Genomic DNA, 115,343 nt, shown 5'->3' with positions numbered 1-115,343 from the left:
GCGGCAAAGTTTGCGCTAAAACACTGTCTAAACACGCGGATACATATTTTTCGGCATTGTAGACGGGAATGATAATACTGACGGATGGTTCCATTTGCTCACCCCCTTTGGAATGATTTTTCAAGAAAATTATACCAATCATTAGTATAATTTCAATAAAAAGATCGTTTTCACATAAGAAGGAAGATGAGAACATTTTCATACCCTGTCCCGCTCTCTTCGGACAAAAAAACGCCATTAATTCCTACAAATTTTAGTGTTATAATAGAAGATAAAACTTGCGGGAGTTTATATTGGAGGAACAAATCATTGACAGACGATATAACAAATGACAATGAACAAAAATTGTCGAGAGGTTTAAAAAACAGACACATACAGTTGATGGCGATCGGCGGCGCCATCGGGACGGGATTGTTTCTCGGTTCGGGAAAGTCGATCCATTTTGCCGGGCCGTCGATTTTATTCGCCTACTTGATTACTGGAATCATTTGCTTTTTTATTATGCGCTCACTGGGTGAACTGCTCCTCAGCAATCTGGGGTATCACTCGTTTGTAGATTTTGTGAGAGACTATTTAGGCGATACGGCGGCCTTTATTACCGGATGGACCTACTGGTTTTGCTGGATTTCGCTCGCAATGGCCGATCTGACGGCGGTCGGGCTCTATACCCAGTACTGGTTTCCCGAGGCGCCTCAGTGGCTGCCGGGTTTCATCGCCCTTGTGATTTTGCTGATTATGAATTTGGCAACCGTTAAACTGTTTGGAGAATTGGAATTTTGGTTCGCATTAATCAAAGTCATCGCGATCCTTGCGCTGATCGCCATCGGCCTCTTTATGATCATCACAGGCTTTTCCACGCATTCAGGCACAGCCAGCTTCGCGAATCTTTGGAGCCGGGGCGGCATGTTCCCTAACGGCTTGCACGGTTTTCTTCTCTCGTTCCAAATGGTTGTTTTTGCGTTTGTCGGCATTGAACTCGTCGGACTTACTGCAGGCGAAACAAAAGATCCGGAAAACGTAATTCCGAAAGCGATCAACAATATTCCCGTCAGGATCCTGCTTTTCTACATCGGGTCTTTGCTTGTGATCATGTGCATCTACCCGTGGAATGTAATCGATCCTGACAAAAGCCCGTTCGTGCAGGTATTCGCTGCGGTCGGGATCGTAGCAGCTGCTACGATTATCAACTTTGTCGTGCTCACATCGGCAGCATCGGCAAGCAACAGCGCCATATTCAGCACGAGCCGGATGGTATACTCGCTGGCAAAAGAACATAATGCACCTGGATCAATGACAAAGCTTACCTCCCGTAAAGTCCCCAGCAATGCATTATTCTTTTCCGCCGTCGTGATTCTTATCGGCGTGACGATGAACTATATCATGCCGGAAGAAGTATTTACGCTCATTACAAGCATTTCGACGATATGCTTCATCTTTATTTGGGGAATCACCGTCATCTGCCATTTAAAATACCGAAAAACAAGGCCCGACTTGGCGAAAGCAAACAAATTCAAGATGCCGCTTTATCCGTTTTCCAACTACCTTGTTCTTGCTTTTCTGACGTTCATTCTCGTCGTGCTCGCACTTGCGGAAGATACCCGTGTTGCTCTGTTTGTCACGCCGGTTTGGTTTATTTTACTGGTTGTGATTTATAAGTTGAAGAAGCCGAAGGAACAATAGGAAGAACGCATTTTTTAAGCCTGCAGAAAACCGCTGCAGGCTTTTTTTACGCGATGGCTTTATACAAGAAAAAATCCTGCATGATTGATATGCTCCCCTAAAGGTAGACAGATGAAATAAAAAAATCTGTTTGCCTTGGGGGAGTTTTTTCATGGCTGGAAAATGGTTTTCAAAAGAAGAAAAATTGAATATTCTATCAGAATGTGATCAGGGCAATAATTCGGTGAAGGAGATCGCAGAAAAATATGGCATTCATGCCGAAACGATTCGTGAATGGAGAACATCGCATGATATGGCGGGTGTGGAGAGTTTGGAACGTTCAAAGCGCCATAAGTTCTATCCCGCAGAATTAAAATACAATGCCGTGAAAGACTTCTTATCCGGACGCTACTCTCAAAGAGAAATCTCGAGAAAATATAAGATTTCCAGTAAATCCGTACTCATGAAGTGGGTTGAGCTTTATAATGGTCATAAAACGTTAAAAGACAGCGGGAGAGGAAGGAATCGTTTGATGACCAAACGGAAGAACGTTTCATTGGAAGAACGGATTGAGATTGCGAAGGATTGTCTAGCTCATGGAAAGGACTACGCCAGATCAATGGAGATTCATCAAGTCTCCTACCAACAGGTGTATCAATGGGTGAAAAAGTATCAAGAAGGCGGAGAAGAGGCCTTAAAAGACAACCGAGGGAAACGCAAAACCGAAGAAGAATTGACACCTGAAGAAAAAATTCAACGGGAAAACAAACGGCTGGAACAGGAAAATGAGCGTTTGCGCGCAGAGAATGCGTTCTTAAAAAAGTTGGAAGAGATCAAAAGGAGGCGGTTCTAAGTCAGGTTCGGTACGAAGATCGATATCTCGCCATTTTAGAGCTGAATCGAAAAGAAGGCTTTTCTGTCCAAATGTTATGTGAGATTGCCGAAGTTTCGCGCCAGGGGTATTACAAATGGAGGAGCCGAGTACCTTCAGCGAGAGAAAAACAGAATGAAAAGATTATCGCCAAAATGGCGCTACTTCACGAACAAATTGGCGGTATCTACGGATACCGCAGAATGACCTTAAACATGAACCGCCGCTTTAAAGAGCGCCTCAATCATAAGCGCATCTATCGGCTGATGAAAATTGCCAAGCTGGAGTGTGTCATTCGGCGGAAGAAAAAACGTTACGGCAAAGCGACGCCTCAACATGTGTCCGAAAATATCCTGAATCGAGAGTTTAAAGCGGACAAACCAAATCAAAAATGGGTGACTGATGTGACAGAGCTAAAATACGGCCATCGGAAAGCGTACCTCAGTGCCATTTTAGATCTTCATGAGGGAATGGTCGTGTCTTATGTGCTGGGGAAATCCAATAATAACGCCCTTGTGTTTAAAACCTTGAACCAAGCGCTTGAGGCAGCCCCAAACGCACGTCCTCTCCTTCACAGCGACAGAGGTTTTCAATACACGTCCCACCAGTTTAGAAGGATGATTGAAAACGCAAATATGACACAGAGTATGTCCCGCGTCGGCCGCTGTATTGATAACGGCCCCATTGAGTCGTTTTGGGGGAAATTAAAATGCGAGAAATACAGACGGAATTCGTACGAGACATTTGAGGCACTTCAAAGCGCAATTGATGAATATATCCACTTTTACAACCACGATCGTCTACAAGAAAAACTAAACGGCCTCAGCCCAGTGGAATACAGGGCTAAAGCCGTCTAGTGTGTTTTAGTTATTTCCACTGTCTACTTGACAGGGTGCAGATCAGATCAAAGCAAGATTTTTGAGTATTTTTTATTTTACATCCACACCCTCCAGCTGTTTCAAATAGTTGCGAAAACGAACCTTCGGGTTTAATTCTGCATTTGTAATATGCTCAACATACCGTGCCGCGCTTTGGGCGATTTCTTCGTCACTGATTTTATTAGCGCGGTATTCGGCAAAGGAAGGCAGAAAAGTCATGCCTACTAAATTGGCAGATGCCTGGAACGGCCTTGTCAGTTCACTTATTGAAAATAAATTATATCCGCCGGCCTGGTAAGAATGTTCAGGAGAACCGATGGACATGGCCATCACCCATTCCTTTCCTCTCAATTTCGTTCCTCCGGGGCCATGCGCCCAGCCAAAAGTAAACACTTCATCAACCCATTGTTTTAAAAGCGGCGGACTGCTGTACCAGTACAAAGGGAACTGAAAAACAATACGATCATGATCGAGGAGCAGTCGTTGTTCAAATTCCACATCAATAGGTTGATCGCGATATTTTTCATAGAGATCATGAACGGTTACGCCCGCTTCGCTTAAAACCGCTTCTTTCCATTTTTTATTTATTCGTGAAGATTCGAGGTTCGGATGTGCAACAAGTACCAGTGTTTTCACATGGTTCATTCCTTTCATTCTTTTGATATGAATTGATTATATGTTGTATAATCAAGAATAAAAAGTACGCACATTAATTGTATATAGTATCAAAAATTATACTATTGGGAGTGAAAGGCTTGAGAAATCGAAAAATCGGTTTTGATTATTCTTCGGATCACTTTGAAGGATGTCCGGTTGAGACGACATTGGATGTGATCGGCGGCAAGTGGAAAGGCATTCTCCTATATCATCTCATTGACGGCAAAAAGAGATTTAATGAATTTCGGAGACTATATCCTAAAATTACGCAACGCATGCTTACGTTGCAGTTAAGGGAACTGGAACGGGATGGAGTGGTTCACCGCGAAGTTTATCAACAGGTCCCTCCAAAAGTCGAATACTCTTTAACCGAGTTTGGGAGAACATTAGAACCCATTATTTTACACATGAAGGACTGGGGAGAAAAATATAAAGATAGGGTTCATAGCGAAACTGCGTTCAACACTGAGGATGAAATATAAATCTGATCTTCTTTAAGCAGCTGAAATCAAACAAAAAATGCCAAGGGCCTTAAAACCCTTGGTATTTTTGATTACTTCCAGTTTTTCTCTATAAATCGAAGTGCAGGTTGTAAATTGGTTTTGTTGGCAATATCAATGAGAGCGGGAAACACGGTAGGGTCCGTTTTGGAGAAGTTAGGAATCCGCGGGTCTAACCGAAAAAAGCGATTTCCAAGAAGATGAGAACTGACCATGGATTCATAGTAACCATTTCCGCCAGCGACAATCTGAAGAAACGGCAGTAACGGTTCATTAGGCGACCGGTCCAATAGGACTCCCCAATTTGGCGGAAGGTTCTCCAGGTTTTCAGGGCGTATGTTATCTGCACTTACCATTCCCCATCCCTTCGTATCCCTTCTCAACTGCGTCGGGGCTTCACCTGTTCCAATGGATAGTACCGCAATTTGATCCAATGGCACTTTGGCTTTGCCAACCGCAAACGCGATACTCGCTGTACTAGGGTTCGTCGCTACTACATAACCGTCCACGTAGTTTTGATAGGCACGTTGCGTCGCGGGAGCACCGCTGCTCCGCAGGATGACATCGCTCACTTTCTCATGTAAATAGGGAGAGCCGGGAAAGTTATGGAATAATACAGGAGTCCAACGATCCAGCTCCGGTGAGTATAATTGGAATGAAGGGACAACCATTCGTTTTTTTAAATCTTTAAGACGAAGATCTGCCGGGAAAAAGTTTCGTACCGCTTTAATAAAACCGGAATATGGCAATTGCTGATTAAAAACTGGCCCTCCCGGCCGGGAAACGCTGAATGCCGGCAGGATTTCATCCTCAAAATACTGGAGTGTTCCCTTTGGGGACCTTCCGCTTGCTAATGCAAGGGCGGTGAATGAACCGATTGAATTTCCCGAGAAAACATCGGTTCGGCTAATTAATTCCGGTGTTTGTTGAGCCAGTCTGTTCATAAGCTGTAAACTTAAAGCGCCTAAGGTGCCGCCTCCATCAAAGGACACGATTCGATATTTTGTCAAAGCTGCTTTCTCCTTTCTCATCTGATCATCAGTATCATCCAGTATATGTGTCTCTCGTGTCTGTTGTACGCGTGCTGAAATTTTTTCGACTTGTTTTCGGCTTTTTCATGTATATAACGATTCAGCTGATTTCTTTGCTAATGGGGAAACCCTTTGAATATATTGGGATCGCAAGTAAACTTACCTTCTCGATCATATCCGTATCTTACGCACCTCCGTGGAGAACAAAAGGAAAAGCGGCGGATAAAACAAAAAATACCAAAAGCTCTATAACCTTTGGCTGGCCCCCCTGTTATCCGGCCTGTCGGTTTGCCGTTATTTACTGAGTGAACATAAATGAAAGCAAATAAAAAATACCAAGGATCTAAAAAACCCTTGGTATCTCTATCATGCGGCCGGGGACTTCAATCTCCCCGGGGGTTGCCCCCATTGGGCCCAAATATTACGCAATACGTCTTTTTCTCGTCAAACTCATCATATAACCGCCCAGACCGCCTATAATAGCGGGAAGAATCCAGCCTAACCCTATGCTATAGAACGGAAGGACATGCGTGAAGAAATTGTGAACAACATCAATATTTATTCCTCCGGCATTTAAACCGTCAAACAAACTCACAATAAATGTTAAGATCAAGCTGCCTTGGTATACCTCTGACCTGCCGTTAAAGGTAGAATGCAAAAACGTTAGAAACATTAACACAATAGCAATTGGATACATGGTCATTAACACCGGGAGTGAAACATTAATTAACTGTGTCAGACCTAAATTCGCGACCAGTGCACTAAATACAGACAACACGATGGCAAAGTTTCTGTAAGAAAACTTCGGAAACAATTGATGAAAAAATGAAGCGCAGGCAGTGATCAATCCCACACTTGTAGTCAAACACGCCACGGTAATCATCAACCCTAATAAGACGGCGCCATAAGAACCAAAATAATATTCTGAAACGTTAGCTAACACTTCAGCACCATTTTCGAAATGACCTAATTTTTCAACACTGGAGGCGCCCATATAAGCAAGGGCAGAATAAAGAAACGCCAAGAGTACCGCAGCGATAAGTGCTGCTTTTACGCAAACGGCCAAGACTTGTTTTTTGTCTGTCGTGCCTTTTTCTTTAATAGCATTCACAATAATAATGCCAAACACAAATGCCACAAGCGCATCCAATGTTAAATAGCCTTCTTGAAACCCTTTAAAAAATGCATGTGCAGCATACTCTTTTGAAGGCGATTGGAAAGATCCGATTGGGTTGAATATTGCCACAATTACAAGTATTCCTATAAAAGTTAATTTAATCGGCGTTAACACTTTTCCGACGACATCAACAATTTTTGCCGGATTAAGCGAAAGCAAACATGCAATTGTGAAAAAGACAACCGTAAATATAATTAAAGGGACATGCCCCGGATGATCAGATAAAAAAGGTTTAACTCCAATCTCAAAGGATACGCTCCCTGATCTGGGTATCGCAAAAAAAGGACCGATTGCCAGATACAGAACGACAGTAAACACCATCCCGAATAATGGATGTACACGTCCCGCCAAAGATTGAAGATCGTTTTTTCCCGAAAACACAAACGCTGTAATGCCGAGAAGCGGCAACCCAACTCCAGTCACTAAAAAACCTGCATTGGCTGTCCATAAATTTGTTCCGGCTAATTGACCAAGCATAGGTGGGAAAATTAAATTTCCTGCTCCGAAAAATAGCGCAAATAACATTAATCCTATAATGATTATAAAAGATAAAGGAATCTTTCGTCCCACTTGTAATCCTCCGATTTTGTGAATATTGTTCTTTTATGTTTGCTTTGATGTAATAGAATGTGCAGTTATTACATTTTAAAATTCCACTCCTGCTTCTTCTTTATTACCTTCGACTCAAGAAAATCAAAGGTTCATGAATGAACTAACTAATTATAACACTCTTAATCAAAATTTAAACCTTTCAAATAATTGAATTTCGGTATATATTCCGAATTATTTATGTATCATAAGGATGATACGGTTTTTGAGCAGTCAAAAATATTATCATTGCAGATGTTCTCATATATTTCTCTTCTTTATTTTTCCTTTTTTAGCAATGAATCAAATTAAAATCCGCAAAAATACCAAGAGCTTCCAAACCCTTGGTATTCTTGGAATGTTAAGAGAAGATTTGAACCTCATTAGCGCCATGTTCGTTTACATCAACAACTCTTTAACCTGAATGAGGATTTTGGTGATTTGATTTTCAAATCCGTCGACCATCACTTCATCAAGCATGAATTCCTCATATGCATATTCACCTACCTGCATCCCGTTCTTCTCGATGAATTGAATCATTCTGCTGTAGGCCTCTTCAACCTCTTCACCTTTTTGATATCCGACTGCATACAGACCTTTTGGCCTCACATGAACGTTTATATTATCTATTCCTTCTTTTACTTTTATATAAAAGTGAGTGTAATTATAGAAGTCTTTTGTAAGAATTTGTTCGCGTGCGAAGATCCCGCCGACAGGATACCCCTCATCTAATCCATGAGACTCGACATCATGAATGAGTTCTGAAATAGCTGCAATGTATTTTCGTTCCGGCAAATGCAATGTATTTCTGCTTATCATGAATGTTTCTTCGTTTAAATACTGAAAGGAAACTGAGGAAAAATCTGTTTCCAGCGCTTGTTCAGTCAACGCCACCTTCGTCTGGATGATCTTTTGCAAATGCATCAGTTTTTTAATCTTTTCCTCAATTTCAGCTGACTTTTCTTTAAGAAGCGGGACGATCCTGCCTGGTGTTTTGCCTTTTAAGAGGGACTTGATTTCTTTTAACGGTACGCCAACCTCTTTAAACAAATTAATAACTTGAAAAAGCTCAAACTGATTATAGGAATAATATCTATACCCATTCTCTTTTTTTATTTCGGGAGAAAGCAGACCAATCTCGTCATAGTGAAACAGGGTTTGTTTTTTTACGTGGCAGAGCTTGGCAAACTCACCTGTTGTAAAGTACTTTCTTAAATCTTCGCTCATAAAAACCCCCTTGACTATACGGTAACCATATACTTTATGATTTTTGTACCTGAATTCAACAAAGAACAGGATAGATCCTGCGGATCCGTTTTTTTCTAAGTGATGTTGATCCGGATAAAGGGTAGAGGAGTTTTTAAATGAAAAAAACGATTAGAGAACAAAAAACAGTATTCATTATACTATTAATCAACATTTTCATAGCATTTCTTGGCATCGGTTTAATTATTCCGGTTATGCCTTCTTTTATGGATATCATGCATTTATCCGGCAGCACCATGGGTTATCTTGTTGCCGTTTTTGCTATTTCCCAGTTAATCACGTCACCTTTTGCAGGAAGATGGGCTGACCGTTTTGGGAGAAAAAAAATGATTGTCCTCGGTTTACTGATTTTCGGTATATCAGAGTTGATTTTCGGCTTAGGAACCCATGTTTCAATTTTTTATGTATCGAGGATATTAGGCGGAATAAGCGCTGCCTTTATCATGCCGGCCGTAACAGCGTATGTAGCTGATATTACAACCCTGGAGGAAAGGTCAAAAGCTATGGGGTATGTTTCTGCAGCGATTAGCACCGGCTTTATTATTGGACCCGGGGCTGGAGGATTTATTGCCGACTATGGCATCCGAATGCCGTTCTTCTTCGCTGCCGCCTTAGCATTCCTGTCCGCTGTCTCTTCCGTATTTATATTAAAAGAGTCATTGCCGAAAAAAGAGCGCGAAAGACTCTCGTCTCATACAAGCGAATCCGATTTCTTCAAAGACTTAAAAAAATCAATTCATCCAGTCTATTTCATTGCATTTATTATCGTCTTTGTACTGGCTTTCGGCTTATCGGCCTATGAAACGGTATTCAGCTTGTTTTCTGATCATAAATTCGGCTTTACACCAAAGGATATCGCAACCATTATTACGATTAGTTCGATTGTTGCCGTCATTATTCAAGTTTTATTATTCGGGAAATTGGTCAATAAACTTGGAGAGAAAAGGATGATTCAGCTTTGCTTAATCATCGGTGCGGTCTTAGCTTTCGTGTCTACTGTTATGTCAGGGTTTTTAGCCGTTTTGCTTGTCACTTGCTTTATTTTTCTGGCGTTTGATTTGCTGCGCCCGGCCTTAACAACGTTTTTATCCAAAGTTGCCGGTAACCAGCAGGGGTTCGTAGCAGGCATGAACTCCACTTACACCAGCTTAGGGAATATTTTCGGTCCGGCTCTGGGCGGAATTCTATTTGATCTCAACATTCATTATCCTTTCCTTTTTGCCGGAATCGTTATGATAATCGGTCTAAGCCTTACAATGCTGTGGAAAGAAAAATCAAATGAAGTTTCAACCCTGAATTAACCGTTTTTTGAAAGTGATCCTTAAAAATCAGGCGCAGGAATCTGGCTGCGATTGAGTTAGCGGCCTATATTAAAAAGAAAACATACCACATCATGTCGGTATGTTTTTTATTTCGGTTTTTTAAACTTATCTTTCACGGTGAGTAATTGAAGGAACGATTCATGAAGCTGTAGTCTATTCTTCAATTCGTTTAAGTATTTTTGCAGGATTTCCGCCCACTACCGCATGATCAGGCACATCCTTTGTTACAACCGCACCCGAAGCTATAACAGCATTATTGCCTATTTTAACCCCAGGGTTAATAACGGCTCTTCCGCCAATCCAGACATTATCACCAATATGTACTGGGAGTCCGTATTCTGCCCCTGATATTCTTTCATTTGCATTTAGCGGATGAGTCGCAGTATAAATGTGAACTCCCGGTGCAAAAAAACAGTTATCGCCTATTCGAATCTCATTAACATCAAGAAATACACAATCAAAATTGGCAAAGAAATTTTCGCCAACGTGTATGTTGTAGCCATAATCACACCGAAACGACGGCTCTATGTGAATATTTTCTCCAGTCGAACCGAACAGTTTTTTTAATAATCCGGTTCTTTTATTGCCATCGGTTTCGAGTGACTCATTAAACATCCTAGTCAACCTTCTGGCATTCATTCTTTCGCTTCGCAATTCCGGGTCTGCCGCGTTATAAAGTTCACCATTCAACATTTTTTCTTTTTCGGTTTTCATGATTTAATCTCCTTATTTTCAATCAACCCTTTTGTCCATGTGCAATTACTTTCTACTTGTTTATACAAGTTCCTTTAAGTTTTTAAAGATACAATTTAACATTTACTTGTTCAACAACATGCTCGTCAGTTGAATAAATGATCAATAAAAACCAGGAACGGTCCGGTTGGAAATACCCCAATATCATTCAGGTAGCTTGAATTCCCCTAAATGCATTCATCACCAAATCATGCACATAGGAGTCGTCTACCTCGTCGCCGGTTACAAGCAGACGATAGAAAATCGGCCCGTAAATTAGATCGATGCTTACTTCAATATCGAGATTCTCTTTTAATTCCCCTCTCTCAATTCCTTTTTCTAAAAGGTGCTTGGCTTGGAGCCGGCGAGGTTTGAAAAATCGGGTGCGATATTCTTCCGCCAACTTAGAATCCAGCTGTCCAGCGCCTATTAATTCTGTAATGACGTTTCCTTCCCGACTTGTCAAAAACATTGCTAAATTTGTGGCGTGGGTTACAATATCATTTACTGTCGATCCTGTATCGGGGACAGGTAATCTGGCTGTAGCAGTAGAAAGAAAGCTGTCCATTACAACAGCGGCCTTGTTAGACCACCATTTATAAATAGTTGCCTTGCTCACTTTAGCACGCTCGGCGATTTTATCGACTGTAACCGCATCAAAGCCGTTTTCCAACAATAGTTCATAGGCTGCAGAAAGAATCGCCTTATGCGTTCCTTCATCACGCGGCCGTCCGCGTTTACTCTGCACATTCATCATTCCTTTCCAAAATATAAACTATACGTTTAGTATACTTAACGAAAATGAAAAAGAAAATAGAAAACCCATTTACAAAACTGAACGTTCAGTATATTATTTATATAACAAAACTAAACGTTTAGTTTCTAAAATATCATGAGAGTCGTCATCCGGTTGAATTCCAAGCCCACCCCAGAAATCTTACGACTAAAATATACGGAAAGGAGAATGATTAGCGAACAGTACATTCACATAGTAGCGAACATTTTAAAAAGCTAAAGATTATTTCAAAAAAGGAGTTCATCATGTCTAATTTAAATAAACAAACGATTAATAAAGAGATTTCACCAAGTTTAACCATACTTTTAGCAGCTGCATGCGGTATCATTGTCGCTAACCTTTACTATGCACAACCCTTGGCAGGATACATTAGTACTGCAATTGGACTTTCTGCTGGCAGTGCCGGGTTGATTGTTACACTGACTCAGCTTGGATACGCTGCCGGCTTGCTATTTCTTGTACCTCTTGGAGATATTGTAGAGAACAAAAAACTTGTCATTGTATCGCTGCTTCTAAGCGCAGGTGCTCTGACTGCAACGGCATTTGTGAAACATGGAATACTGTTTTTGGCAGCTGCATTTTTCATCGGGCTGGGATCGATCGCAGCACAAGTACTCGTACCCTTCGCATCATACCTTGCATCAGAAGCTGCACGCGGCCGCGTTGTTGGCAATGTCATGAGCGGTCTATTACTAGGTATCATGCTTTCTCGCCCGATATCAAGTTTAGTTGCGGATATGTTGGGGTGGAATGCAATATTTGCTTTGTCTGCCGCAGTAAGTGTTGTCCTGGCAATCGTATTGTCAAAAGTACTCCCTGCCAGAAAACCAACAGCAAACACAGGCTATGCTGCCTTACTAGGTTCAATGTGGAAGCTGCTGCGAACTACACCAGTCTTGCGTCGCCGGGCTATCTATCATGCATTTGTATTTGGAGCTTTCAGCTTGTTCTGGACTACTGTTCCATTATTATTGTCCAGTCCTGCTTTTCATTTTTCCCAGAAGGGTATAGCACTGTACGCACTTGTGGGAATTGCGGGTGCAGTCGCTGCACCCATCGGCGGCCGTCTGGCTGACCGCGGCTTGACTCGCCTTGCCACTGGAATAGCTCTTTCTGTTGTCATCGTTTCTTTATTGCTGCCGCTGATTATTCAGAGCAGCTCCGCCGTCGGAATAGCAGTTCTAGTCATCGCAGCTATTTTGTTGGATATGGGCGTATCTGCAAATCTTGTGCTCAGTCAACGTGCCATTTTCTCTTTGGGACCGGAAATTCGCAGTCGATTAAACGGATTATTCATGGCTATCTTCTTTCTGGGCGGTGCTATTGGGTCATCAATTGGAGGATGGGCATACGCCTCTGGAGGATGGAGTGCGGCAATTATCGATTGGAATCGCTTTTCCGGTCATTGCCTTGCTTTATTTTGCAACAGAGAAATAGGTCTTTCGCCAAAAATAAGCAGCCAGGAACACCCTGACTGCTTATTCCGCTGATTTATAACTGCAGCAATAAAAAAGAAACCTTTGGAATTTATGATTCCGCAGGTTTCTATTATTCTATTTTTTCTCCCGAATCACTAACAAAACACCGATAAAAATCAAAATGGAACCGATCCAAAACGTTCCGCCCAGGCTTTCTCCCAACAAAAGCCATCCAAACAATGTTCCAACCAGAGGCTGGAAAAAGAAAAATAAACCTCCGCTTGAAGCATTCAGCATTTGTAATCCGCGGTTCCAAAGGATAAATGCACAAGCCGTTGAAATGATCCCCAAATATAACAGCCCTCCCCAAATTGTCGGATGGGCCAGCTGCGAAAATTGAATTTCGTCTATATTCACCCAGACAAAAGGAGTCAATATGATGATGGCAACCAAGATTGAATAAGTTGTCACCACAATCGGAGAATAACCACCTGGAACACGCTTTAAAAGGACAGACATCAGGGCCCATGTTAAAGCAGCAATAAGGAGCGACAGTCCGCCAAGTTGATTAGACATGTCAATTTGGCCGTTTCCTACAATCAGTAAAACCCCGATGGTCGCTAAAGCCACAGATATTCCCTTTTTGACGTCCAGCCGCTCTTTAAGCAATAACCTAGCGAATATCACCATAAATGCAGGCGTGGAAGACGTAATAATCGCTCCCATTTGTGCCGAAGATAGATTGGTGCCAATTTCCTGCGTAACAATCGAAATTGTATTGCCAATGATCCCGATGGTTATGATTAATAAAATGTCACGTCTGCGAATTCGCCAGGATAGCTTTTTAACAAAACCAATGGTGAGCAAGGCGATAATCGCTACTGCATATCGCATCCATACAAGCTCTAATGGGGGTATAACCGCTACTACAACCTTTACAACAACATACATGCCGCCCCAAATACTGGCAGCCAATGCTAAATATAGAGAACCTAACAAAGTGTTTTTCATTTTTGCACCCTCCGTTTTCGTTTTGGTCAAATCATTGCCCTTAACGGAGAGCAGTAGTCACCTTACTCCCCTAAGGGCGGAGAAGTGCTACTGGTACATCATTTTCAAATAATGGCGTCCACAGCATGTTTATTCACCTCTGTCACAAGTTTAAGGTATTGTTAGTATAGAAGAATTATTGATGGAAGTAAATGAGCATTGATTCAGCTGCGCAAAAACCTCCTCTGTCCCGCTTCGATAATAGTTCCTTGGTGAGCTGGTCTAACATCCGGCGCTTGTTGAATACACCAGAATCAAATGATCAAAGAATAAACTTTATCACTGGTGATGTTATTTTTTCATGCGAATTTTTTTGTATGACAAAGGCGTCATATTCATAGCTTGTTTAAATTTATTAATGAAATAACTTGTACTGTTAAACCCGACTTGATAGGCCGCTTCTGTCACATTGGTTTCCGGCTGTTGCAATAGCAATAAGCTTTTTTGAATTCGATAATCCATTACATAACGCAGCGGCGTCTTATTCAGCATTCGCCTAAAATACCGGCAGCACTCGGAACGACTCAGGTTGCCGGCTTTTGCAATGTCCTCTAACGTCATTTTTTCGGCATAATGGAGATGTATCCAATTTAACATTTGTTTCATTCGATGATTTTTTATCATTTCAGATTGATCATACTCCAATTGAAAACCATTAACAACTAAGTTTTTCCACATGAAAGTTAATTGCATGGTGATGTCAATTTCAAAGAGGGATGTTTTTTGTTTCACCAATTGATTGATTTCTTTAAGGGCTATTAAAATGTTTTTCGCCCATTGTTCATTTGCATCCAAAATTAAATAAGGCAGATTTGTTGAATGAATATAGGGCTGCACATAGCTTGTATAAAGCTCCTGGGCTAAAACAAAACGCGGAGAAACATTTAAGCAAATATAAGTACACCCCGGGCGGTTCTTTTCTTCTGCCATATGCAGGCAGCCGCTATTGATAAACAGTCCGTCTCCTTCTTGAACCGCGATTTTTTCTTCATTTATTTGAAATACGGCTTCTCCTTTCAGGATCAAAACAAATTGAATTTCGTCATGCCAATGAAGCGGTATATAACCATTTATATTTTGATTGATCGTTGTTTCGTAACATGCAACCGGTAATTCTAATGTACGGTGTTCGGTTAGTTCTTTTAAGTTTTGATCAATCATAAAATCTTTGATTTGCATTGTATCGCCTCCTCAATATATTTATATTTTTTCATTCGATTTGAGTATTTTTTATGAGGTTTCGCATTTATCATAACACTATTATTACAATTATTGAGTGAGGGATCATACATATGAATACTTCCAAAAGAAATAGCGGACTGTTTTTTGTGATAACAGGGGCGACTTTTTGGGGAATTGGGGGTACAGTAGCAAAAAAATTGTTTCAAGATTATCAAATTGATGTCAATTGGCTTGTCACGATCCGCCTGCTGATTGCCGGCTTTTTACTCTTAATGGTTCAACTATTCAGAAAGGAGCGCTCTCAGATCATAGGGGTATGGAAAAATAGGAAAACAGCTTGCCAGCTTATCATTTTTGGATTGTTCGGTATGCTAGCTGTGCAATACACATATATGGCAGCAATTGAACACGGAAATGCAGCTGTTGCTACGTTATTACAATATTTATCTCCTGCCATGGTTATCGTTTATTCGCTTTTACGAAAAAAAACGGTTCTTACAAAACAAGATGTGCTGACAGTTTCTCTTGCTCTGGCCGGATGCTTTTTTTTATTAACAAATGGGTCAATTTCTCAACTGTCAGTACCGACAATTGCAATCGTTTGGGGAGTTTTATCAGGAGTGGCGGCAGCTTTTTATACGTTGTATGCAGTTGGTTTGTTACATAAATTTGACTCTCTGGTGATTGTAGGTTGGGCTATGATCATCGGCGGTTTTGCATTAAGCTTAATCCACCCGCCATGGCAGATGGATTTTAGAAGTTTAACAACTGATGCCTATGTTTACATTTTATTTGTTACCATATTTGGAACAATGATTGCATTTTGGTTCGTCATAAAAAGTTTGCAAAGTCTTCCCCCTAAAGAAACAAGCCTTTTAGGCAGTTTGGAACCATTGTCGGCCGTTTTAACGACTGTCGTCTGGTTAAAACAACCGTTTGGTTTTTTTCAATGGATCGGCGCTGCCTGTATTATAGGTATAACTTTAATATTGGCTTTCAATAAGGAGCCTTCTTTAAAGACTAAAAAATCCGCGATCATATCAGACGGGAAAACCTAATGGAAAAGGCAGATTAACCATAAGCCAAGCAGAGAGGCCTCACTCTCCCCTTGAACTGGGAAGGACGGCACCGACAGCTCTTGGATGAACGATATATTGAAATAAGAAAGACAGACGCTTCATATTTAATCTCTCCATTTGTTTTGAATTTATAATCATACTTTACATTTAAAACATGAAGAAAGAGGCATAAAAAATCTTAAGAATTCTTAAGATTTGGCGAAGCTCTTTTCATAACAATTTGAAGAGACTCTAAAACGGGTGAAGCTGAAAAACAATCAATATCCCTGCTGGATCCTCATATCGATTTCATCAAAGTGAAACCAGACAAACGCGGACATGCCACAATAGATGTTTATGGTCGTCTCTTTCCTAATAAACAAACAAAAACTGCTGAGTAAGTCGGATTATTTTATAACAGGTGGAGTAAACTTCAGGGATAAAAAAACACCATGAATTACACCCCTGGTATTCCTTTGATGCGGTTAGCTTAAAGGCCGGTAATTAAAATCAGAAATACAAGCTTATCAAACCGGCTCTTCATTTTGTCCAGTCTCGAGACCCGTCTTCAATGATTAGTCAATGATATATTTCCCTGTATGTCTTCTACCAAAAGAAAAACCATGAAGAAACGCTCTTTCTTCATGGTTATATTAGGGCAGCGTTTATTCGGCTGCCGGTGTAAGTGAGCTGCCTTCCCATAGCTCTCCCTTATTCAGCGTCCAACTGTCATTATAGAGATTAAAGGCACCCTGATTAGCCGCAGGGCTCCAACCCTCATCCCAAGCTAAGAAATAAATGGTTTTCGGATATTTTTGTTTAACTGCATTGATAAATTGAGAATAATCCAGGCTGCCGTTTGTTGTTTGCGGACCGACTTCTGTAAAGGCAAATGGCTTATTAAGCGCCGTTAACTCGTCATATCCTTTGATCGAATAAGCATCTGAGAAATACGCGTCTAATCCGACAATATCAACATATGAATCCCCAGGATAAAAGTCTGTCTTAAAGTCGCGGTTGGCGTCTGGTGCATAAACCCAAATCAAGTTGTCCAATCCTCTTGTATCGGTCATATAATGATAGATTTTTTGGTAAAGCTGTTTGTATAGTGATATTCGCTCGCTATCCTTTTGGTTATAGCCGGTAAGCCCCCACCAGAACCATTCTCCGTTCATTTCGTGAAGAGGTCTGAAAAGAACTGGAACGCCTTCATTTTTTAACTGCTGAAGGCCATCTGCAACCTTGCTCAGTACAGCATCCAATCGTTTGCCTTCTGTGGTTGATGAGTCTAAGATTTTTTCATACTGACTGTTTGAGATCTTTGTTTTGTAATTGCCGGATTGAAACGCAGGGTTAGGAAGATGCATGCTGATCTGAGGTATGCCTCCGCTCTTCCAATGAGAGATTAGATCGCTGTTACAGCTATAATCGATCGCATCAGCAATATGAGCTGTCTCCAGCCATCCTCTCGAATAATCACAAGCATACACGACAGGTGACTGCCCTGTAGCATCTTTGATTCGATTGGCTTCTTTCATAGAAAACGTCGCATTAGAATATCCGCCGAATGCACCTGACAGTACGCGATTTTCCGATCGGTTCGGCAGATGAGCAAGCCAATTCATCAGCTCCTTCGTTGTCGACTGGGCATTTTGGTTCACCGGATTCACTGTATGAGCAGATGCCGTCTGCGAGAAAGCTGAAACGATTAATAAAGCAAGCAATAAAGAGATTCCAAATTTTTTGTACATAGCATAATCTCCATTTTCTTAAATTTCATCAATTTCTTTTAAAAAATTATTAAAATATTAAAATGATATGATGCACAAATGCCGGTTTTCTCGTTCGTGTACCACCCTCCTCTTCTTGATCTGCTGCTTGACTGCTCAACCCCCTTCAGCTTGAGAAAAGGGAATATGCTCCTTATCCAATTTTTAGGGAGCGAAACTTATCATAAATTGAAATTTACTTTTTATCATCATACTGTTGGCCTGTTTTATTTCAGTCTTTAAGGTGCACTTTTTTATTCAAATCGCCTCTTTTTGCCTATTTATATTTGTTGCAATACGTACGATAAAAAGAGGTGGATGATTTTTTCACCCCCTGCTTTTTATGCCCCTGCTCTTTTTTTAACCACTGCAAATGAAACGCTGCTGCGGGTATGGCAACTTTTCATAACATCAAAAAAATAGAGGAGTAAACACATTGTCTACGCCTCTAACTTTATCTATTTCAATTTTCTCATCGGATATACTAATCATTTAATCCTTTACCTTCGAGAATTTTCTGCACATATTTTCCAATCCTTGAGACCCGGGTTTTGGATTGTTTGGCTTGAGAAAAATAAAGAATGTAAGCTCTTTGCCGTCCCGGGGTCAATGCTTCAAAAGCGGTTTTCAAAGCAGGGATTTCATCGAATTTATGTTGAAGTTCTTCAGGAATAGTGAATTCTGCATCCTTTTTAAAATCTACTTCCAAACCGGCTTTTTCAACTTCAATGGCTTCATTAATATAGGCTTTCAAGATGGTTTCCATTTCAGCTATTTCCTGAACGTTGGTGAACCGAATCTGGCGCGCCGCTTGTACATTCTCCGTTTGTTGGATGAGAATCCCATTGGGGTCCTTTAACAAGGCGCCTTTGTGAAACAGAAGCGCACAATATTCTTTAAATCCATGTATTAAAACGATGTTTTTATTATTAAACGTGTAACAAGGGTGCATCCACTTAAATTCCTCAGTCAGCCCACAGTCAAGAACGATATTTCTTAGCTTCTCATATTCTTCCTTCCACTTTGCAGCTTTACTTAAAAATTCATCAACCTTAGGATTCATTCCGCTATTTGTCATCAAGGAACACCCTCTTTCCAAGCAGTTTGCTTTTTCCTATGCGTTAGCTATATTACATTTCCGCTAACAATTTCTTAAGTTCTTCGCCCATTCTCGCCCAGCCATATGTCGCACCTTTAAACGCTTGATCTTCTTTTTCGAATCCTGTTTGTTCAAGATGTAGGCAGGTTGTTCCATCCTCGTGCTTTAATGTCCATGTGACTGTCGTGTTTATCCCGCCGCCTGCCCAAGTGTAAGATAACTTGTAAGGCTCGTCTACTTCAAGAACTTCAGAGTCAATAACTAAATTCCACTGTTCATTCCGGAACTGAAATTTATGTCCGACGACAGGCTTAAAATCATTAGGCATGATCCATTTTGCAGCTTATTTGCATCCGTTAAGGCATGCCATACTTTCTCGATCGGGCTCTTATAATGAAAATCTTGTGATACCGTTAAACTCATTTTTTTTGTTCCTCCTGTAGTATTTGGTCTAAAAGCAACATTCTTTCGCTCCAGAATTTCCTGTAAAACGATACCCACTCCTCAATTTCTTTCAATGGGGCAGCATTCAGCCGATAGCGCGTTTCTCTGCCGGCCTTTCTGCTGATGACGAGACCTGCATCTTTAAGGATTGCCAAATGCTTCGAAACAGCAGTACGGCCCATGTCAAAATGAACGGTCAGCTCTTTGAGTGGCAATTCTTCCGCGTCAGCCAACAAACGCAGCAATTTGCGTCTTGTTGGGTCAGCGACAGCTCCATAAATATCGCGCTCTTGATTGTTCTCGTTCAAAATCCTCCTCCCCTTAATTGGACACCAATTAGTGTCTTGATTATAGGACACTAATTGGTGTCATGTCAAATTTATTTTTGACATGACGGTATTGTTTTTATTCTCCTATCACCAATTTGATCAATAGATTAAGGGGTGAAGGTTATGCAACAATAAAAGAAAGGCTTGGATATGCTTCTGTAAAGACGACAATAGATGTTTAAAGAGAACGTTTAAATGAGTAAAAAAATATGAAAGCAAAATAAAAAATACCAAGGGATTGTAAATCCCTGGTATTGCAATGATGCGCCGAGAGACTTGAATTATTGGCACGTGAATCCCAACCAGCCATTCTATCAAAACCTTCTATTGCGGCACACCGAAAACTTTTCTTTTTTATTCTCGAAACTGAGGAAATGTGTTAACATATGCAATAAATGGATACAGAGAACGTCTTGATTATGAAAGGGGTTTGCATCATGAAGCAAAAAATTCCATCAGAGAATGTTGCTATAAAAATCAATGATTGGTATTCGATGATACGCCGAAACCAAGTCACAGATGCAGAATTTATTAAAGCCGAAATTCAACAAGAGCTTGAAGAAATGGAAGAAAATCAAACAGTATTGTTGTATTACTCTTTAATTGATTTCCGTCACAATCTCATGTTAAAAGACATGAAGCCAAACGACGCAATAGACATCTCTGATTCATTATCGAGTATTGAAACCAAGAAAGAGGACATGCAAAACACACAAGTTGATGAAATGATCCACTACTACTATTGGTTTTTTAAAGGGATGTACGAATTTAAGCAGCACAATTTCAATACGGCCATAACCTGTTACAAAATCGCCGAAAAAAAATTGGCATCAGTTGACAGCGAAGAAGAAAAAGCCGAGTTTTATTATAAGCTATCGGAAATTTATTATCACCTTAGACAAAACTACATATCCATGAATTATGCCACAATGGCGCTCGATACATTCAAAGCTCATGAGACCTTGATAGAAAAAGAAATATATTGTTACTTCGTGATAGCCGGAAATCAAGTTGATGCCATGAAATATAAAGACGCCTTAACAACCTTGCAATCCGCTTTACTTGAAGCAAAGAAAACGGATAGTAACCACTTGTTAGCGTCGGCTTATTTTAATTTGGGGAACTGTTATTTTTATTTGAAACAATTTTCTGAATCATATGAACATATATTAAAGTCTTTATCAATATTTAAAAAAGAAAATTCCCGATATATCCCTAAAGCTTTATTTCAGCTCATGTATGTCTGTTTAAAACAAGAAAATTATACAGAGGCCCTAAACCTTTATGAACAAGGTATTGAACAAGCCAGGTCTGTCAATGACAAATCCCATGAAGCCCAGCTTAACATATTGAGAAAAATCTATCTTGATCATGATTCTGCAGAGGAGGAATTCAAATATCTTGAAGATAAAGGCCTGTATGCAGATGTTGAGGAATTGGCTTTCGACGCGGCAGAATATTATAATAAAATTGGTAAACTTGACGAATCAGTCCAATTTTACCGAAAAACGATTCAGGCAATGCATATGAATAAAAAGGGGAGTTGATTTTTATGAAAAACAAAATTCTACTCGGTATTGCTTTATTCTCTTTGGCCGCATCAACAGCGATTTCGGCTAAATTTGCTACCCCCTCCGACTCTTACCAAATCGCCGGAAGAATGATTACATCATCGATCAATGAATTTCAAACCTCCGGAAGAATGATTACATCGTCAATAAACGATTTTCAAACATCCGGAAGAATGATTACATCGTCAATAAACGATTTTCAAACATCCGGAAGAATGATTACATCGTAATAAACGACTTTCAAACATCTGAAAAGCAATCACTTAAAAAAGCAGGCATATGCCTGCTTTTAAATGTTGTATAAAAAACTGAAGCTGAATATCGAGCAAAAGATGATAAAGAATGAAAAATAAAATGGTGGAGCCAAGAAAAGCATTTAAGGCTGTTGCTTTTCTGATAAACGAGCAAACAATATCAAAAGCATTTTATCACCATCATGTTGGTGTCACTGATCAATGGAAGGCCTTTTTCCTCGAAATTAGGGATAAACCTTCTCACCTTGTTTTATGATTACTGTCAACTTGACAGGGGCAGTTCAATAAAATCAACTATATTATTATTGTTTAACTTCTTTATTTCCGCCAATTAATAAGGTTACTGCAACACTTGTTATACTGATTAAAGTTCCTGCAATAGAAACAAGAATCGTCAAAAAGCCATTGGGAATTAGAAATCCAATTGGAATTAGCACCATAAAAGTTAAAACTATAAAACATTGATATACTCCGGATATGATTCTTACAACCAAGTTGCCAAAAAAGGACATGGCTAATGGAGGGATGAATAGAAATACAACTATTCCAATCGATATCATTAAGATAATAGGCTCATCAAATGAAACGGCATGATCTCCAAAGGAATTTTTCGCAGCCGCCAGTACAACAAATATAGACATAATCAGTGTAAGAAAAACAAGAGAAAACCTTTTTAACATCGTTATGCTCCTTTTTCATAAATGTACCTAAAAACGGGTACCCTGCCTATTTTCAATTTTCATCACCGTTTTTTATTGTTTAATGAAAGAATATGCAGTCAAATGGCAGCTATGGGTAATATTTTCACCACTTACCATTAAAGCATAACATATACAGATTAGTAAATAACCGCATTAAATTCCGAATAGCCAGCATAGAGCAAGCTTTCTCCCATAGCCGCATTTTCTGCATAAAAAAATAATACCAAAGGTGGTTAACCCTTGGTATTATTAGGATGCGGCCGAGAGGACTTGAACCTCCACGGGTTATTCACCCACTAGGCCCTCAACCTAGCGCGTCTGCCATTCCGCCACGACCGCATGATGAAGTTGTAAAGTGCGGGTGAAGGGACTCGAACCCCCACGCCGTAAAGACACTAGATCCTAAGTCTAGCGCGTCTGCCAATTCCGCCACACCCGCTTATGTGACATGGTGAGCCATGAAGGACTCGAACCTTCGACCCTCTGATTAAAAGTCAGATGCTCTACCAACTGAGCTAATGGCTCATATATGGCTGGGCTAGCTGGATTCGAACCAACGAATGACGGAGTCAAAGTCCGTTGCCTTACCGCTTGGCTATAGCCCAACAGATATGAGAAATGACCCGTACGGGATTCGAACCCGTGTTACCGCCGTGAAAGGGCGGTGTCTTAACCACTTGACCAACGGGCCATATGTGTATTCAGCGTCATATTCTTCAATGGCGGAGAAGGAGGGATTTGAACCCTCGCGCCGCTTACGCGACCTACACCCTTAGCAGGGGCGCCTCTTCAGCCACTTGAGTACTTCTCCATATGGCTCCACAGGCAGGATTCGAACCTGCGACCGATCGGTTAACAGCCGATAGCTCTACCACTGAGCTACTGTGGAATGACCAGACTCATTTTATTATAAATATGACGACAAATTGTGTCAAGAAAAACATTTTGTTTCACTGCCTGTCTTGCGACGGCTTTTATAATTTATCATATACAAGCCTGATCAGTCAACCCTTTTTTATCATTTCTTTTATTTTTCCTCCGCATTTGCCGCAAACATATCGGTTTGTGTCCATGGAACGCTTTCTTAAAAAGGTTTGGCCGCACGATGTGCACATGTATGTGCGCACGTTTCTCGTTTGTTTTTTCGCGCTCAGCGGCGTGCAAAATCTCGGAGCGCCGACTTCCTTTAAGAGCGCTCTGAAATCTTTGTCGCGGTGCCTGTAGCCTTTTCCTTCAAGGTGAAGGTGGTAATGGCACAGCTCGTGCTTGATGATGCCTTCAAGCTCTTTTTGGCCGTGCTCTGCCAAATATTTTTTGTTCAGCTCGATATCGTGGGAGTTGAGCAAATATCTGCCTCCTGTCGTTTTCAGGCGGCTGTTGAAGTAGGCCCGGTGCCGGAATGGCTTTTTAAAATACGTCATGGAAATCTGTTCGGTCAGCTGCTGTACTTGATGATCGTCCACTCTTTGTCTTCACCTCATTTTTAAAAATATCGAACGGGACAAAATCCCGCCCGCATAAGCTAATATCATCAGAGCCTTTAGGAGGGATTGTCAATGCCGAATTGGCTCAAAAACCAGATGCAAAAAGCCTTTTATGAAAAAGATCATTATCAGATTAAATTGCTGAATCAATGCTGGTATTTTTACAGAAAAAAACACTGCTAAAGGAGCAGTGCTATTTTTCTTTTACCATCGATAATGACACCCTTCCTTTTGCCGCATCTGCATGCTCCACCCAAACCGTGACAATGTCGCCGACCGATACGACGTCAAGGGGATGCTTGACGAAAGAGCTGCTGAGCTTTGAAATGTGCACGAGCCCGTCTTGTTTGACGCCGATGTCGACGAAGGCGCCGAAGTCCACGACATTGCGGACCGTTCCCTGGAGTTCCATGCCTTCTTTTAAATCCTCCAGCTTGAGCACGTCGGTTTTCAGGAGAGGCTTTGGCACTTCATCCCTCGGATCGCGCTCAGGCCTTGTCAGCTGGTCGCAGATGTCTTTCAGCGTGATGTCGCCGATCGCTAACTCTTTGGCGGTTTGCGATATATTCAGTTCTTTTAGTTTGGTCCGGAGCTCGGCAGACCCGATCTGGTCTGTTGACAGGTTCAGCTTTTTCAAAAGCTCTCTCGTTTCTTTGTAGCTTTCCGGATGGATGCCGGTGCGGTCGAGCGCTTCTTCGCCGTCAGGCACCCTTAAAAAGCCGATGCACTGCTCATACGTTTTCGCGCCGAGCCGCGGGATGTCTTTTAATTCTTTCCGGCTTGTGAATTTTCCGATTTCCTCCCGTTTTTTGACGATATTGCCCGCGACCGATTTGGTCAGTCCAGCTACATATTGCAAAAGCGCCGCAGACGCCGTGTTGACGTTGACGCCGACCTTGTTGACGACGGTTTCGACGACAAAGCTGAGGGAGTCGTTTAATTTTTTCTGGCTGACATCGTGCTGATACTGGCCGACGCCGACCGATTTCGGATCGATTTTGACAAGCTCGGCCAGCGGGTCTTGAAGCCTGCGCGCGATTGAAACAGCGCTGCGTTCTTCAACCTGCAGATCCGGAAATTCCTCTCTCGCCAGTTCTGAGGCGGAATAAACGCTTGCCCCGGCTTCGTTGACGATTAGATAGTATACCTGTCTGTCGATATCTTTCAAAAGATCGGCGATAAACTGCTCCGTTTCCCGTGAAGCTGTGCCGTTTCCGATGGCGATGACTTCAATGCCGAATGCTTCGATGATGCTTTTCACTTTTTCGGCGGCTGCCGCCTTCTTGTTGACCGGGGGGTGCGGATAAATGACGTCGATTTTCAGGACCTTCCCCGTCTCATCGACGACCGCCAGCTTGCATCCTGTACGGAATGCCGGATCGACGCCGAGGACGAGCTTGCCTTTCATCGGCGGCTGAAGCAGCAGCTTGCGCAGATTCTCGGCAAAAATGTGAATCGCCTGATCTTCCGCTTTCTCTGTCAGCTCTTTTCTGATGTCCCTTTCGATCGACGGCTGGATCAGACGCTTGTATCCGTCTTCGATCGCATCCTTTATCACGTCTTTCGCCGTCGTTTGCTTCTGTTTGAGGATTTGTTTTTCCAAATAAGCTTGAATGCGGTCGGCCGGCGGTTCGATCGCTACCTTTAATATCCCCTCTTTTTCGCCTCTGTTGACGGCGAGCACGCGATGGGGAACGATTTTCTGGATCGGCTCTTCATATTCGTAGTACATTTCGTAAATTTTCTTTTCGTCTGCTTCCGCATCTTTGACTTCTGATTTCAAGGTTCCTTTTTTAAAGGTCTCCTGGCGGATCCATCTTCTGAATTCCGGTTCGTCGGAGATGCGTTCGGCGAGAATGTTTTTCGATCCTTCAAGCGCTTCTTCCGCGCTGAACACCTCTTTTTCCTCGTTTATGTATCGCTCTGCTTCTGCCGAAATGTCTTTGTTCTCTGGAAGAGAGATGATGAAATCAGCGAGCGGTTCAAGCCCTTTGCTTTTGGCGACAGTTGCCTTCGTTTTTCTTTTTTGTTTATAAGGGCGGTATAAGTCTTCGACCTCTTGCAGCTTTGCCGCCTTCTCGATTTTGAGCTTTAATTCATCCGTCAGCTTGTCCTGCTCGTCAATCAGGCGGATCACTTCTTCCTTCCGCTGATTCAGATGCTGAATATATCCCCAGCGCCCGGAAATCGTTTGAATTTGCACTTCATCCATGGAACCCGTTTGTTCCTTGCGGTATCTCGCGATAAAAGGAACGGTGTTACCGTCCTCCAATAATTGAATGACATTGCCGATATGTTTGGACGTCAGCCCGGTTTCTTTTGCGATTTGTTTGACGATTAACGCTAAAGTATCCATTGTAGCCTCCATAAGAGTATTGTCTTCTTAGTGTACCAAAAGATTTTAAAAAACACCTATACCAAACGGACAGCTTTTCAGCTAGAAAAGCTGTCCGATGATATAGGTTAAATCGTCATTTCCGAGTTTTGTATACGCCTCAATCTGATTTGAGATGTCTTCAGGCGTGAAGTGGTTTTTCAGATAGGTGCGCAGAGACGGAACGGAAAGTCCGTCTGAATGAATGATAAACCGTGAGCCTTTTTCATACGGATATGTGTATGTTTTATATGTTTGCGGTTTTCCTGATAAGTACCCCGTAACGGGAAGAGGGTAAATATATTTGTCTGAAGGAGCGTACAAAATAAAGCGGATATTGCCGACAGAGCTGTAGACGATGGTTCTCGTTTTAAAATCCGCTTTTAAAATCGAGACGGTCGCCCCCCGCTTTTGCTTGAGCGCCTGATTGCAGCGTTCCATCAAGCTTGCAACGTCTTCATCGCTGTACGCTTTGACAATATCGCTGATCGCTGAAGAGGATTCGCGGGCCATTTGGCCGCTGCCGAGTCCGTCGGCCAGTGCGCATATCATGCCGCCGTCCGTCGCATTGAAATAAAAGCTGTCTCCGCAAACCGTTTTTCCTTCTTTGGGAAGCTGATAAACGAGCGCTTGAATATGTTCATTCGATTCGGTCCAGATCATTGCCTGATCTCCATATACGGATCTTCCGCCAAGGCCTCCCTCAGCCGTTTAACGGCTTTCCGCTGCAGTCTTGATACGTGCATCTGCGATATTCCCAAAATGTCACCGGTTTCTTTTTGGCTTTTGTTTTGGATGTATGTCAGCTCAATGATCTGTTTTTCGCGGTCTGACAGGACGTGCAGGACGCTTTCGAGCGTCAACTTCTGGTTCACCTTCTCATAGCCTTCTTCCTTGGAGCCGACAATATCGAGGATTGTCACCGTGCTGCCGTCTGCATCAGCTTCAATGCTGTGGTCTACGGACAGCGCCTGATAGCTTTTGCCCATTTCCATCGTTTCAAGCACTTCCTCTTCTGACACGTCAAGAAAGGAAGCGATCTCGTCGACCCTCGGAGAACGCTGGTTTTCCGCTGTTAATTGATCGACGGCCATTTTAATCCTAGGCCCCAATTCCTTGATCCTTCTCGGCACATGGACGCTCCACGTTTTATCGCGGAGAAACCGCTTGATTTCCCCGATAATGGTCGGAATGGCGAAGGCTTCAAACGATTTTCCCACATCGGGATCATAGCGCTTGATGGCTCCGAGCAGCCCGAGCATTCCGACCTGGCAGAGATCTTCATGAAAGCTTTTGCCTTTCGAATATTTTTTGGCCAGCGTTTCGACCAGGCTGCTGTATGACTCGACAAGGGCAAGCTGGGCTTTTTCATCCCCGTTGTCCTGATAATCTTTAATCAGACGGTCCACTTCATCTTTAGTTAGTTTCGTAGTTTTGGACGGTTGTGCCATCATCAACTCGCTCCCTGTTTAAGAACTTTGTCATTGATACAGTCACGCCTGAGTCAATCTGCACATTCACTTCATCCATCAGCGTCTCCATTAAATATAAGCCGAGCCCTCCTTCTGACAATTGATCTACCGTGTGCTCCGGGGAATACGGTCCAAGCCCCTTCTGTTTATCCTGTATGTCAAAACTGTCGCCCTGATCTGCGACTACGATTTCGAGGCGGTCACTAAACACGCCGAACCTGACGGATACCTCTCCGGTTTTATCCGCTTTATAGGCATGCTGGACGGCGTTCGTGCAGGCTTCGCTGACGGCGATTTTCAAATCTTCAATATCATCATATGAATACCCCATCTTGCTTGCGATTCCCGACAGGGTTAAACGGATGATTCCCACATATTCCGGTTTGGCAGGTGACTTCATTTCAATGTAATCAGCTGCTCTCTGCATTATAATCCACCCTCTGACTTTCCAGAAATATCGATAATGTCCTTTAAACCTGTAATGTCGAACAGACGGATCAAACGGTCGGACAGATTTTCAAGCAATAAAGAGCCTCCCGTTTTGTTTACCGTTTTATATACCGCTACAAATACACCCAGTCCCGTGCTGTCCATATACGAAACATCCTGCAGGCACACTTTGAGATCCCTTCCCTCTTCAGCGAGCGGCATCAGCTGTTCGCGCAGTGCAGGGGCAGAGTGTACATCTATTTCTCCAGCTACTTTTACCTCTATCACACGGTCATTTTTTTTCGTATCGACTGCCAAATTCACAATATCACCTCTGGTTCTCATTAATCGCTATTGCTTTATTACCCGGCTAAGAAAGGGGCTAAACCTTTCTTTTTAAAACAATGAAGGTGAAATCGTCATGGAGCTGAAAGTCCTGCAGCTTTAGCAGGCTTTCGTAAATATTCTCAGCCATTTGCTGTGCGGGCTCTTCCATATGTACGGAGATGAGGTTTTGGAGGTCTGACCGTTCCAAAAATCCGGCATCTGTTCTGCATTCTGTCACTCCATCAGAAAACAGAATAATCATATCCCCGATGTCCAGCCATTGCTCGTATTGTTCATATTCATAATCCGATGAAATGCCGAGAACGAGCCCTTTTCCTTTTAGATCGTGGAATTTGTCTTCTTTGCCGTTATAATAAAAGCCCGGCTCATGACCGGCCGATGCGAATGTAAACAGATGTTTTTTCAAGTGGTAGTTTCCGTAGAACATCGTAATAAACATGCTCGGGTCCACGTTTTGTTCGACAACCCGGTTCAGGCTTTTCAGAACTTGTGAAGGGTTTGTTCCAGAATCCGGCAAAGAGTCCATCGCATACTTGATCATCGACATGCATAAGGCGGCCGGTATCCCTTTTCCGATCACATCCGCAATCGCGATATTGATGGATTCCTTATCACGGACGAAGTGATAATAATCGCCGCTCATTTGCTTCGCCGGAACGCTGATCGCCCCGATGTCAAGCGCTTCGTCTTTCGGTATCGTAGTTTCAAGGAGCGTCTGCTGCACATTGGCGGCAATTTCGATTTCCGATTTGATTTCCTGCTGAATGCCCCGCAGTGTCTGATGTTCTTGATAGGCCAAGCCGTAACCAATCATTACTTCAATTAAGAAGTCGAGCGAATGGAATACATCATCCGGAAGGTCCGGATATAGTTCAGACAGAACTTTTCGGTGTATGCTGATAATCTCCTCCGGCGGCACTTGATGCTCGATCGTTTTTCTGCTGAATTTCTGCCCTTGATAAAGGGACGTCTCGGTTAATTCAGATATATAACGGCTAAGCAGCTGACGATAGCGCTGCTCGATCACTTCCCTGAAATCCATTCCTTCCCTCCTATCGAAGCCACTTAACGGCTTGTATATCCGTTCCCTTGTCAGCGTCTGAGCTCAATTCGAATTGATCCATCAGACGCCTTACACCAGGCAGGCCGGCTCCGAGACCGCCTGAGGTTGAAAAACCGTCTTCCATCACTTTGCGGATGTCGGCTATTCCCGGACCTTCATCCTTGGCAGTGATTTTCAACCCTTTTTTACCCCTTTCATCGACCTCTTCGATACAGATTTGGCCTTTCCCGGCATATAAATAGATATTCCGGGCCAGCTCTGAAATGGCCGTCGTGATTCTGGCCTGATCGACTGTGCCGAATCCCAGTTGTTTCGCGACATTTCGCCCGAGCTGTCTGGCAGCCACAATATCCCATTCTGTCAAAATCTTTACACAGGACTGGTCTTTCATACCTATTCCCCCAATTCCCGCTGCAATCTCTCGAGCCCTTTTTCGAGATCGAGGGCTGTCTCGATCTCGTCCAATGAAATGCCGAGTTCAATCAATGTCACGGCAACGGCCGGCTGTATGCCAGTCAGGACGACTTTTGCCCCCATTAATTTTGACATTGTAATGACATCGCCGAGTACTTTGGCGATAAATGAATCGATGATATCCACAGAGGTCAGATCGATCACCACTCCGTTCGATCCGGTTTCATAAATTTTATTGAGCAAATCCTCTTGAAAATTGAGAGCGGTCTGGTCATCGAGCTCTACCTGAATGGATACCAGTAAACAATTGTAAAGTTTCAAAATCGGAATTTTAGGCACTCTCAACGTTATTCCTCCAATGAAACGATTTTTCGGTCTGTCATTTCCAACGCGGTTTGAATTCCTTTTTGCAGGGTATTTTTCGTAATAACCTGAGTTAAATCAATGCCTAAATTCACAATCGTCTGCGCGATTTCCGGGCGGATCCCTACAAGCAGGCATTTTGCGCCCACCAGTCTGACGGCTTCTGATGCCTGTATGATGTGGTGTGCAACCATCGTATCGACGACAGGGACTCCCGTAATATCGATTAACACCACTTCAGAACGATGTTTGACGACGCCGTTTAACAGGTTTTCCATAATCTTTTTGGCGCGCTCGGTATCGATCGTTCCGACGAGAGGCATCACCGTAATGTTTTCAAAAACCGGGATCAGCGGCGCGGAAAGCTCCTGAAGCGCAACCTTTTGCATGGCGACGGTTTTTTCCCAAGAAATCGCATACTGATTTAAAATCTCGCTGTTGATCGGATCAATAAATTTGTCAATTTCCCATATGAGATCATAACACTGCTGATCTTCGGGACGATCCTTGTTCATGGCGTAGTAGAGCTGCTTCCAAAACGCTGATAAACCTGAAGAAAGAAGCTTTAAAGGAACGCCGATTTGTACCGCTTTGGAAGAAAACTGATAAATATTGTCGACATTCTCATCTTCAGCTTTCAAACCATTCATTAAAATTTGAATATATTCGTTGCTAATTTCATGATACATCTGTCCGGTGAGCTTCGCGTTCGATAATTTGCCGTTCAGGTCTCTCAAAATGACCGCAAAGCTTTCGGCAAGCTCATTTTGATGCTCTGAAATATACGATAATACTAATTCATTCGACACGTTTATCCCCCCAAGTACATACAGTAACAATTTTTGGACTAACATTTTCATTATATCGTTTGTCAATTTTGAACACAAAAAAAGTTGCTCTATCCTCATGAGCAACTTTGTTCCATATTTAAAAATCGATTAGTGCCAAACTGATTTGTAAGGCTTCGTTAACCTTTTCCATCATTTCATCATCGAGATGGGTGATTTTGTCCGTTAATCTTTGCTTATCAATCGTCCGGATTTGTTCGAGCAATATAACGGAATCTCTTTCAAAACCATAGCGTTTCGCATCAATTTCGACGTGGGTAGGTAATTTTGCTTTCTGTATTTGGGCTGTTATGGCTGCAACAATAGCAGTTGGGCTGAAGCGATTGCCGATGTTGTTTTGAATCACTAAAACCGGGCGCACCCCGCCTTGTTCTGAGCCAACAACAGGAGATAGATCAGCAAAATAAACATCGCCGCGTTTAACAATCAAATGATTATCCTCCGCTTACTAAGCGCTCTACTGTGTTTTCAGCCTCATACTCTGCAAATTGTGCCTCTGAGGAGATGTTTAAATTGATTTTTGCCATCTCCATATAACCGCGTCTCATCGATTCCCGAATTTGTCGATTTTTGCGTTCACGTAAATACATTTTTGTGGCTTGATAAATCAGTTCATTTCGGCTCCCGTTATCTTGCATGACGACACCATCCAGTTCTGATACTAAAGCTTCTGGCAAGCGAATCATAATTTCAGTTGTAGCGCTGGATTCAGACAAAAACATACACCTCCACGAAACTTACGGATACAACATTTTATCCATTCCAAACATAATCATATCATTAATCTTTCCGCAAGCAAAGCTGTTTTTCAGCTTATCGTTTATTTACGGTAAAATCGGATTCCTTATTTCCATTATACTCCCATTTTCCAAAAACATACGGGGGACCCTTGAACTTATCATGCAGGTAATTTCATAATTAATCGTTTGCAGTTTTTGGGCGATTTCGTCGACTGAAATCGTTTCGTCTTTCTGCTTTCCGATTAAGGTTACTTTTGTGCCGACCGGATATTCTTCTTGAAGGGAGATCATAAACTGATCCATGCAGATTCTGCCGGCGATTTCCTGCCTTTTTCCGTCGATCAGCACTTCGCTTCCGGCAAGGCGGCGGAGCCAGCCGTCCGCATAGCCGACAGGGACGGTCCCGATCCACTCATCATGTTCGGCCGTATACGTCGCACCGTAGCTGACGCTCTCGCCTTTGGCGATTTTTTTCACATGAACGAGCTCTGTATGAAGCGAAAACACTTCCTTCAACGGAAACGGAAGCTCGTCTTTAATCTCGGATGACGGCGACATGCCGTACATGCTGACGCCGAAACGAACCGCGTTAAAGAGCTGCTTCTTAAACCGCATGCCGGCGGCGCTGTTTGACGAATGCACCATCAGCCGGTCGAGCGGAAGCGGTTTGATCAGTTCCTTAAAGCGGTCAAGCTGCATGTTGAAATAATCCGTATCCTTTTCGTCCGCTGTGGCGAAATGGGTGAAGACGCCGCAGCAGTTCACCTTGCTGGACGATTCAGTCATATCCATCATTTCTTTTATTTCATCTTCATTTCTGCAGCCGAGCCGTCCCATGCCTGTGTCGATTTTCAAGTGAAAATCGAGCGGTTCGCCGATGTCACCGATCAAACGAAGCACTTCTTTCAGCCAGCTGACCGAATAGCCGGTGACGGTAATGCGCCGTTTTGCGGCAATGCCGGCATATTCCGGCGGCACCGCTCCGAGCACGAGAATCGGTGCGTCTATCCCTTGTTCCCTTAACGAAATCGCTTCATCCAAAAAGGCCACGGCGAGAATTGATGCACCTTCTGCAAGGGCCGCCTTCGCCACCTGGGCGTCCCCATGCCCGTAGGCATTCGCTTTGACGACCGCCATCAGGTCAACATCCCCGCCGATATGACGCTTCATATTCCGTACATTTTCCTTTAAGGCTGTTAAGTCGATTTCTGCCCATGTCTTTCGATAGAATGGTTTTAAGCTCATACTGACACTTCCTGTTCCTTGTTTCGACTAAGTCTTTCCCCATGATACTAAAAATGCAGCAAAAAGGGAAATGCTGCCTTGTTTTAGACGAGGCAAGCCGGGCAAAAGTTTCTGGAATTATATCCATTTTAAGGTAAAATAAAAACAGCCCGTTCCCCGTATATCGGAGAACAGGCTGTTTGAAATGACAGGGCTATTTTGAGGATTGGCCCTGCATGCTCTTTGCGACCATCAGGAGCTCATCCTGGGAAAGATCGTCAGATGAGATGTAATAATCGACTCCATCATATGTCCAGGACAGTGATTTTTCCGAGAGCGCGCCGACCGTAAAGCCGAGGTCGACCGGCTCGCCGTTCATGGAGACCGATGTTGCCGTTTTGGCGACGCGGGCTTTTTCCTGAATCAGCGTAAACGATTTTTCGCCGCCGTATGTGATGACGATTCTTTTGCCGTCGTCGGTGGCCATTTCTTTTTCTTCAAGCTTTTTCACGCCTTGAGGGACATCGAGCGGCGTCTTGACCGCAAACGTGTCAGACGGTTCAGTGCTTGTCGCTACATCGATTTGCGACAGCGTCATGTTTTTCTTTTCGTCGAACGAGCTTTTGTCTAAAGGCTTATCAAATTCAAAGCTTTCAAACTCAACCTTGACCATGGCTTTCCGGTCCGTATCCATCACCTTTACAGATTGAGGGGCCATATTTTTTTTATGAAAGACGATTTCCTGCATCGGCAGCATCTGGTTATGCTGATAGTTTGTTTTCGTTTCGAAAATATACTTTGAATCCTTCGCTTTAAAGGATGCTTCTCCATCGCCTTTAATGTCTTTCACAAGCGATTCAAACAAATACACCTGGCTGCTGTTGTTGGGCCAATCGCTGTGAAAACGGAAGCTTTTATTCAGGGACGGTGTCAGAACAAATACGCCGTTTTCATTGCGCAAAATCACCTGGCTCTGGTCTTTTTTAGGGTTCTCTAAATAAACCCTGTAAAAGGAAGGCTTTTTGTGCCAGATTTCCACGTTGTACTCTTGCGGCTCATTTCCCGTTTGAATCGTCATTTTTGCTTTTGCTTTATAGGACGTGTATTCTTTTGCCTTATTGTCGAGCCCCCTGACAACATCTTCTTGCGATTTTTGGCCGCAGGCAGAAAGCATTAAGACGACAAGCAGCCCCGTTAAAAGCAAAACAAAGCTTTTTCTCACCTTTTTCAACCCCTTTTTAATCATTGATGTAAAAAGGAAGAAACCGCTTGTTCGACTTTAACGGTACGCTTAGAACAGGGGCCGGCTGAATCGGCATGCGTACCATAAAAGCCTGCAACGACTTGTCTCCCTTATTGCACTACCCAATATATGAGGGAGGCGGGAACAATATGCAGACTAGCATGACAACCTTTTGATTCATTTTTGCCGCGTACTATTTCACAAGATGCTCTCATAAACGTGTTACTATATATGTACGAGATCATTGTAAAGGGGCTTTTGACGAAAGCATGTTTATCAGAACGGAAGATTTCCAGACGTTTATCAGGCTCTATCCGGTTACAACCGCGATATTGGCCCTCCAGCTTGTCATATGGGTTCTTTTTTTAATCCCGCTTCCGACCGTGCAGATGTGGTCCGATTTGACGATAGGTTTTAACTGGGGAATCGCCGAAGGGGAGTGGTGGCGGCTTGTCACGCCGATCTTTATTCATGCCGGGTTTTCCCACCTTCTCTTTAATTCGATATCGCTCTTTTTGTTTGCCCCCGCGCTTGAGCGGATGATGGGGACGCTTCGGTTTCTCGCCGTCTATATCGGCTCTGGCGTAATCGGGAACATCGGCACGTACTTCATCGAACCGCCGGAGTATACGCATGTCGGGGCTTCCGGGGCGATCTTCGGCCTGTTCGGGGTATATTTGTACATCGTCCTGTTTCGAAAAGGGCTCATGGACAGGGCGAATTCACAGATTATCGTTACCATTCTCGCGATTTCGGTTTTGATGACATTCATCAACTACAATATCAACATCATGGCGCATATTTTCGGACTTTTGGGCGGCTTGGCGCTTTCTCCGCCGCTTCTCAAAAAAAAGAGTGACGGTTTTTAGCCGTTCACTCTTTTTTCATAGGAATACCATTCAAAAATGGCTTCCAAATCTTTCTCATCTGCATCCTTTACGGAAAACTTCTCATGCAGCACGTTGGATTTTGTGACCGTATGGATGCTTGCAAGCTTTTTCCTGCGCTGAAAATACGAACGGCTCACCTCGTAAACCTGCATGCGCCTTCGCTGTACGACCGCTGTCGTCCTGCCGATGAACCTGGAAGACATGATCAGCTTTTCGCCGCTTATTTTCCAGCCGGCATCGCGATATGACAAATACCCGATAACCCAGAAAAACAGAATGAGCAAAATGGACAAATACCCCCACGGCGGCAAAAAAACCGAGAGCGGGACCACGGCCAACAGCGGCCAGGAAGCGCGGAACATATAGCGTCTTAAAGCGCGTTTCGGCAGACGGTTCAGCCCTTCTTCAGGAACATATTCGGGGACGAATTGTTCGAGCCGTTTCCTTAACGTTTTCTTGCTTGCGATCGGAAATAAAACCGTCGACTTGTCCTCTTCAGAAACCGTTCCGCCCGCGCTTACGATCGTGACGGAGACGAAGCCGAGCGGCTGCCTGATCAGGCTTTCTTTTATTTTCACAGCCTGGATTCGATGGAGCGGGATCGTCATTTGGTGCTTTTCAATCAGCCCCCTGGAAATGACGATTTCGTTGTTTTTGCGGACAACCTTAAAATCGGTGTACTTCAGCATCATCCCGATGACGCTGAGCAGCCATGCGATGAAAAGGGCCACAAAGATGACAAAGGCGATGACAGTCGCTCCGGCTTTATTTAGAAAGGAAAATTTGTCATACAGCCAGTTCAGGTTGACAATCTCATCAAGCTGGGTATAGATGGCAAATATCCCCGAAATAATAACGCCTATTCCGCTTGAAGTGGAAGCAGCGGCCAAGAGCTCCTTTCCGCTCATTTCGTATGTCATGTCCACAGGCTCTTTTTCATCAGCCTTCCCGGCGCTTTCTTCCTCAAGATCAGCCGGCTCGCCTTCAACAGCATTGATTTCCTGCTTTCTCTCAAAGAGTGCCTGCTTGATGTTTTCCGCTTCAGTCTGGGAAATGGCCGAAAGGATGACCTCAGCTTCTTTTCCGCCTCCGGCCGTTTCGACCTGGAGTTTGACAAGCCTGAAAATTTGCTGGATGATGCCGGCGCTTGTGTTGACCGTTTGAATGCGCTCGATCGGAATGTACCTTTTTTTCTTCGTTATTAGGCCTTCCTCTACCCGCAGTTCATCCTCTTCAATCCGATAGGTGAATTTTCTCCATTTGATAATGCTGCTTGCGACAAGGAAAATGAAAATCAGGCCGACTGCGGCGGACGCTATGATCGTCACCGTATGATTTTTATTCAAAAAGAAGGCGACGCCGAACGGAATGATATAGTTTTTAACTGTTTCGACCAGCCCTGCAAAGAAGTTCAGTATCATTGCCGCGGGATGCAGACGTTTCGGCTCAGACATCATCTTCAGTCACCCTGGCGAGCCTCGAGATGAAATCTCTGAGCTGATCCGCTTCTTCCACATCAAGGGCCGGGATTGAATGGGTCGTGGCGGCGGTTGAAATCTGCACAGATGCCAGATTGTATTTCCTTAATAGCGGCCCCTGTGATGTATCGACATGCTGCACCCTGACCATCGGAACGATCACACGGGTGACGACAAAGATGCCGTGCTGGATATCGATTTCATTTTCGTGAACTTCATAGCGCCAGATCCGGTGGCGGATGTTCGGTATGATAAAAATGATAAAGACGGAAATCCCCAGCCAAACGGCTGCCCCCGCTATCCCGATCCAAATCGGCCATTTAAAGATCACGGTTACCGCAAACAGTCCGGCAGCAATCAGAAACAGGACAAACGATGTGATGCCGGCGCTGATTTTCCATACCTTCACGCCGTTACGGCTGATTTGATTTTTTGGCTCTCTTCTCAACATTAGATTCCCCCAATCCTATGTTCTATTTACGACTTCGCCGCCGAAAATGTTTCATTTTTTAAAAAAGGCGAATCCGTAAAAAAGGATTCGCCTTTTGATTATGAATTATAGGATTTTTTTTGGCGTCTGTCATTTGAAGAACGCTTTTTATCATAGGAAGAACGGTTGTTCTTTCCTCTGTATCCGCCACCGTCTCTCCGCTTTGATGAACGGTGGTGGCTTTTATGCCGCTTCGTTCTGAGGGGCGCTTCTTCTGTCAAACGGACAGGCGTATCATCCGGCTCTTTTGTCATCATTTTGATGGCAGCCGCTACGACCGTTACTGCATCACGGTCTTCCAGCAGTTCAGCCGCTGCAGACATATAGAAGTTCAGGTTGTTTTCTTCCATGATCGTCCGGATGCGGTCAACGGTTACCTGCTGCTGTCCTTCGATAGCCTCGTCAAGAGTCGGCGGTTTCATCCGGTCCATTTTGCGTTTTGTCGTTTGTTCGATGGCACGCAGCATATCCTTCTCACGCGGTGTAATGAATGTCATCGCCATTCCCGTTTTGCCCGCGCGGCCCGTTCTTCCGATACGGTGAACGTAGCTTTCAGGATCTTGGGGAACATCAAAGTTATAAACGTGCGTAACTCCGGAAATATCCAGACCGCGGGCAGCAACGTCTGTTGCGACAAGCACTTCGATTGCGCCTTGCTTGAATTTGCGGAGGGCTACCATCCGCTTCGCCTGTGTCAAATCTCCGTGAATTCCTTCAGCCGTATAGCCGCGCAGGTTCAGCGCTTCCGTCAACTCATCAACGCGGCGCTTCGTACGGCCGAAGACGATCGCAAGCTCAGGAGACTGGATGTCGAGAAGACGTGTCAGCGTATCAAATTTTTTGCGTTCATGCACTTCCAGATAGAATTGCTGAATGTTTGAAACCGTCATTTCCTTCGCTTTTACTTTAATATGCTCCGGATTGTTCATAAAGCGTTCGGCGATCCGCTTAATCGGCGCCGGCATCGTTGCAGAAAACAGCAATGTCTGGTGATCTTCCGGTACATTGGAAAGAATCGATTCGATATCTTCGATGAATCCCATGTTCAGCATTTCGTCCGCTTCATCAAGCACAACGGTATTGACCGTTTGCAGACGCATCGTGCGGCGGTTGATATGGTCGATCAGACGGCCTGGAGTTCCGACGATAATGTGGGGATTTTTCTTGAGCGCGCGAATTTGGCGGCCGATATCCTGGCCTCCGTAAATCGGAAGAACTCGAGCGCGTTTATCCTGTCCGATTTTATATAGCTCTTCAGAAACTTGAATGGCTAATTCACGAGTAGGTGCGATAACAATGGCTTGAATGTTAGGAGACTCGGGGTTGATTTTCTCAACAAGAGGAATGCCAAATGCAGCCGTTTTTCCTGTTCCCGTTTGTGCTTGTCCGATGACATCTTTATTTGCAAGTCCAAGCGGTATCGTTTGCGCCTGAATCGGTGTTGCTTCTTCAAATCCCATGCGTTTAATCGCTTTTGTGAGATCTGAACTTAATTGAAAATCTTGAAACGTTATAGTCAATGTATTCAAACTCCTTCTGCTTACTGTTTCAGTAATGTCGTGTTTCATCAATAAAAACTGCCCTTTATATAAAGGACAGGTTCATACTTATACAAAGCCCGAATTACTTTACATGTTATATTACCATTACGATATGTGTTTTTCAATAAGGCGGACATAAGGGATGCGCTCCCCTCGACCCGTTTTTATCAAGCCGGTGATGCAGCATCATATGTAGCATCCGGCAAATTTACTGTTTCCCGCCGCGGACCGTCTTTCCATCCGCCTTTTACACATTGTAACACAGGCTTTAAAGGGTTTCGACAGTGCGCGTTTATTTTTTTCTTGATCATCCAAGCCCTGCATGTTTATTTTTCCCAATATGTCATGATTTATTTACAGAATCTCCGGATTCTCTTTTCAGAAACGCCTCGACCGTCCGAAAAAGAAATTCGGGGTTTTCCTCAAGACAGATATGGTGGCTGACATCAGGCAGCAGGCAAAGCTCTTTTTCTTTGGAGGGAATCGTTTCGTATAAATAATAGGCGCTTGATAACGGCACGATGGAATCGCGTTCTCCTTGAACGATGAGGACGGGAATATGAAGTTTTTTCAAACCGGGTTTCGTGGCTTTGACGAGCTTGCGGAATTGGAGAGCGGAGGAAACCGGCGTGCTTGTCAGCTTCCGCTTGTATCTTTTGTAAAGCAGATTATCCTCCAGCCTGCCATGAAATGAATCTTTTATCACGCTTTTCAAATCCTGAATCAGCTGTCCGGGACTGATATATTGGGCAGCCGCACTTAAAAGGACAAGGCGGCTGACCGGGTATTTTCCCGCCAAATAAGCAGCGATCATGCCGCCCATCGAAAAACCGATGACATATACGACTTCGCATTCTTTTAGAAGGCGGACGAGTTCGACTTCCGCGCAGGCAATCCATTCCTGATAACAGACCCTTTAAAACCGGCGTTTCCCCGTGCCCCGGAAGCGTGATCATCTCGATCTTCCAATCGCACGTTTTCTTCAAATACGCGGCAAGCGGTTCGATTTCGTACGGAGCTCCCGTAAAACCATGAATGCATAAACACCCGATCATGACCTTTCACCCGTTTTCTTTTTTGGTATACCGTAAAAAAACGATCAAGCTTTTAGTCCTGCAAATCTTTGATAACGTCCTCGAGCTTCATTCCTCTTGATGCTTTCACAAGGATGACATCTCCGGCATTCGCTTTTTCTTTCAGTTCCCGTGTCAGGCTGTCTTTATCACCGGGGCTGAAGTGAAAGACTCTGTTTTCCGGAAAATGTTGAAGCGCCCCTTTTGCAATATATTCACCGAGTTCTCCGTATGCAAATACATACTCGATCACATCCGGATCGATCGATTGCCCGATGTCTTCGTGAAAGGCTTTTTCATGTTCCCCAAGCTCAAGCATGTCGCCGAGAACGAGCAGTTTTTTGCCGTATCCGTCAAGCTGTTCGACGAGCTCGATCGCCGCCTTCATGGACGTCGGGCTCGCGTTGTAGGCATCGTTGATCACGGCAAGGCCGTCCTGCGTTTTCACAAGCTCAAGCCTCATTCCCGTTACTTTCAGCGTTTTCAGGCCCTCGGCGATGTTTGCGCGGCTGACGTTTAATAGATCGCCCGCTGCAATGGCGGCCAAGGCATTCTTGACATTATGCTTTCCGAGGACAGGGATAAAAAATCCGGTGCTGATCCCTTTGACGCGGAAAGATGCGCCTTCTTCCGTCTGCCTTGCGTCCTCAAGCTGATAATCGGCGCCAGGACCTTCTCCGAACGTTTTGGTATGGTATGGCGGATGAACGATTTTTTCAGACAGAAGAGGTTCATCCCCGATATAAATGAGCGTGCCGTCTTTTGAAAGGCCGTTGACAATTTCGAGCTTCGCTTCGGCAATCCCTTCTCTTGAGCCGAGTTCAAGCAGATGCGATTCGCCGATATTCGTAATAACGGCAATATCCGGACGGGCAAGGCGGGTGAGAAAATCGATTTCCCCTTTTGCGCTCATTCCCATTTCAAGCACGGCGATGTCGGTATCTTCCGGCATCGCAAGAATCGTAAGCGGCATGCCGATATGGTTGTTATAGTTTCCTTCTGTTTTGTGCACATTGTATTCGGTATTTAAAACGGCGTGGATCATGTCCTTCGTCGTCGTTTTCCCGTTTGATCCGGTCACGCCGATCACTTGAACATCGAGCTGATCGCGGTAAGTCTTAGCGAGTCTTTGCAGGGCTTCCAGCGTGTCATCGACAATGATGACCGCTCGTCCTTCCGGCGGATTCGGCTCATTCCGATTCCACAGAACGGCAGACACGCCGGCCTGAAAAGCCTGTTCTGCAAAAGCGTGCCCGTTGAACCGCTCGCCTGCAAGCGGAATAAATAATTGTTCTTTTTTTAGTGCTCTGGAATCTGTTGACACGCCTTTGACCAGCCGTTCGCCGAACGCTTCTTCTAGAAGTGTGCCTCCCGCCATCTCGGCGATTTCTTTTACCGTTCTCTTTATCATATGTTTTCCCTCTCTTTCTCCAGCAAGGAAAAGAGACACTATCCGCAAAAAAGATAGTGTCTTGTGCCCCTCGCCGGGATAATCTCGCGGCTTTTCAGCCTGCGTTGTTAAAATGTATATTTAATCTGCTGTTTTTCTTTATGCCGCTCAATCGCTAAATCGACGAGCTTTTCGATCAGGTCGGGATATTCGACTCCAGACTCCTTCCACAGAAGAGGAAACATGCTAAACGGCGTAAATCCGGGCATTGTGTTGACCTCATTGATCAGAATCTTTCCTTCATTCGTCAAGAAAAAGTCCGCCCTGACAAGGCCTGAACCGTCAATCGCCTGAAAAGCCCTGACCGCCATGCTGCTCATCGTGTCGTATTCGTCTTCTGATAAAGAAGCAGGAATAATCAAATCGGTATCTCCGTCTTCATATTTTGCTTTGTAGTCATAAAAGTCCTTTTTCGGAGCGATTTCGCCCGCCACCGAACATGCCGGTTCATCATTGCCAAGAACGCCGATTTCGATTTCGCGGCCGATGACGCCTTCTTCGACGACGATCTTGCGGTCATATTGGAAAGCCAGTTCAAAAGCATGATCGAGCTCTTCGCGGTTCCGGCACTTGCTGATTCCGACGCTTGAACCGAGGTTTGCCGGCTTGACAAAGCACGGATACCCAAGCTCCGCCTCCACTTTTTCATAGCTTTCTTCTTTCGCTTCATTCCATGTTTTTTTCACAAAAGACACATATTTCGCCTGATCCAGACCCGCTTGGGCAAACAGGTGCTTCATGACGACTTTATCCATTCCCGCGGAAGAAGCTAAAACCCCGTTTCCGACATAAGGAACGTTTAATAATTCCAGCATGCCCTGAATCGTGCCGTCTTCTCCGTTCGGCCCGTGCAGAAGCGGAAATACGACGTCAATCGCTTCTTCATCTGTGCCTGACTGTCCAGGGAACATGTCGCGGTTCAGCGCTGCCGGAGAAAATGTCCGCCCCGCCTGTTCAAATTGAAGCATTTTCACATTTGAAACGGGCTCTGTCAGCTGAGGGCCTCTCACCCACTCGCCTTTTTCTGTAATGTAAATCGGATGTATATCAAACTTTTCTGTATCTAACGCTTTCGTAACGGCTAATGCAGTTTGCAGGGACACGTTATGCTCCGCAGATTTTCCGCCGTATACCAATCCTAATCTTGTCTTCAATTCGTACTCCCCCCACTGGATTCATCTTTACTATCTTATCACTTTCCCGGGAAAATGATCTAATGATTTTAGAGCAGCCTGAAAAAAGCATTTATATGTAATTCCATCTCATTTTATATTAAAATGGCATTGAAAAGGAGAGATGGCAATTGAAAAAAATCACTACTGAAGCACAATTTAATGAACTCATCCAATCCGATAAAGAAATCATCGTCAAATTTTACGCAGACTGGTGCCCTGACTGCACCCGCATGAATATGTTTATCGGGGACATTCTTGACGCCTACAAGGACAACGAATGGTATGAACTGAACAGAGACGACCTTCCGGAGCTTGCAGATCAATATCAGGTTATGGGCATTCCAAGCCTTTTGATTTTCAAAAACGGAGAAAAAACCGGCCATCTTCACAGTGCCAATGCCAAAACACCTGAAGAAGTGACTGAATTTCTATCAGAACATATAAGTTAATTCGTTTCATGGCTGCTTTTTATGTCTTTTGGCATGGACAAATTCTGAGTCCATGCCTTACTGCTATCATATAAAAGACGGATCCGGACCTGTATTTGTTTCGACAAATAGTATTTCCCGGGAAACATTAGATGTCAAAAAAGTGCTTGATTCGATCATTAAATTCGGGTAGAATGTGTTTTGTTCCTATTTTGCAATTATTTTTTCTAGTTGTGTGAAGCCCTTGTCGGCTTCTTTTTTTGCGTGTTTAATTGGATAATAATTCATATTATGGTTTTTTGTTCAATATTCTTTAGAGGGTGCCGCTTTACACGGCGCAAACTGGTTTTGTATAATATCATTAATTGATAATGATTATCAATATCAAATAGAATCTGTGTGAGGTGAAGATATGTGCCCCCACAAATGGAAGAAAGAAAAATGCAGCTGATACAGCGGTTCATTCAGCTTGGCATATACAAAAAAGAAGAACGCCATCTTTACGAGTTGTCTTTGAACGAGCTTGAAAGCGAATACGAATCCATTAAGCTTAGAAAGGCGGACTACCATGTCAAAACGAAAGATTAAAACCTATCATCAGCTTGTCGAAGAATATAAAAAAGAAATCACCCGAAGCGAGAAGGAAATGGATATGATTTACGACCGCATCGACCGCAAGCATGAGAACAGGCTGCTTTCCGTTGCTAAAGAAAAGCGGTCATAACATTAAGCCGGACGTTTGTCCGGCTTTTCTAGTTTTCGCCAAACGCAATTCCTGCAAGCTTGGCGATTGTTGCGTCATCCATCGGCGGGTTGTGAAGCCCGGCTCTGACGTCGCGGTAATACCGCTGAAGCGGATTGTTTCCTGAAAGACTTTTCGCTCCGACGACCCGCATCGCTTTGTCGACAACAGCGATCGCTGTATTTGTGACTGCGTGTTTGACGGCCCCGAGCTCTCCGCCTAAAAGGCCGCGGCGTTTTGGATCATCATAAATGCCGGCGACATTGTACAAGAAATGGCGGGCTTTCATCAGCTCCAAATCGATTTCCCCGATATGCCGCTGAACAGCCGGCACGTCTTTGATCGGCCCTTTCAAACTGTTTGGCGAGTAGGCATTTGCAAAATCAACGGCATAATCCCGCGCCGCTTGGGCGATTCCGAGATAGACAGCCGGTATATGCAAAAGCCAGCCGTTGATTTTATCCGTCCGTTTCCCTGTTTGAAGCTCCACAAGCATTGAGTCGTCAAGGCGGACATCTTTCAGCACAAGATCGTGGCTTCCCGTTCCCCTCATCGCGATCATATCCCACGTTTCCTCAATTGACACGCCGTCTGCGTCCTTATGAATCAAAAAGACGCCGATCGCCTGCTTTTCTTCGATCCAAGCGGTGACAAGAAAATAATCAAGAACAGGGGACATCGTCGTAAAGGTTTTTCGTCCGTTTACGATCCAGCCGCCCTCATGTCTTGCGGCATTCGTACCCGGGCGTCCGCCTCTCGTCGGACTGCCGGTCTGCGCTTCGCTGGCCGCCCTGTTGATCAGCGCTCCCTTCAGCGCTTCTTGTGACACTTTCTTAAACACTTCTGGATCCCAGCTGTTTCCTTCAGCCAATTCACCCATGACGCTCAAATGCCAGCCGATGCTGAGAGCGGTCGGTCCGTCTCCCTTTGCCAGCCTTTCCTGAAACAAAAGCATGTCATACAGCGAAATGCCTTCACCGCCAAGGTTTTTCGCAACGGTCAGCGCTGTATACCCGGATTCTCGCAATTGCCGAATATTGTCTTCCGGAAAAAGAGCATGTTCATCATAATAAGCGGCCGTTTTCGCAAATTCATCAGCCAGTTTTCCGATCTTACTGAGCCATTCCTGCTGTTTTTCGTTTTTTACAAATAGTGTGCACACACGGCAACCTCCTGACATTATTCCGATCAATTTAATATGATTATAGTTTGAGAAAAGCCGATCTTGCAACCGATAACCGCCAGACAGCAAAAAAGCACGCTCTCAAGGGCGAGGCGCACTTTTCTGTTTATGCGGTTTGACCGCCGCGTCCGTCCATCTTCATTCCGAGATATATCAGCATGTATGTCAAGTACCCCATCGTGATGACGAGACCGCCGAAGAAAAAGTCGGAGAATAGCGGTTCTTCATAAGCGGCGATGCCGGCAAGCGCGATCCAGCTTGCATACAGATAGCCGATAAAAAAGCGGACGCCGTTTTTTAATTTATACAACATCAACAAACCTGCAAGCGAAAACAATCCGAGTGCAAGCCTAAAATAGACAAGGTGGTCAAAATGAAAAGCAAACGTGACAAATGAAAATGACAGCAACAGAATTATCGGTAATGCTGTAATGAATTTTCGCATCGTCTGTTCAACTCCTATTTCCTTATTATAAGGAAAATAGGAAAATTAAACTGTAGACGCGACATTTTTCACAAAAATGTCATGTCCGCCGTCACATATTTGACAAAAATCTTATATTTTCACATCCCGCTTGCAGAAGCTCCACCAGGCCACAACGATAAAAAACACAAAATGAATGATGATGATAAAGACCGAAAACAGCGGTGTCATTCCTGCAAAAACAGTTTTTGCGTGTTCGCCGTATTGCGTGAAATCGGTGTTGGCAAACAGCAAAAATTTACCCCACGGATTTTGCAAATACGCCATGATCGTGACAAGCGCTTTGGCCCCGTACAGCACGACGATCGAAACCATGATGCTGAGCGCGCTGCTTCTGAACAAGGCAGAGCATAAAAACGCAAAGGAGACCATCATAAAAACCTCAAGCCACTGTGAACCGATGATTTGCAACGTATTGAGAAATAACGGCTTTGCCGCAGGATCAAGCTTTATGCCGAAAAAGACGAGTCCGTAAAGCAGCGAAAAGCCGTAATAGACGACAAAGAGCCAAATGCTTGCAAGGACACTTGTCAAAAATTTAGAAATGAGGATTTTTTCCCTGCTGACCGGTCGGATCAGCAGAAATTTGATCGTCTTTTTGTCGTATTCAAATGAAATAATCGAAGCTGCCACCGCAACCGAAAGCCCCTGCAGGAGTATGTTGAGGTTCGGCGCAAAGGAAAAATAGCCGATGAAATGGTCTTCAGCGCCTGCGCCCGCCAATATCCGTTTCGTTACCAGCGCAAACAGAAATTGAAACGCAGCGATCAGCACCAGCGACACAAACGTCACCCTTCGCTTCAGCAGCTTGACATGCTCATTTTTGATGAGTCTGTACATCAAAATCCCCCTCCTCTTCCATGGCGGCCGTTAACGTCATGTATTCATCCTCCAGCGACTGCTTAAACGGAGCAATCGAATATACATCGATATCGTTCATGACAAGCTGTTTATTTAAATCCAGAATTTTCCTTTTCTCGACTTTAACGGCTATGAGTCCTTTTTCCTTCCAGGCTTCATAGCCGTTCCCTTTCAGCCATTGAAGTGCTTTCTCCTCAGGCTCCACTTCCAAAAGCGCTTTTTCAAGCTTTTCTTCTGCGCCATGTAAGGTGACTGTCGATTTGACTCTTCCATTTTGAAGGATGACGACCCGATCACACAAATCTTCGACTTCCTTCAACAAGTGCGTTGCAAACAAGATGACGGTTCCTTCCTCTTTGGCCAGCTCGCGAAGGTGGCCGCGGAAATCTTTCATTCCCGCAGGATCGAGACCGTTTGTCGGTTCGTCCAATATCAGCAGCTTCGGACGGTGTAGGATCGCCTGGGCAATCCCGAGGCGCTGCCTCATGCCGAGCGAGTATGTTTTGACTTTATCATCGATTGCATCTCCAAGGCCGACGCGTTCGACCACCTCATCGAGCCGCTCCTGAGCGATATCTTTGTGCATATTTGCATAATGTATGAGATTTTCATAGCCTGTGAGGTACGGATAAAATTCCGGGTTTTCCACGATCGCACCCACGGCCTGAATCGCCTTTTCGAATTGGCGGTCAATCGGAAAACCGTTAATGATGATCGACCCGCTGCTCTGTTTGATCAAACCGGTCATCAATTTGATAAGGGTCGTTTTTCCGGAACCGTTCGGACCAAGCAGGCCGATGATTTCCCCCTTGTCCGCCTCGAGATTGATGTTTTTCAGGATCGTCTTGCCGTCAATGATCTTATCGACGCCTTCTATATGTAAAACAGGTGTCATGGAGGCCCCTCCTTTAGTACCAAAAATAAACAGTGCCAAAAGGCACTGTTTGATTATAGCATTTTTCACCGTGTTACACAGACACTTCCGGATGCGGCGCTTCGATATTGCCGTGCTTTTTCTCGGTCTCGGTGACAATGACGGCGCATGCAGCATCTCCCGTCGTGTTGACGGCCGTTCTGACCATATCCAAAAGTCGGTCAATTCCCAAAATTAAGGCAATTCCGGCGACAGGAAGGTTTACAGATTGAAGCACCATCGCCAACATGATCAGGCCGACACCCGGGACTCCCGCCGTTCCGATGCTGGCCAGCACGGCTGTTAAAACGACCATTAACAGCTGCGGAATCGTCAGTTCGACTCCGTAGACCTGGGCGATAAAGATCGTCGCTACCCCTTGCATGATCGCCGTCCCATCCATATTGATCGTCGCTCCGAGCGGCTGAACGAAACTGCTGATCGGCTCCGGCACTTTCAGTTTTCTTTGAGCCACATCCATAGAAACTGGAAGCGTCGCATTGCTGCTTGACGTACTGAACGCTACGATCATCACTTCTGAGAAGTCCTTAAAAAATGTAATTGGATTCCGCTTTGCAAATAATGCAATCGTCGAACCGTAAGTGACGATCGTGTGTATAACAAGCGCCAATATGACAACGATCATGTACAGTCCCATCGCTTTGATCGCGTTCCATCCCTGGCTGCCGATTGCCGTCGCGATCAAACCGAACGTCCCGTACGGCGCGAATTTCATCACAAGGTTGACGAGATACATCATCAATTCGTTGCCTTGCTCAACCACTTTTAGGAGAGCGTCGGCTTTTTTCCCGAGCATCGTAATGCCGAGTCCGACCAGGATCGAGAAAGCGATGATCTGCAGCATATTTCCCTCAGCCATCGCCTGAACCGGATTCGTCGGAATGATGTTCAACAGCGTATCCGCAATGCTCGGTGCTTCCTCGGCCTTATATTGCGCGGAGCTCGTATCGTAGCTTCCGATTTCACCGGGCTTAATGATCAAAGCCAAAATAAGTCCGATGATGATGGCGACCGCTGTTGTCGATAAAAAGTACGCGATCGTTTTCGCACCGATTCTGCCGAGTTTTTTCGGATCTCCAAGACCGGCTACCCCTAAAGTCAGAGAAAAGAATACAATCGGGACGACCAGCATCTTAATGAGGTTTAAGAAAATGGTCCCAAGCGGCCCGAATACAAACGTGTTAAGCTTCGAGAACAGGTCCGGCGACGTAACGTTCAGCACAATGCCGACGACAGCACCAAGGATCAAACCAATGATAATTTTCGTTGCCAACTTCAATAAAATCCTCCCCTTTCTGAACAAAAAAGCCCATGAGAGAGGTCTCCCATGGACTTTTACAATTCCGTTTGGTTCCACATGGCTCTCTTCACGTCGATGGGGTTAGCTGACGGGTTCGGACGAAGAGATGTCCGTTTTTCCGCTAAAACGGAAAAATTCACCCCAAAAGATCGGGTCCCCCACCCCTACTAAAGGATTAAACGCGTGGCGTTATTTCGTTATATTACATTTATACCTGATAATTCGAAATATGTAAATAACCTATTTCGTTTTACAATTTATTACTTATCCTTAGGCTTCACGGCCTGCTTTTCGTCCTGGTTTGTCACATCGAGAACATCAAGCAGGAACACAAAAATCGGAATCCCGATAATCAGGCCCCAAATGCCCATGAAATGCTCGGAAAAAATCAGCACGATAAACGTGAAGAATATCGGCAGTTCGGTCTTGGCTGACATCAATTTCGGATTGAGGAAGTATGTTTCAATCGCATGAACGATCAAGATGACGAGCACTAAGGAGACGATGTATGCCATTCCTCCGATACTGTAGGCTATGAAACTTAAAGGAATAAGAGAAATCACAACGCCGGCGACAGGAACCAATCCGAGGAAAAATACCATGACCGCAAGGCCGAAAAGCTGAGGAAAACCCATGATTCCGAGGGCAATGGTCGTTAACGCGCAGTTCACGGAAGCGATGATGAACTGAGCTTCAAGCACCTTGCCGAACGTTCGCGTAAACTTCTTTCCGAAAAACGCAATCTCCTCATAAAAAACAGCGACTTTGCTCGTTTTGAATTTATCCATCAATTTCATGACTTTATCTTTTTCTATCAAGAAAAACATACTGAGAATTAAGGACATAATCACCTGGATGCTGAATGTGCCGATGTCCGTGATATATGTATAGATAAAGTTAAGCCCTTTTTCCAAATATGATGTCAGGTTGATATCCCCGAACATGCCGGTGACCATATCGAGAAAAGGAATGCTGTCTGGATGAGAAGCGATATATTTGCCCTGTTTAATCAGCTGCTGAATCTGCTTGACGATAACGGGATAGTACACCGCCCCGCCGATCGAAAGACCAAGGACAAGCGCAGCGTATAAACAGGATATAATCAGCCTTTGGCTGACTTTGATAAAACGGTTTAAAAAACTTCTGATCACATTTTCCAAACGATTCATTAAAAACGTAAAAATAAATGTGAGCAGTATCAAATTCATCATGCTGCGGAAAAAGTATAAGATCCCCGCTAAAACAACAAAAACAAAAAAGCGCCTGACCCCAGGATGCTGAAAAAATTTAATCAACGCTGCCATTCGTGCACACTCCCACCAGTACTTTAGTCCTTAACTTTTAGCATATTCACGCTGTATATTTATAAGATGATGTATCATCTGTAAATTATATAACAAAAAAGCGCAGAAATCTCTTTCTGCGGCTTAAATAAATCTTAAAAAATTTTATTTTTCAAAACGTTTTTTGAATGCGAAAGGCGCCGGTTCTCCGGCGCCCCTTTTCTTAAACGGCAGTCTTCATCTTTTTCATCTGAGATACGGCTTCCATGCTTTTTTCTTCATCGAATTCTTTCTCGCTTTTTGCTACCACGATAGTCGCGATTCCATTTCCGATCAGATTGACGATCGCCCTTCCTTCGCTCATAAAGCGATCGACCCCGAGCAGGAGTGCCAGGCCTTCAAGCGGAATGACCTGAAGGGCGGAAAGGGTTGACGCCAGTACGATAAATCCGCTTCCGGTCACGCCCGCAGCTCCTTTTGACGTCAGCATCAAGACGAGAATGATCGTAATCTGCTGGCCGATCGATAAATCGATGCCAAATACTTGCGCAAGGAAGACAACGGCCATCGATAAATAGATGGAAGTGCCGTCAAGGTTAAAGGAGTAGCCCGTCGGAATGACGAGGCCGACCACCGACTTCGAGCAGCCGTAGCGCTCCATCTTATCCATCATTCGCGGAAGCACGGATTCAGAGGAGCTTGTGCCGAGAACGATCAGCAGCTCGTCTTTAATAAAGCGCAAATAATTCCATAAACTAAAACCGTACATTCTGCAAATAATGTTCAATACGACAAACACGAATATAAACATCGTCAAGTAAACGGACAGCATCAGCTTTGCCAGCGGCTGCATGGATGCGAGCCCGAAATGTCCGATTGTATAGGCAATGGCGCCGAATGCACCGATCGGGGCAGCCCTCATAATATAGCCGATAATTTTGAAGAAAACCTGTGATAATTTATCAAAAAAATCGATGATGCTCTGCCCTTTTTTCCCCAATGCAGCAAGGCCGGTTCCGAAAAGAATGGAGAAAAATAGCACTTGCAGAATATCCCCTTTTGCAAAAGCGTCGACCATATTTGACGGCACGATGTGCGTGACGAATTCCACCCAGTCTATGCCCTGGCCGCCGTTTTGGGTGTATTGCGAGACATCCCCTTTTTCAAGCTTGCTGTAATCAAGGCCGGCCCCCGGTTTAATGAGGTTGACGACAAAGAGCCCGACAATGAGCGCAAGCGTTGTCACCACTTCAAAATAAATGAATGCCTTCCCTCCGACTTTGCCGACCTTTTTCATATCCCCCATTTTGGCAATGCCGAGGACAATCGTGAAGAAAATGATCGGTGCAATGACCATCTTCACGGCATTGATAAATGTATCACCAAGCGGTTTCATTTGTTTCCCGGCGTCAGGCCACAGGACGCCGACCAATACCCCTAGCAAAACCGCGGTGATGACTTGAAACGTCAAGTTTTTCAACAGTTTTGACAGCTTCATGTTCTCATCCCCCGTTTCGTTGAAAGCTGCTTAAGACTTTCTTACCATAATGGTAGCGCTTTCAACTGAATGAGAGAAGATTATGGTCATATCGGACATTTTGGTCTTTTTGGTCACGGATTTAATATGTTGCGATATAGCGGTTGACAGGACGGCCTATGCCGCCATATTGGATATCCAGCTTAACCCTCCCTTCTTTTTCCAAAAAGTCCAAGTACCGTCTCGCCGTCACCCTTGCGATGCCGAGCGCGTTTGCGACCTCTTCAGCGGAGTTCGGCTCTGTCTGCCGATTCATATATGCCATTATTTCCTTCAGTGTGAACATATTCAGCCCTTTTGGCAGCTCTTTGACCGGCTCCCTTTCGCCGCTGATATTCAGCATCGCATCAAGCTTTTCCTGCGAAAATGTCTCCGTCTCATGAAGCTTTTGCTTAAATAGTTTGTATTTTTCCAAAGACTTCCTGATTCTTTCCATTTTAAATGGCTTTAAAATGTAGTCGACCGCTCCGTTTTGCAGCATAAGGGCGATCGTTTCTTTATCCTTTGCCGCCGTGACGACGATGCAATCCGTCTCCAGTTTTTGCTTCCTGATCTCCTGCAGCGTTTTGATCCCGTCCTTTTTCGGCATATATACATCCAAAATCACGAGATCCGGCCGCACCTCTTTGATCAGCCTGATCCCTTCTTCGCCGTTTCCCGCCAGAGCCGCAACTTCAAAACCGCTGACGCCTGAGATAAACTCTTTATTTACCTCCTGAACCATCGGATCATCCTCGATCAGCAAAACACGAATGACATCTTTAGCCGTCATATTGGTCCCCCCCTTTATTCCATTGGAATCAAAATTGAAAACGATGTTCCCTGCCCCGGGTATGATGCTGCGTCGATCTGTCCCATCCCTTTGTCGACGATTTGCTTCACTAAGTAAAGTCCGTACCCCGTTCCGTCCTCTTTATTCATTGTAAATCCCTTTTCATAAATACGGGGAAGATATGCTTCTTCCATTCCGCAGCCGTTGTCTTCTATTAAAATCGCCAGCACGTCCTCAGACTGTTCAATGCTGATATCGATCCGTTTCTCTTCCCTTGAAACAGATTCAAAGGAAGCGAAGGCATTCTCGATTAAATTTCCGAGCAGTACGACGATATCATGCTGGTCGATTTTCTTTGGAAAGCGGCGGAGGCTGCTGTTGGCATCGATGTTGACGCTGATGCCGAGCTCTTTTCCCCTCGTGATTTTGCTTAACAGCAGGCCTGCCGCCGCGTCGTTTTGAATCGCTTTGTTTAAAAAACGCGATGCATGTTCCTGTTCCGTCGTCGCCTGAAAAGCCAAATCAAGCGCCTGATCCGCTTTTCCCAATTGAATCAGGCCGGCGATAGTGTGAAGCTTGTTCATATGCTCGTGATTTTGCACCCTCAGCGCATCGATAAAGTTTTTCACGCCTGTCAGCTCTTCGGCAAGTTTCGCAGCTTCTGTCCGGTCCTGAAAAATCGCGACGGCACCGATCACCTTTTTCTTCATGACGATCGGAATCCGGCTGCTCATGATCACTTTTCCGCTGACCTGAATTTCCTCATTGTAAACGGGCCGGTTTTGATCAACGATCTCAGGAAGCCGCGTATCTGCTAATACATCGAAGATCAGCCGTCCGACGACGTCTCCTCTCACATTGAAAATCCGTTTTGCCTTTTCGTTAAAAATCGTAATGATGTATTGATTGTCAATCGCGATGACGCCTTCATTGATCGAATGGAAGGTGGCCGTCCGTTCCTCAAGCATTCTGACGATCTCATGGGGCTCCATCTTGAACATTTGCTTTTTGATATGCCTGGCCAATAAAAACGAGCCGACAAGCCCAAAAATCAACGTCAAAAAGACGACGGCCAAAATATCTTTCTTTAAATCTGCTAAGATATCGGCAATGCCCGGCAATGTCCTGCCGACGAGCACGACGCCGATCTGGTTCAGGTTTTCATCCTTGACCGGATAAAACGCGCGAACGGCAGGACCAAGCTCGCCCTCCGCTTCAGAGAAATAAATATGCTCGGCAAACGCCGCTTCCTCATCTTCTCCCAATGATCGCTTCCCGATCGCCCCTGAGACGGGATGCGAATAGCGGATATGGTTCATGTCCATGACAACGATATAATCCGCTTCATTAATGATCCGTATATCTTCAACAACATCGTTGAGAGAACGGGGAACAGAATGCTCCAAAGCACTCTTGACGTCAGAGAGCTCTGCGACCGTTCTCGCCGTGTTCATCAGCCTTTTTTTCAATTCGCGTTCTTCCGTCTGCTGAATGTTTCCGATTAAGACGATGCCGCCGATAATCAAGGAGAAAATCACAACCAAATACGATAAAATCGTAATTTTCCAGCGGATCGATATCCGATTGATTTTCATTTTTTCCTCCTTCATGGAAAACCTTCATCTTTACGAGCCGTCACCTGAAACAGTATGCTTATCATAGCGGACTTTAGAAAGAGGAGGTTTTAAATGAAAAGCTTGCTTGCATTTTTAAGTATGCTTGTGTTCGGTATTGCAACCGCTTTATATATAGGCTTTCATGACAATTTCCCCAGCCGTGACCGCATATACGACGATGAGCAGGAGGGGCTGAAAGAGCTGGTTGTGTTCAAGTTCAGCCATGTCGTTGCGGAAAATACGCCGAAAGGGCTCGCCGCAAAAAAGTTCGCCCAATTGGTTAATGAAAAATCAGATGGAAAAATAAAAATTGAGGTTTTTCCAAACGGAAGCCTCTATTCCGATATTGAAGAAATCAAAGCCTTAAAAGAAGGCGATGTTCAGTTTATCGCGCCTTCGACATCAAAGCTCGGCATGCTTTCACCCGATTGGTTTGTTTTGGATCTGCCTTACGCCTTTGCGGATTATGATGCAGTGAGAGAAGGCCTGCACGGGAAAATCGGAGAACAGCTGTTTGCATCGCTGGAAAAAGACCGGATCAAAGGCCTTGCCTATTGGACAAACGGCTTTAAGCAGATTACCTCCAACAAAGGCCCGGTCAAAAACCCGGATGACCTGAAAGGCCAAACTTTGCGCATCATGCAGAGCGATGTCATCGAGGATCAGTTTAAGCTGCTTCAGGCGAAAGGCCGGCAGGATTCCTTCAATTCCACCTTTCAGCTTCTCGAATCGAAAAAAGTCGACGGAGAAGAAAACACGATTTCAAACATCTATTCTAAAAAATTTTATAATGTCCAAAACTATATGACAATAAGCAATCACGGATACCTCGGCTATGCCGTCATGACGGATCAGACATGGTGGAACAGCCTGCCAAAGGAGACGAAGCGGATTTTATCAGAGGCGATGAAGGAGACGACCGAATGGAATGAAAAGCACGCCGCCGAGATGAACAAAGATCAGCTTCAACAAATCAGGAAGCATTCGCCCATCCTCATCCATGAGTTAACGGATGAGGAGCGAAAAGCATGGATGAAGCGGCTCGATCCCGTCTACGATCAATACAAGCCGATCATCGGGGAACACCTGATTCAACAGGTAAGAGACTTACAGAAAAAACACTTCACGTCAAACGGGCAGTAAAAAAGAGAAGGACTCGAGTCCTTCTCAGCTTGTAGAGAAAAACATGTTTTTTCCTACAAGCTTTTTTATTTCATAAAATTTCTTGTTCATTTTTTAATCTTTATAAAAGGAAAAAGCCCTCCCACACACTTAGCCAAGCTTGGCTAAGTGTGTGGCAATCTTCTTCATATTCTGGCAAGCGGCGGTGAGGAGAACTTGTTCGCTCACATTTTGTTTTCCCCTCAACCGGCAGTAGCGAAGCCCATGCAGCTGTTTTGAATCTGCAAAGCTCCGCTCTATTTTTTCTTTTCTTTTTTTGTAGAGGATTTTTCCGGAGTCGGACAAACGATTTTGCCTGACCTTTTCTTTATGGTCCTCCCATATGTGTCTTGAGACGACCTTCTGGTGGTTTTTCGATCTTGTACAGTTTTCAAGCAGAGGGCATGAGACACACTTTTCAGGGTTGGACTTATAAAATCTGTTGCCTTTTCGATCTGTTGTTGAGTATAAGAGTGTTTGTCCGTTCGGACAAATGTACTGATTTTTTTCACGGTCATAATGAAACTTCCACTTCGGAAACAAACCTTTTGTAGGATGAAAGCGTCTATGAGCAATAACGCCAAAAATTCGACGGTCGGACAGTCCTTTACAGATTGGAGTTGTCAGATAGCCAGAATCAAGAGCGACGGCTTCAACTTGAAAACCAAATCGTGCGATTTGGTGGTCTAATCGATCGAGATAAGGCGCAGAATCATGGACATTACCGGGCGTTACATAGGCATCGGTGATGATATTGAATTTCATATCCGTTGTTCGGTGATCTAAATAGAAAAAACCTTCAGGTTTGTTTTCACGGTAAAGATAGCCGCTTTCGGGATCAGTTGTACTATGACGAATTTCCTTTTTAGTTTTCACCTCCTCTTTGGCTTTTAAAGGCTTTTTTCCGCGTGCTTCCCGATCTTCTTGGACGGCTTTATCCAAGTCCTTTATATAGTTTTGTGTATCCTGCTCAATCGTTTTTCGCGTATATTTATGCTTATTGGCATTGGCTTTGAGGTGAGTTGAATCTGTGAAAAGGACACGGCCTCCTACCATATCATGATTAATGGCCTGAAGAACGATCTCATCGAAAATGTCTTGAAAAATGGTCGTATCTTTAAAGCGTGTACGTCTATTCCAACTGATGGTTGAATGGTGAGGAACTGGATCGTTGATGTTTAACCCTAAAAACCATCGGTAAGCCATATTATAGTAAATTTCTTTTTCGAGCTGTCTTTCTGAACGGATACCGTAAAGGTATCCGATAAACATCATTTTGAATAAAATCAACGGATCAAGTGAGGGGCGGCCTTTATTTTCGCTGTAGTAAGGTTTAACCTTTTCAATGATAAAAGAGAAATCGATGTACTTGTCAATTTTACGAAGCAGGTGATCCTCTTCAACAAGCTGATCAAGCAATACAAATTCAGCTTCGTTCTGGGAAGAATTCCTTGTGTAGAACATGAACAGACACCGTCCTTTTAGAAGGCTTTTCTTTATTATAAAATGGTGAAATGGATAATTTAAGGGAAAAATGAAAAAGGCTGTCGATTTTCTCGACAGCCTGAGAAGGACTCGAGTCCTTCTCTTTTTCTTGTCAACCGCTTCTTCTTTGGCGTCCGCCTTTTTCACCGATCTCCCGGTAAAAATCTTTATCATGGTTTTTGCTTGTCGCTTCCCCGCCTTTTTCACCAATTTCCTGGTAAAACTCTTTATCATGGGTTTCGCTTGTTTTCTCTCCGCCTTTTCGGCCGATCTCCTGGTAGAACTCTTTGCCATGGTTTTTGCTTGTTGCTTCCCCGCCTTTTTGGCCGATCTCCTGGTAGAATTCCTTATCGTGGTTTTTGCTTGTTGCTTCTCCGCCTTTTTCACCGATCTCCTGGTAGAATTCTTTATCGTGGTTTTTGCTTGTTGCTTCTCCGCCTTTTTCACCGATCTCCTGGTAGAATTCTTTATCGTGGTTTTTGCTTGTTGCTTCTCCACCTTTTCGGCCTGCTTCCTCGCGGCTCATTTTGTGATCATTGTTGTTTGCCATTTTGAATTCCTCCTTTTGAAGTGTTTGGTTTATACATTCCACATCTGAAAAAGAGTAAACAAAAATAGCACATTCGGACGGAGAGCCGGAGAATATTCTGGCTCGTTCACGACCTGCCGTCGACCGTCCATCCAGGTTCAGGTACCGTGCAATTGCTTTTCAATGCCTGATTGATCTCTGCGGCGCCTTCGATGAGCGTAACTTCGATTGCATGAAACATGCCCGTCTGATTCGTTTTTGCAAAGATCGCATCATGGTCATGCTCCATAAAATTCAAATAATCGTGTTTCGACTCCCACAGCGCCATGATCACGGCCTCCCATCCGTCTTCAGACTGCCGAAAGCCGCCCCATTGCCTGATGAAGCCTTTTGCGTTTTGAAGCGGGCTCCATTTCGCCTGCGCTTCGCTGAACGGCTGTTTATGCAGTTCATCTGTTTTGCAGCAAATCAGCTTCAGCACATTTCCTTCGTTAAACATCACGGTTTCCGCACTCGTTTGTTCCATACACAGATTGACGGTCCTTGCGTTTGCGCGGGTCCGGTGAATCACGCCTTTCGGAATGAGCAGCGTATCGTTCGGCTGCAGCACCTCTGTGCCGCAGTCCTTAAAGTCGATGAGAAGCTCCCCCTCCAATACGATAAACAGCTCATCTGAATCGGGGTGGAAATGCCACATGTACTCGCCCTCCAAGACCGCGATCCGCAAGCAGTGGTCGTTCACCTCCGAAACGATGAAATTGGAATATTTTTCCTCCATCCCCTTCGTCAAAGAGGAAAAATTCATTTTGTTCATCTGTTTCACCTTTCGAATTTGACATTCTTTTCAACTTATTTTACCATTTGACTTTTGTGCATTCGCCTTTTAAAGTGTTGAATATTGATGAAAAAAGGAGTTTATCGAATGATGCAAACACAAAACGGAAAAGCCTACGGGCTTTTGCCGCTCTTCTTATTTGTCTGTTTATTCGTAGGATCAGGGCTTATCACCGTCGTTTGCGCCGCCCTGATCGCAGCGGTTTTTTCACTCGCGATGAACCGAAAAGAGACGCTGAACCAAAAGATGGAGCGGTTCGCAAAAGGGGCGGGGCACCCCGATATTATGATCATGATTATGATCTTCATTTTAGCCGGGGCTTTTTCTTCGGCGACGAAAGCGATGGGAGCGGTCGATTCGACCGTGCATCTGGCGCTGTCTTTCATTCCTGGGCAGTTCATGGTCGCGGGTCTGTTTGTCATCGCCGCTTTCATTTCGATTTCCCTGGGGACTTCGATGGGAACGATAGCGGCTCTTGCTCCGATCGGCGCAGGGATAAGCGGAGAAATCGGGATTTCCGCCTCGCTCACGGCGGCTGCTGTCGTCGGGGGAGCGATGTTCGGCGATAACTTGTCCTTTATATCTGACACGACAATCGCGGCAGTCCGCACGCAAAAAACGAAAATGACCGACAAGTTCAAAACGAATTTTCTGATCATCCTGCCCGCCGCCGTTATCACGATTATCCTATTTATGATCTTCACTTCGGGAGGCCATCCCGGGGTTCAGTCAGAATCATACAGCTTGGTGAAGGTGCTTCCGTATCTCTGTGTGCTGATTTTTGCGCTTCTCGGGTTTAACGTGATGGCCGTCATCCTCGCCGGAATCGTTTTGGCCGGAATCATCGGAATCGCCGACGGCAGTCTGACCGTACACACCTATTTGACAGCCGTCACCGAAGGAATCAGCGGCATGTCCGAGCTGATTATCTTATCCCTTTTGATCGGCGGAATGGCGGAAATGATGAAGCGAAACGGCGGAATCGCCTTCCTGCTTGGCTTCGTGTCCCGCCGGATTCGGTCGAAAAAAGGCGCGGAAGCCGGAATTGCCGGGATTGTCAGCGCCACAAACCTGGCCACGGCCAACAACACGATCGCAATTATCACATCCGGTCCTCTTGCCAAAGATTTGTCAGATCAATACGGTATTGATCGTCGTAAGTCGGCGAGCATCCTTGATATTTTCTCATGCGCGGTTCAAGGGCTGATTCCGTATGGCGCCCAGCTCTTGTCAGCGGCGCAGATTGCGAAAATATCGCCGATCAGCGTCCTTCCTTATTCCTATTATCCGATTTTAATCGGCGTTTGCGGGATCTGTGCGATTATATTCGGTTTACCAAGATTTACGGAACGGAAAAGCTGACGAGCATAAGCCCTCAAGTATGAGGGCTTCATTTTTTTTCTTTGTATGTACCATCTTGATAGACTTTGTATAATCCAACTGTCCCGCTGCCGCCGTTTTTCCGTAATGACTTTGATGTTAATTCAACTGTATAGAAAGAACCATTGCCGTCCGTCTCCAAATCTCCCCCCATATCATCAAATACGATATCATCCTGGTTTTCCATTTTTAATTTACTTTTTAAGTGCTCAATTGCAGAACTTCCGGAAGTAATGTCAGTGCGATTGGATTGTGAGGAGCTCGATTTTTGATCATCTGAGTCCGTATCTCTGTTCTTTTTTGATGATGCCGGCGATTTCTGATCGCCGCTGCCGTTTGCTGATGATGTTGAGGAGCTTTGATCATCGCTGTTTGTTATTGTCTGATGATCCCCCGAATTTGAATCGCCTGTTGAAGCATTCTGTTTTTGATCGGTATTAGAAGAATTTGTTTCAGAAGAATTTGTTTCAGAAGAATTTGTTTTAGCACCTGTATGTTCTGATGATGTCGAAGTCGCCGAATGACTGCTGCATCCCGCTGCCATGACCAAAAACACAGCCGGCAAAGCGAAAGACACGATTTTTTTCACAAATTTCCCCTCCTTCCCCTTATCATTTTATAACCCGGCTGTCATATAGGGCAATCGGAATAAACATGAATATAAAAAACCCGCGAAGAATGATCTGCACCCTGTCAAGTAGACAGTGGAAATAACTAAAACACACTAGACGGCTTTAGCCCTGTATTCCACTGGGCTGAGGCCGTTTAGTTTTTCTTGTAGACGATCGTGGTTGTAAAAGTGGATATATTCATCAATTGCGCTTTGAAGTGCCTCAAATGTCTCGTACGAATTCCGTCTGTATTTCTCGCATTTTAATTTCCCCCAAAACGACTCAATGGGGCCGTTATCAATACAGCGGCCGACGCGGGACATACTCTGTGTCATATTTGCGTTTTCAATCATCCTTCTAAACTGGTGGGACGTGTATTGAAAACCTCTGTCGCTGTGAAGGAGAGGACGTGCGTTTGGGGCTGCCTCAAGCGCTTGGTTCAAGGTTTTAAACACAAGGGCGTTATTATTGGATTTCCCCAGCACATAAGACACGACCATTCCCTCATGAAGATCTAAAATGGCACTGAGGTACGCTTTCCGATGGCCGTATTTTAGCTCTGTCACATCAGTCACCCATTTTTGATTTGGTTTGTCCGCTTTAAACTCTCGATTCAGGATATTTTCGGACACATGTTGAGGCGTCGCTTTGCCGTAACGTTTTTTCTTCCGCCGAATGACACACTCCAGCTTGGCAATTTTCATCAGCCGATAGATGCGCTTATGATTGAGGCGCTCTTTAAAGCGGCGGTTCATGTTTAAGGTCATTCTGCGGTATCCGTAGATACCGCCAATTTGTTCGTGAAGTAGCGCCATTTTGGCGATAATCTTTTCATTCTGTTTTTCTCTCGCTGAAGGTACTCGGCTCCTCCATTTGTAATACCCCTGGCGCGAAACTTCGGCAATCTCACATAACATTTGGACAGAAAAGCCTTCTTTTCGATTCAGCTCTAAAATGGCGAGATATCGATCTTCGTACCGAACCTGACTTAGAACCGCCTCCTTTTGATCTCTTCCAACTTTTTTAAGAACGCATTCTCTGCGCGCAAACGCTCATTTTCCTGTTCCAGCCGTTTGTTTTCCCGTTGAATTTTTTCTTCAGGTGTCAATTCTTCTTCGGTTTTGCGTTTCCCTCGGTTGTCTTTTAAGGCCTCTTCTCCGCCTTCTTGATACTTTTTCACCCATTGATACACCTGTTGGTAGGAGACTTGATGAATCTCCATTGATCTGGCGTAGTCCTTTCCATGAGCTAGACAATCCTTCGCAATCTCAATCCGTTCTTCCAATGAAACGTTCTTCCGTTTGGTCATCAAACGATTCCTTCCTCTCCCGCTGTCTTTTAACGTTTTATGACCATTATAAAGCTCAACCCACTTCATGAGTACGGATTTACTGGAAATCTTATATTTTCTCGAGATTTCTCTTTGAGAGTAGCGTCCGGATAAGAAGTCTTTCACGGCATTGTATTTTAATTCTGCGGGATAGAACTTATGGCGCTTTGAACGTTCCAAACTCTCCACACCCGCCATATCATGCGATGTTCTCCATTCACGAATCGTTTCGGCATGAATGCCATATTTTTCTGCGATCTCCTTCACCGAATTATTGCCCTGATCACATTCTGATAGAATATTCAATTTTTCTTCTTTTGAAAACCATTTTCCAGCCATGAAAAAACTCCCCCAAGGCAAACAGATTTTTTTATTTCATCTGTCTACCTTTAGGGGAGCATATCAGAATCACAGGTCTTTTTGGTCAGAACGATGTTGCCGTTATCTCTCATCGGCGGGATCTGATGTCTCCGGATCATTCTTCATATCCTCAAGCCGCTCCAATATTCTCCGCTTCTTATACATCATCATTCCCGCTTCCGCTACTCCGCTTATCATCGAACGGTTTGTGACAGCGCCAAACAAAATGCCGGCCACGGGCACCATTTGAAACAGTTTTTTCCACCCGAAAGAATCGCGGTATGTATAAACGACTTCCCGCCATCCCTGAATCTGCGAAATCATGTTTTGGCGTGCGCCGGGCTGCTTGTGGTATTGGCTGAGCTCCCCGATGATCGCTTTTTTTCCGACGATGTCCGCTGCACTTAGCTGCAGGCATTTGATAATGAACATCCGCTCTGTTTTATCTTTCGGATCGTATCCGTATGATACCGCAATATCCTGCAATGTTTTCAGCGAAAGGCCGAGAATGGCCGGAATATCGATGGCAAGGGTAAACAAACCGCCGACGCCCGTCGTTGCTCCTTGAACGGCCGCCGTGTTGGCCCTGTTCTTCCCCAGTTCTTCGCAAATATGGTCCATGACGGAGATCGGAGCTTTTTTAATATCGTCAATCGTTTGAATCGATTCGTCCGGCAGTTCTTTTTGAAACTTTCGAATCAAATGCTTTTCAGATGTTAAATATCGGCCTCCGTTTTGAATAAAGCCTCCGATTTCATCAAGCAAAAGGCCGATTTTATCCTGGATAAACGCCGGCGTAAGCTTGTCCAGCACTTTAAACGGAATCCGGCCGATCCTTTCCCAAAACCACACTTTTTGCTGCTCTTTTTCCCATTTTTCAATGTCTTTCAGCTGGGCCTCTAAATCCGACTGTTCATTATGCATAGGACGTCTGTCCTCCTTACCGTTTTTTATAGTATACAATGAAACGCCGTTTTTTTAACCGCATGAAACGGGTATGACAAAACCAATAGCGAAAAAGGGGGTGTGAAAAGGATGCCTTGGACAATGGAGGACTATCCTGCTTCACTGAAAAATCTGGACAAGCCGGTCAGAAAAAAAGCGATCGAAATAGCAAACGCGATGATTGACGAAGGCTATGACGAAGGCCGCGCGATTCCGATCGCGACGAGCCAAGCGAAAGAGTGGGCCGAAAACAGAAGCGAACGCGAGATCAACGCGTTTTTGGAAAACGGCCGCGAAACAACGCGGGATGAGGGAGATTCAAACCAGCGCCCCCAGCTGGCCGAAAAGCGCGAGCATGTCGTAAAGCATGAAAAAGGCTGGGCCGTAAAGGCAGAGGATGCAAAACGCGCAAGCGATGTAAAGGAGACAAAAGCTGCGGCGGTTAAACGGGCAAAGGAAATCGCCCGGAACAAGGGAAGCTCCGTCATCGTCCATCAAAAGGACGGCAGCGTTCAAAAAAAGATACGGATGAACTAAAAAAATGACGCTCCGGTATTGGAGCGTCTCAGTTTTGGCGGACGAGGCCGAAAATGGCGTCCGCCGCCCGTTTGTAACCGCCGGCGTCCCTTAGTGACCGGCCGATGTCCGCAGCTCTTGCAGCATAGGAACTGTTATTGATGATCTCTTTGATTTTTTGCCGCAATACGCTTGAGGACAGCTCTTTTTTGTCAAGCTTCAGTCCGGCTCCTGCCTTTTCGACCTGAGAGGCGACAAGAAATTGATCTCCCCCCATCGGAATGACGATAAGCGGCGTGTCAAAGTAGAGCCCTTCATTTGTGCTGTTCATTCCTCCGTGCGTGACGAATAAATCGGCGATTTTCAATAGTTCCAGCTACGGTATATACGGCCTTACGATAAAGTGTCCGGGGATCTGGTCAAGATCGGCCGGGTCCGTATATTTGCCGATTGACATCACCACTTTGCCGTCAAAATCTTTTAAGGCTTCAATGCACATATTGTACACCTCTTGTTGGCGATTAAAAATCGTCCCCATTGAAATGACGATGACCTTTTCGCCTTCCAGTTCGGCGAACGGAAAATCGGCAAACTCCTGCCGGCTGGTAACGGACGGTCCCACAAACAAATAATCGTCTCCAAATTTATCCGCCTGCGGCTGAAATTCTCTTGAAGTGAAGACGATCGTGATATCCCCCGGACAAAGGAAAACATCGAACGGATCGTCAAGGCTGATCGGATACCTTGCGTTTAACTCCGCCATCATCTCTTTGAATTTTTCAAAATAAGGCGAGCTTTCTAAATCACCCTGCCTGTCTTTAAACGACCTGCTCATGTCTTTATTAATCGCAAACGTCGTGCACAATGAAATGCCCGGAAGACCGAGCATCTCCGCAACGATTTTCCCTGCCAAAAAGTGATGGTCAAAAATAACATAGTCGTACGTTTCATGGCGGACTTCTTCATATATAAGGTCAACGATGCCGCTCGCCTTTTTCGCCATGTTGTACATCATTTCGGCGTAGTCCCTGTTTTCATCGCCTGTCATGTTTTTTCCGAAGGATAACGTTTCTCTGAAGTCCGGGTACAAACGGACTTCAGCCCCTGTTTTTTTGATTTTTTCCGCGTATTCTTCGACAGCATAATAAACGATCGTCTCTCCCCTGCTTTGAAGCTCCTTTGTCACACCTAAAGAGGGGTTGATGTGGCCTTCGCCCGGGAAGTTGATCATCAGCGCTTTTCCCATCGTGATCTTCCTTTCGTTTGAAAAATTTATAAAGGACTTTACTACAAAAAAGCGGGATCGTAAAGTATTTAATTAAGTTAATAATAAATCAACATAACTATTTTACTATTTATTTTCTCTTTGCATATGTTTCCTTAAAAATCCTGCGGCATGCAAATGAGCGGATATGATTAAGAAAAAAGGGCTTTTTATTTCTTGACAGATGCCGTTTCCAAGCCGATTTTACTTTTTTTTCGTTCAAAAACTAAAACCGGGTGAATCGTGACACACTACAGGATAAGAAACACATGACGGAGGGTCTGACACATGGAAGAGAAAACAACCCGGATCGAAAAAGATTTTTTAGGCGAAAAAGAAGTCCCGTCTGACGCTTATTACGGCGTACAGACGATGAGGGCCGTTGAGAACTTTCCGATTACCGGCTACCAAATCGACGAAGAGCTGATTAAAGCATTGGCGATGGTGAAAAAAGCGGCAGCTCTTTCCAATATGGAAATTAAGCGGCTGTACAAAGGCCTTGGCGAGGTGATCGTTCAAGCGGCCGGAGAAATCGTCGACGGCCTCTGGCATGATCATTTCATCGTCGATCCCATTCAGGGCGGGGCCGGAACGTCGATGAATATGAATACAAACGAAGTTATCGCGAACAGGGGATTGGAGCTGTTGGGAAAAGAAAAAGGCGATTATTTCCATTTGAGCCCGAATACACACGTCAACATGGCTCAATCGACGAATGACGTATTTCCGACCGCCATACACCTGGCAACCTTGAACCATTTGAAAAAACTGCTGGCGACAATGGGGGATATGCTGGATGCCTTCCGAAAAAAAGCGGCCGAATTCGATTCCGTCATCAAAATGGGACGGACCCATCTTCAAGACGCCGTCCCGATCCGTCTCGGACAGGAATTTGAAGCGTATTCGCGCGTGATCGAGCGGGACATCGAGCGGATTAAGCAATCCCGGCACCACCTGTATGAAGTCAATATGGGTGCGACGGCGGTGGGAACGGGTCTGAACGCTGACCCGCGATATATTAAAAACGTCGTCAAACATTTGTCTGAGATCAGCGGATACGAGCTGACCGGCGCAGATCATCTTGTCGACGCCACCCAAAATACGGATGCTTACACAGAAGTCTCCGCCGCCTTAAAGGTAGGAATGATGAACATGTCGAAGATCGCCAATGATCTTCGGCTGATGGCATCAGGACCAAGGGCAGGCCTTGCCGAGATCAGGCTCCCTCCCCGCCAGCCCGGATCTTCTATCATGCCCGGCAAAGTCAATCCGGTGATGCCAGAGGTAATGAATCAGATCGCGTTCCAGGTCATCGGCAATGATCATACGATCTGCCTTGCATCAGAAGCCGGCCAGCTCGAGTTAAACGTCATGGAGCCTGTCCTTGTCTTCAATCTGCTGCAATCGATCAAGATCATGAACAACGGCTTCCGCGTATTCACCGACTATTGCGTCAAGGGGATTAAAGCGAATGAGATCAGGCTGAAAGAATTCGTCGAAAAAAGCGTCGGCGTCATTACGGCGGTCAATCCCCATCTCGGCTATGAGGCCGCCGCGCGGATTGCGAAAGAAGCGATCGCCACAGGCAGATCAGTCCGCGAACTCTGCCTGCTGCACGGCGTATTGACAGAAGAAGAGCTTGACTTGATTCTCGATCCTTACGAGATGACCCACCCAGGCATCGCAGGCGCTTCATTGCTCGAAGATTAGCACCCGATGCGCTTTCAAATGTTTATGTAACTCCCAAGGAGGCTAAACACATAATACAAATCATTTGAAAGAGGAGGAAAAGACAATGTTAGGATTTCTCGTTTCTATCGTCGTTGCCATTGTGATCGGACTGATCGGGGGAGCCATCGGAGGAAACGGCGCTCCTGGAGGCATCATCGGCTCGATGGTCGTCGGTTTTATCGGCGCCTGGATCGGCCACGGGCTGTTTGGCACATGGGGGCCGGATATTGCGGGCTTCGCCATCATTCCGGCTATTATCGGAGCCGCGATTCTCGTCTTTATATTAAGCTTGATCTTCCGCGGAAGAATGGGATCTGAAGCATAAGCGGCCACACGCCAGCATCGTGTCAAAACGATGCTGGTTTTTGTTTGCATGAAACACTTCCTGCATACACTATAAAATCAAACGGTTGACATTTTATGATGGCAGGCATATGATTAAATTACATTTTGCACTAAGGAAACTTTTGTGCACAAGGAAAAACAACAGAGAATCTAGGTGAATCAGATGGTCAGTAATGACATGTCCAGACACACTCAAATATCAAAAGAAGCTCAAGACGCATTAGACGGAAAAAGCAGAGGCTTTAAAAGGCTGCTTCCCTTTTTGGGCCCCGCTTTCATAGCGGCAATCGCCTATATTGATCCCGGGAACTTTGCCACGAATATCGCCGCCGGTTCCAAGTACGGGTATTTGCTTTTATGGGTTATTCTTTTTTCAAATATCATGGCGCTTCTCATCCAATCATTATCCGCCAAGCTCGGGATTGCTACGGGGAAAAACCTGCCTGAAGTCGCAAGAGAAGAGTTTCCAAAACCGGTTTCTGTCGGCCTGTGGATTCAAGGAGAGCTCGTCGTCATCGCGACCGATCTGGCCGAATTCATCGGGGCCGCGCTTGGGCTCTACCTGTTGTTCGGCATTCCGCTTCTTGAAGCTTCCCTCATCGCAGCTGTGGGATCGTTTGCGATTTTGGAGTTGCAAAGACGCGGTTTCCGCCCGCTGGAAGCGGCAATTACGGGAATGCTGTTTATCGTCGTGATCGCTTTTGCGCTTCAGACATTTTTTGCAAAGCCTGATCCGGCGGCGGTGCTTCAAGGTATGCTCATCCCCCGCTTTCACGGGGCAGACAGCATTCTTCTGGCGGCAGGAATCCTGGGAGCGACGGTTATGCCCCATGCGATTTACCTTCACTCCGCTCTCACGCAGCGAAGAGTGGTAGGCAAAACAGAAGCGGAAAAGAAAAAGATTTTTCGCTTTGAATTCATTGATATATTAATCGCAATGCTCATTGCCGGAGCGATCAACGCCAGCATGCTGATCGTCGCCGCTGCCCTGTTCTTCAAAAACGGCATTTTCGTAGAAGACCTGGATGTAGCTTTTCATCATTTCAGCAGCATGGTCAGCCCCCTATCCGCCGTACTGTTCGGCGTCGGGCTTTTGATTGCGGGCTTGTCAAGCTCTTCTGTCGGAACGCTGTCAGGGGATATTATCATGCAGGGCTTTATCAATTTCAGGATTCCGCTTTATGTCAGACGATTCGTTACGATTCTGCCGCCTATCGCGATCATCGCATCAGGCGTCAATCCGACGACCGCTCTCGTCCTAAGCCAGGTCGTCCTGTCTTTCGGCATCGCATTTGCCCTCATTCCGCTCATTTTATTTACAAGCAGCGGGCGGATAATGGGAAGCTTGAAAAACGCGAAGTGGGTGACGGCCGTATCCTGGATCATCACGGCGCTTATCGTCTCGCTGAACATCTTCCTTATATTTGATACATTATTTGGTTAAAAAAGCTGACGTATGTCGGCTTTTTTATATTATACTGTTGAAAAAGGAGGATTCTGGATGTTCACACTTACTGTTCATGATGACTTGTATTTAAAATTGCTTGAACCGAAGGATGCCCGCGCTGTCTACATGCTTATCCAGCAATCGAAAAATCATTTAAGAAAATGGCTGTTTTGGGTCGACGGGGCGAAGAAGCTCGAAGACAGCGAAGCCTTTATTGAAGAAAGCATGAAGCAGCAAGCGGCAAACAACGGGTTTCAGGCGGGGATCTGGTATCAAGGCGAGTTTGCCGGCATCATCGGTCTCCACTATATCAACTGGATTAACCGGACGACTTCTATCGGCTACTGGCTCGGGGAACCGTTTCAGGGGAAAGGCATTATGACGGATGCATGCCGCGCGCTGATCGATCAGCTGTTCAACGAGTATGAATTAAACCGGATCGAAATCAGGGCGGCTGTAAAAAATGTCAAAAGCCGGGCCATCCCTGAAAGACTCGGCTTTACGAAAGAAGGCTGCCTCAGACAATGCGAGTGGCTTCACGACCATTTTGCCGACCATATCGTCTACGGGCTTCTGCGTGAAGAATATGCCGCCCAAAGAAAGAGTTAAGGATTTGTCACACGCATTTTCCGCCTCAATCTGGTATGATAGATATCAAAAAATATGGAGTTTTTGGCTATGAAAATTTTACTATTGTTTTATCTATGGATCATTCCGCTTATTGTCGGATTAATCTTTTTTGTTATCACCCAAAAGACAAGCTTTCAAAAAAGATTTTATCCGGCTTACACGATGATCGGCCTGGCCGCCCTCGTATTTGCCGTCTGCTACTTGATCGGACAGCCTTATCTCGGCAATTTTTTCGGCGGCACGATGCTGTTCGGAACGGTTCTTCCGTTCATGGCCGCGGGGATGAAGAAGAAGAAATGATCCAATCCGTCATAAATATAAGCCTGACTTCCGAGCGTTGCGGAAGCAGGCTTTTTTGATGTTACAGTTCAAACGGCGGGATTCTTCTGCCGTCTATATCCGTAAAATCGTACTCTTCCGCCAAATCGCCGGCTCTCAGCACTTTGCCGCTTTTCTCTAAAATATTCGGGTCGCCGGCCAGACAGACGGCGGCCCGCCCGACATAATAAGGCGTTTCCGTCCGCTTTAATTCCTCGATTTCGTGCCAGTGCGCCTCATCTGTATGAAACTCCCGAAGGACAAGCTCCGTTCTCATAAAACCCGGGGACAGCCCCAAAACGGCGATGCCGTCCCGCTTAAGTTCTGAAGAGAGACCGTACGCCATCCGGTTCAGTGCATTCTTAGCCAAGTCATAGTAAAAATTCCCGATATACTTGTCCCTGTCCCAAAACGTTGTATGAATGATCACGCCCGCACCATTCAGGCGAAACAGCGGAATTGCATAATAATTGGTCATGAGCTGGGCGCGGACACCGGCTGTAAACATATTGTCCCAGTGCCCCGGAGGCTGCTCCCAAAAAGGCTTTGATTCAATTTTCCGCTCATTACCGCCCCATACGTTGTTGACGAGGATATCGAGGCGCCCTTGTTCAGTCCTGATTCTGTCGATGAGATGCTTCGTTTCTTGATCATTCGTATGGTCGCACACCGCCCCAATCGCTTTTCCCCCTGCTGCTTTGATTTGCGACACGGTATCATCGACAGAGCCCGGCCACCCATTTGTCGTGTTTCCTTTCGCGCTTCGTCCGCTGACATATACCGTGGCCCCGGCCTTTCCCAATTCCTCGGCAATCGCCCGGCCCGCTCCCCTGGATGCTCCCGTTACAAGCGCAATTTTTCCTTTTAAACTTTCCATTGATTTCATCCCTTTCTCGATGTTTGATTCCCAGTATATCCGTTTAATCTTGACACCTTTTGTCATGTTTTATTTAATGAAAGAAATAAAACATGAGAAGGTGATCTTTAGTGAGAGGAGACCGGCTGATGTCGATCGTTTTGCTGTTGCAGTCCTACGGGCGGATATCAGCGAAAGCGCTGGCTGAACAGCTTGAAGTATCGGAACGTACGATTCACAGGGATATGGAGGCGCTGAGCGGTGCTGGAATCCCCGTTTATGCGGAGCGCGGAAAAAATGGCGGATGGCGGCTGATGGAGGACTATCAAACGAAGCTGACCGGTTTAAAAGAACAGGAAATCCGCTCGCTTTTCATTTCTCCTTCTACGCAATTGCTGGAAGATTTGGGACTCGCCAGGCCTTCGCGCGAAGCGCGGACGAAATTAATGGCCTCCCTCCCTCCCGCTTACAGGGAACAGGCGAAAGAAGTATGGCGCCGGATTCACATTGATACTAGCACTTGGCGAAACCAAACAGAGAAAATCGCCGCTTTCGCCGTTCTTCAAGAGGCCATCTGGAAGGAAAACAAGCTCCGGATCACCTATGAACGGGCAGACGGAAAAACGAACACCCGGATTGTGTGTCCGCTCGGTTTGGCTGCGAAAGGGCATGTCTGGTATCTCATCGCATCACACGGCGAAAACATCAGAAACTACAGAGCTTCACGCATCCACTCTGCACAATCGCTTGACGAAACGTTTACAAGGCCTGACGATTTCAATCTTGCACAGTATTGGGAAGCGTCGACGAAATCGTTCATCGACAATCTGCCGGCATACGAAGTGCGCGCATTAGCCGCACCGTCCATTTTTCCGAGACTGATGTTTACGGGACGATTCGTAAAAATCGCCCAAAAAGAGGCTGCCGGGGAAGATGGCTGGATTCCGGTTACGTTTTCCTTCAATGCAGAGAAAGAGGCGCTGGAGTATTTGCTCGGGTTTGCCGATCAGATCAAAGTGCTGGAACCCCGCGAAATGCGCCAAGCTCTTTTAAAAGCCGCAAAGGCTGCGGTCGATTTTTACAGACGGGAGTACGATTGAAAAACATCACCCCCTTTTGGAACAGAGGTGATGTTTTCAATGCTAAAACAGCCTTCGCAAGCTTTTCTTTAACGGAGGCAAATCGAGTTCTTGCTTCTCAAAGAATTTTTTCATCATATATTTGCTGAAGTTTGCCGCCTGCGTGTAAGAGATTTTTCCCGGCAGCGGCGGTTCGTCTTCGATGGCCACATCGATGACGGCCGGTTTTTGCGACGCAAATGCGTTTTTCAGCGCAGGAATGAGCTCTTCGTGTTTTTTCACGCTGAAGCCTTTTCCTCCGCACGCTTCCGCAAATGCAGCATAATCGACATTTTCAAGCTTTGTGGCGTATTCAATATGGCCTTTTTCCTGCTGTTCATATTGAATCATGCCCAAGTTTTGATTATTTAAGATAACGACGACAATCGGGAGACCGTATTTGACCGCGGTCGGAAAATCGTGCATAGACATGCTGAAGCCGCCGTCTCCGCACACGGCCACCACCTGGCGTTCGGGATATGACAGCTTGGCGGCAATTGCTCCAGGCAGACCGCAGCCCATCGTACCGAGCCAGCTTGAAATGATAAAATCCTGATTGGTCATGTCAAAATGGCGGGCCATCCATACTGTTACATTTCCGACGTCAACAGACAAAACTGCATCGTCCGCAGCCGCATCCTGAAGCCTTGCGATCACTTGCTGCGGCTTGAGCGGGGAAGTCGCCCGCTGTTCGTCCTTTTCAACATGGTACCGCCACTTTTTCATATGATCCGTACAGCTCTCCAAAAACGAACGGTTTGCTTTCCGTTCAATGGTCTTTGTCAGCTCTGCCAAGCCTGTTTTAGCGTCGCAGACGAGCCCTGCGGTGACCGGATAGCGCTTCCCGATTTTCACAGGATCGTTATCAAGCTGAATCGCAGGCGTATCTTCCGGGAGGTACTCCCGGTAAGGAAACGACGTCGCAAGCATGATCAACAAATCGCATTCTTCCATTGCCTCATAAGCGGGCTTTGTGCCGATATGACCGAGATTTCCGAGAACATGAGGATGGCGGTCGGGAACGGCGCCTTTCGCCGGAAGCGTAATAACGATCGGCGCTGCCGCTTTATCGGCAAATTCCAAAAGCTCCTCCTTCGCCGTTTTCATTCCTCTTCCCGCCAAAATCACCGGTTTTTTCGCTTCGTTGATCAGTTGGGCGCACTGCAAAAGCTGGCTTTTTTTCGGATGCAGCCCGCCTTCGATATAAAGCGCCGACGTATAGGCCGGCTTCCGCTTGATTTTTTCCGCAAACAGGTCGTCCGATACGGTGAGGACGGCGACCCCTTTTTGGCTGTAAGCTTCCCGGAGCGCCTGATTTAAAAGGTCGGGGAGCGCCTCGGCCGAATGCACCTGCTGATTAAAAACGGACACATCCTCAAACATTCTTTCGAGACCGATTTCCTGGAACGCATCCCTGCCGATTTGGCTTGAAGCTACCTGTCCCGCAATGGCGAGCACAGGAACGCCGTCGGCTTTTGCATCATACAGCCCGTTGAGCAGATGAACGGCTCCCGGACCTGCAATTGAAAGGCATACGCCGATTTTGCCCGTCAATTTTGCTTGAGCGGATGCGACAAGGGCTGCTGTTTCCTCGTGGCGCACCTGAATAAAGCGGAGGCTGTTTCGCTCATGCCGCAATTCGTTGATGAATTCGTTGATGCTGTCTCCCGGCATGCCGTAAATATGATCGATATTCCATTCTTCCAGCAGTTCTGCTGCTATTTTTCCTGCGGTTTTGTTTGCCATGTCACGTCCCCCTTTTTCTGTCTGGTTACCACCTCCCTTTTCCGTTCAAACGTTCTGCGGCATATTGCAGGCAAAAAAAGCTTGCAGAGACTCAGGCTCTGCAAGCTTTTTACTTTTTAAAATGGTATGGGAGCGTGGCGATGACAATGTCTTTTTTCCACAGCAGCCTCAAGCGCAGCAAAAATGCTGACTGATTGTGAAGAATGTTGTGCCAGCTTTTTTTCGGAATGAACTGCGGAACGAGAACCATGACGGAATAGTTGTAGCTCGCCGCTTTCGCTTCCACGGTTTCCAGGAATTTTTCCAAAGGATGAATTAAGCTTCGGTATGAGGAGTATAGAGTAACGAGTCTGACGCCGTTTTGCAGCTCCTCCCATTTTTTCTCAATCTTTTTCTCTTCTTCTTTATCAAACGATACGTGAACCGCGATGACCTGGTCTGACAACGTTTTGGCGTATTGGATCGACTTTTCGACGACGTGGGTCACGCCGGCGACAGGGACGATGACGACGTTCCCTTCGATCGGCTCCAAAGGCTTGCCTGTCATTCTAAGCTGTTCGCCGACGGCATCATAGTGCCTTTTGACCGCATAGAAGATCCAGATGACGATCGGCATGAAGACAACGATCGGCCATACAACCTGAAACTTCGTGATAAACAGAATGAGCAAAACAACTGCAGAGATCGCCGTGCCTGTTGCATTAATGATCATTTTCAATACCCAGCCTTCCGGCTTTTGTCTGATCCATTTCAAGCACATACCCGTTTGAGAAAGCGTAAACGGGATGAACACGCCGACCGCGTATAACGGAATTAAATGTTCTGTCTGTCCGTTAAACAAAAGAATCAGCAAAATCGAAGCAAAGCCGAGAAAGATGATTCCGTTTGAATAGCCTAAGCGGTCTCCTCTAACCGTAAACATTCTCGGCATGTATTTATCCCGGGCCAGGTTAAACGCAAGCTGCGGGAAGGCTGAAAATCCGGTGTTGGCAGCCAATACTAAAATCATCGATGTCGTTCCCTGAATGAAATAGTATAGGAATGAACGCCCGAACGTTTCCGATGCGATCTGGGATACGACCGTTTCTTCGCTTTTCGGCATGATGCCGTAGCCGAAGGCGAGCACCGTAATTCCCGAAAACAGAACGGCAAGCAGGATTCCCATCATCAAAAGCGTGTTCGCGGCATTTTTCGGCGCCGGATCCCTGAAAGCCGGGATCGCGTTTGAGATCGCCTCAACCCCGGTCAAAGCTGAACAGCCTGATGAAAAAGCCTTGAGCAGCAAAAACAGGGACAGTCCGGCGACAGGCGTCCCGATTGCCGCATGCTCCGCCGGTTCAATTTGTCCGGTCATCAATTTAAAAATGCCCGCTCCGATGAGAATCAAGAGAGCCGCGACAAACAAGTAAACCGGATAGGCCAAAATCGAGGCCGATTCCGTTAATCCGCGCAAATTTAATATCATGATGAATAGAACAAGGACGACCGCGATGATCAGGTGGTACGGATGCAAAGACGGAATCGCCGATGTGATGGCATCTGTTCCCGCCGACACGCTGACCGCTACCGTCAGAATGTAATCGACGAGCAGTGACCCGCCTGCGACAAGCCCCGGATTTACTCCAAGGTTTTCCCTTGAAACGACATACGCCCCTCCACCATGCGGATAAGAAAATATGATCTGCCGGTAGGAAAGGATCAAAGCCGTCAAAAGAATCAAGACGCCCACCGCTATCGGCAATGAATACCATAATGCAGCAGTGCTGACGGCAGCCAAAACGATCAAAATTTGCTCTGTACCGTAAGCGACAGAAGACAAGGCATCAGATGACAATAAAGCAAGAGCCTTCGTCTTTGTGATCTTTTGTCCTGTCAGTTCTTTTGATTTCAATGGTTTACCGATTAAAAAGCGCTTTATTGTACTGTACATGATTTTGACTTCTCCTTTTTGCTGTTAATTTCCATATTTTTTCCGCACAAAAAAGCACAGAGGCAAACAGCCCCTGCGGAATCGGATTTTATTCCCAGGTGATTTCCCTCTCTCCTAACGCTTACGAGGTTAGCTGACGGATTCGGGCTCATGAGAGTTTGCCTTACCTTAAAAGGATTCACCCCACAAGGCAATAATATGCCTCAAAATGGTTCCCCCGCTCTGATTCAGATTAAGCGATTTTAATTATTCGTTTTATAGAGAGATCATACTCCCGTTTATGTCTGTTGTAAATACTTTTTTAGCATAAAAAAGCGTTTCTTTTGACGGGATTTTACGACATTATCCGATTGTTTGAAAAAGGGGACGCCTCTGTTTTCCCATTTGTCATGCAATGGAATTATTCTTTGAAACAGGAAGGATGTCATGGCAGCGTATAAGCGGCAAAATATACGTAAAGCGGGGACTGAGTATGAAAGTCATCCTGCAAAATATCGACTATTTTTCAACCTTTCTCCTGACCGTTTTTTCTCATTCAAATTTGTTGAGGAAATCAGAAACAAAAAAGAATGATCTTCATTTTGATTTTTTTGTCCGTCAGCGTGTATTTTCTGATTGAAACGTTTCTTTTTATTCGCATTATACTTGATTAATATAGCAAAAACCTGCCGATTGGCAGGTTTTTGAAGTTATTGGTCAAGTTTCAGCTTCTTGAGCTGTTCGGCGAGCGCGTTGTTAATCGGTTCATCTTTGTTTTGTTTTTTCATGTAGGCATGTACGTCGCGTTTTGACGCTTTTGAGTTTTTGTCGTTTGCTCTGCGTTTTTCAAAAACGGACAGCTTCTCGCGGTGGCCGCAGACGCAGGCGAAGGTTTGGCCCTCCCCGTGGCCGCGCAGCTCCATGCGCTTGTGGCAGACTGGGCAGCGGGCGTTCGTCTGTTTGGCGACCGTTTTCCGGTGGCCGCATTCCCTGTCCTGGCAGACAAGCATCGTACCGCGCTTTCCGTTGACTTTCAGCATCAGCTTGCCGCAGTCCGGACAGTGTGTGCCCGTGATATTGTCGTGCTTGAATGTTTGATTGCTGCTTTTGATTTCCTTGATCGTCTGCTTCGTGTATTCTTTCATTTCCTTGATGAAAGCGGAAGACTTCAGCTTGCCTTTTGCGATTCCTGACAGCTTCTGCTCCCATTCGGCGGTCAGCGCCGGAGATTTTAAGTCTGACGGGACAAGCTCAAGAAGCTGTTTGCCTTTTGAGGTAATGAAAATCTCTTTTCCCTTTTTCTCGATCAAAAACGTATTGAACAGCTTTTCAATAATGTCGGCGCGGGTTGCGACCGTTCCGAGGCCGCCCGTCTCACCAAGGGTTTTGACGAGGTTTTTTTCCTCACCCTGCATAAATGCAGCAGGGTTTTCCATCGCGGACAATAGCGTTCCTTCATTGAAGCGGGCCGGCGGTTTCGTTTCCCCCTTTGTCTCCGTCAATGAGCGGACGGAGAGCGCATCGCCCTTTGCGAGCTTTGGAAGGGTCTGGTCCTTTTCTTCCTCATCATCGTCTTCATCAAAATAGTCATAGACGGCTTTCCAGCCTTGGGACTGAACGGTTTTCCCTTTTGCGGTAAACGTTTCGCCTCCGATTTCGGCAATGACCTTTGTTTCTTCATATTCAAACGGCGGCATCAGTACCGCAAGAAAACGCTTCGCGATCAGGTCGTACAGCTTTCTCTCTTTATCGCTTAAAGCGCCGAGCGCAAGCGGCTCTTCCGTCGGAATGATCGCGTGGTGATCCGATACCTTTGCATCGTTGACAAAGCTTTTGTTCGCTTTTATGCCGCGATGCAAAATCCGGGTGACATGCTGGGCGTACGGCTTGACCTGCATCCCTTCCAGGCGGTCTTTTAACGTCGGGACGATGTCTTGCGAAAGAAATCTTGAATCCGTCCGCGGATACGTGACCAGCTTGTGCTGTTCGTAAAGCTTTTGCAGGACGGACAGCGTTTCCTTCGCGGAAAAGCCGAAGCGTTTGTGGGCATCCCTTTGCAGCTCTGTTAAATCATAAAGGCCCGGTGCAAAGCTCTTTTTCGCCGTTTTTTTCAGATCGGCGATCACGGCTTGTTTGCCTCGGAGAGCTCGTGCAAGCTGCGATGTAACAGATGCGTTGAATGTCCGGCTCTGCTTCGTTTTTTTGTCCTGCCAAGACAGCGTCATGCCGTCAACAGCGGCGCGCAGGCCGTAGTAAGGAACCGGCTTAAAGTTTTTGATGTCTTCCTCTCGTTTGGCGATCATCGCCAATGTCGGCGTCTGCACGCGGCCGCAGGAAAGCTGTGCGTTGAATTTCGTCGTCAGCGCCCTTGTCGCGTTAATGCCGACGATCCAGTCCGCTTCCGCGCGCGCCACCGCAGAATGGTAGAGGTTTTCAAATTCTTTGCCGTTCTTTAAGTTTTTAAATCCGTCTTTAATCGCTTTATCTGTGACGGATGAAATCCATAAGCGTTTCAAAGGTTTCGTGACCTTTGCCTTGTCGATGATCCAGCGGGCGACAAGCTCGCCTTCACGTCCGGCGTCTGTAGCAATCACGATATCTTTGACATCTTTTCTGACAAGCTGCGATTTGACCGCCTGGAATTGCTTTCCCGTCTTTTTAATGACGACGAGCTTTAAAGGCTCAGGGATGATCGGCAGGTCTTCAAGGCGCCATGATTGATACTCTTTTCCATAGCCTTCCGGATCCGCCAATGTGACCAAATGGCCGAGCGCCCATGTCACGATATAGCGGTCTCCTTCAAGGTATCCGTTTCCTTTTTTATGACACTTCAGGACGCGGGCCAAATCCCGGCCGACTGAAGGTTTTTCTGCTAAAACGACTGTTTTTGCCAAGTCCATCACTTCACTTTCTTATTCATCCATCCTTTTATTATAACAGATGACAAGGGTTCGTCTCTAACGTTCGAAATCCTTCGTTTTGATTTCTGAAAAAATGACATGCGTTACAGTCTGGGCATAAGGCGATGTTCGATTGATAAACGCTTCAACCTCTTCAAGATTTTCGGCGTTTATTTTCAGCATATAGCATGCCGCCCCTGCGATCCGGTAGCAAAATTCGATATTCGGAAGGCGTTCAATATACGCTTTAAACCTTTCGTATTCCCCGTTTTTCACTGTCGCCTCAATGATGCAGGAGACGGGGAGGCCGATTTTCTGATAATCGATGTCCAATGTGTATTGCTTAATGACGCCGAACGCTTCAAGCCGCCTCACCCTCTCGGTCACAGACGGAGCGGAGAGATTGATCTTGCGGCCGAGCTCTCTCATCGACAAACGGCTGTCTTTCTTTAATTCTTCTATAATTTTAAAATCGAGCTCATCTATATTCATTTGCAACGAACTGCTCCTTTTTTCGTTTCGTTTTTTAAATATTTATAGATCTATCTTTACAAACGAAATTCCTATTTTCGCATCATTTAGATACTATTATGGAGAGGTGATCAGAATATGACAAGAATTAACCCTTCTGCAAAAGGAGAGACTCCGTTTCAGCGGCTGCTCGGGCATTCCGATTCCATTCTGTCAGCATGGACGGCTTTGGCAGACGAGCTTGCCGGGGACGGTTTGTTATCAAAAGAGCTGAAGGAGCAGGTGCGCAGAGTGCTTGCCCAGGGGAACGGCTGCGAATATTGCAAAGCGAAAGGAAAACCCGAGGCTTCAAATCTTGAAAAAACAAGTCTTGCGATGGGCTTTGCAGAAGTATTTCTATCAGAGAGAGACCGGGTCGGAGACAGCCAGTTTAAGGTGTTGAAAGAGATGTTTTCCGACGAAGAGATCTCAGAGCTTATAGCATTTATCTGCTTTACGACGGCACAGCAATATTTCGGGGCCTTAATGAAAATTCCGGCCGAAAAATAAGCGCCTGCCTGTTCTATTTGTCCTTTTTTGGTCTATATTATAGAGGTAAAGATTGGACAAAAGGAGGTATTTCATGCTGCAAACGCCGATTGGCCGCCTTCGAGCGATGGGGTTTATCGAGGGCATGTCACTGCTTTTCCTGCTTTTTGTCGCTATGCCTCTGAAATATTGGGCGGGCTATCCGATGGCCGTCACGATTGCAGGCTCGCTTCACGGCGGATTTTTCATCCTTTACCTCATGGTCCTGTTGTATGCGACATTTGCCGTGAAGTGGTCGCTGAAATGGCCTGCCGCTGGTCTTGTCGCCGCATTTGTTCCGTTCGGGAACTTTCTGTACGACCGGGGCCTAAAAATGTATGATCAAAAATAAGATCCGCCGTGTTATTCGGCGGATCACTCGTCAAGAAATTGCTGCAGTGCTTCTTTATTTTTTTCAAGATCCAAATCCAATACCGCGCCGTATGTCGGGACCGTTTTATTCGTAAACGACCCGTCAACAGGCAGCCTAAAGCTTTTCGTTTCCTTTGTGTCTCCCAACAAGAAATCTTTACCGACTGAAAAGATGACGCCGTTTGGAAGGTTTGTTTCAACATACGGGTCGACAAGGCCCAAGATCTTCGGTAACCGCGCGATATTTCCGATATTCACCGCTTCTTTTTCTAGTTTTCCAAATACTTCCTGCTGTCTTCTCACCCGTCCAAAATCGCTCTCCCTGTCATGCCTGAAACGGACATATCCGAGCAGTTTGTCGCCGTGCAGAACCTGCTTGCCGGGCTCCAGTGTCATGCCGATTCCGTATGACATCTTTTTCGGTACATTGACTTCAATGCCGTCAGGGGCCACCGCATCGACAATTTTGGCAAACCCTTTAAAATCGAGGACGGCGTAGTAGTTGATATTCAACCCGAAGTTTTCCTTAAGTGTTTTGCGGACAAGCTCAGGGCCGCCGAATGCATATGCTGCATTGATCTTTTGCTTGGGATGCCCCGGTATATCGACATAGCTGTCCCTCATGATCGAGATCAATTTAGGCTGTTTTTGTTTTTTATCATAATGAATGACCATCATCGAATCCGATCTTGAATGCTCTTCCCCTCTGGAATCGATTCCGAGCACGAGAACGTTCACTTCGTCCAAATCCGAGCCTTCACCGTTGAACTCGAACTGACCGTCATTTTTAAAGCTTCCGTCAGACTCTGCTAAACCTTGTTGGTATTCGTAGATGCTGTATCCCGTAACAGCAATGATAAGCAGTACAATGAACAGCAGCAGCCGTTTGATGATTTTCCGCCGTTTTTTCTTCTTCTTTTTTACCCTTACTCTTACTCTTTTCACATTATCCACTTTTATCACCGCCACAAATAGACTACCACAGGATGATGCAGCCGACAATTAATAAAAGAAAGCTGCAAAAGCATATTACATCCGAAATATTATTCTCTATTCTTATTCATCTTACAAAACGAAATATTATGATGTGCTTTTCAATCATTTCGTTACATAACACCTACATCCATTTGGTCATCCATGCGATATAGTAAGATGCAGGTATAAACAAAAGCTGTGCGAGAACCGTTCCGGTTACCCTGGATACCGCCATTGTGACAGAGGCCCATTTCAAATAAACATAGCTCCGTTTCCCTTTGGCCACATCATCGGCCAGCACCGAAACCTTCGGATCGACAAACAGCGCAAGGAGCATCGTCGCCACTCCGTTGACAAGACCTGATGCCATCACAGCCGTTGTATGCCTTTCAGGAACGAGAACCCCGGCATAAAGAGCGGCGAGGACTCCGATCGTATAAATCGCGGTAATGACCATATTTAACACAAACAGCCGTTTCGGAATATAGCGGAGCTGAAAGCCTTTCATATAATGGACGGACGGTTTTTTCACGTATTGCCTGATGTTTTTCAGGCTCCTTTTCGTCAGACCTTTCCGAAACATGTGCAGAACGGAGCCGTTTTCCCCTGCCAAATGAACGATCGCCCTCGAAAAAACGGCGACAAATGTCGGCAAGAGCATCATGCCGCAGATGGTTCCGACCGTCGAGCCGAAGATTAAAAACCGAAACTGCTGCCCCACGAGCGAAAGCGCATGAGTGCCTGCAACATCGACGAGCTTTCCTGTGACAGGCTGCTGAACCATGTTGGACATTCTCGAAACGATCACCATTACGTTAAACAGGGACAGAGCCGAGGCGATAAACCCGACCCTTGCCCCGGACAGCCGTGCCGCATAGGCCAATGTCTCGATCGAGTGAATCAGCAGCAAAAAAAAGAAAATCAAAAGCACTTTAGATGTCAAAAAATCCATGTACGATTCCTCCAGTCTACAAGTAAGACTGTCTATCGGAGAAAAATGTTTCGCCAATTTAAAAACCGCTTCAGCAAAAGCCGAAGCGGTTCCCATTCGTTTTATTTTTTGAGCAAATAATATATCTATCATCATAAGATGACATTAGCATCTATCGTTCCGTTTGAAAGTAAACACCATGGAATTTCTGAAACCAAGACAACGAAAGCCCTACCTCTCAATCGTCCTTGCGGCTCCGAAGCCGCGCCAGTGTGAATTGTGAAACAAAAAGTCTTTTTTCCCTCTATCCTGTTAGGGGCGGTCAGAGGAAGAAAAACAAGCATCTTCTAAGAAAGAAAAAAGAAGTTTACTTTCCTTTTATTTGCTCCTTAGGCGCTGTCCTGTATTATACTACAGTTCCTCTCATTTGACAAACTGTTCGATACAGAGATTACAGATCAAGCGTTACGGGCGTGCTTTCCCCTTCATTCATGAGCCTGATTTCTGAAGGATGAATTTCGAGAACGGATAAGTTCGGATCGTCTTTTCCTTCAAACCAGCGGCTGAGCCGTTCATTCCACATTTGACCTTTCAATTCTTTCGAGCCGTTCAGCTTCGCCGTCCCTTCGATTTCAAGATAGGCATCGCCAAAGCCTTCTCCGTCATAGCCGAGCAGCACGTGGACATTCGGATTGTTTTCGATTTCCTCGGCTTTATGCGTCTCAACGCTTGTCGGGGTATAAAGCGTCAGCCCGTCGTGGAAAAAGGTCATATAGCGGGAATGGGGCTTGCCGCCTTCTACCGTTGCCAGCGATCCGACTTTGTGATGGTCGAGAATATCCAGCACCTTTTGTTTGATTTGTTCCTGATCCATGTCAGGATCCCTCCTTTTTATCATATCCATTGTTACTTTTCCACATCGTCTTGTATATTAAACAATCAACAGAGCCTGATGGACGGGACATCCCGATTACATAATACGGGCTATATATTTACTGAAAATCGCAAAGTGTTCCGAAACCGTTGATACCGGAGAAACGCTCTTTCGGGTAAAGGCACCCGAATGTACGGCGAAGCGGCCCCGAAGTTTGCGCGACTCGGACGTGTCACCGGAAAAACACGAAAGCTTGAACGGTTTTTTTCAGACGGAAAGTGCATCCAGCGATTCATTATAAAATCACGGAAAATAAATATTCCTCCGGCTTTATTTTGCCGACGGCACCTGCCGTATTCAGCCGTGAAGAAAAAAGCGAATGAGAGCATCTCCCATTCGCTAAATTCTTGGATCTGTAAAAACATCGTGTTCGTCTGTGCTCGTTGATGAAAACTCAGCAATAACCGCGCCATCCTTTCCGGCTTTGAACCAATGCTTTGTATTTGGCGGAATGGTATATTGCTCTCCGGGCGAGAGCCGGATTTCATGCCAGACGGTGAAATATTCGATATCTTCGCGGGGCGGAAGAACGGAGGGAGCGCGTGTTGTTTCTCCTTCAACATATAGATAGACGCTCCCGTATCTGCATCTGAACGTTTCTTCTTTTCCCTTTTCCCCGTTTACGGGAGGATGGCGGTGTTCAGGGCACGTTTGTTCAGGAAACAAAACGAGCTCCTTGGCACAGTAGCGGTCCGTATTGACGTAGACGAAGAGCTGAAGCCCAAGCTCATTCAGCCTGCCTAAGCCGTAGTCCATGATCTGGATTCGCTCCTTCTCGTCCTCCGTCAGCACGATACCCGCTTTTTGATAATATTGATTGACCGCTTCCTTTGTTACCTTCAATCTCGCTTCCCCCTCTTATGTCGAAATGAAGTCTCCTCCGTTTACATGCAGGGTTTGCCCCGTCATATAAGAGGAATCGTCCGAAGCGAGGAGCACGTAGCAGCCGACATGATCGGCAGGCTGTCCCGGACGTCCCATCGGTGTATCCGTTCCGAATGATGCGACTTTCTCCGCTGAAAAGGTCGACGGGATAAGCGGCGTCCAAATCGGCCCCGGAGCCACCGCATTGACGCGGATGCCGTCTTTTACAAGCGCCATCGCCATTGACCGTGTAAAGGCATTGATCGCGCCTTTGGTCGCCGTATAGTCGATCAGCTGCGGGTTTCCGCGGTACGGATTGATCGATGTCGTATTGATGATCGCGCTCCCCGGCTCTAAGTAGTCAATTGCTTTTTTCGTAAAATGGAAATACGAATAGAAATTGGTTCGAAACGTCCGTTCGAGCTGCTCGGCGGAAATTTCTTTAATGCTGTTTTTCGGATGCTGTTCAGCCGCATTGTTGACGAGGATGTCGAGCCTTCCCAATTCGTTCACCGTCCGTTCGACCGCATCGACGCAGAATGCCTCATCCCCGACATCACCGGGAAGAAGCAGGCATTTGACGCCTTCTTTTTCAACTCTTGCTTTCGTCTCCTGGGCATCCTCATGCTCATTCAAGTACACGATCGCAATGTCTGCTCCTTCTTTCGCATAAGCGACTGCGACAGCTCTTCCGATTCCGCTGTCGCCGCCCGTGATGAGCGCGACTTTCCCTTTAAGTTTATCCGTTCCGATATGGTTTTCATTTTCGTAGACAGGACGCGGATCCATCACGCTTTCGATGCCGGGCTGGCGGTCCTGCGTTTGCGCCGGCTGCCCTTCTGTCTGCCGATTGCGTAAATCCATGATACATTCCTCCTTTTTGATGGTGCTACTACACAATTAACCGCGCGATGCTGTGAATAAACATGCGTATATGCCAAACAAAAAAACCCGGATCACTTGGTCCGGGCGTCTTCACCATTTTTTATCCTGAAGGAATGTGTGAAACAGAATGTTCAGCCTTCTGTAGAGCAGGTCGGCGTCACCTGTTTCATATGCGGCGAGGCTGTCGTCGCTCTCAATGATTGAGGAGCTGATCGAGCTTAAAAGCTCGGCTCCTTCAGGGGAAATATCAGCGGGTGCAAGCATGATGAGCATCCTTGTCATCTTGACGGTGCTGCCGTCCATGCCCTTGATGTCATACGGCGCAGTTAAGTCGACGGCTTTGAAAACAGGAACGATTGCCGCCTCCGTTTTTAAATGAAACAAGGCGAACGATGTGCCGGGTATACCGAGGCCCCCCAGTGCTTCGCGCTTCAGAAGCCCCTCCGCCAAATCGCCGGCATCGGTGATCAAACCTTGATCTTTCAGGCGCGCGCACAGCCGTTTAACCGTCTGTTCATGGCTCTCCGCCGTCTCCAGCACGTCGACGGAAAAATGGCTTAGGATATGCTGGATCGCCGTCGCGTACTGATTGATTTTAGCGGCGGTTCGGAGCATATCCGGGAATGGCGCGGGCTCTTTTTGTTCGGCACGTTTTTTTTGAAGAATGAGCGGAATTTTCCGGGTGAGCTGGTGCTTGACGTGTTTGACGTCTTCTTCGTCAAGGAGCGGGCTGACGATGACGTAGTCGATCCCCTCGTACGGAATCGGCACGGTCGACACGATGATGTCATAAGCGCCGGCATCCTTCGTTTTCAGCTCCATCACCGAAGAGATGTCAAAGGATGCGATTTCAGGAAGCTCTTTTTTCAGCCTTGACGCAAGCATCTTTGATGAACCGATTCCGCTTGAACAAATGACGAGCGCATTGATGTGTATTTTTTCTTTGTTCATTTCAAGCGCAGAGCCGAAGTGGAGGACGATAAACGCAATCTCTTCATCCGGAAAATGCATTTCCGGAAAGAATCGTTCGACGCCTTCTTCGATGGCCATGAATAAAAGAAAATAGTCTTTTTTTATCTGCTCTTGTAAAGGGTTGTGAATCGTCATTTTTTCTTTGATCCGGACGATGGCCGGCTCAAGATGGGCGATCAGCCCTTCATAGAGCGATTGATTGTCATTTAGATTCAGACCTGTTTTTTGCGAGATGAAATCGATCAGCTTTTTCGTGCGCAAGGCGGTGTCAAGCTCGATGTCTTCCGCCCTGTAGTCTTTTTTATAGCTTCGGTTGGCGCTTCTGAGGTGCATCGTAATATAGCCGGCCTCTGCATCGGGTATCTTGACATGGAACGCTTCTTCGAGCGCTTCGGCAATCGCGAGGGCGAGCTCGAATTCTTTCGTGCTTTTCAGTTCCGCCAGTTCCTCTTCGTTCATATTGATGACTTCGCCAAGCTCGATTCGCTCGATTGCAAACGTCAAGTGAACGACAAGGGCGATGTACGCGCTGTCAGAAAGCGAGAGGCCGTGCTGTTCTTTGGCCCGGGACAGCACTTTTTCAGCCTTAAGCAATTTCCCCCTGCTGACGACTCCGAATATTTTTTCCGGCGTCTGGTTCTTGCCCTTAATATTCATTTCAACCGTCTCTAAAAATTGCTGTACATCGAGCTTGTCCGCTATTAAATTGCCGACGATTTTTCGCTTGGCATCTTCAGGTCCCCTCAGTTCAATCCCGTAGCCTCTCTTTCTGATCAAGGAAAGGCCGAACGGGGCAATCCATTTCTCCAGCTCATCGAGATCGTGGCTGATGGTCGCGGCGGTCACCTGCAAATCGCTGGCGATCGTATACAGCTTGATCGGCTCTCCTGCTTCAAGCATCGCGCACAAAATCAGGAGCTTTCGTTCATCAGAGCTGTATTCCACAAGGCTGTCATGTGAGAGGGCATTTAACAGCCTCTGTTTATCGCGGGAAGAGCCGACGAGCTTCAGGCCTTTGCCCGGCTGTTTATCAAGCTTGAGCCGATATTCTTCAATGACTGATTTAACCGCTTTCAGCTCGCGGTGGACGGTTCGTGTGCTGACCTCAATATAATCGGCGATGTCGCCGACCTTTACATAACGGTTTTGGTGTAACAGATATTTAATGAGTTTTTGTTCCCTTGCTGTCATGTACATAAAGCGCCGCCTCCGGTGATTATCGTTTTCGAAGTGCAAGTGGATCACGGGAATGCTGCCGGGGAGAATGACTACCTTATCATAAATTGCTTACATAAAATCTTCAATTCAAACTAATTAAATTTTTGATAACGGTAAATGGAAGCATCGGCGATGACGATGCTTCCAGGTTAGGCTGTGTATTTTTCCATCTCTTGATGCAGGCCCGGCGTGTTCGCAACCCGTCACTATTTCTCCACATGCTTCAAGATCAGCGGCACCAATGGATCTTCCGCTGCAAGCCCGCACACTTCGCCGAGAACGCCCCTATAGCCTTTTTCACGAATCATGCTTTGGAGCTGGACGGCTTCCGGATCATCCGCGAAATCAAATTGCAGCGCCCGGGCGATTCCTTCGGCTAAATGAACCGGCTTCACATTCAGGCTGCTGAGCTTTCGGGCGGGGCGGATCAGACGGTCGTGTTCGCCGAGCTTGCGGAGCGGCGATCTTGCCACACGGGTGATGTCGTCTGATATAAACTCATTTTCAAAGCGGCCGATGATTTTTTTGATATAGCTCTGATGCTCTTCTTCCGAAAAGCCGTATGTTTGGATCAGATACTGCCCTGTTTCTTCGAGCGCCCCGGCCAGCGTCTCGCGGACTTCAGGATCGCAGACGGCGTCTCTGATCGTTTGAAAACCTTTTTGATAACCGGCATATGCTGCGATGGCATGCCCGGTATTTACGGTAAACAGTTTTCTTTCAATGTAAGGAGCAAGGTCTGATACATACGTCACTCCTTCTATATCAGGCACTTCTCCGGCAAAAGCGGTTTTATCGACCACCCATTCAAAGAAAGGCTCGACAGACACTTTCAGCGGATCGTCGTGCTGCTGAACCGGCACGATCCGGTCTACCGCGGAGTTTGGAAATCCGACAAGCCTACTGAGCGCCTTCTGCTCTTCTTCAGTTAAATAAGAGAAAATGGCTTCTTTTAAATGGTCGCTTCCGCCGATCATATTTTCACAGGCTACGATATTTAAAGGTTTTTTGTTTTTGCTGAGGCGTCTTTTCAGCCCTTCTGCCACGGACCCGGCAATCAGTTTCAGCACTGAAGGCCCAACGGCTGTCGTCACAAGGTCGGCCTTGGCGATCCATTCGTATAATTCTTCAGGCTGTTTGCCGCTGTTGATTGCCTGTACTGGGCCGATCGTTTCCGTTTGCCTTGATAGATCGGCGAGCTCGACAGGATAGCGGCGTTTTTCGTTCAGTTCATTGATCACCGCTTCGTTCACATCTGCAAAAACGACGTCATACCCCGATTTTGTAAGCAGGGCCCCGATAAAGCCGCGGCCGATGTTACCTGCACCGAAATGCAAGGCGATCATAGCTGGTCACCTTCTTCAAAAACCGCTATCAGTTCAGCTTTGTCTTTCGCATTGATCAGTCGTTCGACGTTGTCGGCGTCAGAGCAGACGATCGCAATCTTTGAGAGAATGTCAAGGTGTTCATCGTTTTTCCCGGCAATGCCGAATACGACTTTCGCAATGTTTCCTTCACCGTATTCGACGCCATCAGGAATTTGAATGACCGAAATTCCGGAGTGGAGCACTTCCTGCTTCCCATCCTCCGTTCCGTGCGGAATGGCAATCGCGTTGCCCATATAAGTGGAGGATACTTCCTCTCTCGCAAACATTTTTTCTATATAATCAGCCGTGACATAGCCGTTTTCGACGAGAGCCTCCCCGGCAAGACGGATCGCGTCCTTTTGGGAAGCGGCAGATTGGTTTAAGCGAATGTTTTCTTTTGCAAGTACTGGTTTCATTAGGATATCACTCTCTTTCGTACATGTTGTGTGAGCCTGGTGAACAGGCTCACGAATTTATTTGCTAAGTTGATCGATTAATTCGTCGTATTTTGGACTATTGAGAAAATTTTCCACAGAGATATGTTTTGCGTTTGGAAGCTTGGCCTTCGCACGATCTGTCAAATCCTTATGGGTGATGACGATGTCTGCATCATCCGGGAGATTGTTGATCGACGTATTGGTCACTTCTATATCCAGTCCGGCTTTTTTCACTTTATTTCGCAAAATGGATGCGCCCATTGCGCTTGACCCCATTCCTGCATCGCACGCAAAGATGACTTTGCTGACGTTTTCCACATCGATTTGCTGCTCTTCAGCTTGCTCTTCTTCGGCATTTGTCAAGGCGGAAACGGCTTGGCTCTTCTTCCCTTTCATCTGCTGCATCTTTTCTGCTGCCACTGTTAAATCTTCTTCTTCGGCAGCTTTGGACGTCTTTAAAATGAGTGATGAGACGATAAATGAGACAGCTGTTGCCACAAGCACGCCCAGGATGATGCCGATGTGATTTCCTTTCGGCGTCATCGCCAGAACCGCGATAATGCTTCCCGGAGAAGGAACGGCGGCAAGTCCGGCGTTAAAAATAGAGAATGTCAGAACGCCGCTGGCACCCCCTGCAATCGCTGCCAAAATCAAAAGCGGTTTCATCAAAATATAAGGGAAGTAGATTTCGTGAATCCCCCCGAGAAAATGGATGATCGCAGCGCCTGGGGCAGTTTGTTTTGATGCGCCCCTGCCGAAAATCATGTATGCCAAGAGAATGCCAAGCCCGGGTCCCGGATTGGCTTCAAGCAGGAACAGAATCGATTTCCCCGTTTTTGCAGCTTCTTCAATTCCAATCGGGCTTAAAATGCCGTGGTTGATCGCGTTATTTAAAAACAGAACCTTTGCCGGTTCGACAAATATGCTCGCCAGCGGCAGCAAATTCGCATGTACGATCACTTCAACCCCTGCGGCCAATGTTTTATTCAAACCGAGCACGACCGGACCGATCGCCATAAATGCGAGTGCCGTCAGAATAAATCCGACGATTCCGGCCGTAAAGTTGTTAATGAGCATCTCAAATCCGGAACGAACCTTATCTTTAAAGAGCTTGTCTGTCTGTTTGATCAAATAACCGCCGAGCGGCCCCATGATCATGGCGCCGAGAAACATCGGAATATCGGCTCCGACGATGACCCCGATCGCAGCCGTCGCCCCGACGACGCCCCCGCGGTGGTCGTACACCATCTTACCGCCGGTGTATGCGATCAGAAGCGGCAGCAAATACTTGATCATCGGGTCTACCAATGTAGCAAGCGCTTCATTTGGTATCCAGCCTGACGGGATAAATAGAGCAGTAATAATCCCCCATGCGATAAATGCGCCAATATTCGGCATGATCATGCCGCTCAAATGGCTCCCGAACCGCTGAATTTTCACCTTTACACCTGATTGCTGTTTGTCTTGCATTGCATAACCCTCCTTTATTGTCCTTTCATGGCGTTAAAAAAATAATGTCGAATAATGTCGGCCTTGCTTTTATGTTAAAACGCTTACACCCCTTGGCTCAATTGAAAGAAAGCGCTACTTTGGCATGGGCGGTGTGACAAAATTTAAGAAGCTTTTAAATCAAGCTCCCGTCGAACGCATAAAAAAAAGACCTCCTTTGTATAGAAGGCCTTTCTTAACATTCTTCAATTTTCAACGGTTTATAACCTGCTTCTCTCAGCTTTTCCGCAATCGCTTCGTATCCCGCGCTGTTCGGGTGGACCTTGTCAAACGATAAGTATTCCGACTCATGTCCTTTAAAAACCGAATGTATGTCGACAACCTTGACATAAGGCGCTGCTTGCAGCTGTTGTAAATGAGCGTTAAAACCGGAAATCCATTTTTCCGCTAATTCGATTTCCGGAAACGGATTGTATAAGTTGAGCAGCCGGATAAAGTACCTCTCATTTTTCTCTTTTAATTCCCTGATCTTTTTCAGCATTGCTGAATAGTTTTTCTGACAGTGTGAAGAAGCTTCCAAAAAAACGTGCTGATCCTTTTCTCTTTTATAAGCTTCGAGAGATTGGATCAGATCGTTTCCGCAGCCTGTTATCATGATGGCATCCGCTTTGTCGATGTGGTTCCTGATGAAAGGGCGGTCGAGCATGCTGAGAATTTCGGCTGTTGTAAGACTCGATTTAGCGAAGACCGCTAACGTAACGTTCTGCTTCAAATCTTCTTCCATTTTCTTTTTGTAGCGCGGAACGAATCCCGGTTGAAAAAAGCCGGCACCGACTCCGACGGTTAAGGAGTCGCCGAGAGCGGTATATACAATTGCCATATCCTTTTCCCCCTCTGATTTTGCCGCATCTGCCGCGGCAGCTACGATATATGTACTCATAGGCGGGTGAAAAGGATACTGCTTTTTCTTTAAAAACCCAATTTCCTTGAAATCTCAAGCGCAGCCTGTCTGACTCTTTCCGTCAAATACGGAAGCCGGTCGTTTTGAAAGCGGGCTTCAAATCCGGCAATGCTGATGCCTGCTACGATCTGGCGTTTATTGTTAAAAATCGGCGCAGCGATGGCGGAAGTGTAGTCTTCAAGCTCTGAATGACTGACGGTATAACCGTTCCGGTACGATTCATCCAGGACGCGTGCAAGCTCGTCCTTATCGCGGATCGTTCCCGAGGCGATCGGCACCAAATCGGTTTTCCTGATATACTCGTCCCGCTCCTCCCGCGGAAGAAACGTCAGGATGCTCCTTGCACAGGCTCCTGCATACAGCGGTGACCGCCTTCCGATTGCCGTGTAAAGGCGGACCGTATGCGTTCCTTCTATTTTTTCTATGTACATCGCTTCATCGCCCTCTCTGACGATTAAATGGACGGCTTCATCGACTTCATCGCGCAGTTTTTCCATGACGGGCAAAGCGATTTTCCGGATATCAAGCCTGTCGGAGACGAGCTGGCCGTACTGCAGAAACAGCAGCCCCAACGCATACATCCCATCTTCATATCTGTCAAGAAATCCCATATCTTCAAGCGAACGGACCATGCGGTAAACAGACGTTTTCGGCATGCCTGTAAGCTCAATCATGTCATTGAGCGAGAGCTTTTCCCTCGTCAAAAATAGATTGAGCAGAGTCATGGCTTTGACAACCGTTTTATTCTTGCTTTCCATCCCTTCCCCTCCTGAGATACATCATACCATGTATTCAAGCTTTATTCTGGCAGCAAGTTCAACGATTTTTGTCTCTCTTTCAATGAACAGGCGCTCCGCTTCCTCAAGCGCAACCGGCTGAAATTGCAGCTGCTCTCCCGGCATTAGCTGTGTAACGGCTGAACGGTCGGCAGAAATCACATGGGCGATTCGCGGATAGCCGCCGGCCGTCTGCCTGTCTGCAAGCAGAACAATCGGATTGCCGTCAGGGGGTACCTGAACCGTTCCGAAAGATACGGCTTCAGAAATCATTTCAAGGGGGCTTCTCAACTCAAGCGGATCCCCTTCAAGACGATATCCCATCCGGTCTGATTTTGCCGTCACGCGGAATGTGCCTGACATCAATCGCTCCTGTGAAGCATCTGTAAACTGATCGAACTGTTCGCCTTTGATGACGCGGATCACCGGGTTCTTCTTCAGCGGGAGAAAATAGCGGTGATCGACGGACCAGTTCGGTGCGGCAAATCCGCGGGTTTGGCGGTTAGATGCAAGCTGTTCTCTGATTTTTTCCGCTAAAGGCGTGGTCTCCCCGGCCGTTAAGCAGTCGCCTTTTTGCAGCGCTCTTCCTTCAAATCCGCCGATTCCGGCCCTCACGTACGTGCTTTTGCTGTCCATGACGGACGGGACGTCGATTCCGCCGGCAACCGCCATATAAGCGCGGCTGCCCCGCTTCGTCATTCCGAAGTTCAGAACGCTTCCCTCCTCGACAAGGACCGGTCGCCACAGAGGCACTTCCTCATCATTCACCATCAGCGAAAAATCAGCTCCCGCCACCGCTATCAACGTCGTTTCGGCAAAGCGGAGAGACGGCCCCGGCCCCATCAGCGTCACTTCAAGCGCCGCTTCATTCCCGCCGTTTCCGGCCAGGAGATTGGCGATGCGCAGCGAGTCCGCATCCATCGCTCCGCCGACGATGACGCCGTATTTTTGAAATCCGGTGCGCCCGAGGTCCTGAACCGTCGTCATAAGACCGGGCTTCAACACTTCTATGCTCACGATTCTCCCTCCTTTAATCTGTCGTACTCTTCTTCCGTCACGCGGACAAATTTGACAATATCCCCGGCTCTCAGAAGGGTCGGGGGCTGTTCGTGAGGTCTGAACAGATCAAGAGGCGTATTGCCGATAAGCTGCCAGCCGCCCGGTGTTGACAGCGGATAAACGCCGGTCTGCATGCCTGCTATTCCCACAGAACCGGCCGGAATAGCCGTCCGCGGGGAAGAACGCCGCGGAGACGCTATTTTTTCAGACATTCCGCCTAAATAAGGGAAACCCGGCGCAAAACCGAGCATATACACGAGGTATTCCCCCGCTGTATGGATGTCGATGACTTCTTCGGGAGTCAGTCCGTTGATCCGGGCCACTTCCTCCAAATCCGGGCCGAAGCGGCCTCCGTAGCATACGGGGATTTTGACCGTCCGGCTTTCGGTTTCTTCCTCGGCGGTCATCTCTTCGAGGCATTTTTGAATGAAGGCTTTTACTTTTTCATACGGAGAATCGAATGCGGGGCTGCCTTTCATCTGCTGATAGACTTCAAATGGATGATAAAAAACAGTCACGCTCGTAAAGGCCGGTACACATTCAATAAAGCCCGGAAACGGATGATGTTCAATATGTTTTGTTAATGCGCTTACCAGTTGGTGTGTCCGTTCATTAATTTCCGTTCCAAGCTGGATGAGGACCGCCGCATCCCCGAGCGGTGCCATTTTAACGTCAGATCGATTGTTCAATTTTACATCACCTTGCCTTTCCTCCCCAAAATCAAAAATCAATACAGAAGCATCGTCCTGTATTGATTGCAAACATGTTATAAAACGCCAAGCTGCTCATCCCGAATATCCGTAATCAGCATATGCCCCGGCGCATGCGTGATCACAAGCTCCGGCTTGACATGCATTGCCACAGCCTGAGGCGTGACACCGCATGCCCAAAACACCGGAACTTCCCCTTCTTTGATCGTCACCGCATCGCCGAAGTCAGGATGTGCAATGTTTTTGATGCCTATGGCTTCAGGGTTTCCGATATGGACCGGACCGCCGTGGACGGCGGGAAACCTTGATGTGACCTGAACGGCCCGCACCGTCTGTTCTTCCGGAACCGGTCTCATGCTGACGACCATCGGTCCTTGAAACCGCCCGGCTTTGACACAAGGAATATTCGTTTGATACATCGGAACATTTCGGTTTTCTTCAATGTGTCTGACAGGAATTCCGTTATTGAGTAAAGCTTGTTCAAACGTAAAGCTGCAGCCGATCAAAAAACCGACCATGTCATCCTCCCATAAGGACGTGATATCTGTCACCTCATCCGTCAGTTCGCCCCGCCTGTAGACGCGGTATCTTGGAAAATCGGTCCGGATATCGGCGCCGGGCGCAACGATGGACGGAACGGGAGAACCCGGTTCGGTCACATCGAGTATCGGGCACGGCTTTTGATTCCGCTGGCAAAACAGAAGAAATTCAAACGCCAGCTCCTTTTTTAAAATAACCAAATTGGCCTGGGTGTAGCCTCCGGCCATGCCGGCCGTCGGTTCTGAAAGCTTGCCTGTACGGATCAAGCCGCGGATTTCTTCAGGCTGCATCATTTGTAAATGTTTCAATTGATCATCCCCATAATTTTGGAATTTCAGTGACCAGCGTAAAGCCGCCCATAACCGCCATGATGATCACGACGATAATCCCGGGAACCGTAAGCCAAATCGGATGTCTGTAATCTCCGACAATGTCTTTTTTATAAGCGCCGATTAAAAGGGCGCCGAGTGCGATCGGCAAAATCAAACCGTTCAAAGCTCCGGCAAGCACCAGCAGGTTGACGGGTTTTCCGATCGTTACAAAACAAAGCGTGGAAATGACAATAAACCCGATGATAATGGTGCGCGAATTTTTTTCAATTTTAGGCGAAAATGTTTTAAAAAAGGATACAGAGGTATAAGCTGCCCCGACAACTGATGTAACGGCGGCCGCCCACATGACGATCCCGAACATTTTATAGCCGATATTTCCCGCGGCAAGCTGAAAAACTGAAGCAGGCGGATTGTCAGGGTTGATTTGCAGTCCCTTTGATACGACGCCGAGAACGGCCAAAAAGAGTGCAATCCTCATAACCGTAGTAATTAAAATACCGGAAATAGAGCTTTTCGTTACTTGAGGAATCGAATCCTTTCCTTTGACGCCTGCATCAAGGAGACGGTGTCCTCCGGCAAATGTGATATAGCCTCCGACAGTTCCGCCGACAAGCGTCACAATCGAAAGGATGTCGATATGATCCGGAACTACCGTTTTCACAAGCGCCTCTCCGACCGGCGGGTTTGTCGTAACGGCTACATAGACGGTCAGCAGGATCATCACGGCACCAGCGATTAAAGTAAATCGGTCCATCGCTTTTCCGGCTTCTTTAATCACAAAAATCAAAATCGCGATGACAGCGCTGATGAGCGCCCCTGTCTGCGGAGAAACACCGAATAAAACCTGCAGCCCGAGTCCGGCGCCGCCGATGTTCCCGATATTGAAGGCCAGTCCGCCCAAAACGACGAGGACCGCTACAAAATAGCCGAGGCCCGGAAAGACGAGGTTGGCGATTTCCTGTCCCCTTTTTTCAGAAGCTGCGATAATTCTCCATACATTCGTTTGTGCGATAATATCTAAAATAACAGAAATTAAAATGACAAAACCGAAGCTTGCGGCCAAGCTTTGCGTAAATACCGTCGTTTGCGTCAAAAATCCGGGTCCGATTGCAGATGTGGCCATCAAAAAGGCCGCACCTAATAATAATGTCCAGTTGCTTGAAGCTGATTTTGTTTTTTTATTTTGCTCCAATTCGCATTCCTCCTTCTGCCATCATCATGTTGAAAAAGCTTTAATTGTAATGTCCGCCTGTTCGAGCTCTTTGCGGATCTTTTTCGCAAATTGCAGGGCGTGTGCCCCGTCGCCGTGGATGCATACCGTATCGGCTTTGAGACTGATATCGGTTCCCTGGCGGCTGCGGACTTTCCCTTCCTTAACCATCCGGATCACCTGGCTGACGGCTTCATCATCATCTTGAATCAGCGCATCACCCTGCGTACGCGGAGTCAGCGTCCCGTCTTCCTGGTATGTACGGTCGGCGAACACTTCATGAGCGGTTTTCAGGCCGGCTCTTTCCCCGGCTCGGACGAGCTCGCTCCCCGCCAGGCCGAACAGGATCAGCTCAGAATCTGTATTGTATACCGCTTGAGCAATCGCATCCGCTAATTCTCTGCTTTTTGCCGCCATATTGTATAGCGCTCCGTGAGGTTTTACATGCTGCATTTTGACGCCTTCCGCTTTTAAAAATCCAAAGAGCGCGCCAATTTGATAAACGACGAGATCATAAGCTTCCTGAGGCGTGATCGCCATATTGCGCCGGCCGAATCCGGCTAAATCCGGAAGTCCGGGGTGCGCGCCGATTTGAACGCCTTTTTCCGCCGCCATTGCGACGGTTTTCCTCATCACGCTTGGATCTCCGGCATGAAATCCGCAAGCGATGTTAGCCGATGTGACAAACGCCAGAATATCTTTGTCCAAACCGATTTGATAGGCGCCGAAGCTTTCTCCCAAATCGCAGTTCAGATCAACATGATTCATCAAATCCCCCCCTATTGATTCGCACAATTCGTCGAAATGTTGTTTTTCCCCTTTTTTGTTCCGATTTTCGGAACGTTAATTCCGAATAATCAAACATAATTTGATTATAACAGGGATTAGCTTTCTTGGCATCACATTGTCAGAAAAGCTCACATAAAATAAATCGTTTTTACTACGCATCATTCCGTCCGAAGAACCGTTTCTTCCGGCGTGTTTGCTTATTTTATACGGAATTCGTTTTTTTAACATGCTCAATAAAAAAAGAGCCGTTTCGGCTCTTTTTTATTGTTATCTCAGCACCCAATGCCTGATCGCTTTCGCGACGCCATGCTCTGTATTTGTATCCGTAATCCAGTCCGCCGTCTCTTTGACGATATCCTGGGCATTGCCCATTGCTACGCCCAGCCCTGCCTCTTTAATCATGGCGATGTCATTTAAGCTGTCGCCGACCGCCATCACATTCTCCATTGTAAAGCCGAGGCGCTCGGACACTTTTGCCAAAGCCGCCGCTTTATTGATGCCGATCGCATTGACTTCGATGTTCGTCGGGCTGGAATTGGTGACTTCGAGCTCTTTGTTCTTTTTCAGCTCCTCCAATACCCGGTTCCTCACCTCGTCATCCGGAATGTCAAACCCGAATTTCAGCCATTCATACGAATGGATATCTTCGGGAAATTCGCCTCTCCATACTTTATCAACGCTCGCCGCCCAAAAATCGGTATTATGCAGATTCCTTAACTCCCACATCATTTTCACATGATCAGGATGAAGCAGCTGTCGTTCGACCAGCTGAAAGGAGGAATCCCAGATTTCGCTTCCGTTTGCCGTGATCAGGAAAGAAGACAGCTTCAGCGATTCCGCGAATTCACGGCACGTCATCAGCGTGCGTCCGGTGCTGAGCACGACATAAACCCCTTTTGCCTCGGCTTCTTTTATCGCTTTCCGATTTTCTTCCGAAATGGTCTGTTCATCATTCAACAGCGTCCCGTCCATATCCAATGCAACAAGCTTTACATCTATTCGATCTTTTTGACTGACTGCCACGATATAAGATACCTCCACTTTTTTTAGGCTCCTTATATTCTAATATAAAAATCGCCCGGGACAAAGAAATCGCGACAAAAGCCTCTCTCATAATATATGATCGCATTCTTTTTGCACGATTGTCAGGCTGCCATTTTAAGAAGAAACCGAGCAATAGCGGCAGTTCAGATCACCAACATGAAGATTAAAACATTATTTCATACTTGAAAATGCCATTTTGTAAATATTTTGTCATTTCATCTTTATCCTCCTATTCCAAAAATCGGTATAATTATTGTCGAGAGTATAATGATTCCATATGAAAAGAGGGATTTTTGTTGAAAAAATGGTTGATGGCAAGTGCGGCAAGTGCAGCAGTTCTTTTTGGTACATTTTCATCGGGCATTCCGGGTCTTCCCGGTGCAGGCGCTCAAGTGGCAGAAGCGGCTTCAAAGCTACCTAAGGGGATCGGCGGGCGCGCTTATTTGAACAGTACAGGCTCTATTTTCACGGCTAAGATCCAGCTTCCGAGCAATATTGAAGTTGCAAACGCGACTGCTTATATTTATTCAGGCTTCAGCGCGAAAAACGGAACCGAGTCGGATATCGGCCTTCAATACAGCACCACCTACAAGGTCTGGAAGCCGCTCATGAAAGTCGGTTCAAAAAATGAGGAAATGTATATCGAAGGAAAAGAGCAATTCACATATACGAAAGGCTTTCGCCCCGGAAGCACGGTGCAAATGACGATTTATAAAAATTTGAACGGCAATACGCGTGCAACCTTCTGGGGAACGAACAATGACGGTTATACCGGCCGCATCATTATGGAAATTCAAGGAACGAACATCAGCACTCTTTTAAGATGGAAAACGCTTGCCACTGCCGCGGTATCGTCTGAAAGTCAGCGCGATGCCATCAGAGCCAACTTTTCAGCCGCTTTTAACGGCATAACAATCGACAATAAAGCGGTCACGCCTGTCGTGGATACGCAGGACTTTGCAACGGTTGTCCCTTCCGGAAACAACGTCACGATCTCTGTCAAAAAATAAAAAAAGCCGCCGGCAATGATATGCTCCCCTAAAGGTAGACAGATGAAATAAAAAAATCTGTTTGCCTTGGGGGAGTTTTTTCATGGCTGGAAAATGGTTTTCAAAAGAAGAAAAATTGAATATTCTATCAGAATGTGATCAGGGCAATAATTCGGTGAAGGAGATCGCAGAAAAATATGGCATTCATGCCGAAACGATTCGTGAATGGAGAACATCGCATGATATGGCGGGTGTGGAGAGTTTGGAACGTTCAAAGCGCCATAAGTTCTATCCCGCAGAATTAAAATACAATGCCGTGAAAGACTTCTTATCCGGACGCTACTCTCAAAGAGAAATCTCGAGAAAATATAAGATTTCCAGTAAATCCGTACTCATGAAGTGGGTTGAGCTTTATAATGGTCATAAAACGTTAAAAGACAGCGGGAGAGGAAGGAATCGTTTGATGACCAAACGGAAGAACGTTTCATTGGAAGAACGGATTGAGATTGCGAAGGATTGTCTAGCTCATGGAAAGGACTACGCCAGATCAATGGAGATTCATCAAGTCTCCTACCAACAGGTGTATCAATGGGTGAAAAAGTATCAAGAAGGCGGAGAAGAGGCCTTAAAAGACAACCGAGGGAAACGCAAAACCGAAGAAGAACTGACACCTGAAGAAAAAATTCAACGGGAAAACAAACGGCTGGAACAGGAAAATGAGCGTTTGCGCGCAGAGAATGCGTTCTTAAAAAAGTTGGAAGAGATCAAAAGGAGGCGGTTCTAAGTCAGGTTCGGTACGAAGATCGATATCTCGCCATTTTAGAGCTGAATCGAAAAGAAGGCTTTTCTGTCCAAATGTTATGTGAGATTGCCGAAGTTTCGCGCCAGGGGTATTACAAATGGAGGAGCCGAGTACCTTCAGCGAGAGAAAAACAGAATGAAAAGATTATCGCCAAAATGGCGCTACTTCACGAACAAATTGGCGGTATCTACGGATACCGCAGAATGACCTTAAACATGAACCGCCGCTTTAAAGAGCGCCTCAATCATAAGCGCATCTATCGGCTGATGAAAATTGCCAAGCTGGAGTGTGTCATTCGGCGGAAGAAAAAACGTTACGGCAAAGCGACGCCTCAACATGTGTCCGAAAATATCCTGAATCGAGAGTTTAAAGCGGACAAACCAAATCAAAAATGGGTGACTGATGTGACAGAGCTAAAATACGGCCATCGGAAAGCGTACCTCAGTGCCATTTTAGATCTTCATGAGGGAATGGTCGTGTCTTATGTGCTGGGGAAATCCAATAATAACGCCCTTGTGTTTAAAACCTTGAACCAAGCGCTTGAGGCAGCCCCAAACGCACGTCCTCTCCTTCACAGCGACAGAGGTTTTCAATACACGTCCCACCAGTTTAGAAGGATGATTGAAAACGCAAATATGACACAGAGTATGTCCCGCGTCGGCCGCTGTATTGATAACGGCCCCATTGAGTCGTTTTGGGGGAAATTAAAATGCGAGAAATACAGACGGAATTCGTACGAGACATTTGAGGCACTTCAAAGCGCAATTGATGAATATATCCACTTTTACAACCACGATCGTCTACAAGAAAAACTAAACGGCCTCAGCCCAGTGGAATACAGGGCTAAAGCCGTCTAGTGTGTTTGAGTTATTTCCACTGTCTACTTGACAGGGTGCAGATCACAATACCCGGCGGCCTTTCCTTGTTATTTTCCGCTCTCCATATAAATCCCCAGCTCGGCTTCTGCAACCTTTTGGCCGTTCACAGATGCCAGCCCTTTCCCGAATAAAAATCCGCGCTTATAGCGGAGCACTTCAAAATCAAGGTCAAGCTTGTCGCCCGGAACCGCCCGGCCGAAGCATTCCGCCTTTTTTACAGAAGAAAGAAAGCCGATTTCCGCGCCTTCCGTCAAGGCTGTGAAAGCGGCGGTCTGGGCCAGTGCTTCAATGACGATCGAAAACGGCATCTCCTTTTGCGTTTCCGTGATGTACCAGTCATTTTCCGATATTAGTTTATATCCTTTCGCCGATTTCCCCGGCTGATTTTCAACGATGCGGTCTACGAATAAAAAGGGGTACCGGTGCGGAAGCGCAGTCATATTCACAGTCATCATCCTTTTTATCTCATTATACTGTATATTCTCCCATTCTCCCACGATTTCGGGTATACTAAGTCAAAAGGAGGAGACTACATTGAAAAGTGCAAACCCCTATCTCTTTATAGACGGCTGTGAAGAAGCCATCGCATTTTATCAGGACGCCCTCGGCGGAGAAGTTCAAAACGTTCAGCTGGCCGACGGAATCGAGTCGTTCAAAGGACACGAAGGAAAATATCTGCACGCCGAACTTCATCTCGGGGACAGCGTCATCCATTTTTCTGACGTTTTTGGAAAAGTGACAAAAGGTGACCATGTCAGTGTCACGTTAGAGTGTGAAAGCGAGGAAGAAATCCGCCGGGCATACGAAGCGCTGAAAAGCGGAGGACAAGCATCCCTCGAACTGCAAAAAACGTTTTGGGGCGCGCTTCACGCCAATGTAACGGACAAATATGGCGTAAAATGGCTGCTGAACTACCAAATGCCGAAAAGCTGACGTTCTGTTTTCAAAAACAGAACGTCAGCTCTCTATCCGTCAATGCTGCTCCTGAAACACCCGTTTTGCAACGTTCACCGCGTTCAATACACGCGGAAATCCTGTATAAGGAACGCACTGCAGCATCGTCTCCGTTATTTGCAGAGGCGTCAGCCCGACATTCAGCCCCGCATTGATATGGACATGAAGCTGCGCTTCACAGCCCCCTTGAGCGGTCAAAGCAGAAATCGTGATCAGCTCGCGTTCTTTCAGAGTCAAGCCCTCCCTCGAATAAATATCTCCGAATGCGAATTCGACAATATATCGTCCAAGATCAGGCGCTATGTCCTTCAACGAATCGATTACCTTCCTTCCGCCTTCTCCATCAATGGCGCGTAAATTTTCAAATCCGCGCGTGTATCTTTCTTGATCCATATTGATCCCTCCCTGAAATGAATCCTACACGTTAGAGCGCGCTCTAAGGCAAGCTTTTTTTAGTATAATAGGGAATATGGATAAAACATTTACTATTCAACAGACCGCACAATTGACAAAGCTTTCGGCCCACACGCTGCGATATTATGAAAAAATCGGCCTTCTTCCAGAAATTCGGCGCGACCAAAACGGGTACCGCGAATATACAGAGTCCGATATTGCCTGGATTCATTTTTTGCTTCGCCTGCGGGAAACGGGAATGTCGATCGAAAACATGAAGACATTTTCATCCCTGCGCAGCCAAGGAAATGAAACAGCCGAAAAACGGAGGGACATGCTGAAAACCCACCGCCGTAAAATCGCGGAGGATATCGGCAAACTGCAAGCCAATTTAGAAAAGATCGATGACAAAATCGATTATTACGAATCTCTTGTGAAAGCAGCAGATTCAGGATCAGGAAATCCAAACAGATGAAAAAAGCAGGGGGCATGCCCCTGCTTTTTCTGCTCATCGGCTCTGTAAAACTTCATCATATTCAAATTCTTTTAAAGAGACTTCAAGCGGCATATTCTTTCCCGAAGTATGAACATGCCGGAATCCGCTGTCTTTTGCCGCTTTTTCCGCCTCTTTGCTGAGGCAGACGGCGCGAATGCGATGTGCTGCCGCTTCGGGAGACATGCCGATGCTTTCAGCCTCTTTCATAAACAGTTCGACACACTCTCTCGTAGAAAACAAGATCGTATCGATGGGAAACTCTTGGATTTCGCGTTTTATGATCGCCGTAAAACGGGTATCGATCGTTTGGTCGTGCGTCGTAAATATTTCGCATTGCGGATGCGGTTTGTTTTGTACCGCCCGGCGGCAGCCGACGATCAGGCACGAACCTGAAAGCTGCGCGTCTTGCTGCAAAAAGGCCGCAAATCCCCGCTCCTCAAGCGCTTCTTTTACAGAAGGATCGGAAGCATAGAGCTTGCCCCGTACATCTCTAATGTCAACCTTCAGGAATGCGAGACGGCTGAAAAACTCATCCGCTGATCTCCTCGACGTGAACAGCACGCTGTCAAAGGTTTCGATCCGCTTTAACAGCGCATCATCCGGAATCGATTTTAGCGGTTTCCACTTTGGCCATTCAATGACTTGAGCGCCTTTTTCCCTCAGCTCGTCTGCCGGCAGGCTTTTTTCCCCGCTTTGAACGGCAAGGATGTTCCACCCGATCAGCGGCTTATCCTCAAACCAGCTGCGGCGCCGGAAAGACACGATATTCCCGATGACGATGATCGCGGGATTTTTGATATGATGCTCCGCTACTTTTTGCCGGATATCCTGAAGCGTCCCTTTTACGCTCCGCTGCCTGCCCCATGTGCCCCATTGGATGACCATAACGGGGACGAGGGGAGATTTGCCGTGTTTGATCAGCTGCTCTGATATATAGGCGAGATTTTTGATGCCCATATAAAATACGAGGGTTTGAACGCTTCTGGCAAGCCCCTCCCAGTCCATATCAGGTTTGCCTGATTTATCGTGGGCTGTGATCACGGCAAAAGATGAAGCAAAATCGCGGTGGGTCACCGGCAGCCCGGCGTAAAGGGGCGCCGCGATTCCGGAAGTAATGCCGGGCACCATTTCATACGGGATGCCGTATTCGCTGATGGCGGCGGCTTCTTCCCCGACTCTGCCGAATACGCTCGGATCTCCCCCTTTGAGCCGGACGACAGTGAGGCCTTTTAAGCCTTTCTCGATCAGAAATGCATTGATTTCATCCTGTTTCATGTAATGCCGGTTTGGCAGCTTCCCGCAATAGATGAATTCGCACGAATCTTTCGCATGTTCAAGCAGCCGGGCATTGACCAGCCTGTCATACAAAATGACATCCGCTTTCTCAATCAATGCTTTCCCTTTCAGCGTAATGAGTCCCGAGTCTCCCGGTCCGGCCCCTACAAAAAATACTTTTCCATTCCCCATCAACTGTCATCCTTCCATCTGCCGATTCTGTGAATGCCTTAGCGGTTTATAAAATGAAGAGGATCACGCGAAAGTGATCCCATGAAGCTCTCAATAAACGATAAACAGGTCTTCCCCGTCAACCACCGTTTCATAGGTTTTGATGCAGCCTGTATCAGGCTCTTGTACTTTTCCGTCTACAAGGCTGATTTTCCAATCGTGCATCGGGCAAAATACGAATTCGCCGCTTACCATTCCTTCGGCAAGCACGCCCCCTTTGTGGGGGCAGCGGTTTTCAACCGCGCGGACCCCGCCGTTCGAAAGCTTGAATACCGCAATTTCCTTATCGTCGACCATCACTGTCTTTCCCAGCCGATCCGGCAGATCGCCGATTTTCGCGACGAAGACCTTTGTCAAATCTTTGTTCACCATGTGAATTCCTCCTCAAAATGGTTTCCGCTTGCCTTAAGATGTAACAACACTTTCAAACAATTGCTTTGTTGTCTTTTCGTCTTCCAAAAAGTTCCTCCACGGATCTTTGTGGACAGACAGCGCTTCATCCATGCGTTCATTCAATTCTTTGCGCTTCGTTTCATCGTTCAATACGGATTGGACGTGGGACAAGCCGACCCGTTCAAGCCATGCGGAAGTGCGTTCTAAATAGTTGGCCGTTTCCCTGTAATATTGAAGGTAGGCTCCCGTCACTTCGAAAACTTCTTCCTTCGTTTTTACTTTCATCAAAAGATCTCCGGCGCGCAGATGCGTACCGCCGTTTCCGCCGACATAGATTTCCCAGCCTCCGTCAATGCCGACGATGCCGACGTCTTTAATGCCTGATTCAGCGCAGTTTCTCGGACATGCAGAAACTGCCATTTTGATTTTATGAGGTGCGTAAAGCCCTTCGAATTTTTTCTCAAGCTCGATTCCGAGAGCCATCGAATCCTGTGTACCGAAGCGGCAGAATTGTTCGCCAACGCACGTTTTGACCGTTCTGAGCGTTTTGCCGTAAGCGAAGCCGGACGGCATGTCGAGGTCTTCCCAAACTTTCGGAAGGTCTTCTTTTTTGACGCCGATCAGGTCGATCCGCTGACCTCCCGTCATTTTCACAAGAGGAATCTCGTATTTGTCGACGACATCGGCAATGCGGCGCAGATCGTTTGCATTGGTGACGCCTCCGTACATCCGCGGTACGACGGAATATGTGCCGTCTTTTTGAATGTTGGCATGCATCCGTTCGTTTACAAAGCGCGATTCCCTTTCATCATGGTATTCTTTCGGGTTGATCATGCCGAGATAGTAGTTGAGAGCCGGACGGCATTTTGAACAGCCTTCCTCCGTTTTCCAGCCGAGCACATTCATGACTTCTCTCGTATGCGTGAGGCCTTTTTCCCTGATTTCGGCGACCACTTCATCTCTTGAAAGGTCGGTGCAGCCGCAGATTGCTTCTTTTTGCGCTGATGCGTCAAATTCGGATCCGAGCGTATGCTGGAGGATTTCCGCAACGAGCGGTTTACAGCCTCCGCAAGAACGGGAAGCTCCCGTACACGCCTTGATTTCATCGGTTGAGGTACAGCCCTGCTCTTTGATCGCCTGAATGATCATGCCTTTTGAGACGCCGTTGCATCCGCACACGATCTCATCGTCGCTCATCGCGGCCGTAATGCTCATGCCTTCCTCCTGATTCAAAGGCTGCAGGATTGACACTTTCGACGTTTCCGTGATGTCCGCCCCTTTTTGTATCATGGAGAACAATCTGTTGCCGTCGCTGCTGTCGCCGAACAATACGGCGCCGATCACCTGGTTGCCGCGAAGAACGACCTTTTTATAGATCCCGTCCTGATCATCAAACACTTTGATCGCTTTTTTGCCTTCGTCGTCATCTTCGTTAAAGTCGCCTGCAGAAAAGACCTCAACGCCCGAAACCTTTAATTGGGTCGATAAAACAGAGCCTTCATACGGCTTCGTCTCTATGCCGCAAATTTTCTTCGCAAGCACCTTCGCCTGTTCATAAAGAGGCGCGACAAGCCCGTATGCGATTCCCCTGTGCTCGGCGCATTCGCCGACAGCGTAAATGTGAGGATTTTCCGTCTGCATGTAATCATCAACGATGATGCCCCTGTTCACCGGAAGGCCGCAGTCTTTGCCAAGCTGAACGTTCGGCTTGATTCCGACGGCCATGACGACCAGATCGGCGTCCAGCGTTGTGCCGTCTTTGAATTTTAAACCTTCTACACGTTCGTTTCCGAAAATTTCTTCCGTCTGCTTTTCAAGAAAGAATTTCATGCCCTGCTTTTCGAGCTCTTTTTGCAGAAGACGGCCAGCCGTCGCGTCAAGCTGGCGCTCCATCAAGTACGGAGCAAGGTGGATGACGCTGACGTCCATCCCGAGGTTGAGAAGTCCGCGCGCGGCTTCCAGCCCGAGCAGTCCGCCGCCGATGACGGCCGCTTTTTTATACGTTTTGGAAGCTTCGAGCATCACATCCGTATCCTTGATGTCGCGAAAACCTGTGACGCCTTCTTTGTCAGCGCCGGGCAGCGGCAGAATAAAAGGGAGAGAACCTGTCGCCAATATCAGCTCATCATACGGCTGAATCCTTCCTGAGTCCGTCGTCACCGTTTTGTTTTCCGGGTCGACTTTGACGACTTCTTCACCCGTATAAAGCTGAATGCCGTTTTCTTCATACCAGTTCCAATCGTTCAATGTAATGTCTTGAATGTCCGTATCACCTTGCAGCACTTTGGAAAGAAGAATCCGGTTGTAATTCGGATGCGGTTCTTTTCCGAAAATCGTGATCTGGAACTGTTCGTCTGACACTTTAAGTATTTCTTCAATGGCCCTTACCCCGGCCATTCCGTTCCCTACAAGGACTAGCTGCTTTTTTTCCACTATGATCCTCCCCTTTTCAAAGAGATTTACAAACTCGCTCAAAAGATGTATTTATTTTACATGTTTCAAGTTATCACAAAATATATTTAATTTTGTAAACTTTTTATGACACTTTATGACAATTTATTCACAATTTTGTCATCAAAGGGGCTTATGCGGACTGCACACACCTTAAAACCCGGCATTTTGCAGGAGGGATCCAAGTCTTCGGCAATGAGGCTGTTCACACTTTGCGAATCCGCCCAATGCATCGGAACGAAAACGGTGTCCGGCCTGATCGACTCGGACCATTTGCTTCTGACGATGATGCTCCCCCTTTTCGATTCGATTTTGACCAGGACGCGGTCTGCAATCTGATACTTTGCAGCCGTATTCGGATGGATTTCCACAAATGATTCAAAATGACGCGCCGCAAGTGAAGCGCTCCTCCTTGTCTGGACGCCTGTTAAATAGTGCGGCATCACTCTCCCCGTCGTTAAATACAGCGGATATTCTTCTGTCGGGCGGTCTTTTTTGACAGCCGGCTCATTGGGGACGACGCACATTTTCGCTTTTTGATCCGGGTGGGCGAATTCCGTTTCAAACAAACGCTCTGTTCCCGGATGCTCCGTTTCGGGGCACGGCCACAAAATGCCGCCTTCCTTTCTGAGGCGCTCATACGTAATTCCGGAATAATCGGCGATTCCCCCGCGGCTTGCTTTCCTCAGCTCTTGAAAAATCTCCTCTGCAGATTCGTATCGGAAAAAACGGCCTTTGCCGAGCACGTCTGCAATATCGCAGATGATTTTCCAGTCGTGCCGCGCTTCACCCGGGCACGGTCTTGACGCTTCCCTTAGAGTAACCCTGCCTTCCACGTTCGTCATCGTACCTTCATCTTCAAGGTACGATGACGCCGGCAAAATGACGTCGGCATGCCTTGCCGTTTCTGATATAAACAAATCGATCACTGCAAAAAATTTCAATTTTTTTAAAGCCGCTTTGACAAAATCGGCGTTCGGGTTGGAAACGGCAGGGTTTGAGCACATCAGAAACATCCCGGCAATCTCCCCTTCATGAACCTTCTTGATCATTTCATAGGCGGAAACGCCTTTTTTCGGAAGCTCCTCTTCCGCAATTCCCCAGACATCCGCGATATAGGCGCGGTCCCTTTCGTTTTCGATCGACCGGTACCCCGGAAGCTGATCGGCTTTCTGGCCGTGCTCTCTTGCTCCCTGTCCGTTTCCCTGGCCTGTGATCGCCCCGTACCCGCAGGCGAACTTTCCGATTTTTCCGACCGATATTAGAATATTCAGTAAATTTCTGACAGCTGCTGTCCCGTCCGTCTGCTGCTCGACGCCTCTCGCAGTAAACAGCATCCCCGTTTCTTCCTTGGCGAATTTGACGGCGGCTTTTCGCATCTGTTCAATCGGCACGCCTGTCTGCCCGGAAATTTCTTCAAGGCTAAGTGAAGCGACATGGCGCTTGACGTCTTCAAAGCCCTCAGCCCGCTGTTTGATGAAAGCTTCATCTGTCAGCCGCTCTTCGATGATGATTTTCAGCATGCCGTTTGCAAGGGCGGCATCTGTTCCGGGCTTTAGCTTCAAGTGGAGATCGGCGATGTTCGCCGTCGCCGTTTCACGCGGGTCAATCACGATGATGTAGGCGCCGTTTTCCTTAGCCTTTTCAAAGTACGGCATCATCGTCGGCTGGCATTCGGCGATGTTTGTTCCCGCAAGCATGATCACCCTTGTATACGGAATCTCTGTAAGCGAGTTTGTAAACCCGCGGTCCATCCCAAAGGTTTGGTTGGCCGCTGCGGCTGCAGCCGACATGCAAAGCCGTCCGTTGTAGTCAATGTGCTTCGTTTTCAGAGCGACGCGGGCGAATTTCCCGAGCAGATAGGCTTCCTCGTTTGTGATCGACGCGCTCCCGTAAACCGCCACTGCGTCATGGCCGTTTTCTCCCTGGATGCTCATCACCCGTTCTTTGATGAACCGAAGCGCCTCATCCCAGGATACGCGGACAAATTGACCGTTTTTTTTCAAGAGCGGATGCGTGATTCGCTCTGAATGAAGCGCATGCTGATGGGCATTCATCCCTTTCATGCACAAGCGGCCTTTTGTCGCCGGATTATCTTTTCCGACAGCCGTATACTTCTTTCTCGTGACAATCGTTTGTTCGATCAGCTGCATTTTGCATTGCATGCTGCAAAATGGACATTGCGTGTCATACGTTTTCTCGGATTGTACTTCTTTTTGCTTTGTTCGAAAGTATTTCAGCAGCAGTTCTGTCACATTACATCAGCCCTTTTATCGTTTCTTGCACAAGCAGCCTCCGCTCTTTTTCAAGCCGTTCCAACAGCTGCCCGCGGAGATCGTTGTCAAATAAAACCTCCCTGATATGAATGATTCCGGCGCGTTCGATCCACTGCCCGACCTTTTCAAGGTAATTTGCTGTCTCGCGGTAGTATTGAAGAAAGCCTTTGATATATTCTCCGGCTTCCTTAAGCGTCTCAGCCACGGAAAACAACTCTCCCGCCCGGGCGTTTTGCCCGCCGCGTCCGCCGGCGTAAAGCTCCCAGCCCCTGCCCGCCTTTAAGACTCCGATATCGTGCACAGTACAATAGACGCAGTCATCCGTGCAGGCAGAAATAGCGATAGAGGTCTTGGCCGGCATGATGAGGGCTTCCGTTTCTTTCTCCAGCTCGACTGCGATGGCCTGAACGTAATCAGGGTTTGTGCACGCGCACGTTTTGACCGGACCGACCGTATGCTTGTGAACGGCGCAGATCGGCATTTGCAGCTCTTCGCTGACGCTTTGCCCAATTCCCGGGATCTTCAACCGCTGGCCATGCGTCAAAACGGCGTGCGGTATGCCGTATTTTTCAATCGCATCGGCAACTGTCCTCAGCTCATCAGCTTTTATCAGCCCTCCGTACGTTTGCGGAACGATTGTGCAGCCGCCGTCTTCATGCAACAACGGTTCGTCCGCTGTCACACCCGGTTTGATCATCCTTAAATAGTAATGAATCGCCGGCATGCATACGGAGCACCCGCTTCCGGTCTTCCACCCCAATTGCGACATGACGTCTTGAACGGAAGAAAGCTGTCTCATCTGGATTTGTTCGACGACTTCGTCTTCCGTTAATGAAGTGCATGAGCACATCGCTTGTGCGCCCGCGGGCTCTTCATATTCGTGTTCAGCGGCATGGATCAGCAGCTCTTCGATGAGCGGCCTGCATCCCCCGCAGGAGCCGGAGGCTTTTGTACAGCGTTTCACATCGCCAGCCGTTTTTAAATCGTGCGATTTGACGGCTTCGATGATCGCCCCTTTTGACACCGCATGGCACTGGCAGACCGTTTCGCCAAGCGGCATCGAACTGACGGTGCTTTCTCCGCCCGATTGAAAGAAGTTTTTTTTCACAACCGTGATATCCCTTTTCTTGATGATGCTGTCCAAAAGCTTCTGCTTGTTTCTTGTATCCCCGTATAAAATCACGCCGGCCATCTGATCATCCTGAAAGACCGCTTTTTTATAAATTCCCGCCGATTCGTCAACAAGCCGAATCGTCGTTGTTGTATCATCGTCTTTGATTTGTCCCGCTGAAAACAAATCGATTCCCGCTATTTTCAGCGTTGCCGACTGAACCGATCCACGGTACGGTTCGCATTCCAGGCCGCAAATGTGCCTGGCCAGCACCTGTCCCTGCTCATATAACGGCTTGATCAGCCCGTACACGACTCCGTTATGTTCGGCGCATTCCCCGACGGCATACACATCCGGGACGTTTGTCTCCATATAGCCGTTGACAATGATCGCGCGGTTCACATCAAGCCCGCCCGCTTTTGCAAGCCCGATGTTCGGCCTGACGCCGGCGGCCATGACAATCAGATCTGCCTCAAGCTCCGCCCCGTCTTTGAACCGCAGCCCCGTAGCCCGTGATGTCCCCAAAACGGCTTCTGTGTCTTTTTCCAAAAAAAAGTGAATGCCCTGCCGTTCAAGGTCGCGCTGCAGCATGGAGGAAGCCGTCCGATCAAGCTGGTTCTGCATAATACAGGAAGAATGATGGATCACGGAAACCTCCATTCCGAGATTCACCAGGCCTTTTGCCGCCTCCAGACCGAGGATTCCCCCGCCGATGACCGCAGCTTTGCGAAAACGCCCGGCGGCATCTATGAACGCCCGGCAATCTTCTATCGTACGAAAACCGTATACCCCTTCTTTGTCCGCCCCTGGAACCGGAAGGATAAACGGCGAGGACCCCGTTGCGATAATCAGCTTGTCATAAGCGACTTCACGTTTTTTGTCCGTTGACACCGTCCGTCTATCCGTATCGATCTTGACAGCCGTTTCCCCCGCATAAAGAGCGATCCCGTGCTCTTCATACCATGTGCGGCTGTTAAGCGTAATATCTTTTAAACTTGCGTCACCCTGCAGGACGGAAGATAACAACATACGATTGTAATTCGGATGGGGTTCGCTGCCGATGACGGCGATTTGAAACGCATCTCCCGCATGCTTTACAATCTCTTCTATCGTACGGACTCCAGCCATGCCGTTTCCTATTAAAATCAGCTTTTGTTTCCCCATATTCTCCCCTCCCCTTTGCAGCAGCTACGCTATCATTATTTCACATTGCTCCGCTAAAGCATTCAAACCTGTTACATTTCCTGACATACGATTTCAGAAATGGTCCTGTTTTCCTATAAAATATGAAGTTGTTAAAGTTCAACACATTTTCACATTTTTTATCACTTTAATGCTTGTTTCTTTTCTTTCAATCTAATAGGCTATTCATAGAGGAATAACGAATGGAGGGGGAGAATGTTACCGATCAAACGGAGAGAGCAGATTCTCTCATGGATCAAAGAAGAGGAAACGCTGCGCATTTCAGAGATTTCAAAAAGGCTGGATGTCTCGGAAATGACGGTATACCGCGATATTAAACCGCTCATCGAAAACGGCCAGGTCATCAAAACGGCCGGCGGCATCGCCTTAAACCGCCCGAAGCAGCAGCCTGGGCAAATGTGTTCAGTCTGCGGAAGAGGGCTGAATCCGAGGCTTTCCGTGCAAATCGTGAAAAACGACGGTCTGATTGAGCAATTTTGCTGCGCCCACTGTGCGATGCTCCGCTACGAAAAAATCAAAGAAGATATATCACAAATCATCTGCCGCGATTTTTTAGTGGACACGACGATCAGCGCAAAAATGGCCGTCTTTCTGCTCGATGCTGACCTTCATTTGAATTGCTGCCAGCCGCAGGCAATCCCTTTCGCTTCGGCGGCCGATGCCGGGAAATTTAAAACCGGGTTCGGCGGAAAGCTGCTTTCTTTTGAAGATGCGGCGCGCGAAATTCAAAAGACCATGAAAGAAAACTGCTGCAGCCTGAAAACATGAAATTATTGATGAAAGATTGGATGAATGTTATGAAAAGAGCAACTCTCTTTGCGGCGCTGGCCGTTCTTTGTCTCATCCTGCTGCCGAAAGCCGCTTTTGCGCACGCATATATCGTCAATTCAAACCCTTCTCAAAACGAGGAGCTGAAAAAAGCGCCGCCTGAAATCAAAATTGAGTTTAACGAACCGATTCAGAAAGGGTTCCACTCGATAACGGTAAGAAACTCTTCAGGCGAGCGGGTCGATTCGGGGCAGACGAAGATTGATCCGCAAAATCGAAAAATCCTCACGGTAAAGCTGAACAAAAACGTCAAGAATGATATTTACTCTGCTGAATGGAGAGTGGTGTCTGCAGACGGGCATCCCGTTTCAGGAACGATCCCTTTCAGCGTCGGAAACATTCAAGGCGGATTGCCCAAGGACCAACAAAACGCTTCTTCTAACCTTCCGAATGCGGATACTGTGATCGAACGCGTCTTGTTATATACGGGTTTTTCCCTTTTCATGGGATCTTTGCTTTTTCAGCTTGTTTGGCACCGGCCGAAAAACGGATGGTCTTCCGCGATGCGCCGCCGCGTTCAGCGAATAGCGCAGATCGCCCTTCTCCTGATCGGTGCGGCCGTCATCATTCAGCCCTTGCTCCTGACAAAAGCATACGCAGGTGTTTCATGGACTGAAGCTTTTCAGCCACACCTTTTAAAAGAAACGCTTCTTCAGACGTCAGGCGGGACGCTATGGATTGTCAGCATCGTCTTGGTTGCATTGCTTGCCGTTTTCTCAAGCAGATCCGGGGTCGTATTGAAACTCGTCTTCTTTACCGGCCTTCTGCTTGCCAAAGCATTCTCAGGCCATGCCGCATCGACGGATTACAGCTATATGACGGCCGCCATGGATTTCATCCACTTAATAGCGGCTTCTGTGTGGACGGGAGGGCTGGCTGCGCTTGCGCTGTTTTTCGGGAAGGATTGGTTCAAACCCGATAAAGAGCAGATTTGGGAGACGGTACAGCGCTTTTCCCCCTGGGCTTTCGGTTCAGCCGGACTGCTCGTATTTTCCGGGATGTTCAACAGCTTTTTCATCGTCCACACGCTGGATAACCTGTTTCAGTCCAATTACGGAAAAGGGCTTCTCGTCAAATTGGCGCTCGTCCTGCTGATGGCCGGATTTGGCGCGTTCCACTATTTCCGCTCCAGAAAAAAACCGGAACGCTCGCGCGGGAGATCGATCAAGGCCGAATGGGCGATCGGACTTCTCATTCTCGTGACAACCGCCGTCTTCACGAATATTCCGAGTCCTCCGGCGCCTCTCCCGCAGCCGTTTAACGAAACAAAACAGCTGACTGACGGAGAAACGCTGTCATTGAGAATCAGTCCGAACATGCCCGGCTCCAATACATTTGAAGTCGTTGTCAGGGACCGGAACGGAGACGTGATCAAAGATATCCAAAAAATCGACATAACGGTTTCCAAAACCGGGCTTTTCAGCGACAGCAAGGAAAGCACCTTCACCCTCACCAAAAAAGAAAAAGGCGTGTTCCAGTCGAAAAATTTAAATCTGAACGAAGGTGGCATCTGGAAAATCCGGGTGCACGGGTTAACGGCATCATTTGACGAAATCAGAACGGTATTTAATGCAAAAATCAATAAAAAGGAGTATTGATCAATATGTTGAAACGAAGCATGTTTTTAAGCGCTGTATTTGCAGCTATGCTGCTCTTCGCCGCACCGGTCAGCGCCCACGTGTCGGTAAAGCCTGACGAATCAGCGGCAGGGTCATGGGAAACCTATACAATGAAAGTGCCGGTTGAAAAAGATATCGCTACGACAAAAATCGTGCTCAGCATGCCGGACGGCGTCGAATTCCAGCAGTACGAACCGGTTCCCGGCTGGAAAACAAGCACAAAAGCCGGAAAAGACGGCAAGGTCATCAGGGTGACATGGGAAGCCAAGGACGGAGGCATTCAGCCGGGCCAATTCCAGCAGTTTACCTTCACGGCCAAAAACCCTGATAAAGAACAGAAAGCGGCATGGAACGCCTACCAGTATTATAAAGACGGAAGCATCGTCGAATGGACCGGTGACGAAAACGCCGATACCCCGCACGCGATTACCAACATCGTCGATGCTTCCAAGCTCGGAAAAGCCACGGTTGACGGGCACGGCGCGACAACAAAAGAGAGCCCGGCTGAAGCACAAGGCAGCTCAGATATTCAAACCGCCACTCTCATTTTGTCAATTCTCGCCGTCGTGCTTGGAGGAACAGGCCTTCTTATGGCAGTACGCAGACAAAAAAGATAATATGTTTTAAACATTTAATTAACTTAAACATCATAGGTTACTCTTTTACAAGCATGGGAGCGTACCGTTCACAAGCTGAATTATCAGGAGTATTTAAGCGAGTTCTATGTTCTTAGCTGATACCAAAGCGGGAATGAAGATTTTCCAAAAAAGTTCAGAGACCTGTAGTCTCTGAACTTTTTTATACCTCCCTTTGGCGATAGGTAAGTTTTGGCATGTCAAACATAAAAATATTTTCGGGTGATTTTCACTTCGGTAAATTTCTTTTTTCAAGCTATCCTTCTAGGAGACTATTGTTCTTAATATAAAAGAAAAAGACTGTCAAGGGTTTCTTAACAGTCTGAAGTAAAATTCTTGTTTAATGTATCATGAAATTTCACAGAAAAACTAATTATGCTTCTCTTGTATTTTTTTTAGTACAAATCTATATATTCTTTGTGAAACTGCGTATACAACACTTATCAACAAATACAAAACAAACAAAAATAATGCTGCAAGAGCTACTCCATTATTTTTAAAGATTATATCATGAGAAAAGATAGAATATATTAGTATATACAGATAAAACAATAAAAACATAAACAGAGACTCTACTATATAATTAATTATTCCTCGCTTTTTTAATAAAATCTGCGAAAAAATCACGTCTGCAATTCCTATGATAACCACAGTTAAAGTAAAAAACTTAAGCAAAATAACAATAGAATCAAAAGTTCCACTTGAATTTATTGTTATATCAGGTGTTAATGAGGCCAATCTAAAAACTCCATAAAATAGTAAAAACGGTACAACAATAATAAAAATACACATCAAAAGCACAGTTGAAATTGCAAATACATGGTCGAAAAGAGAATATTCTCTTTTACTTTTTTTACTCATCTTCTCAAAACCTCTTTTTTATGGTATTATATCCCTTAGTTAATATTTACATATTAACATAAAAATAACAAAATAATGGAGGTCTTTCAATGAAATCAAAAAAGAAAAAACTAACGAAAGGAATTGTAACACTCACTGCATTAACTATGCTAACTTCTGGGTTTGGTCCTGTTTCATCAGCTCTAGCAGCCGAAAAAACATCCCAAACAGTATCTACAGTACAAACATCAGTCCCAACTTCTCTTTTAAATTACATAGAATCACACAAACAACCAACAAGTGTACAGGATACACGGGCTTTTATAAAATTTGCTTCTCAGACAAAAGAATTTCAAGCTTATAATAACACAACAAAACCAGGAAAAATGCAGACTATGGGACTAATTGGCGGAAGCTTAAAAGCAATAAAAGCTTTCGGTTGGGCCTGCAGAATCGGCGGTAAAACTCTAAAATGGGCTATTAAACCTTTGTCTCCTTCTAAAGCCAAACTAATTGACAAATATGCACGTAAAATAGCATACGCTACAGAAAAGTTAAATAGTGCGTCGAAAGGTGCTCTTGTTAAAGCGCTTAAAAAAGCAGGGGTACCAGGAAAAGCCGCTGAATCTATTGCAGAAATTATCTTATGGCTTATATAAAAATAACTTGATAAAGGAGACCAGATATATATCATACTGGCCTCCTTAAAATTTTAATCTTATATTCAATTATACAAGGCTGATAATGACGACCTTATAGATACTATTCATCAGCTTTTTTGATACATGGCAACGGAAACAAGCATATCTTCTTGGATGAATGATGTTTCTCAGTATTCCTCAGAATGGCCTCTTTTTTACTGGCGTCATTTAAAATCGCTCAGGACGTGTCTTATAATAGAAGCCCTCTCCCACTCGGAAAAGAACTCCATTTCCTTTTTAAAAAATAAAGCCCTGAATACAAGATGATATGCTCCCCTAAAGGTAGACAGATGAAATAAAAAAATCTGTTTGCCTTGGGGGAGTTTTTTCATGGCTGGAAAATGGTTTTCAAAAGAAGAAAAATTGAATATTCTATCAGAATGTGATCAGGGCAATAATTCGGTGAAGGAGATCGCAGAAAAATATGGCATTCATGCCGAAACGATTCGTGAATGGAGAACATCGCATGATATGGCGGGTGTGGAGAGTTTGGAACGTTCAAAGCGCCATAAGTTCTATCCCGCAGAATTAAAATACAATGCCGTGAAAGACTTCTTATCCGGACGCTACTCTCAAAGAGAAATCTCGAGAAAATATAAGATTTCCAGTAAATCCGTACTCATGAAGTGGGTTGAGCTTTATAATGGTCATAAAACGTTAAAAGACAGCGGGAGAGGAAGGAATCGTTTGATGACCAAACGGAAGAACGTTTCATTGGAAGAACGGATTGAGATTGCGAAGGATTGTCTAGCTCATGGAAAGGACTACGCCAGATCAATGGAGATTCATCAAGTCTCCTACCAACAGGTGTATCAATGGGTGAAAAAGTATCAAGAAGGCGGAGAAGAGGCCTTAAAAGACAACCGAGGGAAACGCAAAACCGAAGAAGAATTGACACCTGAAGAAAAAATTCAACGGGAAAACAAACGGCTGGAACAGGAAAATGAGCGTTTGCGCGCAGAGAATGCGTTCTTAAAAAAGTTGGAAGAGATCAAAAGGAGGCGGTTCTAAGTCAGGTTCGGTACGAAGATCGATATCTCGCCATTTTAGAGCTGAATCGAAAAGAAGGCTTTTCTGTCCAAATGTTATGTGAGATTGCCGAAGTTTCGCGCCAGGGGTATTACAAATGGAGGAGCCGAGTACCTTCAGCGAGAGAAAAACAGAATGAAAAGATTATCGCCAAAATGGCGCTACTTCACGAACAAATTGGCGGTATCTACGGATACCGCAGAATGACCTTAAACATGAACCGCCGCTTTAAAGAGCGCCTCAATCATAAGCGCATCTATCGGCTGATGAAAATTGCCAAGCTGGAGTGTGTCATTCGGCGGAAGAAAAAACGTTACGGCAAAGCGACGCCTCAACATGTGTCCGAAAATATCCTGAATCGAGAGTTTA

109 protein-coding genes, 7 tRNA genes, 6 pseudogenes and 2 riboswitches (2 of these 124 only partly in view) are annotated in these 115,343 nt (G+C 46.1%); of the genes and pseudogenes, 34 read left to right on the top strand and 88 right to left on the bottom strand.

The window, feature by feature from the left end:
• Positions 1–94 carry the beginning of a glycosyltransferase family 2 protein gene (locus MHB78_RS03610; protein ID WP_052948556.1) on the bottom strand. The gene continues 347 nt to the left of window position 1, outside the view, so the window shows 94 of its 441 coding nt (coding positions 1–94); its start codon is at positions 92–94; its stop codon lies beyond the left edge, outside the window.
• 215 nt (positions 95–309) lie between these two features.
• Here MHB78_RS03610 and MHB78_RS03605 point away from each other — a divergent pair, with 215 nt between their 5' ends.
• Both MHB78_RS03605 and MHB78_RS03600 read left to right on the top strand, forming a co-directional pair.
• Positions 310–1,680 carry an amino acid permease gene (locus tag MHB78_RS03605; protein ID WP_046132383.1) on the top strand — a complete coding sequence of 457 codons (1,371 nt, stop codon included), beginning with the start codon at positions 310–312 and terminating at the stop codon, positions 1,678–1,680.
• 151 nt (positions 1,681–1,831) lie between these two features.
• Positions 1,832–3,387 (top strand): IS3 family transposase gene (locus MHB78_RS03600; RefSeq protein WP_231947364.1). Its coding sequence is split into 2 segments (ribosomal slippage): positions 1,832–2,489 and positions 2,489–3,387, totalling 1,557 coding nucleotides; the frame shifts between segments, so codons are not numbered across the junction.
• A gap of 72 nt (positions 3,388–3,459) precedes the next feature.
• Here the strand turns inward: MHB78_RS03600 and MHB78_RS03595 are convergent.
• Positions 3,460–4,053 carry an NAD(P)H-dependent oxidoreductase gene (locus tag MHB78_RS03595; RefSeq protein WP_046132172.1) on the bottom strand — a complete coding sequence of 198 codons (594 nt, stop codon included), beginning with the start codon at positions 4,051–4,053 and terminating at the stop codon, positions 3,460–3,462.
• Positions 4,054–4,163: 110 nt separating this feature from the next.
• Here MHB78_RS03595 and MHB78_RS03590 point away from each other — a divergent pair, with 110 nt between their 5' ends.
• Complete coding sequence (locus MHB78_RS03590) at positions 4,164–4,547, top strand: winged helix-turn-helix transcriptional regulator (RefSeq protein WP_046132173.1); 384 nt, start codon at positions 4,164–4,166, stop codon at positions 4,545–4,547.
• 71 nt (positions 4,548–4,618) lie between these two features.
• Here the strand turns inward: MHB78_RS03590 and MHB78_RS03585 are convergent, their stop codons facing one another.
• From MHB78_RS03585 to MHB78_RS03575, 3 genes are all read right to left on the bottom strand, one after another.
• Positions 4,619–5,575, bottom strand: coding sequence for a patatin-like phospholipase family protein (locus tag MHB78_RS03585; protein ID WP_046132174.1), 957 nt, complete (start codon positions 5,573–5,575; stop codon positions 4,619–4,621).
• Between the two features lie 442 nt (positions 5,576–6,017).
• Positions 6,018–7,343 (bottom strand): branched-chain amino acid transport system II carrier protein, encoded by a 1,326-nt coding sequence (brnQ, locus tag MHB78_RS03580; protein WP_046132175.1) that lies wholly within the window; start codon positions 7,341–7,343, stop codon positions 6,018–6,020.
• 417 nt (positions 7,344–7,760) lie between these two features.
• On the bottom strand, positions 7,761–8,588 hold the full coding sequence (locus MHB78_RS03575; protein WP_046132176.1) for a MerR family transcriptional regulator: 828 nt from the start codon (positions 8,586–8,588) through the stop codon (positions 7,761–7,763).
• 137 nt (positions 8,589–8,725) lie between these two features.
• Here MHB78_RS03575 and MHB78_RS03570 point away from each other — a divergent pair, with 137 nt between their 5' ends.
• Entirely contained in the window at positions 8,726–9,928 is a 1,203-nt protein-coding gene (locus MHB78_RS03570) for an MFS transporter (protein WP_046132177.1), read from the top strand.
• A gap of 174 nt (positions 9,929–10,102) precedes the next feature.
• Here the strand turns inward: MHB78_RS03570 and MHB78_RS03565 are convergent, their stop codons facing one another.
• Positions 10,103–10,663, bottom strand: a complete 561-nt coding sequence (locus tag MHB78_RS03565) for a sugar O-acetyltransferase (protein ID WP_046132178.1) — start codon at positions 10,661–10,663, stop codon at positions 10,103–10,105.
• Between the two features lie 187 nt (positions 10,664–10,850).
• Positions 10,851–11,429: a TetR/AcrR family transcriptional regulator gene (locus MHB78_RS03560; RefSeq protein WP_161797078.1), complete on the bottom strand. Its 579-nt coding sequence runs from the start codon at positions 11,427–11,429 to the stop codon at positions 10,851–10,853.
• A gap of 293 nt (positions 11,430–11,722) precedes the next feature.
• On the opposite strand from MHB78_RS03560, the pseudogene MHB78_RS03555 reads away from it, so the two are divergent.
• Positions 11,723–12,914, top strand: a pseudogene (locus MHB78_RS03555) (MFS transporter).
• A gap of 116 nt (positions 12,915–13,030) precedes the next feature.
• On the opposite strand, the gene MHB78_RS03550 reads toward MHB78_RS03555, so the two are convergent.
• Together MHB78_RS03550 and MHB78_RS03545 are read right to left on the bottom strand one after the other, a co-directional pair.
• Complete coding sequence (locus tag MHB78_RS03550; protein WP_046132180.1) at positions 13,031–13,906, bottom strand: DMT family transporter; 876 nt, start codon at positions 13,904–13,906, stop codon at positions 13,031–13,033.
• A 330-nt stretch (positions 13,907–14,236) separates the two neighbouring features.
• Positions 14,237–15,118: an AraC family transcriptional regulator gene (locus MHB78_RS03545; protein WP_082094154.1), complete on the bottom strand. Its 882-nt coding sequence runs from the start codon at positions 15,116–15,118 to the stop codon at positions 14,237–14,239.
• 119 nt (positions 15,119–15,237) lie between these two features.
• Here MHB78_RS03545 and MHB78_RS03540 point away from each other — a divergent pair, with 119 nt between their 5' ends.
• Positions 15,238–16,185: an EamA family transporter gene (locus MHB78_RS03540; protein WP_065894178.1), complete on the top strand. Its 948-nt coding sequence runs from the start codon at positions 15,238–15,240 to the stop codon at positions 16,183–16,185.
• Between the two features lie 665 nt (positions 16,186–16,850).
• Here MHB78_RS03540 and MHB78_RS03535 read toward each other — a convergent pair.
• The 4 genes and pseudogenes from MHB78_RS03535 to MHB78_RS03520 all read right to left on the bottom strand — a co-directional run bounded on the left by MHB78_RS03535 (position 16,851) and on the right by MHB78_RS03520 (position 19,805).
• Positions 16,851–17,936, bottom strand: a complete 1,086-nt coding sequence (locus tag MHB78_RS03535; protein WP_046132184.1) for a glycoside hydrolase family 26 protein — start codon at positions 17,934–17,936, stop codon at positions 16,851–16,853.
• 502 nt (positions 17,937–18,438) lie between these two features.
• Complete coding sequence (locus MHB78_RS03530) at positions 18,439–19,032, bottom strand: YdeI family protein (RefSeq protein ID WP_046132185.1); 594 nt, start codon at positions 19,030–19,032, stop codon at positions 18,439–18,441.
• A 52-nt stretch (positions 19,033–19,084) separates the two neighbouring features.
• A pseudogene (locus tag MHB78_RS03525) lies at positions 19,085–19,476 on the bottom strand (SRPBCC domain-containing protein).
• The gene (locus MHB78_RS03520) at positions 19,473–19,805 is read right to left on the bottom strand and encodes a metalloregulator ArsR/SmtB family transcription factor (protein WP_046132186.1); all 333 of its coding nucleotides are present in this window, start codon (positions 19,803–19,805) and stop codon (positions 19,473–19,475) included. The pseudogene MHB78_RS03525 and the gene MHB78_RS03520 overlap by 4 nt, the downstream one beginning before the upstream one ends.
• A gap of 458 nt (positions 19,806–20,263) precedes the next feature.
• Between MHB78_RS03520 and MHB78_RS03515 the strand changes: the two genes are divergently transcribed.
• The 3 genes from MHB78_RS03515 to MHB78_RS03505 all read left to right on the top strand — a co-directional run bounded on the left by MHB78_RS03515 (position 20,264) and on the right by MHB78_RS03505 (position 21,907).
• On the top strand, positions 20,264–21,373 hold the full coding sequence (locus MHB78_RS03515; RefSeq protein ID WP_046132187.1) for a Rap family tetratricopeptide repeat protein: 1,110 nt from the start codon (positions 20,264–20,266) through the stop codon (positions 21,371–21,373).
• Positions 21,374–21,378: 5 nt separating this feature from the next.
• Positions 21,379–21,627, top strand: a complete 249-nt coding sequence (locus MHB78_RS03510; RefSeq protein WP_046132188.1) for a hypothetical protein — start codon at positions 21,379–21,381, stop codon at positions 21,625–21,627.
• Positions 21,628–21,739: 112 nt separating this feature from the next.
• A complete protein-coding gene (locus tag MHB78_RS03505) occupies positions 21,740–21,907 on the top strand; it encodes a hypothetical protein (protein WP_197672606.1) in 168 nt (55 codons plus the stop codon).
• Between the two features lie 46 nt (positions 21,908–21,953).
• On the opposite strand, the gene MHB78_RS03500 is transcribed toward MHB78_RS03505, so the two are convergent.
• The 9 genes from MHB78_RS03500 to MHB78_RS03460 all read right to left on the bottom strand — a co-directional run bounded on the left by MHB78_RS03500 (position 21,954) and on the right by MHB78_RS03460 (position 23,815).
• Positions 21,954–22,331, bottom strand: a complete 378-nt coding sequence (locus MHB78_RS03500) for a hypothetical protein (RefSeq protein WP_046132189.1) — start codon at positions 22,329–22,331, stop codon at positions 21,954–21,956.
• Positions 22,332–22,607: 276 nt separating this feature from the next.
• A tRNA-Leu gene (locus tag MHB78_RS03495) sits at positions 22,608–22,691 on the bottom strand.
• Between the two features lie 17 nt (positions 22,692–22,708).
• Positions 22,709–22,791 (bottom strand) — tRNA-Leu (locus tag MHB78_RS03490).
• Positions 22,792–22,801: 10 nt separating this feature from the next.
• Positions 22,802–22,877: transfer RNA gene (locus tag MHB78_RS03485), tRNA-Lys, on the bottom strand.
• 5 nt (positions 22,878–22,882) lie between these two features.
• A tRNA-Gln gene (locus MHB78_RS03480) sits at positions 22,883–22,957 on the bottom strand.
• Positions 22,958–22,971: 14 nt separating this feature from the next.
• Positions 22,972–23,043: transfer RNA gene (locus MHB78_RS03475), tRNA-Glu, on the bottom strand.
• 29 nt (positions 23,044–23,072) lie between these two features.
• Positions 23,073–23,163, bottom strand: a tRNA-Ser gene (locus MHB78_RS03470).
• A gap of 3 nt (positions 23,164–23,166) precedes the next feature.
• Positions 23,167–23,241: transfer RNA gene (locus tag MHB78_RS03465), tRNA-Asn, on the bottom strand.
• A gap of 115 nt (positions 23,242–23,356) precedes the next feature.
• Positions 23,357–23,815: a SprT family protein gene (locus MHB78_RS03460; protein ID WP_046132190.1), complete on the bottom strand. Its 459-nt coding sequence runs from the start codon at positions 23,813–23,815 to the stop codon at positions 23,357–23,359.
• Between the two features lie 93 nt (positions 23,816–23,908).
• Between MHB78_RS03460 and cmpA the strand changes: the two genes are divergently transcribed.
• Positions 23,909–24,019 (top strand): cortex morphogenetic protein CmpA, encoded by a 111-nt coding sequence (gene cmpA, locus MHB78_RS03455; RefSeq protein ID WP_006638790.1) that lies wholly within the window; start codon positions 23,909–23,911, stop codon positions 24,017–24,019.
• Between the two features lie 10 nt (positions 24,020–24,029).
• On the opposite strand, the gene MHB78_RS03450 is transcribed toward cmpA, so the two are convergent.
• The 13 genes from MHB78_RS03450 to MHB78_RS03390 all read right to left on the bottom strand — a co-directional run bounded on the left by MHB78_RS03450 (position 24,030) and on the right by MHB78_RS03390 (position 34,342).
• Positions 24,030–26,192 carry a Tex family protein gene (locus MHB78_RS03450; protein ID WP_046132191.1) on the bottom strand — a complete coding sequence of 721 codons (2,163 nt, stop codon included), beginning with the start codon at positions 26,190–26,192 and terminating at the stop codon, positions 24,030–24,032.
• 81 nt (positions 26,193–26,273) lie between these two features.
• Positions 26,274–26,873, bottom strand: coding sequence for a PP2C family serine/threonine-protein phosphatase (locus tag MHB78_RS03445; RefSeq protein ID WP_046132192.1), 600 nt, complete (start codon positions 26,871–26,873; stop codon positions 26,274–26,276).
• On the bottom strand, positions 26,870–27,661 hold the full coding sequence (gene sigB / locus MHB78_RS03440; RefSeq protein ID WP_046132218.1) for an RNA polymerase sigma factor SigB: 792 nt from the start codon (positions 27,659–27,661) through the stop codon (positions 26,870–26,872). The genes MHB78_RS03445 and sigB overlap by 4 nt, the downstream gene beginning before the upstream one ends.
• The gene (gene rsbW, locus MHB78_RS03435) at positions 27,627–28,109 is read right to left on the bottom strand and encodes an anti-sigma B factor RsbW (RefSeq protein ID WP_046132193.1); all 483 of its coding nucleotides are present in this window, start codon (positions 28,107–28,109) and stop codon (positions 27,627–27,629) included. Before rsbW ends, sigB begins: the two co-directional genes overlap by 35 nt.
• On the bottom strand, positions 28,109–28,435 hold the full coding sequence (locus tag MHB78_RS03430) for an anti-sigma factor antagonist (RefSeq protein WP_046132194.1): 327 nt from the start codon (positions 28,433–28,435) through the stop codon (positions 28,109–28,111). The genes rsbW and MHB78_RS03430 overlap by 1 nt, the downstream gene beginning before the upstream one ends.
• 58 nt (positions 28,436–28,493) lie before the next feature.
• Entirely contained in the window at positions 28,494–29,501 is a 1,008-nt protein-coding gene (locus MHB78_RS03425; RefSeq protein WP_046132195.1) for a PP2C family protein-serine/threonine phosphatase, read from the bottom strand.
• A gap of 10 nt (positions 29,502–29,511) precedes the next feature.
• Positions 29,512–29,913 carry an anti-sigma regulatory factor gene (locus MHB78_RS03420; RefSeq protein ID WP_046132196.1) on the bottom strand — a complete coding sequence of 134 codons (402 nt, stop codon included), beginning with the start codon at positions 29,911–29,913 and terminating at the stop codon, positions 29,512–29,514.
• Between the two features lie 2 nt (positions 29,914–29,915).
• Positions 29,916–30,281, bottom strand: coding sequence for an STAS domain-containing protein (locus tag MHB78_RS03415; protein ID WP_046132197.1), 366 nt, complete (start codon positions 30,279–30,281; stop codon positions 29,916–29,918).
• A 2-nt stretch (positions 30,282–30,283) separates the two neighbouring features.
• Complete coding sequence (locus tag MHB78_RS03410; protein WP_046132198.1) at positions 30,284–31,108, bottom strand: RsbT co-antagonist protein RsbRA; 825 nt, start codon at positions 31,106–31,108, stop codon at positions 30,284–30,286.
• Between the two features lie 118 nt (positions 31,109–31,226).
• Complete coding sequence (ndoA, locus tag MHB78_RS03405) at positions 31,227–31,577, bottom strand: type II toxin-antitoxin system endoribonuclease NdoA (protein WP_003179128.1); 351 nt, start codon at positions 31,575–31,577, stop codon at positions 31,227–31,229.
• A 4-nt stretch (positions 31,578–31,581) separates the two neighbouring features.
• On the bottom strand, positions 31,582–31,863 hold the full coding sequence (locus MHB78_RS03400) for a hypothetical protein (RefSeq protein WP_026585993.1): 282 nt from the start codon (positions 31,861–31,863) through the stop codon (positions 31,582–31,584).
• Between the two features lie 108 nt (positions 31,864–31,971).
• On the bottom strand, positions 31,972–33,132 hold the full coding sequence (gene alr / locus MHB78_RS03395) for an alanine racemase (RefSeq protein WP_046132199.1): 1,161 nt from the start codon (positions 33,130–33,132) through the stop codon (positions 31,972–31,974).
• A gap of 193 nt (positions 33,133–33,325) precedes the next feature.
• Positions 33,326–34,342, bottom strand: a complete 1,017-nt coding sequence (locus tag MHB78_RS03390) for an outer membrane lipoprotein carrier protein LolA (protein WP_099047092.1) — start codon at positions 34,340–34,342, stop codon at positions 33,326–33,328.
• Positions 34,343–34,623: 281 nt separating this feature from the next.
• On the opposite strand from MHB78_RS03390, the gene MHB78_RS03385 reads away from it, so the two are divergent.
• Positions 34,624–35,223: a rhomboid family intramembrane serine protease gene (locus MHB78_RS03385; protein ID WP_046132201.1), complete on the top strand. Its 600-nt coding sequence runs from the start codon at positions 34,624–34,626 to the stop codon at positions 35,221–35,223.
• Here the strand turns inward: MHB78_RS03385 and MHB78_RS03380 are convergent.
• From MHB78_RS03380 to MHB78_RS03355, 6 genes and pseudogenes are all read right to left on the bottom strand, one after another.
• Positions 35,220–36,701 carry a PH domain-containing protein gene (locus MHB78_RS03380; protein WP_046132202.1) on the bottom strand — a complete coding sequence of 494 codons (1,482 nt, stop codon included), beginning with the start codon at positions 36,699–36,701 and terminating at the stop codon, positions 35,220–35,222. The two genes, MHB78_RS03385 and MHB78_RS03380, sit on opposite strands and share 4 nt — an antisense overlap.
• The gene (locus tag MHB78_RS03375; protein WP_046132219.1) at positions 36,691–37,170 is read right to left on the bottom strand and encodes a PH domain-containing protein; all 480 of its coding nucleotides are present in this window, start codon (positions 37,168–37,170) and stop codon (positions 36,691–36,693) included. Before MHB78_RS03375 ends, MHB78_RS03380 begins: the two co-directional genes overlap by 11 nt.
• A gap of 101 nt (positions 37,171–37,271) precedes the next feature.
• Positions 37,272–38,732 carry a DEAD/DEAH box helicase gene (locus MHB78_RS03370; RefSeq protein WP_046132203.1) on the bottom strand — a complete coding sequence of 487 codons (1,461 nt, stop codon included), beginning with the start codon at positions 38,730–38,732 and terminating at the stop codon, positions 37,272–37,274.
• 364 nt (positions 38,733–39,096) lie between these two features.
• Positions 39,097–39,808 (bottom strand): annotated as a pseudogene (locus MHB78_RS03365) (alpha/beta fold hydrolase).
• Positions 39,809–39,860: 52 nt separating this feature from the next.
• A complete protein-coding gene (gene murF, locus MHB78_RS03360; RefSeq protein ID WP_046132204.1) occupies positions 39,861–41,237 on the bottom strand; it encodes a UDP-N-acetylmuramoyl-tripeptide--D-alanyl-D-alanine ligase in 1,377 nt (458 codons plus the stop codon).
• Positions 41,238–41,344: 107 nt separating this feature from the next.
• The gene (locus MHB78_RS03355) at positions 41,345–42,430 is read right to left on the bottom strand and encodes a D-alanine--D-alanine ligase (protein WP_046132205.1); all 1,086 of its coding nucleotides are present in this window, start codon (positions 42,428–42,430) and stop codon (positions 41,345–41,347) included.
• 149 nt (positions 42,431–42,579) lie between these two features.
• Between MHB78_RS03355 and MHB78_RS03350 the strand changes: the two genes are divergently transcribed.
• The 3 genes from MHB78_RS03350 to fbpB all read left to right on the top strand — a co-directional run bounded on the left by MHB78_RS03350 (position 42,580) and on the right by fbpB (position 43,603).
• A complete protein-coding gene (locus MHB78_RS03350) occupies positions 42,580–42,900 on the top strand; it encodes a thioredoxin family protein (RefSeq protein WP_046132206.1) in 321 nt (106 codons plus the stop codon).
• 405 nt (positions 42,901–43,305) lie between these two features.
• The gene (locus MHB78_RS03345) at positions 43,306–43,467 is read left to right on the top strand and encodes a Fur-regulated basic protein FbpA (RefSeq protein WP_046132207.1); all 162 of its coding nucleotides are present in this window, start codon (positions 43,306–43,308) and stop codon (positions 43,465–43,467) included.
• Positions 43,448–43,603, top strand: coding sequence for a Fur-regulated basic protein FbpB (gene fbpB, locus MHB78_RS03340; RefSeq protein WP_046132208.1), 156 nt, complete (start codon positions 43,448–43,450; stop codon positions 43,601–43,603). The genes MHB78_RS03345 and fbpB overlap by 20 nt, the downstream gene beginning before the upstream one ends.
• Before the next feature lie 28 nt (positions 43,604–43,631).
• Here the strand turns inward: fbpB and MHB78_RS03335 are convergent, their stop codons facing one another.
• The 9 genes from MHB78_RS03335 to MHB78_RS03295 form a co-directional block, all read right to left on the bottom strand.
• Positions 43,632–44,801: an acyl-CoA dehydrogenase family protein gene (locus tag MHB78_RS03335; RefSeq protein WP_046132220.1), complete on the bottom strand. Its 1,170-nt coding sequence runs from the start codon at positions 44,799–44,801 to the stop codon at positions 43,632–43,634.
• 109 nt (positions 44,802–44,910) lie between these two features.
• Positions 44,911–45,249, bottom strand: a complete 339-nt coding sequence (locus MHB78_RS03330; RefSeq protein WP_046132209.1) for a hypothetical protein — start codon at positions 45,247–45,249, stop codon at positions 44,911–44,913.
• A gap of 111 nt (positions 45,250–45,360) precedes the next feature.
• Positions 45,361–46,128 (bottom strand): ABC transporter permease, encoded by a 768-nt coding sequence (locus MHB78_RS03325; RefSeq protein WP_046132210.1) that lies wholly within the window; start codon positions 46,126–46,128, stop codon positions 45,361–45,363.
• Complete coding sequence (locus tag MHB78_RS03320; RefSeq protein ID WP_046132211.1) at positions 46,106–47,044, bottom strand: ABC transporter ATP-binding protein; 939 nt, start codon at positions 47,042–47,044, stop codon at positions 46,106–46,108. The genes MHB78_RS03325 and MHB78_RS03320 overlap by 23 nt, the downstream gene beginning before the upstream one ends.
• Positions 47,045–47,117: 73 nt before the next feature.
• Complete coding sequence (locus tag MHB78_RS03315) at positions 47,118–48,362, bottom strand: dicarboxylate/amino acid:cation symporter (RefSeq protein WP_046132212.1); 1,245 nt, start codon at positions 48,360–48,362, stop codon at positions 47,118–47,120.
• Between the two features lie 77 nt (positions 48,363–48,439).
• A riboswitch (cyclic di-AMP (ydaO/yuaA leader) is annotated at positions 48,440–48,575 on the bottom strand.
• A gap of 68 nt (positions 48,576–48,643) precedes the next feature.
• On the bottom strand, positions 48,644–49,687 hold the full coding sequence (locus MHB78_RS03310) for an AI-2E family transporter (RefSeq protein WP_046132213.1): 1,044 nt from the start codon (positions 49,685–49,687) through the stop codon (positions 48,644–48,646).
• Positions 49,688–49,889: 202 nt separating this feature from the next.
• The gene (gene dctP, locus MHB78_RS03305; RefSeq protein ID WP_046132214.1) at positions 49,890–51,164 is read right to left on the bottom strand and encodes a C4-dicarboxylate transporter DctP; all 1,275 of its coding nucleotides are present in this window, start codon (positions 51,162–51,164) and stop codon (positions 49,890–49,892) included.
• A gap of 121 nt (positions 51,165–51,285) precedes the next feature.
• Positions 51,286–51,975 carry a response regulator gene (locus MHB78_RS03300; RefSeq protein ID WP_046132215.1) on the bottom strand — a complete coding sequence of 230 codons (690 nt, stop codon included), beginning with the start codon at positions 51,973–51,975 and terminating at the stop codon, positions 51,286–51,288.
• Positions 51,976–51,989: 14 nt separating this feature from the next.
• A complete protein-coding gene (locus MHB78_RS03295; RefSeq protein ID WP_046132216.1) occupies positions 51,990–53,570 on the bottom strand; it encodes a sensor histidine kinase in 1,581 nt (526 codons plus the stop codon).
• Positions 53,571–53,663: 93 nt separating this feature from the next.
• Here MHB78_RS03295 and MHB78_RS03290 point away from each other — a divergent pair, with 93 nt between their 5' ends.
• Entirely contained in the window at positions 53,664–54,734 is a 1,071-nt protein-coding gene (locus tag MHB78_RS03290) for a TRAP transporter substrate-binding protein (RefSeq protein WP_046132217.1), read from the top strand.
• A gap of 129 nt (positions 54,735–54,863) precedes the next feature.
• Here MHB78_RS03290 and MHB78_RS03285 read toward each other — a convergent pair whose 3' ends face one another.
• The 4 genes and pseudogenes from MHB78_RS03285 to MHB78_RS03270 form a co-directional block, all read right to left on the bottom strand.
• Positions 54,864–56,216, bottom strand: coding sequence for an IS1182 family transposase (locus MHB78_RS03285; protein WP_046131917.1), 1,353 nt, complete (start codon positions 56,214–56,216; stop codon positions 54,864–54,866).
• A 133-nt stretch (positions 56,217–56,349) separates the two neighbouring features.
• Entirely contained in the window at positions 56,350–56,787 is a 438-nt protein-coding gene (gsiB, locus tag MHB78_RS03280) for a glucose starvation-inducible protein GsiB (protein WP_065894177.1), read from the bottom strand.
• A gap of 106 nt (positions 56,788–56,893) precedes the next feature.
• Positions 56,894–57,232, bottom strand: a pseudogene (locus MHB78_RS03275) (DUF4937 domain-containing protein); the annotation flags it as partial.
• 30 nt (positions 57,233–57,262) lie between these two features.
• Positions 57,263–57,580, bottom strand: a pseudogene (locus MHB78_RS03270) (cupin domain-containing protein); the annotation flags it as partial.
• A gap of 111 nt (positions 57,581–57,691) precedes the next feature.
• Between MHB78_RS03270 and MHB78_RS03265 the strand changes: the two are divergent.
• Positions 57,692–58,963, top strand: a complete 1,272-nt coding sequence (locus MHB78_RS03265) for a Na+/H+ antiporter NhaC family protein (protein WP_046133026.1) — start codon at positions 57,692–57,694, stop codon at positions 58,961–58,963.
• Positions 58,964–58,991: 28 nt separating this feature from the next.
• Here MHB78_RS03265 and MHB78_RS03260 read toward each other — a convergent pair whose 3' ends face one another.
• From MHB78_RS03260 to MHB78_RS03250, 3 genes are all read right to left on the bottom strand, one after another.
• On the bottom strand, positions 58,992–59,570 hold the full coding sequence (locus MHB78_RS03260) for a hypothetical protein (RefSeq protein WP_065894176.1): 579 nt from the start codon (positions 59,568–59,570) through the stop codon (positions 58,992–58,994).
• A gap of 135 nt (positions 59,571–59,705) precedes the next feature.
• Positions 59,706–61,261, bottom strand: a protein-coding gene (locus tag MHB78_RS03255) for an IS3 family transposase (protein ID WP_231947364.1) whose coding sequence is annotated in 2 segments (ribosomal slippage) — positions 59,706–60,604 and positions 60,604–61,261 — 1,557 coding nt in all. Because the reading frame shifts where the segments join, the coding sequence is not laid out codon by codon here.
• A 102-nt stretch (positions 61,262–61,363) separates the two neighbouring features.
• On the bottom strand, positions 61,364–62,206 hold the full coding sequence (locus MHB78_RS03250; RefSeq protein WP_046130253.1) for an EcsC family protein: 843 nt from the start codon (positions 62,204–62,206) through the stop codon (positions 61,364–61,366).
• Between the two features lie 111 nt (positions 62,207–62,317).
• Here MHB78_RS03250 and MHB78_RS03245 point away from each other — a divergent pair, with 111 nt between their 5' ends.
• Positions 62,318–62,764: a DUF2188 domain-containing protein gene (locus MHB78_RS03245; RefSeq protein WP_046130252.1), complete on the top strand. Its 447-nt coding sequence runs from the start codon at positions 62,318–62,320 to the stop codon at positions 62,762–62,764.
• A 28-nt stretch (positions 62,765–62,792) separates the two neighbouring features.
• On the opposite strand, the pseudogene MHB78_RS03240 reads toward MHB78_RS03245, so the two are convergent.
• Positions 62,793–63,989: pseudogene (locus tag MHB78_RS03240) on the bottom strand (macrolide family glycosyltransferase).
• 306 nt (positions 63,990–64,295) lie between these two features.
• Here MHB78_RS03240 and aspA point away from each other — a divergent pair.
• The 5 genes from aspA (at position 64,296) to MHB78_RS03215 (ending at position 68,460) form a co-directional block, all read left to right on the top strand.
• Complete coding sequence (aspA, locus tag MHB78_RS03235; protein ID WP_046130251.1) at positions 64,296–65,717, top strand: aspartate ammonia-lyase; 1,422 nt, start codon at positions 64,296–64,298, stop codon at positions 65,715–65,717.
• An 85-nt stretch (positions 65,718–65,802) separates the two neighbouring features.
• Positions 65,803–66,063 carry a GlsB/YeaQ/YmgE family stress response membrane protein gene (locus MHB78_RS03230; RefSeq protein ID WP_046130250.1) on the top strand — a complete coding sequence of 87 codons (261 nt, stop codon included), beginning with the start codon at positions 65,803–65,805 and terminating at the stop codon, positions 66,061–66,063.
• 183 nt (positions 66,064–66,246) lie between these two features.
• Positions 66,247–67,527 carry an Nramp family divalent metal transporter gene (locus MHB78_RS03225; protein ID WP_046130249.1) on the top strand — a complete coding sequence of 427 codons (1,281 nt, stop codon included), beginning with the start codon at positions 66,247–66,249 and terminating at the stop codon, positions 67,525–67,527.
• A 57-nt stretch (positions 67,528–67,584) separates the two neighbouring features.
• Positions 67,585–68,139, top strand: coding sequence for a GNAT family protein (locus tag MHB78_RS03220; protein WP_046130248.1), 555 nt, complete (start codon positions 67,585–67,587; stop codon positions 68,137–68,139).
• A gap of 69 nt (positions 68,140–68,208) precedes the next feature.
• Entirely contained in the window at positions 68,209–68,460 is a 252-nt protein-coding gene (locus tag MHB78_RS03215) for a hypothetical protein (RefSeq protein ID WP_046130247.1), read from the top strand.
• Between the two features lie 61 nt (positions 68,461–68,521).
• Here MHB78_RS03215 and MHB78_RS03210 read toward each other — a convergent pair whose 3' ends face one another.
• Positions 68,522–69,355 (bottom strand): SDR family NAD(P)-dependent oxidoreductase, encoded by an 834-nt coding sequence (locus MHB78_RS03210; protein WP_065894175.1) that lies wholly within the window; start codon positions 69,353–69,355, stop codon positions 68,522–68,524.
• Positions 69,356–69,465: 110 nt separating this feature from the next.
• Here MHB78_RS03210 and MHB78_RS03205 point away from each other — a divergent pair, with 110 nt between their 5' ends.
• Entirely contained in the window at positions 69,466–70,434 is a 969-nt protein-coding gene (locus MHB78_RS03205; RefSeq protein WP_065894172.1) for a YafY family protein, read from the top strand.
• A gap of 42 nt (positions 70,435–70,476) precedes the next feature.
• Here the strand turns inward: MHB78_RS03205 and MHB78_RS03200 are convergent, their stop codons facing one another.
• The 4 genes from MHB78_RS03200 to MHB78_RS03185 all read right to left on the bottom strand — a co-directional run bounded on the left by MHB78_RS03200 (position 70,477) and on the right by MHB78_RS03185 (position 77,499).
• Positions 70,477–72,198: a pyruvate oxidase gene (locus tag MHB78_RS03200; RefSeq protein WP_046130245.1), complete on the bottom strand. Its 1,722-nt coding sequence runs from the start codon at positions 72,196–72,198 to the stop codon at positions 70,477–70,479.
• A 109-nt stretch (positions 72,199–72,307) separates the two neighbouring features.
• Positions 72,308–74,128, bottom strand: coding sequence for an APC family permease (locus tag MHB78_RS03195; RefSeq protein ID WP_046130244.1), 1,821 nt, complete (start codon positions 74,126–74,128; stop codon positions 72,308–72,310).
• A gap of 102 nt (positions 74,129–74,230) precedes the next feature.
• Positions 74,231–74,377: riboswitch (cyclic di-AMP (ydaO/yuaA leader) on the bottom strand.
• Between the two features lie 440 nt (positions 74,378–74,817).
• Entirely contained in the window at positions 74,818–77,001 is a 2,184-nt protein-coding gene (locus MHB78_RS03190; protein ID WP_046130259.1) for a DNA topoisomerase III, read from the bottom strand.
• A gap of 63 nt (positions 77,002–77,064) precedes the next feature.
• Positions 77,065–77,499, bottom strand: a complete 435-nt coding sequence (locus MHB78_RS03185; RefSeq protein WP_046130258.1) for an Lrp/AsnC family transcriptional regulator — start codon at positions 77,497–77,499, stop codon at positions 77,065–77,067.
• A 117-nt stretch (positions 77,500–77,616) separates the two neighbouring features.
• On the opposite strand from MHB78_RS03185, the gene MHB78_RS03180 reads away from it, so the two are divergent.
• Together MHB78_RS03180 and MHB78_RS03175 are read left to right on the top strand one after the other, a co-directional pair.
• Complete coding sequence (locus MHB78_RS03180; protein WP_046130242.1) at positions 77,617–78,027, top strand: carboxymuconolactone decarboxylase family protein; 411 nt, start codon at positions 77,617–77,619, stop codon at positions 78,025–78,027.
• A gap of 73 nt (positions 78,028–78,100) precedes the next feature.
• A complete protein-coding gene (locus MHB78_RS03175; RefSeq protein WP_046130241.1) occupies positions 78,101–78,397 on the top strand; it encodes a DUF3817 domain-containing protein in 297 nt (98 codons plus the stop codon).
• A 23-nt stretch (positions 78,398–78,420) separates the two neighbouring features.
• Here the strand turns inward: MHB78_RS03175 and MHB78_RS03170 are convergent, their stop codons facing one another.
• From MHB78_RS03170 to MHB78_RS03090, 17 genes are all read right to left on the bottom strand, one after another.
• Entirely contained in the window at positions 78,421–79,362 is a 942-nt protein-coding gene (locus MHB78_RS03170; RefSeq protein WP_046130257.1) for an LCP family protein, read from the bottom strand.
• A gap of 172 nt (positions 79,363–79,534) precedes the next feature.
• Positions 79,535–80,344: a lipid II flippase Amj family protein gene (locus MHB78_RS03165; protein ID WP_046130240.1), complete on the bottom strand. Its 810-nt coding sequence runs from the start codon at positions 80,342–80,344 to the stop codon at positions 79,535–79,537.
• A gap of 430 nt (positions 80,345–80,774) precedes the next feature.
• The gene (locus MHB78_RS03160; protein WP_046130239.1) at positions 80,775–81,197 is read right to left on the bottom strand and encodes a pyridoxamine 5'-phosphate oxidase family protein; all 423 of its coding nucleotides are present in this window, start codon (positions 81,195–81,197) and stop codon (positions 80,775–80,777) included.
• 399 nt (positions 81,198–81,596) lie between these two features.
• Positions 81,597–82,100 (bottom strand): D-lyxose/D-mannose family sugar isomerase, encoded by a 504-nt coding sequence (locus MHB78_RS03155; RefSeq protein WP_046130238.1) that lies wholly within the window; start codon positions 82,098–82,100, stop codon positions 81,597–81,599.
• Positions 82,101–82,115: 15 nt separating this feature from the next.
• Positions 82,116–82,985 carry an SDR family oxidoreductase gene (locus MHB78_RS03150; protein WP_046130237.1) on the bottom strand — a complete coding sequence of 290 codons (870 nt, stop codon included), beginning with the start codon at positions 82,983–82,985 and terminating at the stop codon, positions 82,116–82,118.
• Positions 82,986–83,096: 111 nt separating this feature from the next.
• Positions 83,097–85,175, bottom strand: coding sequence for a BglG family transcription antiterminator (locus MHB78_RS03145; protein WP_046130236.1), 2,079 nt, complete (start codon positions 85,173–85,175; stop codon positions 83,097–83,099).
• Positions 85,176–85,402: 227 nt separating this feature from the next.
• Positions 85,403–86,542, bottom strand: a complete 1,140-nt coding sequence (locus tag MHB78_RS03140) for a mannitol-1-phosphate 5-dehydrogenase (RefSeq protein WP_046130235.1) — start codon at positions 86,540–86,542, stop codon at positions 85,403–85,405.
• Positions 86,539–86,979 carry a PTS sugar transporter subunit IIA gene (locus MHB78_RS03135; RefSeq protein ID WP_046130234.1) on the bottom strand — a complete coding sequence of 147 codons (441 nt, stop codon included), beginning with the start codon at positions 86,977–86,979 and terminating at the stop codon, positions 86,539–86,541. Before MHB78_RS03135 ends, MHB78_RS03140 begins: the two co-directional genes overlap by 4 nt.
• A 57-nt stretch (positions 86,980–87,036) precedes the next feature.
• Positions 87,037–88,470, bottom strand: a complete 1,434-nt coding sequence (locus MHB78_RS03130) for a PTS mannitol transporter subunit IICB (protein WP_046130233.1) — start codon at positions 88,468–88,470, stop codon at positions 87,037–87,039.
• A 214-nt stretch (positions 88,471–88,684) separates the two neighbouring features.
• The gene (locus tag MHB78_RS03125) at positions 88,685–89,329 is read right to left on the bottom strand and encodes a GDSL-type esterase/lipase family protein (protein ID WP_046130232.1); all 645 of its coding nucleotides are present in this window, start codon (positions 89,327–89,329) and stop codon (positions 88,685–88,687) included.
• A gap of 89 nt (positions 89,330–89,418) precedes the next feature.
• Positions 89,419–90,168, bottom strand: coding sequence for an IclR family transcriptional regulator (locus MHB78_RS03120; protein ID WP_046130231.1), 750 nt, complete (start codon positions 90,166–90,168; stop codon positions 89,419–89,421).
• Positions 90,169–90,189: 21 nt separating this feature from the next.
• Positions 90,190–91,203, bottom strand: a complete 1,014-nt coding sequence (locus tag MHB78_RS03115) for a biotin-dependent carboxyltransferase family protein (RefSeq protein ID WP_046130230.1) — start codon at positions 91,201–91,203, stop codon at positions 90,190–90,192.
• Complete coding sequence (gene pxpB / locus MHB78_RS03110; protein ID WP_046130256.1) at positions 91,200–91,910, bottom strand: 5-oxoprolinase subunit PxpB; 711 nt, start codon at positions 91,908–91,910, stop codon at positions 91,200–91,202. Before pxpB ends, MHB78_RS03115 begins: the two co-directional genes overlap by 4 nt.
• Before the next feature lie 101 nt (positions 91,911–92,011).
• Positions 92,012–92,803 carry a putative hydro-lyase gene (locus tag MHB78_RS03105; protein WP_269082036.1) on the bottom strand — a complete coding sequence of 264 codons (792 nt, stop codon included), beginning with the start codon at positions 92,801–92,803 and terminating at the stop codon, positions 92,012–92,014.
• Positions 92,804–92,807: 4 nt separating this feature from the next.
• A complete protein-coding gene (locus MHB78_RS03100; RefSeq protein WP_046130229.1) occupies positions 92,808–94,019 on the bottom strand; it encodes an NRAMP family divalent metal transporter in 1,212 nt (403 codons plus the stop codon).
• A 24-nt stretch (positions 94,020–94,043) separates the two neighbouring features.
• Positions 94,044–94,805, bottom strand: a complete 762-nt coding sequence (pxpA, locus tag MHB78_RS03095) for a 5-oxoprolinase subunit PxpA (protein WP_046130228.1) — start codon at positions 94,803–94,805, stop codon at positions 94,044–94,046.
• Between the two features lie 288 nt (positions 94,806–95,093).
• On the bottom strand, positions 95,094–95,849 hold the full coding sequence (locus MHB78_RS03090) for a Cof-type HAD-IIB family hydrolase (RefSeq protein WP_046130254.1): 756 nt from the start codon (positions 95,847–95,849) through the stop codon (positions 95,094–95,096).
• A gap of 314 nt (positions 95,850–96,163) precedes the next feature.
• On the opposite strand from MHB78_RS03090, the gene MHB78_RS03085 reads away from it, so the two are divergent.
• Together MHB78_RS03085 and MHB78_RS03080 are read left to right on the top strand one after the other, a co-directional pair.
• Entirely contained in the window at positions 96,164–96,880 is a 717-nt protein-coding gene (locus tag MHB78_RS03085; protein WP_128747912.1) for a YrpD family protein, read from the top strand.
• An 82-nt stretch (positions 96,881–96,962) separates the two neighbouring features.
• A protein-coding gene (locus MHB78_RS03080) for an IS3 family transposase (RefSeq protein WP_231947364.1) occupies positions 96,963–98,518 on the top strand; the annotation gives its coding sequence in 2 pieces (ribosomal slippage) (positions 96,963–97,620 and positions 97,620–98,518; 1,557 coding nt in all).
• Positions 98,519–98,586: 68 nt separating this feature from the next.
• Here the strand turns inward: MHB78_RS03080 and MHB78_RS03075 are convergent.
• Positions 98,587–98,985, bottom strand: a complete 399-nt coding sequence (locus tag MHB78_RS03075; RefSeq protein ID WP_046131608.1) for a 3-hydroxyacyl-ACP dehydratase FabZ family protein — start codon at positions 98,983–98,985, stop codon at positions 98,587–98,589.
• Between the two features lie 88 nt (positions 98,986–99,073).
• On the opposite strand from MHB78_RS03075, the gene MHB78_RS03070 reads away from it, so the two are divergent.
• A complete protein-coding gene (locus tag MHB78_RS03070) occupies positions 99,074–99,472 on the top strand; it encodes a VOC family protein (protein WP_046131609.1) in 399 nt (132 codons plus the stop codon).
• Between the two features lie 39 nt (positions 99,473–99,511).
• Here the strand turns inward: MHB78_RS03070 and MHB78_RS03065 are convergent, their stop codons facing one another.
• Positions 99,512–99,886, bottom strand: coding sequence for a carboxymuconolactone decarboxylase family protein (locus MHB78_RS03065; RefSeq protein WP_046131610.1), 375 nt, complete (start codon positions 99,884–99,886; stop codon positions 99,512–99,514).
• A 76-nt stretch (positions 99,887–99,962) separates the two neighbouring features.
• On the opposite strand from MHB78_RS03065, the gene MHB78_RS03060 reads away from it, so the two are divergent.
• Positions 99,963–100,361 carry a MerR family transcriptional regulator gene (locus tag MHB78_RS03060; RefSeq protein WP_046131611.1) on the top strand — a complete coding sequence of 133 codons (399 nt, stop codon included), beginning with the start codon at positions 99,963–99,965 and terminating at the stop codon, positions 100,359–100,361.
• Between the two features lie 33 nt (positions 100,362–100,394).
• Here the strand turns inward: MHB78_RS03060 and cobA are convergent, their stop codons facing one another.
• The 5 genes from cobA to nirB (MHB78_RS03035) form a co-directional block, all read right to left on the bottom strand.
• Positions 100,395–101,849, bottom strand: a complete 1,455-nt coding sequence (gene cobA, locus MHB78_RS03055) for a uroporphyrinogen-III C-methyltransferase (RefSeq protein WP_046131612.1) — start codon at positions 101,847–101,849, stop codon at positions 100,395–100,397.
• Between the two features lie 90 nt (positions 101,850–101,939).
• On the bottom strand, positions 101,940–102,260 hold the full coding sequence (gene nirD, locus MHB78_RS03050) for a nitrite reductase small subunit NirD (protein ID WP_046131613.1): 321 nt from the start codon (positions 102,258–102,260) through the stop codon (positions 101,940–101,942).
• Positions 102,261–102,293: 33 nt separating this feature from the next.
• Positions 102,294–104,714: a nitrite reductase large subunit NirB gene (gene nirB / locus MHB78_RS03045; protein ID WP_046131614.1), complete on the bottom strand. Its 2,421-nt coding sequence runs from the start codon at positions 104,712–104,714 to the stop codon at positions 102,294–102,296.
• A gap of 113 nt (positions 104,715–104,827) precedes the next feature.
• On the bottom strand, positions 104,828–106,987 hold the full coding sequence (locus MHB78_RS03040; RefSeq protein WP_046131615.1) for a nitrate reductase: 2,160 nt from the start codon (positions 106,985–106,987) through the stop codon (positions 104,828–104,830).
• A gap of 1 nt (position 106,988) precedes the next feature.
• Positions 106,989–109,283, bottom strand: a complete 2,295-nt coding sequence (gene nirB / locus MHB78_RS03035; RefSeq protein WP_046131616.1) for a nitrite reductase large subunit NirB — start codon at positions 109,281–109,283, stop codon at positions 106,989–106,991.
• A 234-nt stretch (positions 109,284–109,517) separates the two neighbouring features.
• Between nirB (MHB78_RS03035) and MHB78_RS03030 the strand changes: the two genes are divergently transcribed.
• The 3 genes from MHB78_RS03030 to MHB78_RS03020 are packed head-to-tail and all read left to right on the top strand — an operon-like array spanning position 109,518 to position 112,386.
• On the top strand, positions 109,518–110,090 hold the full coding sequence (locus tag MHB78_RS03030; RefSeq protein WP_046131617.1) for a DeoR family transcriptional regulator: 573 nt from the start codon (positions 109,518–109,520) through the stop codon (positions 110,088–110,090).
• Positions 110,091–110,110: 20 nt separating this feature from the next.
• Positions 110,111–111,748, top strand: coding sequence for a copper resistance protein CopC (locus MHB78_RS03025; RefSeq protein WP_046131620.1), 1,638 nt, complete (start codon positions 110,111–110,113; stop codon positions 111,746–111,748).
• Between the two features lie 5 nt (positions 111,749–111,753).
• The gene (locus tag MHB78_RS03020; RefSeq protein ID WP_046131618.1) at positions 111,754–112,386 is read left to right on the top strand and encodes a DUF1775 domain-containing protein; all 633 of its coding nucleotides are present in this window, start codon (positions 111,754–111,756) and stop codon (positions 112,384–112,386) included.
• Between the two features lie 387 nt (positions 112,387–112,773).
• Here the strand turns inward: MHB78_RS03020 and MHB78_RS03015 are convergent, their stop codons facing one another.
• On the bottom strand, positions 112,774–113,265 hold the full coding sequence (locus MHB78_RS03015; protein WP_046131619.1) for a hypothetical protein: 492 nt from the start codon (positions 113,263–113,265) through the stop codon (positions 112,774–112,776).
• A gap of 89 nt (positions 113,266–113,354) precedes the next feature.
• Between MHB78_RS03015 and MHB78_RS03010 the strand changes: the two genes are divergently transcribed.
• Both MHB78_RS03010 and MHB78_RS03005 read left to right on the top strand, forming a co-directional pair.
• On the top strand, positions 113,355–113,903 hold the full coding sequence (locus MHB78_RS03010) for a hypothetical protein (RefSeq protein ID WP_231947423.1): 549 nt from the start codon (positions 113,355–113,357) through the stop codon (positions 113,901–113,903).
• A gap of 372 nt (positions 113,904–114,275) precedes the next feature.
• Positions 114,276–115,343, top strand: a protein-coding gene (locus tag MHB78_RS03005) for an IS3 family transposase (RefSeq protein ID WP_231947364.1) whose coding sequence is annotated in 2 segments (ribosomal slippage) — positions 114,276–114,933 and positions 114,933–115,343 — 1,557 coding nt in all; it runs 488 nt beyond the window's last position. Because the reading frame shifts where the segments join, the coding sequence is not laid out codon by codon here.

This window comes from Bacillus sp. FSL K6-0138, from assembly GCF_037982765.1.
GTDB lineage: Bacteria > Bacillota > Bacilli > Bacillales > Bacillaceae > Bacillus > Bacillus glycinifermentans.
The sequence above is the reverse complement of the archived record's forward strand: the minus strand, read 5'-3'. Positions and strand labels throughout refer to the sequence as shown.

Bases quoted from the DNA above. Each gene is read 5' to 3' on its own strand.
- MHB78_RS03595 (WP_046132172.1), bottom strand. From the start codon at position 4,053: ATGAACCATGTGAAAACACTGGTACTTGTTGCACATCCGAACCTCGAA.
- MHB78_RS03575 (WP_046132176.1), bottom strand. From the start codon at position 8,588: ATGAGCGAAGATTTAAGAAAGTACTTTACAACAGGTGAGTTTGCCAAG.
- MHB78_RS03570 (WP_046132177.1), top strand. From the start codon at position 8,726: ATGAAAAAAACGATTAGAGAACAAAAAACAGTATTCATTATACTATTA.
- MHB78_RS03565 (WP_046132178.1), bottom strand. From the start codon at position 10,663: ATGAAAACCGAAAAAGAAAAAATGTTGAATGGTGAACTTTATAACGCG.
- MHB78_RS03550 (WP_046132180.1), bottom strand. From the start codon at position 13,906: ATGAAAAACACTTTGTTAGGTTCTCTATATTTAGCATTGGCTGCCAGT.
- MHB78_RS03540 (WP_065894178.1), top strand. From the start codon at position 15,238: ATGAATACTTCCAAAAGAAATAGCGGACTGTTTTTTGTGATAACAGGG.
- MHB78_RS03535 (WP_046132184.1), bottom strand. From the start codon at position 17,936: ATGTACAAAAAATTTGGAATCTCTTTATTGCTTGCTTTATTAATCGTT.
- MHB78_RS03530 (WP_046132185.1), bottom strand. From the start codon at position 19,032: ATGACAAATAGCGGAATGAATCCTAAGGTTGATGAATTTTTAAGTAAA.
- MHB78_RS03515 (WP_046132187.1), top strand. From the start codon at position 20,264: ATGAAGCAAAAAATTCCATCAGAGAATGTTGCTATAAAAATCAATGAT.
- MHB78_RS03510 (WP_046132188.1), top strand. From the start codon at position 21,379: ATGAAAAACAAAATTCTACTCGGTATTGCTTTATTCTCTTTGGCCGCA.
- MHB78_RS03505 (WP_197672606.1), top strand. From the start codon at position 21,740: ATGAAAAATAAAATGGTGGAGCCAAGAAAAGCATTTAAGGCTGTTGCT.
- MHB78_RS03500 (WP_046132189.1), bottom strand. From the start codon at position 22,331: ATGTTAAAAAGGTTTTCTCTTGTTTTTCTTACACTGATTATGTCTATA.
- cmpA (WP_006638790.1), top strand. From the start codon at position 23,909: ATGCCGAATTGGCTCAAAAACCAGATGCAAAAAGCCTTTTATGAAAAA.
- MHB78_RS03450 (WP_046132191.1), bottom strand. From the start codon at position 26,192: ATGGATACTTTAGCGTTAATCGTCAAACAAATCGCAAAAGAAACCGGG.
- MHB78_RS03445 (WP_046132192.1), bottom strand. From the start codon at position 26,873: ATGATCTGGACCGAATCGAATGAACATATTCAAGCGCTCGTTTATCAG.
- sigB (WP_046132218.1), bottom strand. From the start codon at position 27,661: ATGGCACAACCGTCCAAAACTACGAAACTAACTAAAGATGAAGTGGAC.
- rsbW (WP_046132193.1), bottom strand. From the start codon at position 28,109: ATGCAGAGAGCAGCTGATTACATTGAAATGAAGTCACCTGCCAAACCG.
- MHB78_RS03425 (WP_046132195.1), bottom strand. From the start codon at position 29,501: ATGGATTTCAGGGAAGTGATCGAGCAGCGCTATCGTCAGCTGCTTAGC.
- MHB78_RS03420 (WP_046132196.1), bottom strand. From the start codon at position 29,913: ATGAAAGACCAGTCCTGTGTAAAGATTTTGACAGAATGGGATATTGTG.
- alr (WP_046132199.1), bottom strand. From the start codon at position 33,132: ATGAGCTTAAAACCATTCTATCGAAAGACATGGGCAGAAATCGACTTA.
- MHB78_RS03385 (WP_046132201.1), top strand. From the start codon at position 34,624: ATGTTTATCAGAACGGAAGATTTCCAGACGTTTATCAGGCTCTATCCG.
- MHB78_RS03380 (WP_046132202.1), bottom strand. From the start codon at position 36,701: ATGATGTCTGAGCCGAAACGTCTGCATCCCGCGGCAATGATACTGAAC.
- murF (WP_046132204.1), bottom strand. From the start codon at position 41,237: ATGATAAAGAGAACGGTAAAAGAAATCGCCGAGATGGCGGGAGGCACA.
- MHB78_RS03345 (WP_046132207.1), top strand. From the start codon at position 43,306: ATGGAAGAAAGAAAAATGCAGCTGATACAGCGGTTCATTCAGCTTGGC.
- fbpB (WP_046132208.1), top strand. From the start codon at position 43,448: ATGTCAAAACGAAAGATTAAAACCTATCATCAGCTTGTCGAAGAATAT.
- MHB78_RS03335 (WP_046132220.1), bottom strand. From the start codon at position 44,801: ATGTCAGGAGGTTGCCGTGTGTGCACACTATTTGTAAAAAACGAAAAA.
- MHB78_RS03330 (WP_046132209.1), bottom strand. From the start codon at position 45,249: ATGCGAAAATTCATTACAGCATTACCGATAATTCTGTTGCTGTCATTT.
- MHB78_RS03325 (WP_046132210.1), bottom strand. From the start codon at position 46,128: ATGTACAGACTCATCAAAAATGAGCATGTCAAGCTGCTGAAGCGAAGG.
- MHB78_RS03320 (WP_046132211.1), bottom strand. From the start codon at position 47,044: ATGACACCTGTTTTACATATAGAAGGCGTCGATAAGATCATTGACGGC.
- MHB78_RS03310 (WP_046132213.1), bottom strand. From the start codon at position 49,687: ATGGCAGCGTTGATTAAATTTTTTCAGCATCCTGGGGTCAGGCGCTTT.
- dctP (WP_046132214.1), bottom strand. From the start codon at position 51,164: ATGAAGCTGTCAAAACTGTTGAAAAACTTGACGTTTCAAGTCATCACC.
- MHB78_RS03300 (WP_046132215.1), bottom strand. From the start codon at position 51,975: ATGACGGCTAAAGATGTCATTCGTGTTTTGCTGATCGAGGATGATCCG.
- MHB78_RS03295 (WP_046132216.1), bottom strand. From the start codon at position 53,570: ATGAAAATCAATCGGATATCGATCCGCTGGAAAATTACGATTTTATCG.
- MHB78_RS03290 (WP_046132217.1), top strand. From the start codon at position 53,664: ATGAAAAGCTTGCTTGCATTTTTAAGTATGCTTGTGTTCGGTATTGCA.
- MHB78_RS03285 (WP_046131917.1), bottom strand. From the start codon at position 56,216: ATGTTCTACACAAGGAATTCTTCCCAGAACGAAGCTGAATTTGTATTG.
- gsiB (WP_065894177.1), bottom strand. From the start codon at position 56,787: ATGGCAAACAACAATGATCACAAAATGAGCCGCGAGGAAGCAGGCCGA.
- MHB78_RS03265 (WP_046133026.1), top strand. From the start codon at position 57,692: ATGCAAACACAAAACGGAAAAGCCTACGGGCTTTTGCCGCTCTTCTTA.
- MHB78_RS03250 (WP_046130253.1), bottom strand. From the start codon at position 62,206: ATGCATAATGAACAGTCGGATTTAGAGGCCCAGCTGAAAGACATTGAA.
- MHB78_RS03245 (WP_046130252.1), top strand. From the start codon at position 62,318: ATGCCTTGGACAATGGAGGACTATCCTGCTTCACTGAAAAATCTGGAC.
- aspA (WP_046130251.1), top strand. From the start codon at position 64,296: ATGGAAGAGAAAACAACCCGGATCGAAAAAGATTTTTTAGGCGAAAAA.
- MHB78_RS03230 (WP_046130250.1), top strand. From the start codon at position 65,803: ATGTTAGGATTTCTCGTTTCTATCGTCGTTGCCATTGTGATCGGACTG.
- MHB78_RS03225 (WP_046130249.1), top strand. From the start codon at position 66,247: ATGGTCAGTAATGACATGTCCAGACACACTCAAATATCAAAAGAAGCT.
- MHB78_RS03220 (WP_046130248.1), top strand. From the start codon at position 67,585: ATGTTCACACTTACTGTTCATGATGACTTGTATTTAAAATTGCTTGAA.
- MHB78_RS03215 (WP_046130247.1), top strand. From the start codon at position 68,209: ATGAAAATTTTACTATTGTTTTATCTATGGATCATTCCGCTTATTGTC.
- MHB78_RS03210 (WP_065894175.1), bottom strand. From the start codon at position 69,355: ATGGAAAGTTTAAAAGGAAAAATTGCGCTTGTAACGGGAGCATCCAGG.
- MHB78_RS03200 (WP_046130245.1), bottom strand. From the start codon at position 72,198: ATGGCAAACAAAACCGCAGGAAAAATAGCAGCAGAACTGCTGGAAGAA.
- MHB78_RS03195 (WP_046130244.1), bottom strand. From the start codon at position 74,128: ATGTACAGTACAATAAAGCGCTTTTTAATCGGTAAACCATTGAAATCA.
- MHB78_RS03185 (WP_046130258.1), bottom strand. From the start codon at position 77,499: ATGAATATAGATGAGCTCGATTTTAAAATTATAGAAGAATTAAAGAAA.
- MHB78_RS03180 (WP_046130242.1), top strand. From the start codon at position 77,617: ATGACAAGAATTAACCCTTCTGCAAAAGGAGAGACTCCGTTTCAGCGG.
- MHB78_RS03175 (WP_046130241.1), top strand. From the start codon at position 78,101: ATGCTGCAAACGCCGATTGGCCGCCTTCGAGCGATGGGGTTTATCGAG.
- MHB78_RS03165 (WP_046130240.1), bottom strand. From the start codon at position 80,344: ATGGATTTTTTGACATCTAAAGTGCTTTTGATTTTCTTTTTTTTGCTG.
- MHB78_RS03160 (WP_046130239.1), bottom strand. From the start codon at position 81,197: ATGGATCAGGAACAAATCAAACAAAAGGTGCTGGATATTCTCGACCAT.
- MHB78_RS03150 (WP_046130237.1), bottom strand. From the start codon at position 82,985: ATGGATTTACGCAATCGGCAGACAGAAGGGCAGCCGGCGCAAACGCAG.
- MHB78_RS03145 (WP_046130236.1), bottom strand. From the start codon at position 85,175: ATGTACATGACAGCAAGGGAACAAAAACTCATTAAATATCTGTTACAC.
- MHB78_RS03140 (WP_046130235.1), bottom strand. From the start codon at position 86,542: ATGATCGCCTTGCATTTCGGTGCAGGTAACATCGGCCGCGGCTTTATC.
- MHB78_RS03135 (WP_046130234.1), bottom strand. From the start codon at position 86,979: ATGAAACCAGTACTTGCAAAAGAAAACATTCGCTTAAACCAATCTGCC.
- MHB78_RS03130 (WP_046130233.1), bottom strand. From the start codon at position 88,470: ATGCAAGACAAACAGCAATCAGGTGTAAAGGTGAAAATTCAGCGGTTC.
- MHB78_RS03125 (WP_046130232.1), bottom strand. From the start codon at position 89,329: ATGGCAATTGTATATACCGCTCTCGGCGACTCCTTAACCGTCGGAGTC.
- MHB78_RS03120 (WP_046130231.1), bottom strand. From the start codon at position 90,168: ATGGAAAGCAAGAATAAAACGGTTGTCAAAGCCATGACTCTGCTCAAT.
- pxpB (WP_046130256.1), bottom strand. From the start codon at position 91,910: ATGGCACCGCTCGGGGATGCGGCGGTCCTCATCCAGCTTGGAACGGAA.
- pxpA (WP_046130228.1), bottom strand. From the start codon at position 94,805: ATGAATCATGTTGATCTGAACTGCGATTTGGGAGAAAGCTTCGGCGCC.
- MHB78_RS03065 (WP_046131610.1), bottom strand. From the start codon at position 99,886: ATGGATCAAGAAAGATACACGCGCGGATTTGAAAATTTACGCGCCATT.
- MHB78_RS03060 (WP_046131611.1), top strand. From the start codon at position 99,963: ATGGATAAAACATTTACTATTCAACAGACCGCACAATTGACAAAGCTT.
- cobA (WP_046131612.1), bottom strand. From the start codon at position 101,849: ATGGGGAATGGAAAAGTATTTTTTGTAGGGGCCGGACCGGGAGACTCG.
- nirD (WP_046131613.1), bottom strand. From the start codon at position 102,260: ATGGTGAACAAAGATTTGACAAAGGTCTTCGTCGCGAAAATCGGCGAT.
- nirB (WP_046131616.1), bottom strand. From the start codon at position 109,283: ATGGGGAAACAAAAGCTGATTTTAATAGGAAACGGCATGGCTGGAGTC.
- MHB78_RS03030 (WP_046131617.1), top strand. From the start codon at position 109,518: ATGTTACCGATCAAACGGAGAGAGCAGATTCTCTCATGGATCAAAGAA.
- MHB78_RS03025 (WP_046131620.1), top strand. From the start codon at position 110,111: ATGAATGTTATGAAAAGAGCAACTCTCTTTGCGGCGCTGGCCGTTCTT.
- MHB78_RS03020 (WP_046131618.1), top strand. From the start codon at position 111,754: ATGTTGAAACGAAGCATGTTTTTAAGCGCTGTATTTGCAGCTATGCTG.
- MHB78_RS03015 (WP_046131619.1), bottom strand. From the start codon at position 113,265: ATGAGTAAAAAAAGTAAAAGAGAATATTCTCTTTTCGACCATGTATTT.
- MHB78_RS03010 (WP_231947423.1), top strand. From the start codon at position 113,355: ATGAAATCAAAAAAGAAAAAACTAACGAAAGGAATTGTAACACTCACT.